This window comes from Nocardia callitridis, from assembly GCF_039543305.1.
Classification (GTDB): domain Bacteria; phylum Actinomycetota; class Actinomycetes; order Mycobacteriales; family Mycobacteriaceae; genus Nocardia; species Nocardia callitridis.
Genome location: NZ_BAABJM010000010.1, coordinates 1 through 113,101, shown reverse-complemented (window position 1 = coordinate 113,101; position 113,101 = coordinate 1). Strand labels below are relative to the sequence as shown.

At 66.2% G+C, this 113,101-nt stretch carries 108 protein-coding genes, 1 tRNA gene, 1 other RNA gene and 2 pseudogenes (1 of these 112 cut by a window edge); 47 read left to right on the top strand and 65 right to left on the bottom strand.

The window, feature by feature from the left end; all coding sequences use genetic code 11:
* The 6 genes in view from ABEA50_RS30565 to ABEA50_RS30540 are tightly spaced (at most 10 nt apart) and all read right to left on the bottom strand, a layout consistent with a single transcriptional unit that may run on beyond the window.
* A protein-coding gene (locus ABEA50_RS30565) for an MFS transporter (protein WP_345499935.1) crosses the window boundary here: on the bottom strand, positions 1–55 show its beginning. Its footprint begins 1,211 nt before the window's first position; the window shows 55 of its 1,266 coding nt (coding positions 1–55); its start codon is at positions 53–55; its stop codon lies beyond the left edge, outside the window.
* Positions 55–285: a tautomerase family protein gene (locus ABEA50_RS30560; protein ID WP_345499933.1), complete on the bottom strand. Its 231-nt coding sequence runs from the start codon at positions 283–285 to the stop codon at positions 55–57. The genes ABEA50_RS30565 and ABEA50_RS30560 overlap by 1 nt, the downstream gene beginning before the upstream one ends.
* 2 nt (positions 286–287) lie before the next feature.
* The gene (locus ABEA50_RS30555) at positions 288–4,103 is read right to left on the bottom strand and encodes a non-ribosomal peptide synthetase (RefSeq protein WP_345499932.1); all 3,816 of its coding nucleotides are present in this window, start codon (positions 4,101–4,103) and stop codon (positions 288–290) included.
* Positions 4,104–4,113: 10 nt separating this feature from the next.
* Positions 4,114–4,818 (bottom strand): uracil phosphoribosyltransferase, encoded by a 705-nt coding sequence (gene upp / locus ABEA50_RS30550; protein ID WP_345499931.1) that lies wholly within the window; start codon positions 4,816–4,818, stop codon positions 4,114–4,116.
* Complete coding sequence (locus tag ABEA50_RS30545; protein ID WP_345499929.1) at positions 4,815–5,531, bottom strand: HAD family hydrolase; 717 nt, start codon at positions 5,529–5,531, stop codon at positions 4,815–4,817. Before ABEA50_RS30545 ends, upp begins: the two co-directional genes overlap by 4 nt.
* Positions 5,521–6,486, bottom strand: coding sequence for a pseudouridine-5'-phosphate glycosidase (locus ABEA50_RS30540; RefSeq protein ID WP_345499927.1), 966 nt, complete (start codon positions 6,484–6,486; stop codon positions 5,521–5,523). Before ABEA50_RS30540 ends, ABEA50_RS30545 begins: the two co-directional genes overlap by 11 nt.
* Positions 6,487–6,829: 343 nt before the next feature.
* On the opposite strand from ABEA50_RS30540, the gene ABEA50_RS30535 reads away from it, so the two are divergent.
* From ABEA50_RS30535 to ABEA50_RS30515, 5 genes are read left to right on the top strand one after another with little or no spacing between them, the layout of a single operon-like run.
* Positions 6,830–8,041 (top strand): acyl-CoA dehydrogenase family protein, encoded by a 1,212-nt coding sequence (locus tag ABEA50_RS30535; protein ID WP_345499925.1) that lies wholly within the window; start codon positions 6,830–6,832, stop codon positions 8,039–8,041.
* Between the two features lie 37 nt (positions 8,042–8,078).
* Complete coding sequence (locus tag ABEA50_RS30530) at positions 8,079–9,116, top strand: BMP family ABC transporter substrate-binding protein (RefSeq protein WP_345499924.1); 1,038 nt, start codon at positions 8,079–8,081, stop codon at positions 9,114–9,116.
* A 6-nt stretch (positions 9,117–9,122) separates the two neighbouring features.
* Entirely contained in the window at positions 9,123–10,646 is a 1,524-nt protein-coding gene (locus ABEA50_RS30525) for an ABC transporter ATP-binding protein (RefSeq protein ID WP_345499923.1), read from the top strand.
* Complete coding sequence (locus ABEA50_RS30520; RefSeq protein ID WP_345499921.1) at positions 10,643–11,788, top strand: ABC transporter permease; 1,146 nt, start codon at positions 10,643–10,645, stop codon at positions 11,786–11,788. The genes ABEA50_RS30525 and ABEA50_RS30520 overlap by 4 nt, the downstream gene beginning before the upstream one ends.
* Positions 11,785–12,711: an ABC transporter permease gene (locus ABEA50_RS30515; protein WP_345499919.1), complete on the top strand. Its 927-nt coding sequence runs from the start codon at positions 11,785–11,787 to the stop codon at positions 12,709–12,711. The genes ABEA50_RS30520 and ABEA50_RS30515 overlap by 4 nt, the downstream gene beginning before the upstream one ends.
* Positions 12,712–12,830: 119 nt before the next feature.
* On the opposite strand, the gene ABEA50_RS30510 is transcribed toward ABEA50_RS30515, so the two are convergent.
* Positions 12,831–13,505 (bottom strand): response regulator transcription factor, encoded by a 675-nt coding sequence (locus ABEA50_RS30510; RefSeq protein ID WP_345499917.1) that lies wholly within the window; start codon positions 13,503–13,505, stop codon positions 12,831–12,833.
* Positions 13,506–13,556: 51 nt separating this feature from the next.
* A pseudogene (locus ABEA50_RS30505) lies at positions 13,557–13,664 on the bottom strand (transposase); the annotation flags it as partial.
* Positions 13,665–13,692: 28 nt separating this feature from the next.
* On the opposite strand from ABEA50_RS30505, the gene ABEA50_RS30500 reads away from it, so the two are divergent.
* The gene (locus tag ABEA50_RS30500) at positions 13,693–13,941 is read left to right on the top strand and encodes a zinc ribbon domain-containing protein (RefSeq protein ID WP_345499958.1); all 249 of its coding nucleotides are present in this window, start codon (positions 13,693–13,695) and stop codon (positions 13,939–13,941) included.
* Here the strand turns inward: ABEA50_RS30500 and ABEA50_RS30495 are convergent.
* The 6 genes from ABEA50_RS30495 to ABEA50_RS30470 form a co-directional block, all read right to left on the bottom strand.
* On the bottom strand, positions 13,938–15,122 hold the full coding sequence (locus tag ABEA50_RS30495) for a sensor histidine kinase (protein WP_345499916.1): 1,185 nt from the start codon (positions 15,120–15,122) through the stop codon (positions 13,938–13,940). The genes ABEA50_RS30500 and ABEA50_RS30495 overlap by 4 nt on opposite strands.
* A gap of 187 nt (positions 15,123–15,309) precedes the next feature.
* Entirely contained in the window at positions 15,310–16,323 is a 1,014-nt protein-coding gene (locus tag ABEA50_RS30490) for an SDR family NAD(P)-dependent oxidoreductase (RefSeq protein WP_345499915.1), read from the bottom strand.
* A gap of 32 nt (positions 16,324–16,355) precedes the next feature.
* Positions 16,356–17,645, bottom strand: coding sequence for a cyclopropane-fatty-acyl-phospholipid synthase family protein (locus ABEA50_RS30485; RefSeq protein WP_345499914.1), 1,290 nt, complete (start codon positions 17,643–17,645; stop codon positions 16,356–16,358).
* On the bottom strand, positions 17,642–18,385 hold the full coding sequence (locus ABEA50_RS30480) for a DUF1365 domain-containing protein (protein WP_345499912.1): 744 nt from the start codon (positions 18,383–18,385) through the stop codon (positions 17,642–17,644). Before ABEA50_RS30480 ends, ABEA50_RS30485 begins: the two co-directional genes overlap by 4 nt.
* Entirely contained in the window at positions 18,382–19,710 is a 1,329-nt protein-coding gene (locus ABEA50_RS30475; RefSeq protein ID WP_345499911.1) for an NAD(P)/FAD-dependent oxidoreductase, read from the bottom strand. Before ABEA50_RS30475 ends, ABEA50_RS30480 begins: the two co-directional genes overlap by 4 nt.
* Before the next feature lie 367 nt (positions 19,711–20,077).
* Entirely contained in the window at positions 20,078–20,902 is an 825-nt protein-coding gene (locus ABEA50_RS30470; RefSeq protein WP_345499910.1) for a nuclear transport factor 2 family protein, read from the bottom strand.
* A 142-nt stretch (positions 20,903–21,044) separates the two neighbouring features.
* On the opposite strand from ABEA50_RS30470, the gene ABEA50_RS30465 reads away from it, so the two are divergent.
* Positions 21,045–21,863, top strand: coding sequence for a PIG-L deacetylase family protein (locus tag ABEA50_RS30465; protein WP_345499909.1), 819 nt, complete (start codon positions 21,045–21,047; stop codon positions 21,861–21,863).
* Positions 21,864–21,869: 6 nt separating this feature from the next.
* Here ABEA50_RS30465 and ABEA50_RS30460 read toward each other — a convergent pair whose 3' ends face one another.
* Both ABEA50_RS30460 and ctaD read right to left on the bottom strand, forming a co-directional pair.
* Complete coding sequence (locus ABEA50_RS30460; RefSeq protein WP_345499908.1) at positions 21,870–22,520, bottom strand: class I SAM-dependent methyltransferase; 651 nt, start codon at positions 22,518–22,520, stop codon at positions 21,870–21,872.
* A gap of 77 nt (positions 22,521–22,597) precedes the next feature.
* Complete coding sequence (gene ctaD, locus ABEA50_RS30455) at positions 22,598–24,331, bottom strand: aa3-type cytochrome oxidase subunit I (RefSeq protein ID WP_345499907.1); 1,734 nt, start codon at positions 24,329–24,331, stop codon at positions 22,598–22,600.
* 304 nt (positions 24,332–24,635) lie between these two features.
* Between ctaD and ABEA50_RS30450 the strand changes: the two genes are divergently transcribed.
* Positions 24,636–25,931, top strand: coding sequence for a cytochrome P450 (locus ABEA50_RS30450; RefSeq protein WP_345499906.1), 1,296 nt, complete (start codon positions 24,636–24,638; stop codon positions 25,929–25,931).
* Between the two features lie 29 nt (positions 25,932–25,960).
* Here the strand turns inward: ABEA50_RS30450 and ABEA50_RS30445 are convergent, their stop codons facing one another.
* The 4 genes from ABEA50_RS30445 to casG form a co-directional block, all read right to left on the bottom strand.
* A complete protein-coding gene (locus tag ABEA50_RS30445; RefSeq protein ID WP_345499905.1) occupies positions 25,961–26,158 on the bottom strand; it encodes a hypothetical protein in 198 nt (65 codons plus the stop codon).
* Positions 26,159–26,467: 309 nt separating this feature from the next.
* Entirely contained in the window at positions 26,468–27,661 is a 1,194-nt protein-coding gene (locus ABEA50_RS30440; protein ID WP_345499904.1) for a DoxX family membrane protein, read from the bottom strand.
* Between the two features lie 541 nt (positions 27,662–28,202).
* Positions 28,203–28,691, bottom strand: a complete 489-nt coding sequence (locus ABEA50_RS30435) for a hypothetical protein (protein WP_345499902.1) — start codon at positions 28,689–28,691, stop codon at positions 28,203–28,205.
* A gap of 122 nt (positions 28,692–28,813) precedes the next feature.
* Entirely contained in the window at positions 28,814–30,463 is a 1,650-nt protein-coding gene (gene casG / locus ABEA50_RS30430; RefSeq protein WP_345499900.1) for a steroid-24-oyl-CoA synthetase, read from the bottom strand.
* Between the two features lie 411 nt (positions 30,464–30,874).
* Here casG and ABEA50_RS30425 point away from each other — a divergent pair, with 411 nt between their 5' ends.
* Complete coding sequence (locus ABEA50_RS30425; RefSeq protein WP_345499898.1) at positions 30,875–31,636, top strand: DUF6319 family protein; 762 nt, start codon at positions 30,875–30,877, stop codon at positions 31,634–31,636.
* Positions 31,637–31,662: 26 nt separating this feature from the next.
* Here the strand turns inward: ABEA50_RS30425 and ABEA50_RS30420 are convergent, their stop codons facing one another.
* From ABEA50_RS30420 to ABEA50_RS30410, 3 genes are read right to left on the bottom strand one after another with little or no spacing between them, the layout of a single operon-like run.
* Positions 31,663–33,459 (bottom strand): GGDEF domain-containing protein, encoded by a 1,797-nt coding sequence (locus ABEA50_RS30420; RefSeq protein ID WP_345499896.1) that lies wholly within the window; start codon positions 33,457–33,459, stop codon positions 31,663–31,665.
* Positions 33,459–34,013 (bottom strand): hypothetical protein, encoded by a 555-nt coding sequence (locus ABEA50_RS30415; RefSeq protein WP_345499895.1) that lies wholly within the window; start codon positions 34,011–34,013, stop codon positions 33,459–33,461. Before ABEA50_RS30415 ends, ABEA50_RS30420 begins: the two co-directional genes overlap by 1 nt.
* Positions 34,014–34,024: 11 nt before the next feature.
* Complete coding sequence (locus tag ABEA50_RS30410; protein ID WP_345499894.1) at positions 34,025–34,645, bottom strand: pyruvoyl-dependent arginine decarboxylase; 621 nt, start codon at positions 34,643–34,645, stop codon at positions 34,025–34,027.
* A 362-nt stretch (positions 34,646–35,007) separates the two neighbouring features.
* Here ABEA50_RS30410 and galK point away from each other — a divergent pair, with 362 nt between their 5' ends.
* The 3 genes from galK to ABEA50_RS30395 all read left to right on the top strand — a co-directional run bounded on the left by galK (position 35,008) and on the right by ABEA50_RS30395 (position 38,381).
* Positions 35,008–36,147, top strand: a complete 1,140-nt coding sequence (gene galK / locus ABEA50_RS30405) for a galactokinase (protein WP_345499888.1) — start codon at positions 35,008–35,010, stop codon at positions 36,145–36,147.
* Positions 36,148–36,404: 257 nt separating this feature from the next.
* Positions 36,405–38,117 (top strand): sodium:solute symporter family protein, encoded by a 1,713-nt coding sequence (locus ABEA50_RS30400; RefSeq protein ID WP_345499956.1) that lies wholly within the window; start codon positions 36,405–36,407, stop codon positions 38,115–38,117.
* Positions 38,118–38,129: 12 nt separating this feature from the next.
* Positions 38,130–38,381, top strand: coding sequence for a hypothetical protein (locus ABEA50_RS30395; RefSeq protein WP_345499887.1), 252 nt, complete (start codon positions 38,130–38,132; stop codon positions 38,379–38,381).
* A 71-nt stretch (positions 38,382–38,452) separates the two neighbouring features.
* Here the strand turns inward: ABEA50_RS30395 and ABEA50_RS30390 are convergent, their stop codons facing one another.
* The 14 genes from ABEA50_RS30390 to ABEA50_RS30325 form a co-directional block, all read right to left on the bottom strand.
* Positions 38,453–39,934: a PepSY-associated TM helix domain-containing protein gene (locus ABEA50_RS30390; RefSeq protein ID WP_345499885.1), complete on the bottom strand. Its 1,482-nt coding sequence runs from the start codon at positions 39,932–39,934 to the stop codon at positions 38,453–38,455.
* 930 nt (positions 39,935–40,864) lie between these two features.
* Positions 40,865–41,428, bottom strand: coding sequence for a hypothetical protein (locus tag ABEA50_RS30385; protein ID WP_345499884.1), 564 nt, complete (start codon positions 41,426–41,428; stop codon positions 40,865–40,867).
* 727 nt (positions 41,429–42,155) lie between these two features.
* Positions 42,156–43,793: an acyl-CoA synthetase gene (locus ABEA50_RS30380; RefSeq protein ID WP_345499883.1), complete on the bottom strand. Its 1,638-nt coding sequence runs from the start codon at positions 43,791–43,793 to the stop codon at positions 42,156–42,158.
* Positions 43,794–43,936: 143 nt separating this feature from the next.
* Positions 43,937–45,568 (bottom strand): acyl-CoA synthetase, encoded by a 1,632-nt coding sequence (locus tag ABEA50_RS30375; RefSeq protein ID WP_345499882.1) that lies wholly within the window; start codon positions 45,566–45,568, stop codon positions 43,937–43,939.
* A gap of 161 nt (positions 45,569–45,729) precedes the next feature.
* Positions 45,730–46,218, bottom strand: a complete 489-nt coding sequence (locus tag ABEA50_RS30370; protein WP_345499881.1) for an ArsR/SmtB family transcription factor — start codon at positions 46,216–46,218, stop codon at positions 45,730–45,732.
* Positions 46,219–46,686: 468 nt separating this feature from the next.
* The gene (locus ABEA50_RS30365; RefSeq protein ID WP_345499880.1) at positions 46,687–47,319 is read right to left on the bottom strand and encodes a hypothetical protein; all 633 of its coding nucleotides are present in this window, start codon (positions 47,317–47,319) and stop codon (positions 46,687–46,689) included.
* Between the two features lie 841 nt (positions 47,320–48,160).
* Positions 48,161–49,387 carry an acyl-CoA dehydrogenase family protein gene (locus ABEA50_RS30360; protein WP_345499879.1) on the bottom strand — a complete coding sequence of 409 codons (1,227 nt, stop codon included), beginning with the start codon at positions 49,385–49,387 and terminating at the stop codon, positions 48,161–48,163.
* 33 nt (positions 49,388–49,420) lie between these two features.
* On the bottom strand, positions 49,421–50,812 hold the full coding sequence (locus ABEA50_RS30355; RefSeq protein ID WP_345499878.1) for an acyl-CoA dehydrogenase family protein: 1,392 nt from the start codon (positions 50,810–50,812) through the stop codon (positions 49,421–49,423).
* Between the two features lie 346 nt (positions 50,813–51,158).
* Positions 51,159–52,064 carry a permease-like cell division protein FtsX gene (ftsX, locus tag ABEA50_RS30350; protein ID WP_345499877.1) on the bottom strand — a complete coding sequence of 302 codons (906 nt, stop codon included), beginning with the start codon at positions 52,062–52,064 and terminating at the stop codon, positions 51,159–51,161.
* Complete coding sequence (ftsE, locus tag ABEA50_RS30345) at positions 52,064–52,753, bottom strand: cell division ATP-binding protein FtsE (protein WP_345499876.1); 690 nt, start codon at positions 52,751–52,753, stop codon at positions 52,064–52,066. The genes ftsX and ftsE overlap by 1 nt, the downstream gene beginning before the upstream one ends.
* Positions 52,754–52,813: 60 nt before the next feature.
* A complete protein-coding gene (locus ABEA50_RS30340; protein WP_345499875.1) occupies positions 52,814–52,990 on the bottom strand; it encodes a hypothetical protein in 177 nt (58 codons plus the stop codon).
* On the bottom strand, positions 52,977–53,852 hold the full coding sequence (locus ABEA50_RS30335; protein WP_425577752.1) for a mechanosensitive ion channel family protein: 876 nt from the start codon (positions 53,850–53,852) through the stop codon (positions 52,977–52,979). The genes ABEA50_RS30340 and ABEA50_RS30335 overlap by 14 nt, the downstream gene beginning before the upstream one ends.
* Before the next feature lie 113 nt (positions 53,853–53,965).
* Complete coding sequence (prfB, locus tag ABEA50_RS30330) at positions 53,966–55,084, bottom strand: peptide chain release factor 2 (protein WP_345499873.1); 1,119 nt, start codon at positions 55,082–55,084, stop codon at positions 53,966–53,968.
* Positions 55,085–55,095: 11 nt separating this feature from the next.
* On the bottom strand, positions 55,096–55,956 hold the full coding sequence (locus tag ABEA50_RS30325; protein ID WP_345499872.1) for a helix-turn-helix domain-containing protein: 861 nt from the start codon (positions 55,954–55,956) through the stop codon (positions 55,096–55,098).
* Between the two features lie 144 nt (positions 55,957–56,100).
* Between ABEA50_RS30325 and ABEA50_RS30320 the strand changes: the two genes are divergently transcribed.
* Positions 56,101–56,697, top strand: a complete 597-nt coding sequence (locus ABEA50_RS30320) for an NADPH-dependent FMN reductase (protein ID WP_345499871.1) — start codon at positions 56,101–56,103, stop codon at positions 56,695–56,697.
* A 205-nt stretch (positions 56,698–56,902) separates the two neighbouring features.
* Positions 56,903–57,697 (top strand): histidinol-phosphatase, encoded by a 795-nt coding sequence (hisN, locus tag ABEA50_RS30315; RefSeq protein WP_345499869.1) that lies wholly within the window; start codon positions 56,903–56,905, stop codon positions 57,695–57,697.
* Here hisN and ABEA50_RS30310 read toward each other — a convergent pair.
* Positions 57,694–58,287 (bottom strand): GNAT family N-acetyltransferase, encoded by a 594-nt coding sequence (locus ABEA50_RS30310; protein WP_345499868.1) that lies wholly within the window; start codon positions 58,285–58,287, stop codon positions 57,694–57,696. The genes hisN and ABEA50_RS30310 overlap by 4 nt on opposite strands.
* 205 nt (positions 58,288–58,492) lie before the next feature.
* On the opposite strand from ABEA50_RS30310, the gene recQ reads away from it, so the two are divergent.
* From recQ to smpB, 4 genes are all read left to right on the top strand, one after another.
* On the top strand, positions 58,493–60,367 hold the full coding sequence (gene recQ / locus ABEA50_RS30305) for a DNA helicase RecQ (protein ID WP_345499867.1): 1,875 nt from the start codon (positions 58,493–58,495) through the stop codon (positions 60,365–60,367).
* 34 nt (positions 60,368–60,401) lie between these two features.
* On the top strand, positions 60,402–61,481 hold the full coding sequence (locus ABEA50_RS30300; RefSeq protein ID WP_345499866.1) for a metallophosphoesterase: 1,080 nt from the start codon (positions 60,402–60,404) through the stop codon (positions 61,479–61,481).
* A 68-nt stretch (positions 61,482–61,549) separates the two neighbouring features.
* Positions 61,550–61,798 (top strand): hypothetical protein, encoded by a 249-nt coding sequence (locus ABEA50_RS30295; RefSeq protein WP_345499865.1) that lies wholly within the window; start codon positions 61,550–61,552, stop codon positions 61,796–61,798.
* 90 nt (positions 61,799–61,888) lie between these two features.
* Entirely contained in the window at positions 61,889–62,362 is a 474-nt protein-coding gene (gene smpB, locus ABEA50_RS30290) for an SsrA-binding protein SmpB (RefSeq protein WP_345499864.1), read from the top strand.
* A 180-nt stretch (positions 62,363–62,542) separates the two neighbouring features.
* Here the strand turns inward: smpB and ABEA50_RS30285 are convergent, their stop codons facing one another.
* On the bottom strand, positions 62,543–62,743 hold the full coding sequence (locus ABEA50_RS30285; RefSeq protein ID WP_345499960.1) for a hypothetical protein: 201 nt from the start codon (positions 62,741–62,743) through the stop codon (positions 62,543–62,545).
* 14 nt (positions 62,744–62,757) lie between these two features.
* The gene (locus ABEA50_RS30280) at positions 62,758–64,071 is read right to left on the bottom strand and encodes an ABC transporter substrate-binding protein (RefSeq protein ID WP_345499863.1); all 1,314 of its coding nucleotides are present in this window, start codon (positions 64,069–64,071) and stop codon (positions 62,758–62,760) included.
* Positions 64,072–64,352: 281 nt separating this feature from the next.
* Here ABEA50_RS30280 and ssrA point away from each other — a divergent pair.
* Positions 64,353–64,724, top strand: a transfer-messenger RNA (tmRNA) gene (gene ssrA, locus ABEA50_RS30275).
* Between the two features lie 264 nt (positions 64,725–64,988).
* On the opposite strand, the gene ABEA50_RS30270 is transcribed toward ssrA, so the two are convergent.
* The gene (locus ABEA50_RS30270; protein ID WP_345499862.1) at positions 64,989–65,375 is read right to left on the bottom strand and encodes a hypothetical protein; all 387 of its coding nucleotides are present in this window, start codon (positions 65,373–65,375) and stop codon (positions 64,989–64,991) included.
* 176 nt (positions 65,376–65,551) lie between these two features.
* On the opposite strand from ABEA50_RS30270, the pseudogene ABEA50_RS31085 reads away from it, so the two are divergent.
* Positions 65,552–65,776 (top strand): annotated as a pseudogene (locus ABEA50_RS31085) (transposase); the annotation flags it as partial.
* 73 nt (positions 65,777–65,849) lie between these two features.
* Here ABEA50_RS31085 and ABEA50_RS30260 read toward each other — a convergent pair.
* The 3 genes from ABEA50_RS30260 to ABEA50_RS30250 all read right to left on the bottom strand — a co-directional run bounded on the left by ABEA50_RS30260 (position 65,850) and on the right by ABEA50_RS30250 (position 68,013).
* A complete protein-coding gene (locus tag ABEA50_RS30260) occupies positions 65,850–66,191 on the bottom strand; it encodes a helix-turn-helix domain-containing protein (RefSeq protein ID WP_345499861.1) in 342 nt (113 codons plus the stop codon).
* Entirely contained in the window at positions 66,188–66,571 is a 384-nt protein-coding gene (locus tag ABEA50_RS30255) for a type II toxin-antitoxin system RelE/ParE family toxin (protein ID WP_345499860.1), read from the bottom strand. The genes ABEA50_RS30260 and ABEA50_RS30255 overlap by 4 nt, the downstream gene beginning before the upstream one ends.
* Positions 66,572–66,801: 230 nt before the next feature.
* Positions 66,802–68,013 (bottom strand): helix-turn-helix domain-containing protein, encoded by a 1,212-nt coding sequence (locus ABEA50_RS30250; protein WP_345499859.1) that lies wholly within the window; start codon positions 68,011–68,013, stop codon positions 66,802–66,804.
* A gap of 177 nt (positions 68,014–68,190) precedes the next feature.
* Here ABEA50_RS30250 and ABEA50_RS30245 point away from each other — a divergent pair, with 177 nt between their 5' ends.
* The 4 genes from ABEA50_RS30245 to ABEA50_RS30230 all read left to right on the top strand — a co-directional run bounded on the left by ABEA50_RS30245 (position 68,191) and on the right by ABEA50_RS30230 (position 70,751).
* Positions 68,191–68,496, top strand: a complete 306-nt coding sequence (locus tag ABEA50_RS30245; RefSeq protein WP_345499858.1) for a hypothetical protein — start codon at positions 68,191–68,193, stop codon at positions 68,494–68,496.
* A gap of 136 nt (positions 68,497–68,632) precedes the next feature.
* Positions 68,633–68,983 carry a hypothetical protein gene (locus tag ABEA50_RS30240; protein WP_345499857.1) on the top strand — a complete coding sequence of 117 codons (351 nt, stop codon included), beginning with the start codon at positions 68,633–68,635 and terminating at the stop codon, positions 68,981–68,983.
* Positions 68,984–69,351: 368 nt separating this feature from the next.
* Positions 69,352–70,200 carry an LLM class flavin-dependent oxidoreductase gene (locus ABEA50_RS30235; RefSeq protein WP_345499855.1) on the top strand — a complete coding sequence of 283 codons (849 nt, stop codon included), beginning with the start codon at positions 69,352–69,354 and terminating at the stop codon, positions 70,198–70,200.
* A 92-nt stretch (positions 70,201–70,292) separates the two neighbouring features.
* The gene (locus tag ABEA50_RS30230; protein ID WP_345499853.1) at positions 70,293–70,751 is read left to right on the top strand and encodes a hypothetical protein; all 459 of its coding nucleotides are present in this window, start codon (positions 70,293–70,295) and stop codon (positions 70,749–70,751) included.
* A 418-nt stretch (positions 70,752–71,169) separates the two neighbouring features.
* Here the strand turns inward: ABEA50_RS30230 and ABEA50_RS30225 are convergent, their stop codons facing one another.
* Entirely contained in the window at positions 71,170–71,859 is a 690-nt protein-coding gene (locus ABEA50_RS30225) for a DUF899 domain-containing protein (protein ID WP_345499852.1), read from the bottom strand.
* 119 nt (positions 71,860–71,978) lie between these two features.
* Between ABEA50_RS30225 and ABEA50_RS30220 the strand changes: the two genes are divergently transcribed.
* The 3 genes from ABEA50_RS30220 to ABEA50_RS30210 all read left to right on the top strand — a co-directional run bounded on the left by ABEA50_RS30220 (position 71,979) and on the right by ABEA50_RS30210 (position 73,738).
* Positions 71,979–72,440, top strand: a complete 462-nt coding sequence (locus ABEA50_RS30220; protein ID WP_345499851.1) for a hypothetical protein — start codon at positions 71,979–71,981, stop codon at positions 72,438–72,440.
* A gap of 86 nt (positions 72,441–72,526) precedes the next feature.
* Positions 72,527–73,165: a Uma2 family endonuclease gene (locus tag ABEA50_RS30215; RefSeq protein ID WP_345499849.1), complete on the top strand. Its 639-nt coding sequence runs from the start codon at positions 72,527–72,529 to the stop codon at positions 73,163–73,165.
* A 105-nt stretch (positions 73,166–73,270) separates the two neighbouring features.
* Positions 73,271–73,738: a DIP1984 family protein gene (locus tag ABEA50_RS30210; RefSeq protein ID WP_345499848.1), complete on the top strand. Its 468-nt coding sequence runs from the start codon at positions 73,271–73,273 to the stop codon at positions 73,736–73,738.
* Positions 73,739–73,952: 214 nt separating this feature from the next.
* On the opposite strand, the gene ABEA50_RS30205 is transcribed toward ABEA50_RS30210, so the two are convergent.
* The gene (locus tag ABEA50_RS30205; RefSeq protein WP_345499847.1) at positions 73,953–74,744 is read right to left on the bottom strand and encodes an LLM class flavin-dependent oxidoreductase; all 792 of its coding nucleotides are present in this window, start codon (positions 74,742–74,744) and stop codon (positions 73,953–73,955) included.
* Between the two features lie 352 nt (positions 74,745–75,096).
* Between ABEA50_RS30205 and ABEA50_RS30200 the strand changes: the two genes are divergently transcribed.
* On the top strand, positions 75,097–76,608 hold the full coding sequence (locus ABEA50_RS30200) for an alpha/beta hydrolase (protein ID WP_345499846.1): 1,512 nt from the start codon (positions 75,097–75,099) through the stop codon (positions 76,606–76,608).
* Positions 76,609–76,616: 8 nt separating this feature from the next.
* Here ABEA50_RS30200 and ABEA50_RS30195 read toward each other — a convergent pair whose 3' ends face one another.
* Positions 76,617–77,048 carry a DUF2000 family protein gene (locus tag ABEA50_RS30195; RefSeq protein ID WP_345499845.1) on the bottom strand — a complete coding sequence of 144 codons (432 nt, stop codon included), beginning with the start codon at positions 77,046–77,048 and terminating at the stop codon, positions 76,617–76,619.
* A gap of 50 nt (positions 77,049–77,098) precedes the next feature.
* On the opposite strand from ABEA50_RS30195, the gene ABEA50_RS30190 reads away from it, so the two are divergent.
* The 5 genes from ABEA50_RS30190 to ABEA50_RS30170 all read left to right on the top strand — a co-directional run bounded on the left by ABEA50_RS30190 (position 77,099) and on the right by ABEA50_RS30170 (position 80,640).
* The gene (locus ABEA50_RS30190) at positions 77,099–77,902 is read left to right on the top strand and encodes a helix-turn-helix transcriptional regulator (protein ID WP_345499844.1); all 804 of its coding nucleotides are present in this window, start codon (positions 77,099–77,101) and stop codon (positions 77,900–77,902) included.
* Between the two features lie 187 nt (positions 77,903–78,089).
* Entirely contained in the window at positions 78,090–78,500 is a 411-nt protein-coding gene (locus ABEA50_RS30185; protein WP_345499843.1) for a hypothetical protein, read from the top strand.
* A 169-nt stretch (positions 78,501–78,669) separates the two neighbouring features.
* On the top strand, positions 78,670–79,350 hold the full coding sequence (locus ABEA50_RS30180) for a VC0807 family protein (RefSeq protein WP_345499841.1): 681 nt from the start codon (positions 78,670–78,672) through the stop codon (positions 79,348–79,350).
* A gap of 9 nt (positions 79,351–79,359) precedes the next feature.
* On the top strand, positions 79,360–80,232 hold the full coding sequence (locus tag ABEA50_RS30175) for a universal stress protein (RefSeq protein WP_345499839.1): 873 nt from the start codon (positions 79,360–79,362) through the stop codon (positions 80,230–80,232).
* Positions 80,233–80,289: 57 nt separating this feature from the next.
* Entirely contained in the window at positions 80,290–80,640 is a 351-nt protein-coding gene (locus tag ABEA50_RS30170; protein ID WP_345499837.1) for a ribosomal subunit interface protein, read from the top strand.
* Here the strand turns inward: ABEA50_RS30170 and ABEA50_RS30165 are convergent, their stop codons facing one another.
* Positions 80,641–81,090 carry a hypothetical protein gene (locus ABEA50_RS30165; protein ID WP_345499836.1) on the bottom strand — a complete coding sequence of 150 codons (450 nt, stop codon included), beginning with the start codon at positions 81,088–81,090 and terminating at the stop codon, positions 80,641–80,643.
* Between the two features lie 153 nt (positions 81,091–81,243).
* Between ABEA50_RS30165 and ABEA50_RS30160 the strand changes: the two genes are divergently transcribed.
* From ABEA50_RS30160 to ABEA50_RS30150, 3 genes are all read left to right on the top strand, one after another.
* Positions 81,244–82,200, top strand: coding sequence for a GlxA family transcriptional regulator (locus ABEA50_RS30160; protein ID WP_345499835.1), 957 nt, complete (start codon positions 81,244–81,246; stop codon positions 82,198–82,200).
* Positions 82,201–82,310: 110 nt separating this feature from the next.
* The gene (locus ABEA50_RS30155; RefSeq protein WP_345499834.1) at positions 82,311–83,030 is read left to right on the top strand and encodes a class I SAM-dependent methyltransferase; all 720 of its coding nucleotides are present in this window, start codon (positions 82,311–82,313) and stop codon (positions 83,028–83,030) included.
* Between the two features lie 117 nt (positions 83,031–83,147).
* Positions 83,148–83,753, top strand: coding sequence for a dihydrofolate reductase family protein (locus tag ABEA50_RS30150; protein WP_345499833.1), 606 nt, complete (start codon positions 83,148–83,150; stop codon positions 83,751–83,753).
* A 20-nt stretch (positions 83,754–83,773) separates the two neighbouring features.
* Here the strand turns inward: ABEA50_RS30150 and ABEA50_RS30145 are convergent, their stop codons facing one another.
* The 3 genes from ABEA50_RS30145 to ABEA50_RS30135 all read right to left on the bottom strand — a co-directional run bounded on the left by ABEA50_RS30145 (position 83,774) and on the right by ABEA50_RS30135 (position 87,272).
* Positions 83,774–84,763 (bottom strand): threonine/serine dehydratase, encoded by a 990-nt coding sequence (locus ABEA50_RS30145; RefSeq protein ID WP_345499831.1) that lies wholly within the window; start codon positions 84,761–84,763, stop codon positions 83,774–83,776.
* Positions 84,764–84,864: 101 nt separating this feature from the next.
* Entirely contained in the window at positions 84,865–86,256 is a 1,392-nt protein-coding gene (locus ABEA50_RS30140; protein ID WP_345499830.1) for a bifunctional lysylphosphatidylglycerol flippase/synthetase MprF, read from the bottom strand.
* 236 nt (positions 86,257–86,492) lie between these two features.
* Positions 86,493–87,272: a dienelactone hydrolase family protein gene (locus ABEA50_RS30135; RefSeq protein ID WP_345499828.1), complete on the bottom strand. Its 780-nt coding sequence runs from the start codon at positions 87,270–87,272 to the stop codon at positions 86,493–86,495.
* Between the two features lie 340 nt (positions 87,273–87,612).
* Here ABEA50_RS30135 and ABEA50_RS30130 point away from each other — a divergent pair, with 340 nt between their 5' ends.
* Positions 87,613–88,314, top strand: coding sequence for a helix-turn-helix domain-containing protein (locus ABEA50_RS30130; RefSeq protein WP_345499827.1), 702 nt, complete (start codon positions 87,613–87,615; stop codon positions 88,312–88,314).
* 40 nt (positions 88,315–88,354) lie between these two features.
* Here ABEA50_RS30130 and ABEA50_RS30125 read toward each other — a convergent pair whose 3' ends face one another.
* On the bottom strand, positions 88,355–88,780 hold the full coding sequence (locus ABEA50_RS30125; protein ID WP_345499826.1) for a VOC family protein: 426 nt from the start codon (positions 88,778–88,780) through the stop codon (positions 88,355–88,357).
* A gap of 62 nt (positions 88,781–88,842) precedes the next feature.
* A complete protein-coding gene (locus tag ABEA50_RS30120; protein ID WP_345499824.1) occupies positions 88,843–89,256 on the bottom strand; it encodes an arsenate reductase ArsC in 414 nt (137 codons plus the stop codon).
* A gap of 586 nt (positions 89,257–89,842) precedes the next feature.
* Between ABEA50_RS30120 and ABEA50_RS30115 the strand changes: the two genes are divergently transcribed.
* Entirely contained in the window at positions 89,843–90,637 is a 795-nt protein-coding gene (locus ABEA50_RS30115; RefSeq protein ID WP_345499822.1) for an SAM-dependent methyltransferase, read from the top strand.
* Between the two features lie 7 nt (positions 90,638–90,644).
* On the opposite strand, the gene ABEA50_RS30110 is transcribed toward ABEA50_RS30115, so the two are convergent.
* The 3 genes from ABEA50_RS30110 to ABEA50_RS30100 form a co-directional block, all read right to left on the bottom strand.
* On the bottom strand, positions 90,645–91,550 hold the full coding sequence (locus tag ABEA50_RS30110; RefSeq protein WP_345499821.1) for an oxygenase MpaB family protein: 906 nt from the start codon (positions 91,548–91,550) through the stop codon (positions 90,645–90,647).
* Between the two features lie 99 nt (positions 91,551–91,649).
* Positions 91,650–92,948: a D-arabinono-1,4-lactone oxidase gene (locus tag ABEA50_RS30105; RefSeq protein WP_345499819.1), complete on the bottom strand. Its 1,299-nt coding sequence runs from the start codon at positions 92,946–92,948 to the stop codon at positions 91,650–91,652.
* Positions 92,949–93,019: 71 nt separating this feature from the next.
* On the bottom strand, positions 93,020–93,694 hold the full coding sequence (locus ABEA50_RS30100; protein WP_345499818.1) for a TetR/AcrR family transcriptional regulator: 675 nt from the start codon (positions 93,692–93,694) through the stop codon (positions 93,020–93,022).
* A gap of 117 nt (positions 93,695–93,811) precedes the next feature.
* On the opposite strand from ABEA50_RS30100, the gene ABEA50_RS30095 reads away from it, so the two are divergent.
* On the top strand, positions 93,812–95,311 hold the full coding sequence (locus ABEA50_RS30095) for an MFS transporter (RefSeq protein WP_345499817.1): 1,500 nt from the start codon (positions 93,812–93,814) through the stop codon (positions 95,309–95,311).
* A gap of 156 nt (positions 95,312–95,467) precedes the next feature.
* Here the strand turns inward: ABEA50_RS30095 and ABEA50_RS30090 are convergent, their stop codons facing one another.
* The gene (locus ABEA50_RS30090; protein ID WP_425577750.1) at positions 95,468–96,664 is read right to left on the bottom strand and encodes a lipase family protein; all 1,197 of its coding nucleotides are present in this window, start codon (positions 96,662–96,664) and stop codon (positions 95,468–95,470) included.
* Positions 96,665–97,686: 1,022 nt separating this feature from the next.
* Between ABEA50_RS30090 and pgm the strand changes: the two genes are divergently transcribed.
* Both pgm and ABEA50_RS30080 read left to right on the top strand, forming a co-directional pair.
* The gene (pgm, locus tag ABEA50_RS30085; RefSeq protein WP_345499816.1) at positions 97,687–99,330 is read left to right on the top strand and encodes a phosphoglucomutase (alpha-D-glucose-1,6-bisphosphate-dependent); all 1,644 of its coding nucleotides are present in this window, start codon (positions 97,687–97,689) and stop codon (positions 99,328–99,330) included.
* On the top strand, positions 99,320–100,630 hold the full coding sequence (locus ABEA50_RS30080) for an MFS transporter (protein ID WP_345499815.1): 1,311 nt from the start codon (positions 99,320–99,322) through the stop codon (positions 100,628–100,630). The genes pgm and ABEA50_RS30080 overlap by 11 nt, the downstream gene beginning before the upstream one ends.
* A 281-nt stretch (positions 100,631–100,911) precedes the next feature.
* On the opposite strand, the gene ABEA50_RS30075 is transcribed toward ABEA50_RS30080, so the two are convergent.
* On the bottom strand, positions 100,912–101,934 hold the full coding sequence (locus ABEA50_RS30075; protein WP_345499813.1) for a zinc-dependent alcohol dehydrogenase family protein: 1,023 nt from the start codon (positions 101,932–101,934) through the stop codon (positions 100,912–100,914).
* A 40-nt stretch (positions 101,935–101,974) separates the two neighbouring features.
* Positions 101,975–102,376 carry a (R)-mandelonitrile lyase gene (locus ABEA50_RS30070; protein ID WP_345499811.1) on the bottom strand — a complete coding sequence of 134 codons (402 nt, stop codon included), beginning with the start codon at positions 102,374–102,376 and terminating at the stop codon, positions 101,975–101,977.
* Positions 102,377–102,674: 298 nt separating this feature from the next.
* On the opposite strand from ABEA50_RS30070, the gene ABEA50_RS30065 reads away from it, so the two are divergent.
* Complete coding sequence (locus ABEA50_RS30065) at positions 102,675–103,376, top strand: thioredoxin domain-containing protein (RefSeq protein ID WP_345499810.1); 702 nt, start codon at positions 102,675–102,677, stop codon at positions 103,374–103,376.
* 387 nt (positions 103,377–103,763) lie between these two features.
* Positions 103,764–103,836, top strand: a tRNA-Ala gene (locus ABEA50_RS30060).
* Positions 103,837–103,850: 14 nt separating this feature from the next.
* Here ABEA50_RS30060 and ABEA50_RS30055 read toward each other — a convergent pair.
* Both ABEA50_RS30055 and ABEA50_RS30050 read right to left on the bottom strand, forming a co-directional pair.
* Positions 103,851–104,096, bottom strand: a complete 246-nt coding sequence (locus ABEA50_RS30055; RefSeq protein WP_345499808.1) for a hypothetical protein — start codon at positions 104,094–104,096, stop codon at positions 103,851–103,853.
* Positions 104,097–104,193: 97 nt separating this feature from the next.
* On the bottom strand, positions 104,194–105,351 hold the full coding sequence (locus tag ABEA50_RS30050; RefSeq protein WP_345499806.1) for a TetR/AcrR family transcriptional regulator: 1,158 nt from the start codon (positions 105,349–105,351) through the stop codon (positions 104,194–104,196).
* A 356-nt stretch (positions 105,352–105,707) separates the two neighbouring features.
* Here ABEA50_RS30050 and ABEA50_RS30045 point away from each other — a divergent pair, with 356 nt between their 5' ends.
* Positions 105,708–107,246 (top strand): class I adenylate-forming enzyme family protein, encoded by a 1,539-nt coding sequence (locus ABEA50_RS30045; RefSeq protein ID WP_345499805.1) that lies wholly within the window; start codon positions 105,708–105,710, stop codon positions 107,244–107,246.
* 214 nt (positions 107,247–107,460) lie between these two features.
* Here ABEA50_RS30045 and ABEA50_RS30040 read toward each other — a convergent pair whose 3' ends face one another.
* A complete protein-coding gene (locus ABEA50_RS30040; RefSeq protein WP_345499804.1) occupies positions 107,461–107,928 on the bottom strand; it encodes an SRPBCC domain-containing protein in 468 nt (155 codons plus the stop codon).
* Between the two features lie 16 nt (positions 107,929–107,944).
* Here ABEA50_RS30040 and ABEA50_RS30035 point away from each other — a divergent pair, with 16 nt between their 5' ends.
* Positions 107,945–108,268, top strand: coding sequence for an ArsR/SmtB family transcription factor (locus ABEA50_RS30035; protein WP_345499802.1), 324 nt, complete (start codon positions 107,945–107,947; stop codon positions 108,266–108,268).
* A 141-nt stretch (positions 108,269–108,409) separates the two neighbouring features.
* On the opposite strand, the gene ABEA50_RS30030 is transcribed toward ABEA50_RS30035, so the two are convergent.
* Positions 108,410–108,802: a hypothetical protein gene (locus tag ABEA50_RS30030; RefSeq protein ID WP_345499800.1), complete on the bottom strand. Its 393-nt coding sequence runs from the start codon at positions 108,800–108,802 to the stop codon at positions 108,410–108,412.
* Between the two features lie 378 nt (positions 108,803–109,180).
* On the opposite strand from ABEA50_RS30030, the gene ABEA50_RS30025 reads away from it, so the two are divergent.
* Positions 109,181–109,636, top strand: coding sequence for an alanine:cation symporter family protein (locus tag ABEA50_RS30025; protein WP_345499799.1), 456 nt, complete (start codon positions 109,181–109,183; stop codon positions 109,634–109,636).
* A 21-nt stretch (positions 109,637–109,657) separates the two neighbouring features.
* On the opposite strand, the gene ABEA50_RS30020 is transcribed toward ABEA50_RS30025, so the two are convergent.
* On the bottom strand, positions 109,658–110,278 hold the full coding sequence (locus ABEA50_RS30020; RefSeq protein WP_345499798.1) for a TetR/AcrR family transcriptional regulator: 621 nt from the start codon (positions 110,276–110,278) through the stop codon (positions 109,658–109,660).
* 308 nt (positions 110,279–110,586) lie between these two features.
* The gene (locus ABEA50_RS30015) at positions 110,587–111,726 is read right to left on the bottom strand and encodes an FAD-dependent monooxygenase (protein WP_345499952.1); all 1,140 of its coding nucleotides are present in this window, start codon (positions 111,724–111,726) and stop codon (positions 110,587–110,589) included.
* Between the two features lie 357 nt (positions 111,727–112,083).
* On the opposite strand from ABEA50_RS30015, the gene ABEA50_RS30010 reads away from it, so the two are divergent.
* Positions 112,084–112,848 carry a dienelactone hydrolase family protein gene (locus ABEA50_RS30010; protein WP_425577749.1) on the top strand — a complete coding sequence of 255 codons (765 nt, stop codon included), beginning with the start codon at positions 112,084–112,086 and terminating at the stop codon, positions 112,846–112,848.
* Positions 112,849–113,101 lie beyond the last annotated feature (253 nt).

The following is a 113,101-nucleotide window of genomic DNA, read 5'->3' as shown; positions in this document are numbered from 1 at the left end:
GCAGGCGTGCGTCGCGGAGATCTCGAGGTTCGGTGCCGCTGTGGTCGAGGGCCATCAGTAGTCCGGCCGACGCAGCAGCGGGGCGGCGTCGGTCCGTTCTCTGATCCGTGGCCGATACACCTGCTCGTTCCACCGGTCGACCGGCACACTCTCCAGGCCGATCGAAACCACCCCCTTGTCGACTTCGAAGGCGCGAGTGATCGCGGTGGTGATCTCCGCATCGAGGCGGCGAGCGGCCTCGTCGGACAGTTCGGCGGGGAAGTGCCAGATCTCTACGTGCGGCATGCTCAGACCAACTCCCGATTCCTGGTGTGTGCCAATACTGTTCGTTCCAGCACCGCGGCGGCGATATCGAGTGCGCCCGCGGTGACGATCTCGTAGTGGTGATAGGGCAGATTGCTCACCGGGCCGACGCGTGGGCGCAGCGGTGCGGGTGGAATGTCGGCGAACGACGGTCCGTCGCCGCGGGCACGGAGAAATAAGCTGCGGTCCAGCAGATCTTGGTCGACGCCGCTGCGCTCGGCGCGGAAGCGATAGGTGTGTTCCACCACGGCCACGATCCGGTCGACGGTCGCGCGGGCGAACCCGGTCTCGTTGGCGGCGATCAGGTCGATGAACTCGTCGCGAACGGTGACCTTCGTGTCGAGTTCGATCCCGTAAGCCGGGTCGACGCGGCCGCTGAACACGGAGGCGAGTACGCGTTTGAAGTACCGGTTGCGGTAGCTCACCTCCTCGGTATTCGCGTTGATCCCTGCCAGCACCGGGGATCCCGGTGCGATCAACACGAGTTGTTCGACCTCGCGGCCCGCCGCGGTGAGGCGTTGCGCTACTTCGGCGGCGACCCTGGCTCCGAACGAGTAGCCGACGATCCGCAGTGGCCCTGAGCGTCCTAGTCCGAGCAGTTCGTCGACGTCGTCGGCGACCAACTCGTCCAGACGGTGATGGGGGTGCTCGCCGGCGTTGATGCCGCGTGCCTGCACGCCGTAGACCGCGTGTCCGTGTTCGGCGAGTTCGCCCGCCAACGTGCGCAGGCTCATGGGGTAGCCGCCGAGGCCCGGCCACAGCACCGTGGTCGCCGCCTCGCCGTCACCGGCGAGGCGCAGCAGGCGGGAAGGATGTGTCGCCGAGCCGGATGGTGATTGCACACGGACGGTTTCCTCGGCCAGTTGGCGCGGGGTCGGCGCGCGGAAGATCGACTGCACCGGCAGCTCGACGCCGAGTCGCTCGTTGAGCGCCCGGATCAGCCGCAGCGCCGACATCGAGTTGCCGCCGTTGGCGAAGAAGTCGTCTTCGCGGTAGACCGGTCGGTAGTCGAGCACACGCGCCCACACCTGCGCGACCTCGGATTCGCGGCCTGGTTTCGGTGGGTCTTCGATTCGCGAGGTGCGATCGGCCAGTTCGGTGGCGATCCGAACGAGCTCGGTGCGGTCCTGTTTCCCGTTGCTGGAGTGCGGGATTCGGTCGAGGACCTGAATGGTGGGCGGCACCATGTAGTGCGGGAGCACGGTGCGTAGGTCGTCTTTGAGTAGCTCCTCGGGTCCCCGCATGTGCACGGCGTCCTCGGCCATGCCGGTCGAACCGAGTTGCTCGGCGGTGACCGGGCCCGCGAGCGCGAAGTAACTGAGTGTGCCCGGGCGGTCGGCGATTTCGCCGATCCGTCGCGCGGAAGGCAGATCGCGACCGGTGAGCGAGGAGTACCCGGCCGACATGAAGCCGAGGCCGGTGCGGGTGCCGATCTGTTGTAGGTGGGCCAGTGTGCGACCCAGTGCGGTGAATCCTGCCCATCCTGCGCTGCGTCCGACGAGCAGCAGCACACCGAACGGCGCCTGATCGTAGGAGCGTTGGTTGATGGCGATCACGTGTCGTCGTTCGATCTTCTGCTCGGTGCGCGGGATCAGACCCGACGGCGTGTAGGTGTAGAGGCCGTGGCGTGCGCCTTCGACGGCGCCCTGTACCTGGACGAGCACGCTCACCTCGGTGTCGTCGTGTTCGACACGGGCCTCGGTGTTTTCGGCGCCGGTGGTGTTCGAGAGCGCGACGCTCGCGGTGACAACGCCGTCGGTGACGCCTTCGACGGCCCCGGTCGCGCCGGTCAGCACCCGCCATCCGTACTCGGCGGCGACCTCGTCGAGCACGCCGAGGATGTGTCCGGCCTCGAAGTGCAATACCTCGCGCACGTTGGTGGCGTACACCGATTCGATCGCCTCGGGAACGCCGACCAGGTGTAGCCGCACCCCGGAGCGGGTGGCCGCGCCGACCCGAAACAGCGAGTGCCGCAGCGGATGGAAGTAGTACGTGCCCGCCGCGAGTCCGGGAACGCCGTCGGTCTCCAGGTAGATCTGGGTGGCGTTCAGCGCACCGGGTGAGGCGTAGGAGTACTTGGGTAGCAGCCGTTCTCGACTGTGAAAGGGCCCGAACCAGCGGAGCAGGGAGCCGAGTCGCGCTGCGGTCAGCGCCTCGACCCGCGCCGGATCGACGGCGGGTCGAGAATCGCCTGGCACGAGGTCGAGCGCGGAACGGATCACCGACAGGTCGATCGGCCGTTCGGCGAAGGTGCGATAGGTCTTGCGGGCGAATACGCGTCGGCGCTGGTCGGCGTCGGGTTCGGCCCCGGCCAAGGTGAATTCCGGTTCGTCGGCGCATACGCGCACCGCGAGATCGGCCAGCTGCGCCGACACCTGGAGATGGGTGGACTTGGACCGGTGGTGGCGCGCGTCGCGGCCCTGGTCCATCAGCGGCGCCTCGTCGGGGTCGAGTTCGACGAACCCCGCCAATCTGGTGACGCCGCGCTCGGAGGTCACCGGGACGACCGCCGCCGCGCGTACCCAGTGATGTGCCTCGATGCTGACGCGCACCTCATTGGTTTCCACCCGGTGGCCGTTGACCTTCACCTGTTCGTCGTTGCGGCCGACGAATTCGAGTACCCCATCGCCGCGTCGCCGCACCAGATCGCCGGTGCGGTACATGCGCCTGGTGTGCGCGCCGTCGGGGAATTCGACGAATCGCCGCGCGGTGACCTCGGGCAACCCGAGATACCCTGCGGCGACCTGGACGCCGCCGACGAGCAGTTCGCCGACGGTGTCGTCGGCGACCGGTCGGCCGGATTCGTCGACGACCACGCTCGTGCACCCGCGCACCGCGCGGCCGATCGGCACGGTCGCGGTGCCGGTGAGGGCGGCGTCGGTGAAGTCGAACCAGGTGGCGTTGATGGTGGTTTCGGTGGGGCCGTACAGGTTGATCTTGCGTGGTCCCGGCAGCGCGGAACGCAGTCGCTCGGCCAGCGGGACGGATAAGGCCTCGCCGCCGCTGACTACCGTGTGCAGTGTGCCCGCGGCGGCGAGTTCGGGTGCGGCGACCAGTTCCGCCCACATGGTCGGCACGCATTGCAGGATCGTGATCGCTTCGCGCCGCACGTATTCCACGAGATCTTCGGGACTGGTGTGGGTACCGGCCGGTGCGACGACGATGGTCGCGCCGCACGCGTTGGCCAGCAGTTCCCACTGTGCGGCATCGAATCCGACGGGGGTCTTCAACAGGATGCGAGAACCGGGTCCGAGGCCGAGTTCGTCGGCGAGCCAGCTCATCTGGTTGGTGATCGCGTGGTGGGCGATCACCACACCCTTCGGGGTTCCGGTCGTGCCGGAGGTGTAGATCGTGTAGGCCGAGGCCGGTCCCGGCGGGTGCGGCGGCAACTCGGTGGCGCGGTCGGCGACGGCGTCGACGCGCACCGTCCGTACCCGTGCGGGCAGGATGCGGCGGGCGGTGGCGTCGCTGTCGCCGTCGGTGATCACCACCCGCAACCCACTGTCGGCGGCCATATAGGACAGCCGCTCGGCCGGATAGTCCACCGAGAGCGGCACATACGACGCACTGGCGCGCAGAATCGCCCAGACGGCCCCGATCAGGTCGACCGAAGGGTGCAGGAAGACGCCGACGTGGTCACCGGCGGACACGCCCGCCTCGCGCAGTGCCGCCGCGCCGGACCGCGCGCGCTCGTGCAGTTCGCGGTAGCTCAGTGCCCGAGAATCATCAACGCAGGCAATACTTTCCGGATGTCGCCGAACCTGAGTCTCGAGCAGGTCGAGCAGATTTCGCGCTGCCATCTCGCACCCCTCATCCCGCCGCGACGGTGCCGTTGAATCGGTCGCCGAAGTCGCCGATTCCTGGAAGCATGAACGCCTCGTCGGTGAGGGTCGTATCGATGTGTGAGGTGATGATGCGCAGGTCCGGTCGCCGCGACAGCACGGTGATCAGCGCCTCCGGGCAGGTGAGCACGTTGACGACGATGATCCTGTGTTCCTCGACGCCCGCGGCGATCAGCTCGTTGACCGCGGTGAGCAGGGTGCCGCCGGTCGCGATGGTCGGGTCGAGCAGCAGCACCTCCTTGCCCGCGATGTCCGGTGGCAGCTTGGTGTAGAACAGCGCGGGCTGCTTGGTGGTGCGATCGCGTTGGATCAGGATCTTGCCCAGTTTGGTGTCCGGCCGGATCTCGCGCAGACCACTTTCGAGCGCATCGCCGGCACGGGGGATCGACACGGCGTAGAGCGCGGGGTCTACGGGTTCGACACCGTCGAAGACATTGCCGGTGGGGGTCACGACCGCGCGCGGACGGTGTTCCACATGCGACAGTGCGGATTCCAGGAGCAACCGGATGATGCGCTGGGTGAGGCGGACGAAGCGTTCGTGGCCGGTCTCGGCGTTGCGTGCCTCGGTGTGCAAGGCGAGTAGGCCGGGTTGCTCGGGGAGAACGAAGACGTTGCTGTCCAGATATTTGTCGAGCGCTACGGGGTCGGTCTTCGGGCGGGTCCAAGTGCTCACGGCGTGGATCCCCTTTCAATCCGGGTGAATACGGTGCTCGTGACGTCGTCGAAGGTGGTGGCGATGGCATCGGGTCCGGTCGCGGCGATCTCCTCGGCCGAGAGCACGCCGTAGCTCACCCCGATGGTGAAGACGGAGATCGCCTGTCCGAGTTGGATATCGGCGGCGGTGTCACCGATGACGGCGCCGGCGGGGCCGGGCTCGGTCAGGCCGAGTTCGGCGAGGGCGACATCGGCGCTGTCGCGGTGCGGTTTCGGGTGTTGGGCTCGGTCCGCCCCGACGACGGCGGCGAAATAGCCGCGCAGGCCCGCGGATTCGAGGATCAGCTCCGCGCTCTGTTGCTTTTTGCTGGTGACGACCGCGAGCAGTAGGCCCGCGTCCAGGAATCGGTCGAGACCGGTGTGGACGCCGGGGAACAGCAGGTCGGCGGCCTTGGGCACGATGACCTCGCGGTAGCGGGCCAGGTATGCGTCCGCGACCTTCCGCGCGGTGTCCGACTCGGGATCGCTGCCGGAGAGCGCACCGGCCATCCGCTCCAGCGGCGCGCCGATCAGCCGACGTGCGTTTTCGAGGCCGGGATGTGTTCCGGTGACGGACTCGACCGCGTCGGCGAACTGTTCGGCGATCGCGCGCGGGGTGTCGAGCAAGGTGCCGTCCAGGTCGAACAGGAGCGCGGAGACCGGTCGCGGGGTGTGTGGCTGGTCAGACGGCATCCAATGCTCCTCGGGCTGGGTCGGCGGAATGCGCGCGGGCGACCTCGATGTCGGCCGCCGCGCGGGCGGTGCTGATCAGGACCGCGCGGTTGGCGGCTGCCGCGGCGCCGCCGGTGGCTGCGTCGACGGCCCGCAGTACGAAGGTGGTGACCTTGGGTCCGGTGATGCCCTGCTCCTGTGCCTCGGCCAGGGCTTGCTGGATCGCGGCCTCGATCTCGGCGCTGTCCAAGGCGGATTCGGTGGGGATCGGTGTGGTGACGAGAATCGAGCCGGAGCCCGCGAAACGGCGGTGCAGGCGGGCGATATCGGCGACCTCGCGGGGGTCGTCGATCCTGACCTGGGTGTCGTGACCGCTTTCGCGGCAGTAGAACGCGGGAAACGGCAGGTGCCGGTAGCCGATCACCGGGGTCGCCTGGGTTTCCAGGAATTCGAGCGTTCGCCCGGCGTCGAGGATCTTCTTCACCCCCGCGCACACGACGATGAGATCCGTTCGCGCCAATTCGGTGAGGTCGGAGGAGATGTCCATGCTCGTCTCCGCGCCGCGGTGCACCCCACCGAGACCTGCCGACGCGACGGTCGTGATCCCCGCGCGGTGGGCCAGCGCCATCGTCGCCGAGATCGAGGTCGCGCCGAGGGTCGGGCGCGCCAGCGCGACCGCGATATCGCGGCTGGTCACCTTGGCGGCCGCGGTGCCGGTGGCCAGTCGGAGCAGATCGTCCTCGGAGGTGCCGATCAGTACCTGTCGGTCGACGATCGCGATCGTCGCCGGCACCGCGCCACCGGCCCGAACGGCCTGCTCGACCGCGTGGGCGACGTCGATGTTCTCCGGTGCCTTGAATCCATGTGCGACAACGTTGGATTCGAGTGCTACGACCGGTAGCTCGTGGTCGAGGGCGTCTCGTACCTCCTCGGAGAATCGGAATAGCGCGGACTCGGATTCGGCTCCACCAGACATGCCATTGCCGTCCGTTCGTAGGTGCGAATGATCGGGAGAATTCCCATGGTCCGCAGGTAATCGTGCGTGAACACGGCTGTGCGGTAAACAGTTTCGACCAGGGTGAGCGCATATGTTCAACAAATGCCGCACGGGTGTCGGCGCCCGCGCGGGGGAGTTTGTCGCGAATTTTCTCTCACGATGAACCAAAGCATTCTCGTAGTCGGGGTCGACGGCTGCGGCGCTGGTCATCGCGACACCATCGGTGCGCGTGGCGCGCGGGCACGGCTCGGGCCTCGGGCTGGAAAATCCTGCGCCGGTATACATTCGCGACGTCTTATGCGCGTCGACGAACGGGGTACTGATGGCCGCGGTGGATCTGGAGGAACGGCTCGGCGCGATCGCCGAAGTCGTCGAGCGACTCGCCGACGGCGCGGCGGTCCGCGACCGCGAACACATCCTGCCCACCGAACAATTGGCCGAATTACTGAGCGCGGGAGTCGGTGGGCTGCGGGTTCCCGTCGAATTCGGTGGTGCGGGTGCGTCAATACCTGTGCTGGCGCAGGTATTGATCGACATCGCGGCGGGCGATTCCAATCTGGCGCAGATCTTTCGCGGTCACCTCGGACTCACCGAGATACTGCGCCTCGCGCCGCAGAGCGCGGCCCGCGAGGGCTTGCTGCGCGCGGCCGCCGAGGGTGCCTTCTTCGGCCCGGCCGGTGCCGAGCTGAACACCTCGAATCTCACCGCACTCAGCACGACGCTCGAGCGGGTGGGTGCGCAGCACGTGTTGTCGGGTCGCAAGTTCTACACCACCGGCAGCCTGTACGCCGACTGGCTCAATGTGCTGGTGGTGCGCGAAGGCGAGTTCGTCTCGGCCCTGGTGCCCCGCCACAGCGCGGGCATCACGATCGTCGACGACTGGGACGGTTTCGGTCAGCGGCTGACCGCGAGCGGCACCGCCGAGTTCGACAACGTCCCCGTCGACCCCGAATACCTTGTCTATCACCGCAACCCGCTGGCCAATGACTACATGGAGGCGTTTTACCAGTTCGTGCACTCCTCGGCGCAGGCAGGCATCGCCCGTGCCATCGCCGATGACGCGGCGGCCCTCGTGCGCGGGCGCGGTCGCTCCTATCCGCTGGCTTCTACACCGGAACCCGCCAACGACCCGCAGGTGCTGCAAATCGTGGGTGAGGTGAGCGCCAAGGCGTACTCGGCGCGCGCCAACGTGCTGGAACTGGCGCGCACGCTGGAGGAATTCAGTCTCGACCCCGGTCAGGATCGGGTGCAGCGCGCCCTGCTGGCTTCGGCGGCGACCCAGGTCGCCAACACCGAACTCGTCGGTGCGGCGGCCTGGCGACTGTTCGACGCGGGCAGCGCGACGGCGGTGCGCTCGAATCTCGCGCTCGACCGGCACTGGCGCAACGCGCGCACCATCTCCTCGCACAACCCGGCGGTCTACAAGGCCGCGTTGGTCGGTGCGCACGCCGTCAACGGCACCGCACCACGCAGTTTCCTCAACAGTTTTCGCGAGCGCGCCGAGGCCGAAGCCGCCGACAACGCTCGGCGCTGACCCTCCTCGCCCCCACCCATCGTTCGGAGAACCACCCATGCCAACTCCCTTCCCGATCACCCGTGCGGCCTGGCTCGTGGCCACGGTGGCGCTGCTCGCCGTGACCACGGCCTGCGGTGGTGACACCGCCGCCGCCGACGGCTCCTCGGAGTTCATCTACATCACCGACGCGCCGATCGGACAGAACCAGTTCCTCGAACTCGGCAAGACCGGCACCGAGCGCGCCGCCGCGGCGCTCGGTGCGACCGCGCGAACCTACGAGAGCACCGACGAGCAGTCGCGCAGGTCGAACATCGAGGCCGCGATCGCGCGGCGGCCCGCCGCGATCGTGCTGATCACCTACGACTTCAACGATCTGGTGACCGAGTACGCGGAAAAGTACCCGGATCAGCAGTTCGCCCTTGTCGACTCGTGCCCGCCGGAGATTCCGGCGAATCTGCGTTGCGGCAAGTTCAGCGAGTACGAGGCGTCCTATCTGCTCGGCGTCGAGGCCGGTCTGCTGACCCGAACCCACCACATCGCGACGGTCGCGGCCAAGGACTCGCCGTTCTTCCATCGGTGGTCGGACGCGTTCGCCCTCGGCGCGCGCAGCGTCGACCCGACGGTGGTGGACACGCAGCTGTTCGTCGGCGGGGAAAACGCTGTCGGTGATCCCGCGCGCTCGAAAGAGCTGGCGCTCACCGCGATTCAGGCGGGCGCGGATCAGATCTACGGGGTGACCGGTGGTGGTAACGGCGGCGTGTTCGAGGCGGCGGCGCAGAGCAAGGGTGTGCTGGCCTACGGCGTCGATGTCGATCAGTGCCCGCAGGCGCCCGGCACGATCGTCGACAATGCCGTCAAACGGATCGACAAGGTGGTGCTCGATCTGCTGACCCAGATCCGCGACGGCGAAAGTGGCGGTACCGCCACCGAATACGGTCTGGCACGCGATGGCTCCACGGTGACCAGCCTGATCGAGGAGGGTGGCAGCGGCCAGTGCGTGGTGTCGACTCGACCCGATGTGCTCGACCAGGTGCGTGCCGCGCGGCAACGAATCATCAACGGCGAGATCACCATTCCGCACGCCGACAACTAGGTCACCATGCGCACACTGGAATTGGAGTCGATCACCAAACGATTCGGCACCGTGCTCGCCAACGACGCCATCTCGTTGCGGGTCGAGCGCGGGGAGGTGCTCGGCATCGTCGGCGAGAACGGTGCGGGGAAATCGACGCTCATGTCGATTCTGTTCGGCGTGCACGGCCCCGATTCGGGTCGGATCCGCATCGACGGCGAGCCGGTCGTACTGGATTCGCCGTCGGCGGCGATCGCGCACGGCCTCGGGATGGTCTTTCAGCATTTCCAGTTGTTTCCCGGAATGTCGGTGGTGGAGAACGTCGTTTACGGCGCAGAGCCAGGTCGCTTCGGTCTGCTACGTCGTCGCGACGCGACCGGCGAGGTCGCGCGGTTGTCGGCGGAGTACGGACTCGACGTGCCCGCCGACGCGTCGATCGATGACCTTCCCGTCGGCGTCTTACAGCGCATCGAGATCCTGAAAGCGCTCTATCGCGGCGCCGAACTGCTCATTCTCGACGAGCCGACCGGTGTGCTGACCCCGCAGGAGGCGCGCGCGTTGCTGCGGGTGTTGCGCACGCTCGCCGAGCAGGGACGCGCGGTCATCCTGATCAGCCACAAGCTCGACGAGATCATCGAGTCCACCGACCGGGTGCTGGTGTTGCGCGACGGCGCCGAGGTCTTCACCGCGTCCACGGCCGAGACCAGCGCCGCCGAGCTCGCGGGATACATGACCGGTCGCACGATCGATCTGCACCCGCGCCGAGCGGCGCACCCCAGCGGCGACGCGGTATTGCGGGTCGAACACGTGAGCACCGCCGAACGGGATCGGGGTGCGTTGCACGATGTTTCGCTCACCGTGCGGGCAGGGGAGATCGTCGGGATCGCGGCGGTCGCTGGCAACGGCCAAGAGACGCTGGCCGGGGTGGTGGCCGGTCATCGCGCGCTCGAGCGCGGCAGCGTCACGCTCGCCGACGTGGATATCACCGGCCTCGACAATGCCGACCGGCGCGCGCACGGCTTGGCGCACATCCCGGAGGATCGTCACCGCGACGGTGTCGCGGGTGACGGCGATATCGTCACTTCGCTCGTCGCGGGCTTCCATCGCCGTGCGCCGATCTCGGTGCGCGGCATCCTGCGACCGCGGGCGATGCGCGCGCACGCGGAAGGCCTGATTCGCCGGTTCGGCATCAAGGTCGCCGATCCCGCGCGCGCGGTGCGCACACTGTCGGGCGGCAATATCCAGAAGCTCGTCGTCGCCCGCGAGTTGGCCCATGCCGCACCGCTGCTGTTGGCCGAACAGCCCACGCGCGGAGTCGATCTCGGTGCCATCGAGTTCATCTACGACCGGCTCGACGAATATCGCGACGGCGGCGGCGCGGTCTTGCTCATCTCCAGCGAGCTCAGCGAACTGCTCACCCTCAGCGACCGAATCGTGGTGCTGTGTCGGGGCAGCGTCGTTGCCGAACTGCCGGTGGCCGAAGCCGATGCCGAACGCCTCGGACTGCTCATGTCCGGTGCGGTCGCCGAACTGGAACGAGTGGGCGGGTGAGCGTTTCGATCCGGTGGCCGAGTCGGGAGCGGCTGCGGATGAGCGCCGAGGGCCGGGTGCGGGCGCTGGACGTGGTCGCGGCCGTCGTGGTGACGTTGGCCGCGTTGTCGATTCTGTTCGCCGCCACCGGAAACGATCCGCTCGCGGTTTACGCGAACATGTTCGGTGCCGCGCTGATCGGTCCGGGGTTGGTGACCACGATGCAGCAGGCCGTCCCGGTGATCGGGCTCGGCCTCGCGCTGTCGTTCTCGTTTCGCGCCGGGCAGTTCAATCTCGGTGCGAGTGGACAATTCGTCCTTGGTGGTCTGTTCGGCACCGTCGTCGTTCTGCACATGCCTGGACCGGGATGGTTGGCGATCCCGGTCGCGCTGGCGGCGGCGATGGTGGGTGGCGCGTTGTTGTCGAGCGCGTCGGCGGTATTGTTCACCTGGCTGTCGGCACCGGTGTTCGCGACCTCGCTGCTGCTGAACTTTCCTGTCCTCTCGACCACGTCATATCTGATCAAGGTGGTGTTGAAGGACCCCGCGTCCTCCAGGGACGCCTCGGCGTCGATTCCGCTCGCGCGCAGGGTCGGCGTACTGGCGCCGCATGATTCGTGGCTCGGCCAGCTGCTCGAGTGGGTGTCCGGTCGTCGCGGCGTGCTCACCCTGCTCGGTGCCGGACTGAACTGGTCGTTGCTGGTGGTCCTGGTGATCTTCGCGGTGTGCCTGTTCATCAATGCCCGTCTCCCGATCGGTTACGAGACCGCGCTGATCGGCCTGAACCCGAAGATGGCGACCTCGGTGGGGGTGCGCTCGGAGCGCGCGATCCTCGCCAATATGGCGATCGGCGGGTCCATCGCCGGGCTGATGGGGATCCTGGTGGTGCTCGGCACGCATTATCGGCTGATCGACGGCGGCCTGGACGGCACCGGTTATCCCATCACCGCGCTGCTGGTGGTGATGTTGGCTCGCAACAAACCCGCCGCCGTGCTGCTGGTCGGGTTGTTGTTCACGGCGCTGACCGTTGGTGCGGCGCAACTCGAACGCGACTACGGACTCTCGTCGTATGTGTCCACGATCGTGCAGGCGATGGTCGTTTTCCTGGTGTCGCTGCGGCTGACGCCCCGCAAACTCGCGCTGCGGTGGGGAGTGCGTCGATGAACCATCTCGACCTCGTGCTCTCGCCCGACATCGTCGCCGCGACCGTGCGCAGCCTGATCCCGTTGCTGCTGCTCGGCATCGGCGGACTGCTGTGTCATCAGGCCGGGGTGTTCAATGTCGCGCTGGAGGGGCTGCTGCTCACCGGTTGCTTCGCCGCGGTCACCGGCAGTGCGTTGTCGGGCAGCGCCACCGTGGGGGTGCTGGTCGCGGTCGCGGCCAGCGGCGGGGTCGCCTACCTGCTCGCCGTCGGATCGGTCTCGCGCCACGGCGATCCGCTGATTCTCGGTACCGCGATCAACCTGCTCGTCTCCGGAACGACCGCGTTCGGGCTCGTGGCGACCTTCCACGTACGCGGCACCTTCACTCGGCCGGATCTGGCACGCCTGCCGCATTGGACCGCGCCACACGATATTCCGCTGATCGGGCCGACGCTCACGGTCTCGAGTCCGCTGGGGTTGCTCACACTCGTCGCGATACCCGCGGTGTATGTCTTCCTGCGCCACACCGTGATCGGCACGCGGTTGCGCGGGGTCGGCGCGCACGCCGATGCCGCGCAGTCGCTGGGCATCCGACCCGACCGGTATCAGATCGCGGCACTGCTGGCCTCGGGTTTGCTGTGCGGGCTCGCCGGCGCCGAACTCTCCCTCGGCTCGGTCGCGTTGTTCACCGAGGACATGTCGGCGGGACGCGGATGGATCATCGTGCTCATTCTGCTGCTCACCGGAGGCAGACCGGTCGCGGTGCTGGCCGCGTTGACCGTCTACGCGTACTCCCAAGCCCTCGGCTTCCGCTTGCAGACCGTCGGATTGCCGATGCAATTCTCCGATGCGGCACCGTATCTGACGACGCTCGGGGTTCTCATCGTGGTCGGGGTGCGAGCGAAACGGGCACGTCTGCGCCACAGTCCAGAGCTGGATCCGTAGCCGAGCGTGCTCGAGTCCGTCAGTCGTGAGCACTGACCGCGCGGTCGGGGTGCCGCATTCGGACGGTCAGGTCCCAACTTCGGTACCCACGCTTCGGAAGCCGTGAATGGCCGTGCGGGTCAGCGTTGCTCGAAGTCCTCGGTCGGCGAGACCATTCCGTGCTGGTGGGCGTAGACCACGGCGTGTATCCGGTCGCGCACACCGAGTTTCGCGAGAATCCGGGAGACGTGACTCTTCACGGTCTCCTCGCCGACCCCGAGCATGGTCGCGATCTCGGCATTGCTGTGTGCGGCGGCCAAGAGCAGCAGCACCTCGTTCTCGCGTGCGGTGAGGTGCGAGGCTTCCTTGGGAATATCCTGTGGGGCAATGCTTTTGGTGAATCGTCCGACCAGTCGGCGGGTCATCGAAGGATCGATCATGGCGTCACCGCGCGCCGCGACCCGGATCGCGGTGACGAGTTCCTCCGGACGCAGGCTCTTGAGCAGGAAACCGCTCGCGCCCGCCTGGAGCGCGCGATACAGGTTGGTATCGCTGTCGTAGGTAGTGAGTACTAGTACCTTGGTGCCGCCCGCCGCGACGATCCGGCTGGTCGCGGCGAGCCCGTCCAGCTTCGGCATCCGCACGTCGACGATGGCGACATCCGGTCGCAGCCTCGCGGTTTCGGCTACAGCGCTACGTCCGTCGCTCACCTCGGCGACACAGTCGAGGTCTGCCTGGCTGTCCACCACGGCACGCAGTCCCGAGCGGAACATGCTGTGATCGTCGGCGATCAGAATGCGGATCGCGGAATTCATCGGGTAGGCCCCATGGAAACCCCCGCCTTCAGGCGTGGGGAGGAATCGAGGTCAAGCATTTTTCTGATTCTCGACATAACGTTTCACTACCTCCAGGGTCGCGCCGCCGACAGTGGCGACGAAGTACGAGTTGGTCCACAAAGTGGGCAGCCGGGATTTGGTGCTGGTTCGGCCCGCCTATACGACGATGACCTGTTCGAGCTGTGGTGCGAGAGCCAAGCAGCGGCTCGACCTGGATGTGCGTGTCTTCGAGTGTGCCGAGTGTGGTCACGCCGAGGACCGAGATCGCAACGCTGCCAGAGTGATGTTGGCGGCCACGGTAGAACTCGACCGTGTCAGTGTTGACGACGTAAGACATTGCTGGCCTCCTTCCGGGGCGGTTGGTGGCGCAGTCCGAGCTGGAAATCCCCCGGGTTTATCCGCGGGGAGGGGCTAAGATTCTCCGATCGGTATGTCGACTTCGATGTGCCACCGCGTGCGCTCGGCGTCGACGCCGTAATCCAGTCGGCCGTCGAATAATTCGACGCGGCGGCGCAGCCCGACGAGGCCCCTGGGTAACGAGGTGTCGGTGTCGTCCTGCGATTGCGGACGCCGTGGCAAGGGGTTCGTCGCGCTGACGCGGACCCGTCGCTCGGTGTAGGTCACCGCGAGTTCGGCGCTGGTGCCGTCGCCGTGACGCAGCGCGTTGGTGAGCATTTCCTGGGCGATGCGATACAGCGTGATGTTCACCGAATCCGGCAGTGTCACCGGCGCGCCCCGCACGTGGACCTCGACCAGCATGCCCGCCGTGCGCACCGTCTCGACCAGGCCGTCGATGTCGGCGATACCGGGCTGGCGCACGCTCTCGTCGTCGTGGCCGTGCAACAGGTCGAGTTGCCTGCGTAGATCCACCATCGCCGCCCGACTGCTGGACTCCACCGCCTCCAGCGAGCGAATCGCCGCGGTGTCGTCGCCGGTGGTGGCGGTGCCGGAGGCGGTCATCGCCATGCGCGCGACCCCCGCGTGGATCCCGACCGCGCTGACATGATGGGAGATCACATCGTGCAGATCGCGGGCGATCGCGGCGCGTTCGTCGCTGACGGCGCGCTCCAGCGCGACGCGATGTTGCTGATGTCGCAGCTGCTCGCGCTGTTCCAGGTCGGCGATGTAGGCGCCGCGAGCCGCCGTATAACGACCGACCAGCCACGGCACGCAGCCCGAGGCGACCATGGAAATCACCAGCAGTCTCGGATCGACGTGATAGCTGCTGTCGAGCAGGCGCCCCGCCGCAACGCCGCAGGAGAGCAACAGCATGCTCAGCACCGAACTCGGACCCGAAAGCCATGCACCCGCGCGATATCCGGCCACCAAGTAGCCGACATCGGTGACACTATTTGGCATCGACAGCAGCGCCCCCGCCGCCAGCCGCACCACTACTTGGGCGACAGCGACAGCACCGGCGGTGCGCGGCGGCAGCGCCATGCCGAGGTCGACGGCGACGATCGCGAGGGCCACGGCGATCATCGGCCATGGTGCGGCACCGAAGTTCCCGGTCAACAGGACGATCGAGCTGTCGGTCAGCGCGGCGACGGCCGCGACGATCACCGACTGCCGGGCAAGCGAACGGCTCACATCCATCGCCCGATACCTCTTCCCGCGTCCGTCACCCTGCGCGCCGAGCCTAGCGGGATCTGCTTCGTCGGCGGACTTCCTGCCCGTAGCCGCACCGCATCACACGAATGTGCACTGTGCGCAGGCTGTGTCCCTCGGCTGGGCGCGACCGCGTGGGAATCGTGACCGACAATGGCATTGCCCGAACAGGTGATCAGTCCACGGCGATCCCCACGGTCGTGCCGCAGTAACGCCAGAGCCGCTCGACCTCGTCGGCGGTATAGCGCGTCCGGCGCAGGTAGTGCTCCGGACGCACCTTGCGGTCGTGCCAGAACCGGCCCGGTGGCAGCGTTGTCGACGTCGTCGCCAACCACACCGCCGTGTCCGCTCCTTCGGCGGGGCTGCGTAGCAGCGGACCGGTCAACCGGTGGAAGCCGGGCAGCGAGGCGGCGATGCCCGGCGTGTTGACCCATCCTGGATGCATCGAGTGGACGTCCGAAAGGCCCTGCGGTGCATAGTGTTCCGCGATCAGCGGCGTGAGCGCGACCTGCATGCGTTTGGTGCGCGAGTACGCGGTCGCGCCGCGATAACGGCCGTGACGATACTCAGGATCGTCGACCACCAGCGGCTGGGCATACATCCCACCGGAGGACACGAAGATCACCCTCGGCGCGGGTGCGCTGGTCAACGCTGGCATCAGCCGGTCGGTGAGCAGCAGCGGGCCGAGTACGTGGGTCGCCAGCGCCAGTTCGTGACCCTGTGCGTTCTCTTCGCGCTCACTGGGCAGCGCTCCCGCATTGTGGATCAGGACATCCACCCGCGCCAGCTCGTCGTTCAGTTTCTCGGCACAGGCGAGCACCGAATCACGGTCGGACACATCGCAGAGCGCCACCCTGACATCGGCCTCGGGACAGGCGGCCACGATATCGGCGCGGGCTTGTTCGCCGCGCGCGCGATTGCGCACGGCGAGCACCACGGTGGCGCCGCGGCGGGCCAAGGCGCTGGCGCACTCCTTGCCGATGCCCGAATTGGCACCGGTCACCACCGCGGTGCGACCACGCATCGCGGCGGGTTCGGCGCTGTCGGCGGGCTGGGCACGCCGTCGCACCCACAGCCCGAATCGGCTGTAGCCGGGCAGGATCGCTCGGTCGAGCGCGGCATCGAGCAAGCCTGGATCGACCTTCTCGGTATTCGCCGTATTCTCCGTATTCGCGGGGCGAGTGCGCATCGTGACGAACCTTCCCGTGCTGACTGCCGGTCTCAGCTGGCGTTCCTGGTGAACACGATCTGCTGGACATCGAGGTATCCGCAGCGGAACCCGGCCTCGGAGTGCGCCAGGTACAACCGCCACATCCTGCGGAAAATCGTGTCGAATCCGAGGGCGGCGGCGTCCTCGGCGTGTGCGTTGAATCGCTGCTGCCACAGCCGCAACGTGTGCGCGTAGTGCGCGCCCATCGAGAAGCGCTCGTCGACAACCAGTTCGGTGCTGCGCGCGGTCACTTCTTCGAGTAGTCGGGTGGAGGGCAGGAAGCCGCCGGGGAAGATGTACTTCTGCACCCAGGTGTAGGTATTGCGGGTGGCGAGCATCCTTCGGTGCGGCATCGTGATCGCTTGGATCACCACCCGACCGTTCGGTGCGAGCACCCGGTCGATGGTGCGAAAGAACGTCTCGAGGTAGTCGTAGCCGACCGCCTCGATCATCTCCACCGACACCACCGCGTCGTATTCGCCCTCGACGCTGCGGTAATCGAGCAGATCGACGCTCACCCGGTCGGCGAGACCGGCTTGCGTGATCCGCTCCCGCGCGAGTGCCTGCTGCTCCACCGACAAGGTCACCGAGCGCACCGACGCACCGCGCGCGGCGGCGCGTAGGGCCAATTCGCCCCAGCCCGTGCCGATTTCGAGGACACGGGTACCGGGACCGACGTGTGCGCGGTCCAGCAAGCGGTCGATCTTGGCGCGTTGGGCGTCGGCCAGGTCGGACCACTGCGGCTGGGTCGTGGTGACCGGGAACAGCGCGCTGGAATAGGTGAGCGTTTCGTCGAGGAACAGCTCGAACATGCTGTTGGACAGATCGTAATGCCGAGCGATGTTCTCGCGCGTATTCGATTCGCTATTGCGTTCGGCCGCAGGGTGTTTCGACACGTAGTAGCGGCGAAGCGCACGTAGTGGCGCCGGGACGAGGGTATCGATGTCGGCCGCGAACACCGCCAGCGTCGCGGCGGGATCCGGCGCCGACCAGTCACCGGCCATATAGGACTCGCCGAACCCGATCAGACCGCCGACACCGAGTCGTCTGGCGAAATCGTCGGGGCGACGCAGAATCAGTCGCGGTGCGTCGGGGTCGTCGACGCCGCGTCCGATCGCGGTGCCATCCGGATATTCGACCCGCAGCGGGAGATCGCGCACGGCGTGCCGCAACAGCCGGTGGGCCACCGCGGCGGCGACTCTTGCGCGTAGGCCGGAGGGAATGTGTTCGACGTCGGGCCAGCGGGTCGTCGTCGGCGGGGCGGTGGGGGTGGTGAGTGGTTCGGTCGTTTCGACGGTCACCGCGAAGCCTCCTCCAGGTAGGCGGGTCGGGGGATGATGTGCAGGCCGCGCGCCCACAGGCGCACGCCGTGCCATCGGATGAGTACGGCGACCAGCAGCGGCGCCAGCGGTACCTCGATGATCGCGCGCAGCACCGTACCGGTGGTGGCCGTCAGACAACGTCCGGTCATCGCGGCGACGAAAACCGGCTCCGGGTCGGCGAGGACGATCGAGGCGTGCAGCCGTTCGTCGGGCTCGGGCAGGCGCATCCGGTACTCACCGCGCACCTCGTTGAACGGGGAGACGTAGAACTCCTTCGGCGTGCGCGCGTGGCCGCGCTCGTCGGTACGCAGCAGATAGCGATGACGCTGCCCGTAGGTGTTGTGCACTTCGGCGACCACGCAGATCGGCTGGTCGTCGTGGTCGCGGCACCAGTACAGCGTCAGCGGATTGAACACGTACCCGAGGACGCTCGCGTTGGCGAGCATCCGCACCCGGCCGCCACCCAGGTCGATGCCGTTCTCGTGCAGGTACGTGTCGATGTTCGCGCGCAGCGTGCGCTGCGGGTCGCCCTGATGATCACGGGAGCGGAATCCGGCGAAGGGGCGCAGCACGCGGGGCAGACTCGGCAGTTCGTCCAGGTCGACCAACCAGCTGTAGCTGCGGGTCTGGAAGGCGTATCGAGTGGGGTCCAGGCGGGTGTGGTGGATTCTGGTGCGCACGATCCGCGCCGTCGTGGTGTGCGTACGCGGGGTGGTCATGAGGCGGGCAGCGCCACGGCGGGTCGACCCGTCCACTGCGCGCCGAGTCGTCGGGCCGCGCGCAACCCGGAGGCCGCGCCGTCCTCGTGGAACCCCCAGCCGTGGTAGGCACCGGCGAAGGCCACGCGTGCACAGCCGATCTCGTCGAGTCGGCCCTGTGCGGCGACCGAGGTGGGGGTGTAGCGCGGGTGCTGGTAATCCATGCGCTCCAGGATCGAGTCGGGGTCGAGGGCTTCCTCGTCGCCGAGGGTCACCAGGAATCGGCGGTGATCCACGTCGTGGAGGCGTTGCAGTCGAGTGAGGTCATAGCTGACGAGTACCCGATCTACCTGCGCTGAACAGGAAGGAAGCCGATAATTCCAGGACGCCTGCGCGCGCCGTGGCGTTGGCAGCACACTGGCGTCGGTGTGCAGCACCGTGTGGTTGCGCGAATACGGCATCGCCCCGAGCACCTCGCGTTCGGCGTCGGTCGGCTCGGCGAGCAGCGCCAGCGCCTGGTCGGGGTGGGTGGCGACCACCACGGCATCGAAGGTCTCGACCTTGTCGGCGTCATCGCGTACCGCGACGCTGTCGGTCAGCCGATGTATCGCCCGCACCGGGGTGGTGACGTGCACGCGGTCGAGTCGTTCGGCGATCGCGCGGACGTAGGTCGCGGAGCCGCCCGTCACGGTCCGCCAGGTCGGTGACCCGAACACGGTGAGCATGCCGTGGTGTTCCAGGAACGTGAACAGGTAGCGCGCGGGGTAGCGCAGCGCGATCGCCGGGTCGCACGACCACACCGCCGAGACCAGTGGCGTCAGGAAGTGCGTGATGAAGTAGCGGGAAAACCCTGTGGCGGCGACGAATTCGCCGAGGGTGCGGGTGTTGGGGGTTTCGGCGGTGAGTTCGGCGCGCGCGAGCCGGTGAAATCGGGGTACCTCGCCGAGCATCCGCAGGTAGCGCCCGCGCGTCAGCGAACGGGGTGTAGCGAACAAGCCGCCGATGCCGCGCGCACCCGCGTACGCGAGGCCGCATTCGTCGCAGCGCACCGACATGCTCATATCCGATTCCTGGGTCGCGACGCCGAGTTCGGCGAACAGGCGCAGCAGGGTGGGGTAGGTGCGGTCGTTGTGCACGATGAAACCGGTGTCGACACCGATCGAGCCACCGTCATCGGCTGCGATCTGGTGGGTGTCCGCGTGCCCGCCGAGCCGGTCGTCGGCCTCGTAGAGCGTGACCCGCGCGGACTCCGACAGCACCCACGCCGCGGTGAGCCCGGCGACACCGCTGCCGATCACCGCCACTTTCCTGGGCTCTTCGGCCCCCGGATCGGTCCACTGGACCATCGCCATTCCCTCTCGTTCCCATTCGCGCCCGTCACGGGCGCACGCCGACACTCGGTGCGACGATGGGAGAGATTCGCGCAGTGCGGGGACGGGGATTGCCGCGAATTTCCCGGCGCGAGCACCGACCTACCTGGATTCGCAGCACCCAACCGAGCGTTGAAACCCCGGCCCGCGGCGTCGGCCGACAGGATCGGCGCAATAGCGCCACGATCGGTATCGGTGGGAGCGCCCCGGCACTCTCGCGCGGCGGTTCGAGTGTTGCCATGGCCGCGAAGAAGCCTGCGGTAGGCCGAATGTCACCACGCTGTGCGAAGCGATGGGCGGCCAGCCGTCAGTGTTCGGCGGCCGCGTACGCCGCGCGGATGGATCAGGATTCGGAATCGAGGAATACGCGCAGCGCGGTGACCTTCGTTGTGCCCTTGTCGAATTCGAGCAGGGCGACGCCGCCGGTCGGACCGAGTCGAATCGAGGTCGAGACCGATCGGCCCGCCGCGATCACCTTGTCCCAGCGCAGGTGCGCGGCCTTCGCGGTGAATTCCTCGACCGAAACCTTTGTCCCCACGGGTATTTCGAGCACCGCGTCGGTGTGTAGCAGGTCGCGGACCCGGTCGGTCTCGGCCTCGGTGGCCGCGTGGAACAGTCGGTCGGTCGCCCGTTTGCCCGCGCGTCCGACGCCGAAGAGCCCGCGCAGCATGCCTGCGGCCCCGCCGACGCCCAGGTTGGCTATCAGTTGTGGACCCAGTTTGGCGCTGGCGGCGAGGCCGGGCAGGCCGGTGCGTAGCAGCTGCACGATCATGCCAGCCAGTTCCCAGTGCGCGGCCAGCTGCGCGATCTTCCATTCGCCCTCGCGTTCGACCAGCTGGTAGCGCAGGTGCATCGGGACGATGATCGTGGCGCCGGTGGACATCGTTGTGCGCAGGGTGAGGTCGCGGACCACGGTGTTCACCGCGGAATGGATCATGTCGCGGTCGACCTGGAACTCGATGGTGTTCGGCCCGATGAAGGTGTCGTAGAAGCGACCGATGGCCTGGTGTCCGGTGTGCGGTGCCGATCCGACCGGGTCGTTCACGGTGGCGTCGGCGGTGAACAGGCCGACCCAGGCCGCCCTGTCATGGACCGCGACGGCGCGCGGGGAGGCTTCGACGGCCGCCAGTAACCGCTGGTCCGGTGTGGCCGAGGATTCCGGCGCCATGAGTGCTCCTGTCGTCAGCCGAGTGCGTACCGTCGCAATAATAGAACAGGTTCTATTATTGCGACCAGGAGTGGTGAATCCCCCGGTGGCAGTGCGAAATCGGCAGCGAGCCGAACGGCGAGGCGTGCGGCAGAATGTAGCGATGGCGACGGTCGTAGCTTTCCATGCGCACCCCGACGACGAGACCTTGCTGACCGGCGGAACGCTGGCCAAACTGGCCGCCGACGGTCATCGCACCGTGATCGTGGTGGCCACCGACGGGCTGATCGGCTCCGCGGCGGGTGTGCCACCGGTGCGACTGGACGAACTGGATGTCAGTGCCGCCGCCCTCGGCGTCGCTCGGGTGGTGTACCTCGGTTATGCCGACAGCGGCGACGGTCCGGTGCTGTTAGCCGACCCACCGGATCGCTCGCGTTTCGTGCGCGTCGACATCGAGGAGGCGGCGCAGCGGCTGGCCGCGATCCTGCGCGAGGAGCGCCCCGAGATCCTGCTGAGCTACGACCGCAACGGCGGCTACGGGCATCGCGACCATGTCCGGGTGCACGAAGTGGGTAAGCGCGCGGCCGAAATCGCCGACGTGCCACGGGTACTCGACGCGACCATGCCGAGGCACGGCGTGAAACGCATCGGCGAGCTCATCCAAAGGTTCCGTCTGCCATTGCGTTTCGACGCCGCGCAGATCGATGCGGTGTACACCGCGCGCCCGGAGATCACCCACCGCATCGAGGTCGGCCGGTTCGCGCGACAGCGTCGGGTGGCGCTCGCCGCGCATCACTCGATGATCCAGGGCTCCACGCGGTTCGCGGTGATCGCACGCACGCTGCTCGGCATTCCGACACCGCTGCTCACCCGCGTGCTCCGGTGGGAGTGGTACGCCGAAGAAGGGGCCGACCCGGTTTCCTCGGCCCCTTCGGCCGACCTCTTCGCGCCCGCGCCGCGCAGCGGCCGGTCCGTGCGCTGAGCGCGGTCAGCGTCGGCGCACGCGCAGGACATTGTCCTGGCGGACGCCTGGCTCACCGTCCGGGCTCGGGAAATCGCGTTCGACGACCTCCTCGAGTTCGACGTCCCATTGCTCCGGGTCCAGCCGCAGCTCGGTGAGTACCTCGGCGGTGCTCGGCAGATGTACATCGTGTTGCTTCGGTGCCCAGCTCGGGAAGCCCGCGTGTCCGACAATCAGCAGTAGCCCGCCGGGGGCGACGGCGTCGGCGGCCTTGCTCAGGATGGCGGAGCGTTCGCTGGCGTGTGCCACGGGGGAGTGCAGGAACTGCGCGGAGACCAGGTCGAACCGGCCGTCGGGGAACGACTCGTCGAAGTCGTGGCGCTGCCAGTCGATGGCGCCGTCGAGGTTCTTCTCGGCCGCGCGTACTTTGGCGCGCTCCAGTGCGGTCCTGGAGACGTCGGTGGCGGTCACCCGCCAGCCCCGCTCGGCGAGCCAAATCGCGTCGGCACCTTCGGCGCAACCCAGATCCAATGCGGAACCCGGTGTTACGGAATCGATTTCGCGAACAAGCAGAATATTGGGTGAGCCGGACCATACCTGTTCGCGCTCCTGGTAGAAGTCCTCCCAGAAGTCCTCGGTGTTCTTGGTCGGTGCGTCATGGCGGTGCGTTTCGGTCATACGTCCACCTTCCGCCGGGTCGGCGTTTTCGGCAAACATTGTTGCCGCTACGGCAACACCAAAAGGGCGGGGGCCGCTCAGTGGCGGGCGCTGGCGGTGGCCTCTTCCTCGGTCGAGTGCCGCCCCGAGCCCCAGCCCACGTGCGACTCGACGCGGATCCGCTCGACCATGTGCGGGTAGTGCAACTCGAATGCGGGCCGCTCCGAGCGGATCCTCGGCAGCTCGTAGAAGTTGTGCCGAGGCGGCGGACACGTCGTCGCCCACTCCAACGAGTTGCCGTAACCCCACGGGTCGTCCACCGTGACGACCTCGCCAAAGCGGTAGCTCTTGAACACATTCCAGATGAACGGCAACATCGAGCCGCCCAACAGGAACGCCCCGATACTCGACACGGTATTGAGCGCCGTGAATCCGTCGGTAGGCAAATAGTCCGCGTAGCGACGCGGCATGCCCTCGTTACCCAGCCAGTGCTGCACAAGGAAGGTGGTGTGGAATCCGATGAAGGTGGTCCAGTAGTGCCACTTGCCCAACCGCTCGTCCATCATCCGACCGGTGATCTTCGGAAACCAGAAGTAGATACCCGCGAAAGTCGCGAACACAATGGTGCCGAACAGCACGTAATGGAAATGCGCCACCACGAAGTACGAGTCGGTGACATGAAAGTCCAGCGGCGGACTGGCCAGGATGACCCCCGAGAGACCACCGAAGAGAAAAGTGACGAGGAAGCCGAGGGAAAACATCATCGGCGTCTCGAAGGTCAACTGTCCGCGCCACATCGTGCCGATCCAGTTGAAGAACTTCACTCCGGTCGGCACCGCGATCAGGAACGTCATGAAGGAAAAGAACGGCAGTAGCACCGCTCCCGTCGCGAACATATGGTGCGCCCACACCGCCATCGACAGCGCCGCAATGGCCGTTGTCGCGAAAACCAGTGTCGTGTAACCGAACAACGGCTTGCGGCTGAACACCGGGAAGATCTCCGAGACGATCCCGAAGAACGGCAACGCCACCACATACACCTCGGGGTGGCCGAAGAACCAGAACAGGTGTTGCCACAGCAGGGCACCGCCGGTGGCGGGGTCGTAGATGTGGCCGCCCAGGTGGCGGTCGTAGGCGAGGCCGAACAACGCCGCGGTGAGCAGCGGGAACGCCAGCAGGATGAGAATGCTGGTGATCAGGATGTTCCAGGTGAAGATCGGCATGCGGAACATGGTCATGCCCGGCGCGCGCAGGCAGACGACGGTGGTGATCATATTGACCCCGCCGAGGATGGTCCCCAACCCCGACAGCGCAAGGCCGACGATCCAGAGATCGCCGCCGACGCCAGGTGAGTGCACGATAGAGCTCAGCGGTGTGTAACCGGTCCACCCGAAATCGGCGGCGCCGCCCGGGGTGACGAACCCGGCCGTCGCGATCGTCGCGCCGAACAGATACAGCCAGTAGCTGAAGGCATTGAGCCGAGGGAACGCCACATCGGGTGCCCCGATCTGCAAGGGCAGGATGGCATTCGCGAAACCGAACAAAATGGGGGTCGCGTAGAACAGCAGCATGATCGTGCCATGCATCGTGAACAGCTGGTTGAACTGTTCCGGCGACAGGAACTGAATTCCCGGCCTTGCCAATTCGCCGCGCATCAGCAACGCGAGCAGGCCGCCGATGAAGAAGAACGACATGGCCGTTACCAAATACATCGTGCCGAGCATCTTCGGGTCGGTGGTGGTGACAAGTTTCCATACCGCGGACCCTTTCGGCCCGGTGCGGGCCGGATAGGGCCGTACCGCCTCGAATTTCTCGGTTTTCGTCACGCTCACCACACCGCCACCTCCCGAACCGTTGTCCATCCTGTGGCCGGTATCACCGGCAGTTCTCCCGCACGAGCACGTACACCCAAGCACGGACGCGCGCGAAATACCACGCTGTTGAGTACTTCGCGCGGTTCACCGCGAGGGTCGAGGGCGAATATGTGGCGATCTCGGTGTCGGTACACCCATTCGCTGCACCGCTGTCGGATCGCAATGCCCAGGTAGGAGCGGCATCTGCGACCGTGGTCGGATGCGCGGGACGGTCGCGAATCCGTAGCGTGTGAGGTGAGTTGAATCGACAAGGCGGGATGGCATGAAGACCTGGATTCGATGGGCGATGCTGCACGGTGGCCCCGGTATGTACCTCAGGGCGCGGGCGCGTCGCGGCGAGACCCTCGCTCAGATCATGACCGATCCGCACGCCCGCATCGACCCGTACTCCTACGGTGACCGCATCCGCGCCGAGGGGCGCCTCGTGCGCACCCCGGCCTCCTGGGTAACCGCCGATCACGAAATATGTCGTAATGTTCTGCGCGACAAGAATTTCGGTGTCACCTCCACCGACGGTTCCGGCTTGCCGCAACCGATTCCCCGCATTGCGCGCGCGACCGATCTCGCGGTGGTCAGCCCGGTCGAACCGCCCGCGATGCTGATGGTCGATCCGCCCGATCACACCCGCTACCGCAAGTTGGTCGCGCAGGAGTTCACCCCGCGCGCGGTGCGTCGGTTGCAAGACCGGATCGCCGAGGTCACCGATGAGCTACTCGAAGGTCTGCAAGCGCGGCAAAACGCCGACCTGATCACCGATTTCGCCTCGCAGCTTCCGGTCTCGATCATCTCCGAGATCCTCGGCGTCCCCAAGAGCAGGCAGGACGAGATGCTCGAGATCGGGGAGGCGGGTGCTCCGCTGCTGGATCTGGGGTTGCCATGGCGCACCTACCGCGCGGCCATCGCGGCGCTGCGTTACGGCCAGGACTTTCTCACCGAACACATCGAGGAATTACGGGCCGACCCCGGCGACAATATCCTCAGCAAGCTCACCACGGGTGGTGAGCTCACCATGCGCGAACTGCTCGCGTCCGCGGTATTGCTCGCTGGTGCGGGCTTCGAGACCACCGTCAACCTCATCGGTAACGGCATCGTGCTGCTGCACCAGAACCCCGAGCAACTCGACCTCCTGCGCGCCGACCCCGAACTGTGGCCGGGGGCGATCGAGGAGATCCTGCGCATGGACAGTCCGGTGCAACTCACCTCGCGGACGGCTCTGTGCGACACCGAGATCGCCGGTCAACGGATCAGGCAGGGGTCGATGGTCACGCTGTTGATCGGGACGGCCAATCGCGATCCCAAGACCTTCGAGAATCCGAATACCTTCGACATCACGCGTTCCAACGCCAGGGAACATCTGTCCTTCAGCAGTGGCGTGCACAGTTGCCTGGGCGCCAACCTGGCCAGGATGGAGGGCGCGGTCGCGTTGCGATCGCTGCACGAACGGTTCCCCGAACTACGCCTCGCCGGTGCGCCGCAGCGTCGCGGACTGGTGAATCTTCGTGGATACCAACATATTCCGGCCGTACCGGGAGTGCGGGCGAAAGTGGAGAGCGCCTGAATCGGCGGTGCGACGATCCGCGCTGCGGGTCATTCGTCGAGCGGATCGCGCAGCGTCATCCCCTCGACGGCGCGTAGTCGCGCGCTCATCATCGTCAGCAGGTCGAGCGAATCCTCCGATAAACCGATCGCCGTACGGATCAGCCGACGCAGCATCGGATCGGTCACCCGGCCGATCGTGGCCGCGTCGTCGCCGGTCGGCGGGGTACTGCATCGGTCGAGATCCACGCGAAGGTACTCACAATCCGGTCATCTGGCCCCTCGGACCATCGTGGGTGCGCTGGTCAGCGCACCGAAATTCTCGAGGGTCAACCGGCTCGAATCCCGCAACCAGCCGCGTGGCGACCGCGCGATCGCGGCGCCGGCCCTGCGCTACTGACGCCGGACGTGTCGGACGACCCGGCCAATCATTATGCCGTTGTCCGGGCGGATTACGTTGCGCGCCACGGCTTTAAACTGACACGATCTTGTGTCAGCGGCAAAGCCGTGGCGCGCGTGTTCAGTATGCGGTTGTGGTTTCGGCTACCCGCGTTCGCCTCAGCGCCGCCAGGGCCGACCGCGGCCGCGGGTCTTCGCGGCGAGTGCCGGTCCGCGTCCCCGTCCTGTCGCGGTGAACTCGCCGCTGCGCTCCCTGGCGAGTTCTGTCAGTTCGGCGCGGCGTTGTTTGGCGATTTCGGCCCAGTTGGCGCTGCGGTCTTTCGCGGTTTCGGCGAGTTCGGGTCCTCGGTCCTTGGCGACCTCGGCGAGTTCGGCGCCACGTTTCTTGGCGAGCAATGCCCAGTTGTTGCCTCGGTCGCGCGCGAGTTCGGTGAGTTCCGGTCCTCGGTCCTTGGCGAGTTCTGTCAGTTCGGCGCGGCGTTGTTTGGCGATTTCGGCCCAGTTGGCGCTGCGGTCTTTCGCGGTTTCGGCGAGTTCGGGTCCTCGGTCCTTGGCGACCTCGGCGAAATCGGCACCGCGCTTCTTGGCGATTTCGGCCAAGCTCGCGCCCCGGTCCTTCGCGGTTTCGGCGAGTTCGGGTCCTCGGTCCCTGGCCACTTCCGCGAGTTCGGCACCCCGTTTCTTGGCCACTTCCGCGAGTTCGATGCCCCGTTCTTTCGCGGTCTCGGCCCATTCGGGACCGTGGCGCTGCACAGTCTCGGCGAGTTCACCACCCTTGCTTGCCGCGACGGCGCCGAAGGCACTCGCTCGGCCGGCAGCGTCCTGGGCGTGCTTGCGCAACGAATCGCCGGTCGAACTGGTGTCTGTGCCGAACGGCAGCGCGGTGGAGACCGCGGTGGCGGTCCTGCGCGCGGCGCGGCGTCCGCGCCAGCCCACCGACGGCTTGCCCTCGGTGTCGGCGGCGGCGATCAACAGCCCGCCCAGCAGGCCGACATCCTTCAGGAACGCCGCCCGCTTGGCGGCCTTCGTCGCGGGATCCTGCTCGTTCCAGAAGTCCTGCTCGGTCACGGTCGCGGGCACGACGGTCACCGCGAGCACCGCCGCGGACACCCTGGGCAGCTTGCCGAACGCGAGCAGTGTCCCGCCCGCCACCTGGGCAACGGCGTTGGCGCGCACCACCGTGGCCGGATCGGCGGGCAGCTTCTCGGCGTATTGGTCGGGCAGGCGGCCCTGTCCCTCCTGCACCAGAGCGTTCGCCGTCTTCGTCCGTGATTCCGGATGACGCAGCGTATCGATACCCTGCACAACGAACACGCTGGCCAGCAGCGGTCTGGCAAGTCGGCGTAGCAACATTTAGCTTCCTCTCGTCGTCGGCACTAGGGGCCGTGTTCCCGGAAGAGACCAGACCAAACGGTGCGCGTGTGCTCGATCACCGCGCACCGTGGGTACAGCGATCATCGCTCGCCGCGCGCCGACCGTTGGGAGATCGGCGGTGTTCGCTGGAAACAGTCTCGACCAGGGAGGCACGTTCACTGTCTGACCGGTGGTGTCTTCGTTGCTTGGTGGGGCGGTGTCTTCGTCTCCTGACGGGGCCGTGCCTTCGCCGCTTGGCGGGGCCGTGTTCACAGCCCGACGCGGCGGTTGTTCATTGTCCGGCGGGGCTGTTCATCACCGTCCAACGGGACCGGTTCGTCCGCTGCCCTTCGCGGCTGGTTCACTCACCGCTCCACGGGGCTGTCCCATTGGGCTCTGCGGCCACGACCCACGAGGTTGGCCGGAATTGTCGTCGCGCTCAGCTCGGTCGGCGGACTCGGTATCGCGGCGAAGGTCTCGGCCCCGGCTTGCTTCGCCGCGGCGGCCCGGCGTCGCCTGCACAGCTCGCACGGACGGTGGCTCACAGCCCGACGGGGCCGCGGCCGCCTTCCTGCGGTTGGACCGTGCTCGTCCACTGCGGCTCGTCGAACCAGTCGGCGGCGACACGTTGGTGACATTCGCAGTCCGCCGTGCACTGCCAGCCGGGCGTCCCGGTCGCGCCGGTGGTCGTGACCATGCCCGCGAGCCGGTCGTAGTCACGGAGTGAATCGGCGGTGAGCGTGGCAGCGCACGCGAGGACCGCCACCAGTGCGCCGAAGATCAGCAAGCCCGTCAGGCCCGCGTTGTGCAGCGCGCCTACCGCGAGTGTCGCGGCCAGGCCGACGATTAGCACCAGCGGCAGTGCCCACCACGGATCGCGGATGCCGCCCGCGCCGGTGCGCCCGGTGGATGCCGTCGAGGAGGCGGACGAGAATCCCGGCAGCGGAAGGCGATTGGTGGACCGACCGGTTCGGTCCTGCGGGCGTAATCGTTTGTGCACGGCGGCCCCCTGCCTTGGTGATTGCCGCACGGCCGATCGACGGCGGCAGCCTTTCATGACCACCTTCGAGCGTATACGTCACGGGCGCGGACCTGAAGGGGTCGATCGCGAAGAGACACGCTGTGCGCGAAGACTTCACGGTGCGTGTGCGCTCACACGGCAAGCGCGGCGCGTATCACCTTCCCCGTCGCGTTGCGCGGTAGCGCGGACGTGGTGATCCGCCACTGCGTCGGTACCTTGTAGCGCGCGAGACGGTCAGCGACGAACCTGGCGAGCTCTGGTTCGGTTGCGGTGACACCATTTTCGATCACCACGATGACGCCGACGCGCTGCCCGAGGTCGGGGTCCGGCACGCCGAGGACGGCACACTCACGCACGGCGGGATGCTCCTCCAGGCACTGCTCGATCTCGACGGGGTAGATATTCTCACCGCCGCGCAGGATGAGATCCGAACGCCGACCGGATAATTGGAGTCGGCCCTCGTGTTCGGTCCCGATGTCACCGGTGCGCAACCAGCGGTCCTCGGTGATCGCCGCCGCGGTGGCGGCCTCGTCGTTCCAGTAGCCGAGCATCACGTATGGGCCGCGCACCCAGATCTCACCCTCGACGCCGTCGGCCACGGGTTCACCCGCGCTGTCCCGGATCTCGACGGTCACGCCGATAATGGGCCGCCCCACGGTCTCCGGGTGGGCCGCCAGGTCGGCGGGACTGGCGAGGGTCGCCGCCGTACTGCATTCGGTGAGCCCGTAGCTGGTCACCAGGGACGTGCGTGCGACGGGAAGTCGCTCACGCAACGCCTGTTGCATCGCCGCCGACGAAGGCGCGGAGTTCAGTGAGAGCCCGGCCAGCGACGACAGCTCGTAACGCTCGAGATCGGCCTCGAGGATGCGATGCGCCATGGTGGGCATCGCGCCCCAGTTGGAGATGCGCTCGCGTTCGATCAGTCGCAGTACGCGGTCGGCCTCGAACGCGCCCTGATGCAGGACGGTGGTGTCGCCGGTGACCAGCCGAGGCACGACCAGATTGTGCAGGCTGGCGATGTGGAACAGCGGCGAGGTGAGCAGGAAACGTCGTCCGCTCGGCGGCTCGGCCCTGCCGGCGAGTGCGGCGCCGAGATAATCACCGAACCGGTGGTATTCGACGACCGAGGCGAGGTTGCGGTGCGAGTGCACCGCACCCTTCGGGCGTCCGCTGGTCCCGCTGGTGTAGAGGACCACGGCGGGGTCGTCCTCGGCCACCTCGGTGACCGGCAGTGTGCGCGAATCGAATTCGTCGACCAGAGCGGGTAGATCGTGTTCCATCGTCAAGACGGGGACGCGAATGTCCAACTCGGCGAGCAGCGCCGCACGCTTGGCGTCGACGACGAGCACCGAGGGCGTGGTGTGTTCGATGCCATAGGTGATCTCGCGCGGCACCCACCACGCGTTGTAGCCGACCGCGATCGCGCCGAGACTCTGCGCGGCCCAGAATGTCAGCACCCATTCGGGGGTGTTCGCCGCGAGAATGCCGACGCGGTCGCCCTTCTCGATGCCGTAGCGCTCACGCAACGCGGTGGCGAGCGCGGCGACCTGTGCGAGGTGTTCGCGAAACGTCAGGCGCCGACTCTCGGTGACGAGGTAGTCGCGGTCGCCGAATTCGCCCGAGCGCGACAGCAGCTCGCCGAGCGAGCGGGCACGGTGTTTCATCACCGGGGTCGGTGCCCCGAGCACGTGCTCGACCACCTGCTCGAAGCGCCCGCCTGGTCCGGTGAGCTGGGCTGTCGCCGTGGCTGCCATGGCCGCGAGATCGGACGGTTCGGTCATCTGCGCACTTCCTCTATCCGGTGCTTCGGTCGTCTCCATCATGCCGCCGGGCCTCCCGTGCCGCTGGCGGTTTCGGTCAACCGGCGGCCTCGGCCGCGCGGTCGAGACCGGATTCGCGCGCTCTTCTCGGGGCGCCGGCGCGGGTTTCAGGGCTGGTATTGCCGCACCTGCTGTCCCGCTGGCGAACGTCGCTCGGCTGCCGAGGATGGGTGACGATCGTGTCATCGCGCACGCGGCGCGGATGCTCTGCGCGATCGGTTTTCGGGCACGAGGGTCGCCTGCCTCGGCGTGGTCCTGCCACCCTTCTCTGGTCGTGTGTGCTCCCCGGAGGGGAGGTGGCGTGCGGATCTGTCGGTACTGTGCGGCATCATCTGTGCACGCAGTCATCCACGAATATCGCTCGGAGCTACCATGCCGTCCCCACGAACCAAGCCACAGCCATTGTCGGACAGTGAGATTCAGCAGATCGCCGCGGAGATCAAAGGTGGTCGTCCACCGATGGTGTGGTTCACCGCCGCGGCCGTCGGTGTCGCGGAAGGCCGTTCCGGCAAGGTGGTCGCGCTCGGCGATCCCTCTATCGAGGACTTCCTCGAGGTCCGACCGACCGGATCGAAGGACGTGCTGTCTTTCTCTCCGGCCGAGGTGACCTTGACCAAGCCGCCGCGCGGCGCGACCCCTGCCACGCCGAAGTCCGCTACCACACCGAAGCCCGTCGCCACGCTCGAACCCGAATACGTCCCGACCACCCCGAAGGAAATGCCCGTGACTCAGCCGTCGGCCACCCGCACCGCTTCTGCCACGCCGGCACCGGCGAAAACTGTTGCCAAACAACAGGGTTCGCCGAACGGCGAGGCGACCAAGCCGGAGGCCGCGCCCGCGGCGAAGAAGACGGCGGCGCGCAAGACGAAGACACCCGAAGTCACCGTGACGCTCACCGGCACCGCCGACGGCGAGTGGACCGTCGACGTGGTCAACGGCAAGAAGCGCACGGTCCGTGGACTCGCGGTAGCCAGTTCCGCGGTGGCCCAGGCGGCCAAGACGTTGCACCCCGAGGTGGCCGACGTGGTCGCCGGTGTCCTGGATGCCGCACGCGACGTGCAGGAAGCGAAAGTGCAGGCGTTACAGGCTGAGCTCGAGCAGGCGCGTCGGCTGTTGGAGGATCTGACCGACTGAGCGATCGCGTCCGGGTCGTCCGCTGCTCACACCGAGGTGCTTGTCGGGTTGCCGCTCGAGGTGGTCGGCGCGTCGTCTTCGGTGTCGCTGGGAAATGTGGTGCGTCGAGGTTCGGGTTCGGTCAGCGCCGTGCTCGGCAACGCGCGCTCGGCCTGTGCGTTGCCGCGCCGCGAAGACCGTTTGTGTGGACGGTCCTCGCCGAAGCCGCTCTCGCTGTCGCGTGCACCGATGCGGTTGGCGCCTTCGGTCGGCTCCTGAGCGACCGTGGCGTGAGCGTCGCCGCCACCGCTACCGCCGAAGGCTGTGCCATTGCGGCGCGCGGTATTACCGCGCAATGCGGCGTTGGCGTGAAACGCCGTGTTGTCGTGGAAGGCGTAACCGAGCGAATCCTCCTTGGCTCGGTACATCGCCGAGTCCGCGTCCCTGATCAGATCGTGCACGGTATGTCGCGTCTCGCGCGGCCCGCAGGCGATGCCGATGCTCGCCGTGATCGGAATCTCACCCGCACTCAGCGCGAAGGGGCGAACGAACGCGCCGATCAACCGTTCCGCCAGCGCGGCGGCTTCCCGGCGTTCCAGGCGCGAGAGCACCACGAACTCGTCCCCGCCGTAGCGCGCGACGATGTCGTCCTCACGCACCACGCGACGAATCCTGGAGGCCGCGTTCGCGATCAGCTCGTCGCCGACCGCGTGGCCGTAGCTGTCATTGACCATCTTGAAGCCGTCCAGATCGATGAACAGCAAGCAGACCGGGTACCCCGACCACGGGTCCGCGTTGCCGGACGGGGCGCGCAGGAGCGCCGATCGATTCAGCAATCCGGTGAGCATGTCGTGGTCAGCTTGGTACTGCGCGCGTTTCTCGCTGCGCACACTGCGCACGATGGCGCGCTCGCTGCGCACGAGGACGCCGATGAGCATGAGCGCGAACAGTGAGGACACCACCACGCGGTCCAGCGGCCGCAGCGTGGAACCGACCACCGGGACCAGCGAGGCGACGATCAACGCGACCGCGATGACGCTGGCACGCTGGCGGGAACGATGGGGGTGGATCCGCCGCAGTGTGCCGAGCCCGGCCATCGTCGGATGCAGTGCCGCGACACCGACGGTGGCGTAGGCCGCGAGCAGCGGGGTGCCCAGCACGTCCCGATTGATGGTGGTGGTCTGCGCGGCGTCCAAGCTGTAGCCGAGATCGCCGAACAGGACGGCGATCAGCCCGACGTGCAGCAACCGCAGCGAGATCTCCGAACGGGTGGTCGTGGCGATCGAGTGCGCTACCAACGCGAGCAGCAGCGCGTCCAGCACCGGATATGTCGCCGCCATCCACAGATTTGTCGACGCGTCGTGGTTACGCAGAATCGGCGAGATGAGAAAGGTCCACGAGGCGAGCAGCGCGCCGAGTCCGATCAACGCGGAATCCAACACCAGGTCGTAGCTGCGGCTGATGTGGCGCGGGCGCAACCAGATCAGCGCGGCGAGCCCGAGACCGAGGTAGCCGAGAATCGTGCACACGTCGTCCACCGGGCCCAGCGTGTCGCTGTCGCGCAGGACCGAACCGATCGCGAACAGGACGGCCGTGGCCGACAGCAGATACCAAGGCAGTGGATACACCGGACGATGCAACCGCAGCCCGATGCCGATCATGATCAGCGTGGTAACGACCACCGTCACCATCGTCAGAAACGACAGCAGGCGCGAATGAGCCGCGAGATGCAGGCCGACCGCCACCGCGCAGACTCCGAAAAGCGCTGCATACCATCGCAATCCGGCGCACCATTGGCTGTGCGCCGACTGCTCGTGCTCGCTGTGGCCTTCGCTGGTCGTCATCAGCCCCCCTTGGTCGCTCCATCCCCTGTGAACCGGGCAGCGTAATAGGTTTGCGAATCCTCCACCGCTATCTCGACATTCGCCTGCTCATCGAGAACCGCTCGAATGCTGTCGGCGAACGAGAACCGAGCATTGTTGTACGAGCAGATATCCCAACCGACGGTCGCACGCTCGGCGACCAAGACCCGGACCACCGATTCGATCATGGCATGGAATGCCGCGCCTTGTCGCGCGGTTGACGCAACCACCGTGAATCCGGCGTAGTAGATCGCATCGCGCGCGGCATGTTCAGGATAGCGCGCGGCGAAGTATTCCGGGCTGATCCACGGCACCGTCGCCAAGTGTCGGGTCAGCGTGGTCACCCCGATCGGTTCACCCGTGCCGGTCCTCGCCACATGCTTGTGCACGCGGGGGTCGACCATCTCCTCGCGGAATTCCTCGGCGTGCAGCACCTGTCTGGCGATCGCCTTGGTGCGCAGCGCACCGAATTCCCGTTCGTAGAGCCGGTAGAACATGTCGATGTGTTCGTCGGGGATCTTTGTCTCGATCGTCACGTGTAGCTCACTCATCGGCGTGCGCCCCCCGAACCCCGTGTCGTGCCCGAATTCCACGGAATATTCTGATAGGCGGCCATGACGAGAGCGCATACGGGTGCGCCCTCGCTGCGAGTTTCGGTGGTGCACAACCGCACCGGGCCGAAATCCTCCGGCCGATTGCCCACCATCTCACCGAGGCTGGCGTGAATCTGCGCGCTCACCTCGTCGGTGGTCTCGGCCTCGTGTTCGACGAAAAGCCCTGCACCGGAACCGTCGTCGCGTAGCGCCCAGCCGATGCCAGCCGCCGCCGTCGCGCCGACCCCGCTCGCGTGCTGCACCGCGTAGACACAGTAGAGGCGGTCACCCCAGGGGACCGGCTCGCTCGCCCCTCGCCCTCGGCGCAGCACCGCGCGCGGCGGAATGACCGACGACAAGCGGATCAGGTTCGCGTTGCCCGCGCCGAGGGCGCACAGCGCGGCATCGAAGGCGGAGATCGCGGTGGGACCCGCTCCGGTCGCCGCGCCGATATCGATGGTCAACGACGGTCGGAAAATCGCTCGGTCCTGTGGCCGCAGCAAATCGATCCAGTGCCGTCCCAGTAGGCCGCTACGCGGCCCGAGTAAGCCGCTACGCGGGGTGTTGTGGATCATGATGCCCTCCCGAAAGCCCGGCCCTCTATTTTCGCAGGCCGCCATTGCGTCAAATTCGACTGTGCGCTTGTATTCACGATCGCGCACCTTTCTCAGTCGAAAACAGTGTCCCCGTGGCGTGTCTCGCACTGGGTGCACGCAGGCGACTGTCTTGAATGCGACGCTGGTCGCGAATGCGCCGGGTATTGCCAGCGGTGGGACAGCGGTGCGCGCAAGCCCGTCGCTCGTGTCGGTCGGCGCAAGCTCCGCCCCGGATCTGAGGCGTGGGCTTCGCCGTGGTGCCGGTTGGCGCGGGCTTCGCCGCGACGGGCAGCATGAGCGAGTACGCACCATGCGGGCAGACCAGTGACAGGAGGAACGAAGTGCGAACGTGGGTGGCGCCGGGGCGGGTCAATATCATCGGCGAACACACCGACTACAACGACGGGTTCGTGCTGCCGATCGCGCTGCCGCAGGTGGTCGAGTGCGGTGCGCGGGTACGCACGGACGGGCGCGTGTGCGTGGTGTCCGAGCAGCGCGACGACTCGGTGACCGTCGAGGTGGGCGAGCTGCTCGCGCGGCGTGACGAGGTGCCGGGCTGGTCGCGGTATCCGCTCGGTGTCGTCGCGGAATTCGTGCGGCGCGGGCATCCGGTGAGCGGCATCGACCTCGAGTTGGACGGCGCGGTGCCGATCGGCGCGGGCCTTTCGTCCTCTGCGGCGTTGTCCTGCGCGGTGGCGATCGCGCTGCGGGATCTGTTCGCGCCGTCGATGAGTCGCTTCGAGTTGATCGATGTGGCCCGTGCCGCGGAGAACGACTACGTCGGCGCGCCCACCGGCCTGCTCGACCAGTCCGCGTCCGTCCTGTGCACCGAGGGGCACGCGTTGTTCCTCGACATCCGTCGCTTCGGCGAAACCGAGGACGGTTCGTCGGACGGGAACGAGCGGGGTTCGGCGCACGAACAGATCCCGTTCGACCTCGACGCCTTCGGATTGCGGTTGCTGGTGATCGATACCGGGCAGACTCACAACCACGCCGAGGGCGGATACGCCCGCCGGCGTGCCGAATGCGAGGCCGCCGCCGCGGCGCTCGGCGTGCCCGCGTTGCGTGACGTGCCGTCGCTCGACGTCGTCGACGGACTCGCCGACGAGGTGCTTCGCCGCCGCGCCAGGCACGTGGTGAGCGAGAACGCGCGCGTGCTGGAGGTGGTCGAGATCCTGCGCGGCGGTGGGGACCCGCGGGCGATCGGCCCCATCCTCACCGCAGGACACGTCTCGTTGCGCGAGGATTTCGAGATCTCCACCGCCGCGTTGGACACCGCGGTCGCCACGGCGCGGGCGGCGGGAGCCCATGGCGCGCGGATGGTCGGTGGCGGATTCGGCGGCAGCGCGCTGGCTCTGGTCGATCACGATCGCGTCGACGCGGTAGCCGATGCGGTCCGCGAAAAGTTTCTGGCCAGCGGTTATTCAGAGCCGCGGACGTTTGTGGCCACGCCGTCGGCCGGCGCGCGCATGGTGATCTGATCAATCGTTCAAAAAGTTCGCGTGATTGTGGCCCGAGGTCGTAGCACAATCACGCAGAGTTACTGTGAGCCGACGCCGATCGGCTTGCGATGAGGGAAATCGCGCGCACGACGTAGTACCGCACGCCAGTAGTACACGCACGGCCTCGCACGACGAACGATCTCGCTCGACGCCTGTTTCTTGCCAGGAGGGACGCTGTGCCGCTTGTTGACTCATCCGTGCTCGATTTTGTGACCCCAGTCACATCGAAACCGGACATACTCGCCTCGACCACCTATACCGAGGCCGCCTCGACGCTTCGACTCGATGCGGCACCGGTCGATTACGCGTTGGTCGCCTTATATTTCGTGTTCGTCCTCGGGATCGGGATCCTGGCACGACAACGCATCTCCTCCAGCATCGACTTCTTCCTGTCCGGGCGTTCGCTTCCCGCCTGGGTCACCGGTTTGGCGTTCATCTCCGCGAACCTCGGCGCCGTCGAGATCATGGGGATGTCGGCCAACGGTGCCCAATACGGTTTCCCCGCCTTCCATTACTTCTGGATCGGCGCCGTGCCCGCCATGCTGTTCCTCGGTGTGGTGATGATGCCGTTCTACTACGGTTCCAAGGTCCGTAGCGTGCCGGAGTTCATGCGTCGGCGCTTCGGCACCGGCGCGCACCTGGTGAACGCGCTCAGTTTCGCGATCGCACAGGTGCTCATCGCGGGCGTCAACCTGTACCTGCTCGGCTCGATCGTCAACATCCTGCTCGGCTGGCCGCTGTGGGTGTCGGTGGTGGTCGCCGCCGTGGTCGTGCTGTCCTACATCACACTCGGTGGCCTGTCCGCGGCGATCTACAACGAGGTGCTGCAGTTCTTCGTCATCGTGGCGGCGCTGCTGCCGCTCACCATCGTCGGCCTGCACCGCATCGGTGGTTGGGACGGACTGCGTGCGCAGGTATCCGGCTCGCCCGGTGGGGCCGCGCAGCTGGATTCGTGGCCGGGTAACGCGCTCAGCGGATTCACCGACAACTTCCTTTCGGTGATCGGCATCGTCTTCGGCCTCGGCTTCGTGCTCTCGTTCGGATACTGGACCACCAACTTCGTCGAGGTGCAGCGCGCGTTGGCCACGCACTCGATCTCGGCGGCGCGCCGCACCCCGATCATCGGCGCGTACCCGAAGATGTTCATTCCGTTGATCGTGGTGATCCCCGGCATGATCAGCGCGGTGCTCGTGCCGCAGATGAGTGAGTACAAGCAGGCCGTCACCGCCGATCCGGACTTCAAGGGCGACACCACCTATACGCAGGCGCTGCTGTACCTGATGAAGGAGGTACTGCCCAACGGCCTGCTCGGTGTCGGGCTCGCCGGTCTGCTCGCGGCGTTCATGGCCGGTATGGCCGCCAACATCTCGGCGTTCAACACCGTGTTCAGTTTCGACCTGTGGCAGCAATACATTCGCAAGGACCGGCCCGACGGCTACTACCTGAGGATCGGTCGACTGGCCACCGTCGGCGCGACCGTTGTCGCGATCTTCACCGCGTTCATCGCCTCCGGCTTCAGCAACGTGATGGACTACCTCCAGACGCTGTTCAGCTTCTTCAACGCGCCGTTGTTCGCCACGTTCATCCTCGGCATGTTCTGGAAGCGGATGACGCCCGCCGCTGGTTGGGCGGGTCTGGTCAGCGGTACCGGGTCGGCGATCATTGTGTTCATCCTCAACGAGATCGACGTGTTCTCGCTGTCCGGACAGGGCGCGAGTTTCGTCGCCGCGGGTGTCGCCTTCGTGGTCGATATCGTGGTCAGCGTCGTCGTTACCATGGTGACCGAGCCGAGGCCCGTCGAGGACCTGGTCGGGTTGGTGTACTCCGAAACCCCCAAGAGCGTGCGCACCGATCCCGAATCCGGTTCGCTGCCTTGGTATCAGCGTCCGGTGCTGCTCGCGGGCATCGCGTTGGTCATGGTCATCGCCCTCAACATCTTCGTCGGATAAGGAACGGTAGTCATGTTTTTCGACATCCGAACGATCGTCGGCGCCCTGCTCGGCCTGTACGGAATCGTCCTGATCATCACCGGTTTCGTGAACAACACCGCCGCCCAGGAGGCCAAAACCGGCGGCATCAACATCAACCTCTGGTCCGGCATAGGCATGGCCGTGTTCGCCCTGCTCTTCATCCTCTGGGCCTACCTCCGTCCGGTAGTCACCCCCGACTCGGCGGCGACCTCCGAGGAAGAACCCTCCACCGAAATCCCCTGATCACCACGATCACCAGGACATCTCGGCGTCCGTACTCGAACGATCCGCCGCCGATGTCCTGGTGATCTTTTTTATGCCTTCCTGAGGTGGGAGGCGGCCGCGAGGGTGAGGTCGACGGCCAGGAAAGCTAGCAGGGACAGGCCTAGTAAGGGGGCGAACCAGCCGATCAACGCTGCGGCGAGCACAGCGGTCGCGATCAGCTGGGGGGAGCTGGCGCGCAGTGATCCTCGGCGTGGCGGGCGGCCGACGAGTGTGGTGGCCGCGTCGGTGCGCGTGCGGGTCGGGCGGCGGCGCCACCACATCAGATAGCCGCGCGCCACCACGGTCACCAGGCCGACCATGGCGGCAAGCAAGAGCAGTTGGTTCGCGAGACCGAACATCAGTCCCATGTGGAACTGGATGCCCCAGTTGCTGAGCTTGGCGATCAGTGGCCAATCCGAATAGGGGAGCGCGTCCGTGACGGCTCCGGTCGCGCCGTCGACGGCGACCGAATCGACACTGTAGGTGCCGGACTTGCGCCGCTCGGTCACCGTGAACGCCTGGTCCCGCGCGGTCGGGATGGTGATTTCGGCGGCCTTGGTGACACCATTGGCGCGCGCGGTGGCGTAGACGGCATCGAGTTGGTGCACGTGCCGCATCGCCTCGCCCTGATCCGCGCCCATCTCGGCCGCGCCACCGTGATGGTGCTCGGCACTCGAATCGTGCGTGGGCACAGCGCTCCCCGGTAGTGCCGTGCTGACGGCCGGGGTAGTCCAGCTGAGCTGTTCGCGCAGCTGGGTGACGTGCTCGCCCGCGTATGTCGACCAGGTCATTCCCGTCGCCGACAACAGCAGCAACAAGGGAAGCAGCCAGATCCCCACCGCGCCATGCCAATTCACCGTCCGATTGCGCCCGGAGCGCGAGCGATCGGGTCGCAGCAGCCAACCGACGGAATTCCTGGTGCGCCGCGCACGCACCCGACGCACCCAGATGACCAGCCCGGCAGCCGCGATCACCCACAGCCAGGAGGCCGCGAGTTCGCTGTAGATCCGGCCGGGTTCGCCGAGATGCAGGCTCCGGTGCAGGTTGTCGATCCAGGTGCGCAGGGGGAGGGCGCCGCCGCTGCCGTAGACGACGGTGTCGCCGAGGATGTGCCCGGTGTAGGGGTCGACGAAGACCGCGCGGCGCTCCGATTCGCCGAGCGTCGGGTCGTCGAACAGCACGCGGGTACTGTCGTTCGGTCCGCCCGCCGGCGCGACGGCCACCAGGTTCTTGTCGGGTTGGCTGCCGACAGCGTTGTGTACCTGCTCCGACAGCGGTGTCGGTGTCCCGCTCGGTTCGACGTGCAGCAGGTCGCGGGAGGTGATCGACTCCAACGTCGGTGCCAGGGCGTACAGGCCGCCGGTGATCGCGGCGATCAGGATGAACGGTGCGACGAACACTCCGGCGTAGAAGTGCAGTCGCAGGGCGAGCGCGACAAGACCGCCGCGCGCGGCCGGGACACTGCCGGTCTCGGGTCTGCTGGGTGGCGTGGATCGTTCGTCGTCGGGTCGGGTTTCTTGGGTCGTACTCATGAACGTGTTGTTCCGTTTCGACAGGAGTTGCTGGTTCCCGGTGGTGTTCGGTGTGCGGCCTGCGACGTCCGCGAGGTCCGCCGTGTGCGGCGAGTGGGTCGTCCGTGCTCGCGGCGATCGTTTCGAGCCGACTGTGTCGCTGGCCGTGGTGCGTGGCGAACCCGAGACGGCTCGACCGCATACGGAGCGCCACCGTGCGCAGAGCATCGGCGCCACAACGTCATCCGGCGTCGCCGCGCCCGTGCGAGCGGTAGCCAGACCTCGCATGCGGTCCCACCTGTGACTCAGCGATGCTGACCGCACCGGTCTGGAACCGGGCGATGCACCGTCGAATCACTGAAGTTCCCTCGGCTGTCGAGGTGAACAGTCGTCTCAGGGTGTGCCTCCGAAGTGGTCCCGCAGGTCCTGCCCACAGTTCGTGGTGCGATGCGAAGTTCGGATCTCGCACGTTCGGCCGCACTACCCGTCGCCGGACCCACTCGTCCGCGCCGCGTCCGATGTTCTCGGTCGTCGCGCTTCGATAAGTCCGAATACGTCGGCCGCGAATCGGCGTACTCGACGCGCACCACGCGTGTACCGAGCACGCTGTCCGGGTCGCCGGGTCGCCGGGTCGCCGGGTCGCCGGGTCGCCGATGTGGCGACACCCGAACCGAATGGATTTCGCGAGTGGGCCACCGTGCACAGCTGGCTTTCGCAATCGGCAGCGCCGACAGCGGGTGCGCCCGCACGAATCGAACAAGAACATCGTCCGAAGCCGCACCGTCCGGGTCGCCAACATGGCGTTCACCGTTGCCCCGAGGAGCAATCCGCATCCGAAACCACGGTGCCGGAACCGATTTCACGCGAACCGACTACCCGAACAGCACACGCGGCGCGCACACTGCCGCCGACACCTACCCGAGCGCGAATATCACCGGGAATAGGATTGTTTCAGCGCAGCGCAACCGCCGGTGGGCCACGGGTGCGTAGCAACTGCGCGGCGAGCACGCGGAGGATCACCCGGTCGTGATGGACCGTGCGCAATGGTGCCCGGTCGGGAACATCCGGTGCGGGGAGGCGCAAGCGCAATGTGCGGGTCAGCGTGGCGGTGCCCGCCCGGTACGCGGCCTCCACGCCGAGTACCACCAGTGCGGCGAACGCGGTCGCCAGCACGTGTGCCATGAGCATCGTCGGCGACAGTCGCAATCCGGCATGACCCGAATGTCCCGCTCCGAGTCCCATACTCACGTGGCCGAGGAGCTGCCCGGCGAACAACGCCGTTACCAGGCCGGACCCGGTGTCGCGCAGCGGCGCGAGTCCGGCGACGAGCGCGCCGATCAGCGCGCACGCGGCGGCGAGGAGGATCAGTGTGGTGCTGTCCGGTGCCATCCCGTTCGAGGCCCACCCGTGTGCCGCGACCGACACCGCACCCGAGAGCATGCCGACCGACCCACCGCGCACGCGCGCGAGGGCATCGCCGCGACTCGCGGCGGCCCGGTCGGCCTCGGTACTCACCCGTCGATGTTAGCCCGGACGACGACGGACTTCGCTCCGGCGGCCGAATCCTGGAGTAGCCCGGTGCGCGGGAGACCACCGGGCCCCGGGGAGCGGCAGGCCCTCCTGTCTGCCGGGGTTGTGGTCGTGTGTCGAACGGATGCGGGTCGGCGGAAGTGACGCAGCAGTGCGGACATCGACTACGGCAGCCAGGTCCGTTCTTCGGGGAACCAGACCTGTGACGTGGTGTTGTGTCGCAGACACTCGGCGCGGTTCTGCGACGGCTCTCGGGGGGTGCAGCTGCGTGGCTCCGTGTCGCAACGACCGAAGCCGGAGGCAAGATGCGTGTGTTTCGGGTTCGGATGCCCATCGGGAGATCTGGATTGGACGGTGGTCGATGATCGCCTCGATGGTGTTGTGGTCGCCGACAGCTATTCGCGGGAGTCGAGGTTCCGGCGGGACCGAGCGGAGCCGACCACAAAGTCGGGTGCCGAAAGTGCTGCCCTATAGCCGCGGTGGTGCGGCCGCACAGCGCCCTCGCTACAGATCTCCCTCGGTCCGGGCCCCGTGCACGCTGCGCGGCCACGGGAAATTCCCTGCGGTGCCGACGTCTGCCGAATCGGCCGACCGTCGCGACGACAGCGCGTAACGAAACGCTGCCCCAGTCGAATACTGTGGCAGCGCAACGCTTTACCTCGTTCGAGCACCTCGAATACGGTGCACGGGACCGAATCGAACGATCGCCGACTCAGACCTCCCGCTCGATCAGCGGTTTGCGCAGCAACTTGCCCGTGGCGTTGCGCGGCAGTTCCTCGAGGAAGATCACCTCGCGCGGCACCTTGTACCGAGCCAGGTTGGACCTGACGTATTCCTTGATCTCCTGCGCATCGCGCTTGCTGTCGGGTCCGGGAACCACGAAGGCGCGCAAGCGCTTTCCGAACTCACGGTCGTCGACGCCGACGACAGCCGCCTCGAAGATGTCCTCGCGGCCCGCGATCAGGTTCTCCACCTCGAGCGGGAAGACGTTCTCGCCGCCGGAAACGATCATGTCGTCGTCGCGGCCGTCGATGTAGAGCAGCCCGTCGGCGTCGAAATGGCCGACATCGCCGCTGGACATCATGCCGTCGACGATTTCCTTGGTGCGTCCGTCGGTGTACCCGGTGAACGCGAAGCCGTTGTCGACGAAGATCGTTCCGGTGACCTCCGGTTCGGTGATCGGCTTACGGTCCTCATCGAGCAGGACGATCCTGATGCCGACCGGAGCGCGGCCCGCCGTGGTCGGCGACTTGCGCAGATCCTCCGGGGTCGCCACGGTCATCACGGCGCATTCGGTGGAGCCGTAGAGGTTGTAGAGGCTGTCGCCGAAATGGTCGAGGGCGCGGGTGACCACGTCGGGCGAGATAGCGGAGCCCGCCGCGAAGATCACCTTGATGCTGCTCGGGTCGTACTTCGCCAGGATCTCGTCGTCGAGGTCGAGGATGCGCTGTAGCATCGTCGGCACCACCACCAGCGAATCCGCCTGGTAATTCTGGATATTGGCGAGCGTGGTGGCCGGATCGAATCTGCGCTGCTGGAACACGACCCGGTTGCCGAGGGCAAGGCCGAGGGTGAACTGGGACAGCCCGGTGCCGTGGAAGATCGGTGCCGCCATCAGCATGGTGCCGTTGTTGGGCAGCGGAACCCGGTCGACGAACTGCGCGGAGGCGAACGGGCTCACCTTGTCGCGCGGTGCGCCCTTGGGGGTTCCGGTGGTGCCGCTGGTAAGGATGACCATGCCGCCCGGCTTCTCCGGGGCTGGCAGCGGGGTGGTGGCCTGACCTTTGGACACCGACTCGATGGTCGGGATCGACGGGTCGGCACCGTCCTTCTCGTCGACCCAGGTCAGGATCCGGGGAATCTCGGAGGGGATCGCGCTCATCAGGTCGAAGAACTCGCTGTCGTGCAGCACCGCCTTGACCTTCTCGCGCTCGGCGACATCGGCGAATTGCGGCTTGGCGAAGCCGGTGTTCATCAGGACCGCGCGCACGCCGAGCTTGCCTGCCGCGAGCATGCTGAGCACCATCCCGCGATGGTCGCGGGCGAGCACGGCGATCACATCACCCGGCTCGATGCCCTGCGCGGCGATGCCGCGCGCGAACGCGTTCGACCGCTCGTTGAGCTCACCGAAGGTCAACTCCCCGCGTTCGTCGACGATCGCGCCCGCATCCGGCCTGCTCTGCGCGGCGTGCATTACCACACCGGCGAAGGGACCGAACTTGAGCACGTACCTGGCCGAGCGGGCCGCGTGATCGAGCCGGAGGGGATTGAACAGACCACGCTTGAGCATCACATTGACGCCGGATGCGAGGTCACCCGCTTTGCGGAGCGCGGGGAAGGACACAACCATCGGACAAACCTTCCGGCGGTCCACCACTTGAGCGCGGGTGGGTGGAAGACCACTAAATCGAGTTCCAGTGCTGGCGACAACCCTATCAAGAGCCTGTTACCCGATGTGTCACGTATCTCGGCCGACGGCGGCCGCCCTTCGGCTTACGCGGGCGCCTCGTATTCCACCAGCGTGCGGCGCACCAGCTTGCCGGTCTGGTTCCGCGGCAGCTCGTCGAGGAAGATCACCTCGCGCGGCACCTTGTAGCGCGCGAGATTGTTCTTCACGTGTGCCTTGATCTCGTCGGCATCCGGTGTATGACCCGGTTCGGGAACGATGAAGGCGCGCAACCGCTTTCCGAACTCGACGTCATCGACACCGACGACGGCCACGTCGTTGACGTCGTCGCGTTCGAGCAGCAGGTTCTCCACCTCCAGCGGGAAGACGTTCTCGCCGCCGGAGACGATCATGTCGTCGTCGCGACCGTCGACCATGAGCAGGCCGTGCTCGTTGAAGTGCCCCACATCGCCGCTGGACATGTAGCCGTCGATGATCTGCTTGTGCCTGCCATCGGTGTAGCCCTCGAACGGCGCACCGCTGCGGATGAAGATGCGCGCGGTGGTGTCGACGGCGGTGACCTGCTTGTCGTTGTCGTCGAACAGCCGCACCTCGCAGGTGATCGGCGCACGTCCCACCGTGCCGGGCGCGAGGGCGAGATCATCGGGGTTGGCGACGGTGGCCACGGCGCACTCGGTGGAACCGTAGAGGTTGTAGAGCACCGGGCCGAACGTCTCGGTGGTCTTCGCGCACAGCTCCGGCGACAATGCCGAGCCCGCGACCAGGATGCAGTTCAGCGAGGACAGGTCGTAGCGTGCGCGCACCTCGGGAGCGAGCTCGGTCATCCGGTGCAGCATGGTCGGGACCGCGACCAACATCTGAGCCTTGTTGTCGGCGACCAGCTTCAGCGTCGCCTCGGCGTCGAAGCGCCGGCGCAGGACCACGGTGTTGCCCATGGCAGAGGCCACCAGCCAGGAAGCCAGGCCGGTGCTGTGGAAGATCGGCGACACGATCACCTGGGTGCCGCCCGGTGGGAACGGAATGCGGTCGATGAGCTGGGCGGTGCTCAACGGCGTCACCTTGGTCCGCGGCGCGCCCTTTGGTAGGCCGGTGGTGCCGCTGGTGAGGATGATGAAACCGCCCGGCTTGCTCGGCGGCGGCAACGGCGCGCTGTCGGCACGGTAGGCGTCGACCAGATCATCCAAAGTCTGTGTGCCCTCGGGCAATTCGGTGCCATCGTCGACCCAGGTGAGCACGCGGGGCAGTTCGGCGGGCAGCGCGTCCAGCAGGCCGAGGAATTCGCTGTCGTGCAGCACCGCCTTGACCTTCTCGCGGGCGCAGACCTCGGCGAACTGGGGTTTCGCGAAGCCGGTGTTCATCAACGCCACTCGAACACCGAGCTTGCCTGCCGCCGCCATGGACAGCACCAGCCCTCGGTGATCGCGCGCGAGAATGCCGATCACGGTGCCTTCGGTGACTCCGGCCGCGCGCAGGCCACGGGCGATCGCGCTGGATTGGGTGTCGAGTTCGCCGTAGCTGATCGGGCCGCGCTCGTCGATGATGCCGGGGAAGTCGGGCTTGACCCGCGCGTTGTGCCTGATCGTGGCGGCCTGCGGGCCATAGATCTTGGTTTCGCGGATCGTGCGCAGTGATTCGAGTGGTTTCTTGGGGTCGCCCACCCCGCGTGATCGGAGCAAACCGAACGCCTTGACGGTTTCCAGCGCGTGCGCCATTTTCATGTCGAACACCTCCACACAACCTCGCGTCGGCAACTCGACCTAGCGAACGGGTACGGCACTTGGGTGGCCAACGGTAGCAGTCCGGGAGCACCGGTTACAGACAACTCCGGCCAAGTGTGGGCAACAATTGTCGATCGTCGCCGAGCGCTTACTCGCACCCGTCAGCGCCTGGCGCTGGCCAACGCGACCAGCAGCGCGACGACGCGGCCTTCCGGTACTTCGAACCGCCCCCGTCCCGCGGTGTGCAACCAGCCGACGGCGGCCAGTTGCCGAAGGTGGTGATAGATCTGTCCCGAGGTGCCGACACCGTCGACTTCGGCGAGTTCGGCCGCCGTCCTGCGCCCACCCATGATCGCGCGCAGCAGTCGTAGTCGAACCGGACTGCCCAGTGCCGCAAGGCAATCCGCGGTTTCCGACCAGTCGTCCTCGATGATGTCGCCGGTGGTGAATCTGGCCTGCCAGCCGTACTGTTCGTCGGTCGGCAACCGCACCGACCCGGCGAACAGCACGCCGCCGTTGGGTTCGTCCTCGTCGGCGAATTCCGTTTGCAGCCGACCGACCGCCCACCGTTCCCCCTGTGGGACGGGCGGTCCCGCCTCCCACGCCTGCCCCGACTCCAATAACTCGAGCCGTCTCTCCAGTGCGTTCATCCGCTCTTCCAGGTTCACACACTGAAACTACGGAATTACGTAATCCCGGACAACAGCAGAGCTGTCCTTCGCTACGACGCCCAGGTCCGGTGCCGACCGCCCTCGGGGTCGTTCGCCAGCGATTCATGAGGCAACATTCGCATCGCACAGTGCGACAACAACTCCCGGTTGGTCGCTCGCACCGCCCGTGCATTCGTCGCGCGCTGCCCGTTCGCGTACTGCCCGCTCGTTCGCGGATCCTCCGCGCGCTGCTCGCCCGCGGGTTCCCTGGGCTATCCGCGAGGGATATCGGAGCGACGCCCATAGCCGCGACAGTCTTAGGGGAGTCGCATCGCGAGCAATGTCGAACGACCCCACACACACGAACTCCGGCCCCCAATCGTCGGAGGCCGGAGCGGTTCGGTCGCGCGTGGTCCTTCGGCTGTGGTGTCGTTGCCGTTGTTCACGCAGGACTGTCCACGGGTGCGATCAGTTGTAGACGGCCCCGAACGACGGAATCGTGATCGTGCCCAGCTGGTACTGGAAACCGTCGGGGTGCTCCTCGCTCACCGGAACCGACCAGCGGTGCCACAGCGTGCCGTACACGGCGGCGACGACCAGGCCGGGGCCGGTGTCCAGGACCCTGGTGCGGATCGTGGTGTCGACCGGGACATCGTTGTGTTCGATGAGCAGATCGGTGCCGCTGCGACCGTTGGACAGGTTGAGCCACACCACTTCCAGTTTCGCTCCGGCCTGGTTCGGTGCGATGGTCCCCGGTCCGCCGAAGAAGCCGAAACGGAAACCGTCGACGCCGAGGGCGATTCCCGAACCGTAGACACCGGGACCGCCACCACGACCGATATCCGACTCCGCGGGAATTTGGAACGGCTGTGCGGGCAAGGCCAGTTGCTCGGCGGCCGGGACCTCGCCGGAGGACAGCAGTCGGTCGATGGCCTGCTCGGCCGCCGCGTTCCCGGCAGCCGACGTCCGCAATTGCTGTGCGGCATCGGGCAAATCGACGGTGGCGGGCCCGGCACCCGCGGTCCCCGCGAACACCGTCACCGCCGCGGCGGTAGCGGCGAGCACGGTGGTGCAGCGGCGCATGAAACTCTTTCGTGGCATAACCAGTTCTCCTTGAAGTCTCTGGTCCAGCTGAGAGGAATTTCGGTGGCCGAATCGGGCGACCCGGCCCACAGGGCGCTACGCTGCCCCTTCGCCGCACCGATGTCCAGGCTCTGACCTCGGGAGACTTTTCGTGTCGCGCCCTGTGCTACGCGAAATCCCGAACCCACGCGAGAGCGCGCGCTGCCTTCGCACCCCGACACGGTTCGACCGCCGCGCGAATCACCCACTCCCGCCCGGAATTTCGCCCACGGCATGGAAGTTCCAAAACCGACTTCCCACTCGATCCGCACCGAGATCAGTTGCGGGCGTGGATATTCGGACCCGGCGGCATGACGTAAGGTTGGCGAACCTCCTGCCGCGGGGCGATGGACTCGGTCCAGACATCGCGCCCAGGGAGGAGGTGGTGGGGAATGGCGAAACATCGCCGAGAAAAGAGCAAGGTCCCGGTCGATACGGCATCATCCTGACAGCTGCTGTCGTAATCGCCGGGGCGCTCTTGCTGGTCCGCCGAGTTTGGCAGGCTAGCTAGCCCACCAGGGTGGGACGTCGCTACAACGGCGTCTCACCCGCTCGGCGTCATTTACTGACAAGCCGAGTGTACAGGGCCATCCCGGCGCGGGACACCTTGTGTGGACGGAATTGCCTACAGGGTCCGAGCCGCCAAGGCTCGGACCGGGCATCGACCGAAGCGACTACTTCCGGCTCGGCACAGCTTCCGACCGAGGACGGCCTAGCGGAGCCACGAGACCGGAGGCAGCGAGTGCACGCGCCCGCTGAGAACGCGAAACCGATCCGAGCCACAATGTCGACTCGGACCGGCTTTACGTATCTGATCCGCTTATTTCAGCTCAGCACTGCTCTTGCCAAGCACTCGGCGAGCCACGATCAACTGCTGGATCTGCTGGGTCCCCTCGAAGATGTCGAGGATCTTGCTGTCGCGGCCCCACTTCTCCAGCAGGCTGCGCTGGGAGTAGCCGATGGTGCCCGCGAGCTCGACTGCCTTGAGGGTCACGTCGGTGCCGGTGCGGCCTGCCTTGGCCTTGGACATCGAGGCTTCCAGCGAGTTCGGCTTCTTGTTGTCGGCCATCCATGCTGCGCGTAGCGCCAGGAGGTAGGCGGCCTCGTAATCGGCCTCCATGCGCAGGAATTCGGCTGCCGCGGCGGGCTGGTTGTTGGCGGGGGTCTCATAGGAGACCTCGACACCGGCGTCGGACAGGATGGAGCGCAGCTCCTCCAGCGCGGCACGGGCGACGCCGATCGCCATCGCGGCCACCAGCGGGCGGGTGTTGTCGAAGGTCTGCATGACCCCCGCGAAACCCTTCTCCACGTTGACTTCCGGGCTGCCGAGGATGTTGTCCTTCGGGATCCGGCAGTCCTGGAACAACAGCACGGCGGTGTCGGAGGCCTTGATGCCGAGCTTGTGCTCGAGCCGCGCCACCGAAAGACCCGGTGCGTCGCGCGGCACCACGAACGACTTGATGGCCGCGCGCCCGAGGCTGCGGTCCACCGACGCCCACACCACGATGTGGGTGGAACGCTCACCGGCGGTGACGAAGATTTTCTCACCGTTGAGCACCCACTCGTCGCCGTCGAGTACGGCGGTGGTGGTCACCGCGGCCGAGTCGGATCCGAACGACGGCTCGGTGATGGCCATCGAGGCCCACACCTTGCCGAAGCGCTTGAGCTGATCGTCGGTGGCCACGGCCGCGATGGCCGCGTTGCCCAAGCCCTGGTACGGGATCGAGAGCATGAGGCCGACATCGCCCCACGAGGTTTCCAGCGCGTTCATCAGCGCGGACATATTGCCGCCGTTGGTGTTGCCGAGCAGCTCGGTGGCGTGCGAGCCACCCTCCTCTTCGGAACGACCGCCAGAGGCGCCGCTGATCTTCTGGGTGCCCGAGTCGGCGAGCCCCTCGATCATGGCGGCCATGCCGTCCAGCTCGACGGGGTACTCGTGCTCGGCGAGGTCGTACTTGCGCGAGACGGGACGGAAGATCGCCTCGGCGACCTGGTGGGCCTGGTTGGCGCTGGCCCGGAGCTTCTTGGGGAGTTCGAGATTGATCATGGAATGTCTCCTGGAGTCAGAAACCGGGCCGAATTAGATGAGGACGACACCCTCGGCGACGCCGATCGCCCGCAGATCGCGGTACCAGCGCTCGACCGGGTGTTCCTTGGTGTAACCGTGGCCGCCGAGCAACTGCACGCCGTCGAGGCCGATCTGCATGCCCTTGTCGGTGGCCAGCTTCTTGGCCAGCGCCGCCTCGCGGGCGAAGGACTTGCCCTGCTCGGCGCGCGAGGCGCCACGCTGGGTCACCAGCCGCAACCCGTCGAGCTCGATGGCGATATTGGCGACCATGAAGGCGACAGCCTGGCGGTGGGAGATCGGCTCGCCGAACGCTTCGCGCTCGTTCACGTAGGGAATCACGTAGTCCAGCACCGCTTTTCCGGTGCCCGCCGCGACCGAGGCCCAGCCGAGGCGAGCCAGCTGCACCGCGTCGGTGTAGTCGGCGGCGTACTGCTTGGCATCGCCCTCGCCGAGAATGGCGTCGGTGCCGACCGCGACATTATCCAACAGCAGGCGACCCAGACCCGCCGCGCGCAGCCCCATGCTCGGGTCGGCCTCGATGACGAGACCCTTGGTGTCGGACGGAACGATGAACAGCGCGGGCCTGCCGTCGAGTTCGGCGGCGACCAGGAACAGCTCGGCGTCCGCCGCGGCGGGCACCAGGCTCTTCACGCCGGAGATCCGGTAGCCGCTGGGGGAGCGAACGGCCTTGGTCTGCAACGCGAAGGGGTCGAACAGGGCACGCGGTTCGCTGATCACGACCGAGGCCTGCGGCACGTTCTCGCCGGTGAAGGCGGGTAGGTAGGTCTTCTGCTGCGCGTCGCTACCCCATTGCGACAGCGCGACCGCGACACCGCTCGGCGCGAGGATGGGCAGCGCCAGGCCGAGGTCGCCGTGCGCGAGCGCCTCCGCGACCAGTGAGTTGGTGACCGCACCGCGCTCCGAGGCCGCGCCTTCGAGTTCTTCGGGAACGTTGATCAGGGTGATACCGAGCTGGGCGGCGCGCTCGAGCAGGTCGCGCGGCGCGGCGGCCGCGGCATCGGCGTCGTAGGCGGCCGGACGCAGGATCTCGGCGGAGAACTCACCGACGGTCTCGACGATCATCTGCTGTTCGTCGGAGGGGGTGAGGTCGAAGTAGTCCTTGGTCTTGGACTCGTTGTCGGCAAGACGCTTGGGCTGACCGTTCCCCGAGACCTTCGAGAAAGCGCGGGTGGCGGCACCGAGGGTGCGGAATCCCGTCTTGGTGCTCTGGTAAGCGGCTCGCTCGATCGGCTTGCGCAGGTTGTACTTCTCGGCGAGGTCGGACCCGGTAATGGTCGTCACCACTCGCATCGCCGTACCCATCCAGTCCCGTTTGGGCTGGTTGAGGCCGACCGCGGACGTGTCTGGACGTCGCTCCGTTGCGCTGTCTCGAGTGCTCATCATCACCTGTTTCCTCGGGTGGGTGGTGCGGTCTGGTGCCAGCTATCTTACTCTGGAGTAAGTATACCTTACTCCAGAGTAAGAACGGCGTCGAGATGCAGCATACGCCGCATATCCCGGTAGGTACTGGACAGGCGCCCACTTGGTTGCCGCGCTCGGCTGTGCCGCCTGCGCACCGCCCGTTCGCGCGGCGGATCCGGCGCCTCGACGTCCCTGATCGACCATCACCAACCGTGGGTACCCGTCGGTAGCGTTTCCACGCCGAACCTTCGTCACCGTAAGAAACGACGAGAGCCGACCGCCGCGGATTCCACCACGGACGGTCGGCTCTCCAGGCCGGAAGATTGGGCTACTCGCGCACGTAATACCGCAATGTCGCATACGCGGTGAGCGCCGCGAACACGATGCCCACCGGCGCGATCGTCAACGCGACCGATGCGATGTCATCCCCGGTGATCTGCGGAAAGACCTTACTGGCGAACAGATCTCCGAGCGCGCGGTCGATCACCAACGGTCGCGCGACCATCAACCCGATCACCGCGACCACCGAACCGGCCAGCGCCGCGACCACCGCCTCCAACAAGAACGGCAACTGCGTGTACCACCGCGTCGCGCCGACCAGCCGCATGATTCCCACCTCCGTACGGCGGGTGAACGCGGCGATCTGCACCATGTTCGCGATCAACAACAGCGCGGCGAACGCCTGCAGCACCGCGAGGCCGAACGCGGCATTACGCAACCCGTCGAACAGGCTGACCAGCCGGTCGACGATGTCCTTGTCATTACGGACCATGCCGACGCCCGGTCGGTCGAAGAACTTGGCGTAGATCGTCGGATACAGCGACGCGTCCTTCATCTTCACCCGCAAGGACGCGGGCAGCGGCGTCTCGCTCACGTATTCGGCCAGCTCCGGCTGGTCCTTGAAGGTCTTCTCCTTGGCCTCACGCACCGCGTCGGTGCGGCTGAGGAACTGCACCGACTCGACATCGTCGGTCCCCTTCAGATCCGTCATCAACGCGCGACACAGATCCTGCGAACAATCCTGGTCGTTCGCGGAGACATCCTCGGTGAGATACAACCGCACCTCGAGCCGGTCCAAGAAGTACTGCTCGGTTTTGTCGGCCATCGTCACCGCGAGCAGGCCGCCGCCGAGCATGGTCAACGAGACCGCGGTGGTCAGAATCATCGCGACGGTCATCGTCACGTTGCGGCGCAGGCCCGCGAAGACCTCGCTGAACAGGAAGCTCGCGCGCATCAGCGGTCCATTCCGTAGACGCCGGTCGCCTCATCGCGCACCAGATGGCCGCGGTCGAGTTCGACCACCCGCCTGCGCATCGCGTCGACGATGTTGTAGTCGTGCGTTGCCATCAGCACCGTGGTGCCGGTGCGGTTGATCCGCTCCAGCAGCAACATGATGTCGTCGCTGGTGTCGGGATCGAGATTGCCGGTCGGCTCATCGGCGAGCAGGACGAGCGGTCGATTGACGAAGGCGCGCGCGATGGCCACCCGCTGCTGCTCGCCACCGGAGAGTTCGGTGGGCAGCCGGTCGGCCTTGCCGCCGAGCCCGACCATGTCGAGCACATCGGGCACCGTTCTGTCGATGACCTGGCGTCGCTTGCCGATCACCTCCAGCGCGAACGCCACGTTCTGATAGACGGTCTTCTGCTGCAAGAGCCGAAAGTCCTGGAATACACACCCCATTCGCTGCCGAAGCTTCGGCACTCTGCGGGCGGGCAGCTTGTCGACTCGGAAATCGGAGACGCGGATATCACCCGTGGTGGGGGTCTCTTCCTTGAGCAGAAGTCGCATGAAAGTCGATTTACCCGAGCCGGACGGTCCGATGATGAAGACGAACTCGCCCTTGTCCACATCGACGTTGATGTTGTCCAGCGCCGGTCGTGTCGAGGTCTTGTACGACTTGGTGACGTTGCGCATGGTGATCACGGGGAGCCAGTGTAACCAGCAACCTTCGGTGCGCTGCCTTCTCGACCCAGCCCACTCGAGTCAGTGGCCGGGTAGCGCCGAATTCGGTGCCGGCGTGGTGTTGTCCACCACTGCGGAGGCGGGTTGGGGGGCCGGTTGGCCGGCGGCGACCGAGTGATCCGGCCGAACGAACATGTACAGCACGAACATGGCGAGCCAGGTCGCGATGAGTATCGCTGTCGATCTACGTGGTTTCACGAATTCCTTCCCTACTGATTCCTTCGCGGCGCAATGCGGCGGCCACGCGCACTCGCAGCTCGCGGCCGACCTCGAATTGCTTACCTGGCAATGTTCTGGCAACCATTCTGATGTTCATCTGGTCGACGGTGAGATCCTCGACACCCATGACCGTCGGCTCATCCAGCAACAACGGATTGAGTCGGCTGTCGGCGAACGCCTTCGTCCCCACCTCGTGCAGCAACTCGTTGATCGTCGTGATGTCGGCGCTGGAAGACACCGGCACGTCGATCGCGGCACGCGCCCAATCCTTCGACAGGTTCGTCACTTTCACGATCTGCCCGTTCGGCACCGTGATCACCTCGCCGTCGGAATTGCGCAACGTGGTGATGCGCAGCGTCACGTCCTCCACCGTGCCTTCGGCATGTTCGGAGGAGCCGGTCACCGCGATCCGCACCACGTCACCGAATCCGTACTGACGTTCGGTGATCAGAAAGAACCCGGCCAGAATGTCCTGCACGATGCGCTGCGCGCCGAAACCCAAGGCCGCACCCAAAACCGCTGCGGGCGCGACCAATCCGGTCACCTGGAAGCCGAGCCTGCGTAGCACCTCCATCGCCACCAACACGTAGGCGACGGTCAGCACCACCCAGGTGACCACCTGCGCCAACGCGTGTCGATGCTTGGCCGCCTCGGTACGCACCAACGAATCACCGCCGCGGAATCCCGCATCGATCCTGCCGGTGACCCGATCGCGAATGAACGTCGCGAACCGGCTGAACAGCACGGCGCCGAGGATCAACAACACGATCTCGATACCGCCGGAACGAAGCCAGTTCGTGGCGTCCGAGGTCGAACCGATGGACAGGCTGACAACCTCGATCGAACTCGCTACTGAACGCACGCCAGACAGGCTACCGTCGCCCGAACGTCATTCCGACCGGATAAACCTCTCTGTGAGCCATCACGCACACCGCGGCGGAATCGCGTCGCCGATCAGCCGACCTGTTCGCGCATCCGCCAACGGATTCCGGACTCGATGAACCCGTCGATCTCACCGTCGAGCACCGCCGAAGGGTTGTTCACCTCGAAGTTCGTGCGCAGGTCCTTGACCATCTGATATGGGTGCAACACGTACGAACGCATCTGGTTGCCCCAGGACGCGCCCTCGTTGGTCTTGAGCGCGTCCATCTCCGCGCGCTCCTCCTGCCGCTTGCGCTCCAGCAGCTTCGCCTGCAACACCCGCATCGCCGAGATCTTGTTCTGCAGCTGGGATTTCTCGTTCTGACAGGTGACCACAATGCCCGAGGGCAGGTGGGTCAGACGCACCGCGGAGTCGGTGGTGTTGACGCTCTGCCCGCCCGGACCCGAAGAGCGATAGACATCGACGCGGATGTCGGTCTCCGGGATCTCGATGTGGTCGGTGGTTTCCACCACCGGGAGCACCTCGACCTCCGCGAAGGAGGTCTGCCGACGACCCTGGTTGTCGAACGGACTGATACGCACCAGTCGGTGTGTGCCCATCTCCACCGACAACGTCCCGTAGGCGTACGGCGACTTCACCGCGAAGGTGGCGCTCTTGATCCCCGCCTCCTCGGCGTACGAGGTGTCGTAGACCTCGACCGAATACTTGTGCCGATCGGCCCAGCGGATGTACATCCGCATCAACATCTCGGCCCAGTCCGCGGCGTCCACGCCACCGGCGCCGGAGCGGATGTTCACCAGCGCGTCGCGCTTGTCGTACTCACCCGACAGCAGCGTGCGCACCTCCATCGCCTCGATGTCGGTGTGTAGGACGGCACGGTCGGCGTCGGCCTCGGCACGGGCGGCTGCCTTGGCGTCGTCGGTGTCTTCCTCCTCGGCCAATTCGTAGAGAACCGGCAGGTCGTCGAGCCGCTGGCGCAGCTCCTCTACGCGCCGCAATTCCCCTTGGGCGTGCGAGAGTTCGCTCGTTACCTGTTGCGCGTGGTCCTGGTTGTTCCACAGCTCGGGGTCGGCGGCCTGATGTTCGAGCTCGTCGATGCGACGCCGTAGCTCCTCGACGTCGAGGACCGACTCGACCGTCTTGAGAGTGGCGTCGAGTTCGGCGAGATCAGCGGAGACGTCAGGATGCACAGTGCTCAACCCTAGCTGGAGGGTCGGACAACGCGGAGCCCACCGGGTCTGCCACGGGTCAGCGCGTCCAAGGCACGCGCTGTCGCCTGGTCCGCGGGCAGGTGCACGATCAGGCGTTGATCGTCGTCGGCGGACAGTTCGAGCGTCTCGTAGGCCAGCCGTAGTTCCCCCGACTGTGGATGCGCGAACCGGGTGATGCCGGTGGGCGCGGCCAGGCTCGGCACCGTAGCGACGCGGTCGGCGAACGCGGGGCCCGCGGTGACGGTGAGTTCATCCACCAAGGCGGCGATGTGGCGGTCGACGCGGAACGGGCCCTGTTTCAACGTGGCAACCACCTCGTCGGCGACGGCGTCCCAGTCCGGGTACACGGTCTCCGCGCGCGGGTCGGTGAACAGGTACTTGGCGAGGTTCGGCGTCGCGACATCGAACAGGCCGGTCGACGCCATGACCCGGTGGTAGCCGTCGGTGTAGGCGAGGATGTCGGTGAGCCGGTTGAACACCACGGCGGGGGACGGGTCCAGTCGATCGAGTACCGCGCGCACAGCGGGTCGCACCGCACGCGGCGGGGCGGCGTCCCCGAGGCAATGGAACCCGCTGTCGGCCGATTTCGACAGTCGGTGCAGGTGAATTCGCTGACTCGGTGTCATGAGCAAGGCGTCGCCCAAGGCGGACAACACGGCGGGGGAGGGATGTCGGTCGCGGCCCTGCTCCAGCCGGGTGATGTATTCCACGCTCACCCCGGCGAGGGTTGCCAGTTCGGCGCGACGAAGGCCGGGTGTGCGTCGTCGCGGACCTGCTTGGAGTCCGACCCGCGCGGGCGACACCGATTCGCGGCGAGTGCGCAGGAACAGGCCGAGCTCGTTATCGCTCACCCTTAGAACGTAGCTCGCGAATGTGTCCTGAGGGTGACCGTCGCACTACCAGCCTTACGACGGTCTTCCTGGTAGGCGCGGCGGCCGCGAGAGTTGTCCTCGCGGCCGAAAGGAGTCGGCCGCCTCAGCATTCGAGGAGACAACATGCCCCATTCGTCCTTGCGGCTCGCGGTGATCATCGGCAGCGTCCGCGATGGTCGTTTCGGCCCGGTGGTCGCGGCGTGGTTCGCCGAGCAGGCGCAGCGCCACGGTGGCTTCGAGGTCGACGTGATCGACCTCGCCGACGTGGAGATTCCCCTGGCCTTGCCCGCCGTCTCCCCGTCGATCGAGCCGAATCCCGAGCGCCCGCCGAGTTTGGCCGCACGCACCGAGCGTTTGGCCGTGGCCGACGCTTTCGTCGTCATCACCCCCGACTACAACCGGAGCCTGCCGGCGTCGCTGAAGGCGTTCATCGACTGGCATTACACCCAGTGGGATGCCAAAACGATCGGGTTCGTCGGTTACAGCGGGGCCAGCGGCGGCCTGCTCGCCATCGAGCACCTGCGCCAGATCTTCAACGAACTCAATGCCCACACAGTGCGCAACTATGTGTCGTTTCCGCGCTACCCGCTGTTCTTCGACGAGGAAGGAAGCCTGCGCGAACCCGAGGCGCCGAATGCGGCGGCACAGGCGATGCTCGACCAATTGCACTGGTGGGCAAGTGCGTTGGTCGCGGCACGGGACGTCGCGGCATCGGCGTGACCAGCGATACCTGGCTCTCGTCGACGCGCACGACCATGCTCAGCGCGGCGAAATCGGGTCGGCGCCGACTTGCTCGGTTGCCCGGCGGAAGCGATCGGGCTCCCGAACGCCGGTACCGCCGGCGGTGATGGGTTGCCTGACCTACCGCGGGTCTCGCGTTATCTCGATGCGGGCTTCGGTGCGGTCGGTCGATAAGGTTCCTGGCGTGGCTGAGCACCCCTCTTATACGTCCGACCTCGAACTTGCCCTGCGGCTGGCCGAGGCGGCCGACGCCATCACCGTGGCACGGTTCGGTGCGCTCGATCTCCAGGTCGACGCGAAACCGGATCTGACGCCGGTCTCCGATGCCGACCTCGCGGTGGAGCGGGAGATTCGTCGCATCCTCGGCGAGCAGCGTCCCGAGGATGCGGTACTCGGCGAGGAGTTCGGTGGAGACGTCGAATTGAGTGGACGACAGTGGGTGCTCGACCCGATCGACGGCACCAAGAACTTCGTGCGCGGCGTCCCGGTCTGGGCGACGCTCATCTCCTTACTCCAAGACGGTGTCCCTGTGGTCGGCGTCGTCAGCGCGCCCGCCCTGTCGCGCCGCTGGTGGGCGGCGCTCGGCGCCGGTGCTTGGACGAGCTTCGAATCCGCCGCGCCGAAGCGACTCTCGGTCTCCGCGGTGTCGGAGCTGAGTTCATCGAGCCTCGCCTTCTCCAGCCTCTCCGGCTGGCGCGACCGCGGTCTACGCGACCACTTCATCGCCCTCTCCGACGACGTATGGCGCGTCCGAGGCTACGGCGACTTCTTCACCTACTGCCTGGTCGCCGAGGGTGCCGTAGACATCGCCGCCGAACCCGAGGTCTCGCTCTGGGACCTGGCCGCCCTCGACATCCTCGTCCGAGAGTCCGGCGGCCGCTTCACCGACCTCGACGGCACCCCCGGCCCGCACGGCGGCGACGCCCTGGCCACCAACGGCTTGCTCCACGACGAAGTCCGCAACCGTCTTTCGTCCTAGCCCCTTCGTGTCGGCGGCTCGGTCGCGACGAGCGACTTCTCCATCAAGACCACGGCCGTTGAGCCGCGGAATGGGGCATAGAGCGGAGCTTCGCGCACTTCGGTGAAACCCTCTGCGGCGTAGTACTTTCGGAGTGCCCGATTATTGGACGCGGTATCCAGACGCTGCACGGTGACGCCCTCGGCCCTGGTGTGATCGGCGCAGAATCGAAGGATCGCCGTGCCGAGGCCGCGACCGCGATGCTCCGGCGCGACCATCAGCGCATGGATATATCCGGCCACGGTTTCGCCGTCCGCACCCCAGAACCCCGGGTCGCGCCAGATCACGCGCACCGCGCCGATCAGTTCGGCGCCGTCGCGGCCGACGAACCATTCGCCACGCCGGGCTTCGGCCTCGACGAATTCGACCGGATACTCGCCCGGCAACCACTGGTCGATCCCGTGATCGAGCATCCATCGCGCGCGCCGATCCCGCAGGTCGATGATGTCGGTGGCATCCGAGGTGGTCGCCGTGGTCATGGTGATGGAGTCCTGTGCGTCCGATGGGGCACAGGACTGCTCGGACTCCGCTGCTTCCCGGCCCTGCGTCATGTCCGTCAAGCTAACAGAGCCTTTCGGGCGTCTCGGCAGGCCGGAATACCTTCTTCGCGACGTATATGGAGGTCAGAGTGTTGTTGGAGCTGTGGGACCGCGCAGCGGGTCCCGAGTTGTGCACATGTGGACAACTCGACGGCGAGCTGAGGGTTTTCGTGATGTACCGACGACGTCATCGGCAGGCGCTCGTAGGATGGGCCGCGTGACTCAGCTCGATGCATCCGTGGCGACGGCGACCGACGGCGACTCCGGCGTTGGCGCCGGATCTGTTGTGGCGCAAGAAGTTCTACGTCGTGTCTTCGGGTACGACGACTTTCGAGGTGATCAGGCCGACATCGTGGACCACGTGGTCGCGGGTGGCGACGCGTTGGTACTGATGCCGACCGGCGGCGGCAAGTCGCTGTGTTATCAGGTCCCTGCGCTGGTTCGGCCCGGTGTCGGCGTGGTGGTGTCGCCGCTGATCGCGTTGATGCAGAACCAGGTCGACGCACTCAGCGCGCTCGGCGTGCGCGCGGGGTTCCTGAACTCCACGCAGTACCCGGACGAGCGCCGGATGGTCGAGCAGCAATTCATCGCGGGGGAACTCGACCTGCTGTACCTGGCGCCGGAGCGGCTGCGCCTGGACTCGACGGCGGCCCTGCTCGACCGAGGCAAGATCGCGCTGTTCGCGATCGACGAGGCGCACTGTGTTTCGCAGTGGGGGCACGACTTCCGACCCGACTATCTGGAACTGTCGATGCTGCACGAGCGCTGGCCCGATGTGCCGCGCATCGCGCTCACCGCGACGGCTACCGAGAAGACGCGCGACGAGATCATCCAGCGCCTCGACCTCGGTGCCGCGCGCCGCTTCGTCGCCAGCTTCGATCGCCCCAATATTCAGTACCGGATCGAGCCCAAGAACAGCCCGCAGCGTCAGCTGCTCGACTTCATTCGCACCGAACACGCGGGTGCGGCGGGGATCGTGTACTGCCTTTCGCGTAATTCGGTGGAGCGCACCGCCGCGTTCCTCGTCGAGAACGGCATCGCGGCCGTGCCCTATCACGCGGGCTTGGACAATCGCACCCGCGCCGAGAACCAGTCGCGCTTCCTGCGCGAAGAAGGTCTCATCGTGGTCGCCACCATCGCCTTCGGCATGGGGATCGACAAGCCGGACGTCCGATTCGTCGCCCACCTGGACCTTCCCAAATCCATCGAGGGCTACTACCAGGAGACCGGAAGGGCCGGTCGCGACGGAATGCCGTCCACCGCGTGGATGGTCTACGGGCTCAATGATGTGGTGCAGCAACGCAAGATGATCGAATCCTCGGAAGGCGACGCCGCACATCGCCGTCAGCTGCAACTGCACTTGGACGCGATGCTCGCGCTGTGTGAAACGGTGAGTTGTCGCCGCACCCGCCTGCTCGGCTACTTCGGCGAACCGGGACAATCCTGCGGCAATTGCGATACCTGCCTCACGCCGCCGGAGACCTGGGACGGCACGGTGCCCGCGCAAAAGGTGCTGTCCACCGTGCTGCGACTGGATCGCGAACGCGGTCAGCGCTTCGGCGCCGGACAGATCATCGACATCCTGTTGGGGAAGAAGAATCCCAAGGTACTCCAGCACGACCACCACGAACTGACCGTTTTCGGCATCGGCACCGACCTACGCGATACCGAATGGCGCGGCGTCGTCAGGCAATTGCTCGCGGCCGGAATGCTGGCGGTGCACGGCGAATACGGTGTGCTCACGCTCACCGAAGCCAGCAGTGAGGTGTTGTTCGACGGACGCGCGGTATCGATGCGCCGCGAGCCGGAACGCGCCGCGAAGCCAGCCCGCGCCGCACGGGCGAGCAAAGCCGCGGCGGCGGAGATGGCCGCCTCGGATGTGCCGGTGTTCGACAAGTTGCGGGAATGGCGCGCGGCGACGGCCAAGGAACAGGGTGTCCCCGCCTACGTCGTCTTCCACGACGCCACGCTGCGCGAGATCGCGGCGAGCAAGCCATCCGGTCTGGCGGGTCTCGGCGCGATCAACGGAATCGGCGAGAACAAGTTGAACAAGTACGGCGAGCAGGTGCTGGAGGTCTTGGCCGATGCGTGAGCGTCCGATCCATCGAACTGGAGGGTGAGAACGCTTGAGCGTCAACGATATTCGGCGTCGGCTGTTCCTTGCCGGTGCCGCGACGATCACCGCGGGCGCTCAGTTGATGGGTCGTACGCGCGCGGAGGCGGTGGCGGACACCGTGGGGGTCGCCAAATTCGGGTTGCCGTCCGATCGCGAACTTCGGATTCTGCTCACCGGCGACGCGGGCACCGGCAACCGAGCCCAGTGGGCCGTCGCCGACGCCATCCGCAACCTGCACAGCAGAGAACCGCTTTCGCTGGCGCTCGGTCTCGGCGACAACATCTATGAGGGCGGCCCGAATGGTCCCGCCGATGTCCAATTCGCGGAGAAGTTCGAAAACCCCAATGCGGGACTGGATTTCCCGTGGTTGATGGTGCTCGGCAACCACGACAACAGCTCGATCCTGCACGGTGACGGCGGCTGGCTGCTGCGCGGCAACGACGAGGTCGAATACCACGCACACTCACCGCGGTGGTGGATGCCCGGCCGGTATTACGCGGTGCGCGTACCCGAAGACGATCCGGTGGTGGAGTTCTTCGTGCTCGACCTGAATCCGCTGGCTGCCTACCTGCCGCCGATCTTCTCCAGCTACTGGGCGGTGGACGGTCAGTTCATGAACGAGCAACGCGCCTGGCTGGACGCGGCGATCGAACAGTCGACGGCGACATGGAAGATCGCCTGTACCCATCACCCCTATCTGAACAACGGGCCACACGGTGACGCCGGACGCTACGAGGGCTTGTCGATCGCGCCGATCAATGGCGTGCACGTCCGGGAGTTCATCGAGGATCATGTGCTCGGCAAATGCCAGTTCCTCCTGTCGGGGCACGATCATTCGCTCCAGGTACTGGAACCGACCACGGAATCGAAGGGTACGAGGCAGATCGTGTCCGGAGCGGCCGCCAAAACCGTTGCCGCCGAACCCTTGCTGCCTCCGCGCGGCCCACGGCATCGTTCGCTGTTCGAGAACTATCACGAGCTGGGCTTTATGGTGCTCGAACTGGACGTCGACTCGGTCGGATTGCGCGTGTTCACCGTCGACCTCAACACCGGATTGCCCACCGAGGTCTTCGTTCGCCAACTCGCTTGAGTTTCAACCCTATTGCGACCCTCACTATCGCAGCGCGAACCGACGCGACGCGGGTTACCGTGCTGCCTATGGCATCCGGTGACGATGGTGGGGGCGATGACCAGCCCGACGACGACGATGACCGCCGCGAGGAAGAGGCGCCGGACGCGCCTCCGGTGGTGAGCAGGGGAATCGACCCGACGGTGGACGAGATGTGGTTGGCGCCGCATTCGGCGCCGACGCGTCGTTTCGGGGTTCCGCGCCTGTCGACGGTGCTGCTCGTCGTCGCCTTCGTCGCGTTACTCGTGCTCTACGCGTTTCTGGGTCCCGGTCGCTGACCTGTGGTACCGGCGGCATCAACCGCCTGACCTCCCAGGTCGCGACCTGTGGGAATAATCCGGTTGCCAGGTCACTTAGAGTGGACCGTTATGAAGGAACAGGGGCGCAAGGTCATCGCGACCAACCGTCGGGCGCGACACAACTACACGATCCTCGATGTCTACGAGGCGGGGATCGCGCTGGTCGGCACCGAGGTGAAGAGCCTGCGTGAGGGCAAGGCCTCGTTGGTCGACGCCTTCGCCACGGTCGATCACGGCGAGGTGTGGTTGCGCGGGCTGCACATCCCCGAGTTCAGTCACGGCACCTGGACCAACCACTCGCCACGCCGTACCCGAAAGTTGTTGCTGCACAAGCGGGAGATCGAACGGCTGGTCGGCAAGTCGCGGGAGGGCAATCAGACCCTTGTGCCGTTGTCGATGTATTTCGCCGACGGCAAGGTGAAGGTGGAGCTCGCGCTCGCCAAGGGTAAGCAGGACTACGACAAGCGCCAAGACCTCGCCAGGCGTACCGCCGAACGTGAGGTCACCCGCGAGTTGGGCCGCCGGATCAAGGGCATGCGCTGACCTGCCACGTGGAGCGTCACGTCACGCGAACCGCGTGGGTTACCGGACCACGACCTGCCTGCTGAGCGAGGTCGCGAGAACGATGCGGGTACCGAAACGCTTGCCGCTCTCTGCGACGCGACTGGAATCGAAGCCGTACCGCGGCGGCGGCAGTGCAGGCCGGACCCGAGGTGCGCCGAACTATCGCAGCGATAACGACCAGGGGTTCTTGTCGAAGTCGGCCTCGGTGAGCAACTCCACTTCGGCGGGTTCGACCGAGGCGCCGAGTCGCTTGTCGTCGACCTCACGGTTGTTGGGGATGCCGACGTCGAGGATCTCGGGGGCGGCAGGCTGTTGGGGCCGCAGCAGGGTCGAGCTGCCTCCCACACCAGCGCTGGACATCGCGCGCCTCCCGTTCATGGTCGTACACACGGCTCGGTGAGCGTCACCTTCTCCTGCGTTTTCCCGTGATATCCGGTGGTCAGAGTCCTGGCGCCGAGCGGCTGGGTGACGTCGGGCGCGGTGATGACCGCCCGTTGCTGGGACAGATCGGGTCGTGCGCCACCGTAGGTGTACGGCGCGATCGCGCCTTCGTAGTCGACGGTCAGCCCGCGCACCGATTCGCGGACGCCGTGGCGATCGAGCTTGCCCTCGGCCAGTGCCCGGTTCAACAGTGCCTGCATCGGGTAGGAGAACATCCAGCCAGCGCTGTAACCCCAGGTCGTGGGTTCCTGGCTGGCGGATTGCCGCGCCCGTTTCGCGCCCGTGCTCGTGCCGTCCCACCCGTCCAGCGGTGAGGTCGAGTTGTACATCGCGGTAATCGATTCCGCGGCGGGGGTTTTCAGTAGCCCTCCGTTCCAGGTCGGTGCCGAACCGAGGAACCTGCCGGTGAATCCGGCGAGTGCCGTCTTGCCCATGATCTCACCGGCCTCGGCGGGTCCGGTGGCGAGCAAGACGAGATCCGGTGCGGCGGCGAGTATTTCGGCGACCGGACCGTCCTGGTTGCCGACCTGTGCGTTCGGTGCGGTCTGGATCTCGTGTTCGATTGCCACGCCGTTGGTTTCGGCCCATTTGCGCGCGCCCGCGGAGTAGTCGCCGCCGTAGTCCCCGGTGTCGCTGACCGTGACGATCTTGCGTGGCTTGGCGCGGTGCTCTCGCTCCCAGTCCAACCCGATGATCGCCTCCGCGCAGTAGGAGTATCCGGACTCCAGTACCAACCCTTTGTCGACGTCCTCGAATTGCCACCCCGACCACAAGGTCCCCGCCGTGGCGACCATGTCGGCGGCGTCCATCCGATCGAGCACTCCTTGGGTCTGCACGGTACCGAGGCTCATGGCCAGTGCGAGCACCTTCGGTTCGATCTCGCGGTAGCTGTCGAGGTGGCGGCGGGCATCGTAGGCGGTGTTCCTGGAGTAGGTGGTGACGTCGACCTCGAAGCGGCCACCGATCCCGCCCGCTTCGTTGACCTGCCGCCAGAATGCCGACTGCGCGTCGTTCATGTCCTTGCCGAGCGCCGCGAACGGCCCGCCATCCAGATCGGACAGTACGCCGAGGTAGATGCAGCCTTTGTCCGTGTCGATGGCGTGCGGGCACGGCGTGCTGGTGACCCCGGGGGTGATCTCGACGGGAGCTGCGTTCTCGGCGCTCGAACAACCGGCCGCGACGGTCCCGACAACGGCTCCAGCGGCGACCATGCGCAGCAGTCGGCTCCGAAAAGTGGTGACTAGCATGTTCTTTCCCTATTCCACTTCGCACTCGCGCCGATCGCCGACCGCCGCGACACCGGGCGTGGCTGCACGAGTGCACATGGGGTAGTTACCACGGGTGGCCCCCGATGTGCGACCCGCGTCACCCTCCACCGGAGCGGATACGCCGTTCGTGCCTGGTCGTTAAGACTTTGACCTGGCGTTTTCTTGATCAGATCGGTCGAGCGTGCGCTCACCGGATATTGGGATGATCTGCCGTCGTGCCGGTGTTAACATGAACAGCCCGGCAAGGTGTCGGGACGTACGGGGCTGAACGGTTTCGACTGCGTACGTAGATTCAGGGGAAGCGTGTCGGTGCAGGCAAGAGACCACCGTAAGCGTCGCTGCAACCAATTAAGCGCCGATTCCAATCAGCGCGAGTACGCCCTCGCTGCCTAAGCAGTAGGTCGTCTCTGTCAGTCCGGGTTCGTCCCTCGACCCGGGTACTGGCATCAGCTAGAGGGAATTACCGTCCGGGCCGGTCGCGGGTTCGTACGGGACATCGAACAGCGACTGGGATCGTCATCCGAGCTTGTTCGCGAGACCCGGAGATCCAAGTAGAGACCTAGCGAACTGCACACGGAGAAGCCCTGGAGACGCGGCGGAGGACCCGGGTTCGATTCCCGGCAGCTCCACTCGAGGCCCCTCACCTGAAGACCAGGTGAGGGGCTTTTTCTATGCGCGGACAAGCCGTAGGCCCTGCCCCGTGGGCACAATTCGGGCACATCGTGCAGCGGCTGCGCGGAGCCGACCACAGCCGATCGGCCACGCCGTCTAAGTTAAGCCGTCCTCGAACGTGCTCTAGCCTCGCGCTGGATCGTCTTCACATGCGCACCGCTAGCGTCCTGAGTGCAGTCGCTGCGTACCGTGTGGGCTGTAGTACGCCCTGAATACGGCGATCATCAGACGAGCGGTCGTTCTCGGAATCCGTAGATGCCCCATTCGTCGCCCTGCATGACCGCATCGTGTTGTGCGTCGGCGCGTGCGGCGATTTCGGCCGACCGTGCGGCACGTTCCTTCCACAGCAACCATCCCAGCACCGCGGCGAACAGTGAAGCGGCGACAACTCCGAACGTACCGGCGGCGAATTCCCCGTCGACCAGGTCACTGATGCCGCCGACCCCGCATACGATCACCGCCGCACCTGCCGAGGTTTTCGGGTACCGCCTGATCAGTTCTCGCACCTTTCGGTAGGTGCGTTTCGTCTGCTCGGGATGCTTGATGCACCAGTAAGCGATATAGAACGGCCAGAGCATCGGTGCCAGCAGGACGAGAACGAGGATCCTCATAGCATCCCTTATAAAGATGTGCGGCAACGTCACTCGTCATCGCGTCTGGCTGTGTATCGCGATCCTGGATTGCCCGTTACGCGCCGGTCTCGTTCTGTCGGACCGTTCCTAGGGTATTTGCCCTTAGAGCGTGCATTACGTGGTTTTGGGTGGTTGGTAGGTGATGATGTTCCGTTGTGACGGAGAGGCTTTCGCGTTCGCTGGCGCCAGATGAGTTGTGGGCCTTGGCCGAACCCCTCATTCCACGATTCGAGTCCCGACCCCGGGGCGGAGGCGCCGCGCCCATGGGCGACCGCGCGGTGTTAACCGCGATCGTGTTCGTGCTGACCAGTGGCTGTGCATGGCGGCGGCCATATCGGCCGCCAACACCAACGACAGCTATGCGTTGCGACCACTGGTCAAAGCCATTCCCGCGATCAAGTACCGGCGCGGGCCGCGATGTCGAAAACCAGCGAAATCGATGTAGCCGTATCTTCAGGCTGCGTCGGTGTGGTGGCTGGTGAAGTTGACGCAAGTGTCATCGGCGTCGAGGGCGATGTTGAGAGTGGCCTCGAGGGCATCGGCGAGCTTAGCGAGCAGGGGGAGGGTCGGCACAGTGTCGGAGCCCTCGATGCGTGAGATTTTGGCTTGGGTGAGACCGGCGCGTTCGGCGAGGTCCGCTTGGGTGAGCCCGAGTTCGGTGCGGCGGTCGTATACGGCTTGGGCTAGTGCCATGGAGAGCCGGATTTCGCGGCGGGCCTCGGTGACGTCGTCGGGTTCGGTGTAGCCCTCGGCGAGTTTGCGTTCCCGCAGGGTCTTCCAGCGTGCGTGGCTCATCGGTCCAGTTCCCCTCGCTCGATTGCGCGGACGAATTCTTGATGGGCGGGTTCGTGTTCCGCCTGGCAGGCCTGTAGGGCGAGTTTCGCGCGCTTGACCTCGGCGTCTTCTCGCATTCGGGTCTTGCGGAACACTGTCAGGAGGACGGCTCTTCGTCCGGGTGCGAGCCAATAGGTAATACGGATAGCGGCGCCGTCCAGTGTCGGGCGTAGCTCGCGGACCCCGTCGCCGAGGTGCCGAGCGTAGGGCTCGCCCAGCGACTCTGCTTGTTCTGCGAGCAGGCCGACATATTCGTCTATCTTGAGGAAGTGCTTGCCTGGCAGTGCTTCCAGCCAGTCCCGCACCTCGGGTTCGATTTCGATGGTGAACAGTTCACCCACGACAGCGACTTTATATGTCGTCAACAACATATGGCAAGGCGTTGTCTAGGGCCGGCGGCAGTGGCCCGCCTGCTGGATTGTCGCTGCGGGCATCGCCACCTCAGCGCCGCCGCCCCATGCTCGGTGGAAGTGGATTCGCGGTGAAGTCCAGGATGTATCGACGGACCGGTGAATGGTACGAACGTGGCCGGGGTACCCAACTCCTCGGCGAGGAACAGCACCGCTTAGAACTACAGCTGGTTCACCCCGCACCACGCCGCGAACCCGCGCAGGGTCTCGGTACTGCGCGCTTCCGTTCGTGCCAATACTCGAACCGTCTCGTGCACCATCGGGTGATACCGGGTCTGGATGGGCGCTATCTGCCGCGCCTTGTTCAGTGAGTCCAGCGTCTTCGCTCGGTCGCCGTGCAGCAGGAACGCGCGCCCCAGATCGATGTACAGATGTCCCGCGCGAGACCTCGGTGTACTGGCCGGAATGGTGAGATGCTGCGCGCGCTCGATGGCTTCGGTGCCTTCCAGCATCTCGACCGCCAACCCGACTGACCAGATATCGACGTTCGTCGGCCCGAAGTAGAACACCGGTTCGCAATACTCGGTGTCGCCGAGCCGCGCCGCTGTCTCGCGTGCTTCGCTCAGATGCGCGTCGGCGGCACCGCGGTCACCCGCACGTGCCGCAGCGAGCCCGGATTGCAAGTGCAGTCCGCCCCAGCTGACGAGATGCTCTGTGTCGTCGCTGCCCAGCTCGGATTCCAGCTCGGCGCGGCAGCGCTCGAGGTACGCCAAGGCCGTATTCCAATCGCCCGTCGACGTGAGCACCAATGCTCGGAAGTACTGCGCCGAGGTCGCCCACAGTCGACTACCGGTGCCCGCCGCCGCCCATGCCAGCCGCTCAATGGTGACCGTCATCAGATCGACGTAGCCGAGCTTGTGCGCCAGGCCGCGAGCGCACAGGTACAGCTCACACAGCAGGCGGTAGGCGCGTTGCTGGTTGCCGCCCTGCTCCTGATGCACCAAGGCGCGAACCTCGATCATCAATGCCGGAAGATCCATCGACATCTGCCGCAGGCTCGACGCACGCCGCAAGGTACGCATTCGCGAGACAGCTTCGGCCACAGCCTCGATCGGCCGAGGAGTGAGCCCAGCGGGCGGAATGTCGTAGGCAGCAAGCTCGCTACGGATCAACGCGATACCGGATGCGACTTCGCTTTCGTCGCGGGTGGTTCGCGGAAACGGCTGTCCGAGCAGTTCGGACGGGCTGACCTTCAATGCCTTCGCGCACGCGCTGACGAAAGCAGGAGACGCCGGCGAGCGTCCCTGTTCGACCTTGCGGACCAACGACACCGAGACGTTCGCCTCGATCGCCAGCCGCGATTGCGTCCACCCGGCGAGCTTGCGTTCCTCCGCTACCCGCTCGCCGATGCCGCCTTCGGTTGTCGTGCCCATGTCGCACCATCCTGCCGTTGCCCCCACCAACAGTGTGGCAAAACTTTTGATACCCCACACCGCCACCCAGGTTGAACCTGAAACCAGCACCCACCGCTGGGGCGAACCCCGTTCCCCCGGCGCAGGCCCCCGGCGGTGAGTGCACCAAACCAACCGCAGGGGAATGCAGGGGTGAACGTGAGCGAGCTCGAGATAACCGTGATCGTCGTTGTAGGAACGCTGGCGCTTCTCGCTACGGTGTTCTGGTTGTTGCCGTGGCTGGTCGACCGGCCGATCGAGGTGCCCGGTGCGGTGCCGGTGGGCGAGATCCTCAATCGGGAATGTCATGCGGCCCCGCAAGTTCCGTACACGGTCGAGCAGGCACATCGGGTGATGCAGGTGCGGATTCACTGCGATATCGCTACCTGCCCGGACAAGAACGCAGCGTTCTGGACGATGGTCGATTCCGGTCGAGCGACACCGGCCGTCGGGGTGGAGCGGTGAGCGCCGGGGCGATTGCCTCGATTGTCGATTCATTGGAATCGGTACAGGCAGGTGCACCAAATGGGGCGGTAGAGCCGCAGCGGATTACCGGAGTTAACGGTAGGGCTCGCGCCGCGACCGGCGAACGGCCGACCCGATGACCGAGGAGGAACCGTTCGTTGCCCTCGGTTACATGCGGACCGACCTATCCGGCGACGCGCGCCAATGGGATGCAAAGCGGTTGCGCGCCTTGGCCTCCCGATACGGATACCAGATGGGCCACATCGTCACTCACACATCCAGCACACCGAACCGCACCGCGAATCTGCTCGACCTCGTGCGCCGGATGAACGCCGTTGCGCTGTTCGTGCCGACGGTTGAACACTTGCCCGAGACCGCGGTGCGTGCGCTGCTCGCCGAACTGGACGGGGTGACGACGTTGTACCCGGAAGAGACCTACGCCCCGTATCCGGTGCCGCCCGCCGAAGGCCCACCGGTCTGGTTGTAATGCCGTCGGCTCCGCGACCACGTTTTGACCACAATCGACCGTGAAACACAGTAATTCGCAATGAATTCGGATGATGTGTTTCTTCTGGTGCAGGCGCAGACAAGTCTCTGGCCAGTGGGACTGATCTCTGGCAGCTCAGCTCGAGGCCCCTCGCCTGAAGCTCAGGTGAGGCGCTTTTCCGTGCTTCGAGCACGTGCGCAGGCCAACCGCATATCGAGTTGCGGAACTTCGGTGGGCTCGCTTACGGTGACTTCAATCCGATTGGCGCTCTCCAGAAGTACTGTCGCAGTGTGGGAGCCTCGCCTTTTCGAGCAGGCGTGGAGTGGGCGACTTGATGTCCCACGTCCAATTCCACCAGAGGATTCTCAATGCATATTGGTCTCGGTCTTCCCATCGCTGATCCTGTCGCGCTGCCCGAGTGGGCCCGCCGCGCCGAGTCTGCCGAGTTCTCGACGCTCGGTCTGCTCGATCGCATCGTCTACGACAACCCCGAACCACTGGTCACCTTGGCGATGCTCGCTGGAACGACCAGCCGTATCCGCCTACAGACCGAGGTGCTGATCGCGCCCCTGCGTGATCCGGTACTGCTCGCCAAACAGGCTGCCACCCTGGATCTTCTGTCTGGCGGACGTTTCGCGCTCGGTCTCGGCGTCGGTGGTCGCGACGACGATCACGAGGCCACCGGCACTGATATCCGCACACGCGGCCGCCGTCTCGACGAACAGCTCGCCATCATGCGTCAACAGTGGTCGGGTGCACCGTTCAGCGACACCTGCGGTCCCATCGGCCCCGCTGCCACCGAACCCGACGGTCCCGAATTGCTCTTCGGCGGCTTCCAGCCCGCCGCCATCGACCGAGTCGGCCGCTGGGGCGGCGGATTCCTCGCCGCCGCAGCACCTTCGTGGGCGGGCCGCCTCTTCGACCTCGCTCGACGCTCCTGGGCCGACCACGGCCGCCCCGGCGCACCGCGCATCGTCGCCCAGGTCAACGCCGTCCTCGGCCCCCAACCTCTGGTCGACCAGGCCCGCACCGCCATCCTCGACTACTACGAGTTCAGTGGCCGCGCCGACCACATGGCCGATGGCCTACTCGTCACCGCCACCCAAATCCGTTCCAACATCAAACAATTCGAAGATCTAGGCGCCGACGAAATCATGCTCTACTGCTACGGCACCGACCCCGACCAGATCGACCGCTTCGCCACAGCCGTGCTCTGATCCGCGACCAACTGTCCCCCGGTCCGGCGGTCCTAGCCGCACGGCCGCGACAGTGGCTTGCGCAGACTTCTGAATACGTTCAGAATGGTGAGATGCCGACCGAAGTGCAGTGGAGCGAGTTGCAGCGAGACCCCAAGAGCGTGGCTGCTCTGGTCGACCAAGGTGATGTGCGCGTTCGGAGGCGGGACGGTGCGCCGCTGCTATTGACTCGCGAAGACAGGGTGCAATCGGAATCCGACGGATCGATCGTCGCCGCGCGTGCGCTACGCAATATCGCAGCGCACCTCACGCCGAGCGTGGCCGTGAGCGGGCTGGTCGACGAGTTCCCGTGGGTCGAGTCCCTACCTGAATCCGCGCAACGGCAGTTCGTGCTCGACTTCGTCCGAGCGTTCCAGGCGTCCGCGGAAATTGGTCAATGGTCCCTTCTGTCGCAGACATTGACCGAGTGGCGTAGCACCGCCGCAATCCACGCGGATCCTGTTTTGTCGCAACAGTTGTCCGGTCCGATCGATGATGATTTCGGCCCGGTCCCGGCGCCTACGGAGAGCTGAGTATGGCGGCTAAGCGTGGTGACCGTGTCGCTCCGCCGGGACAGCCGGGGCATTGGGAAGCGCGATTCGCGACGTCGGAGGCTGCGAAAGGGTGGGAGGAACTCTGCCGTGTCGCTCAGTCGAACACGTGGGAGGCGTGGATCGTGCTGACCGAGCGTCCTACGGCGCCGGAGACCCCGACACGGCAGCATCGACTCAAGGACATCTACGGCACACGGGTCATTGGTGGCAAAGCGCTCGACCAATGGCAGTACGAAGTTACTGCCGGAGGACGTATCTGGTTCTGCCCCGATTCGGACCGCCGAATTGTGTGGCTGACGCTAGCGAGTACGTCCCATCCGAAGCAAACCGAATAGACGGGTGCGTGCCACTGAGACGGCCACCATCAAAGTGATCGGCGGGCTACTTCACCGATATCTCACGCACCCGGCGCACCGTAAGCGGCGGCGACGTCTTGGGAGCCGACCCACTTGCTGTAGGCGGGCGATTGCGGCCAGCCTTCGGGGGAGTCCTGCCATTCTTCCTGGCGGCCGTAGGGGAGGGTGTCGATGAGGGCGAAGGTGTGGGTGAGTTGTTCGGTGCCTCGGCCGTTGGTGTGCCAGGTGCGGTAGACGGTGTCGCCGTCGCGGAGGAAGACGTTGACGGCGAAGCCTTCGCCGGGGCCCGCGCCGACGTCGGTGCCGAATGAGCTGTTGGCGGTGGAGTACCAGGTCATCTTGTTGCCGACGCGTCGCTGGTAGGCGAGCGCTTCATCGATCGGGCCCTGGGTGACGATGACGAAGCGGGCGTCGTAGTTGTTCAGGAACTCCAATCGGGTGAACTGCGCGGTGAATCCGGTGCAGCCGCCGCACTGCCATTGTTCGTCGGGGAACCACATGTGGTTGTAGACGATCAGTTGCCGTTTGTCGCCGAAGAGGTCGACCAACCGGACCGGCCCCTCCGCGCTGTCGAGGGTGTACTCGGGCATCTCGACCATCGGCAGCCGACGGCGTTGCGCGGCGATCGCATCGAGCTCCCTGGTCGCCGCCTTCTCCCGAATGCGCAGCGCATCGAGCTCACGCTGCCAGATTTCGGTGTCGACGACGGGTGGCAATGTCTCGGTACTCATAGGTTCCTACCTCTCTTCACGTATCCCACTGCCAGGTAGGACCGAGTCCGTGCGCCGAATTCATCGGTGTCGTCCCAATTCCGAGGCGGAACCGCAGTTTACTGAACTAGTTCAGAGACATGAGCTTGAAGACTCGCCCGTTCAGTGACCTGATTCGCAAGCAGACCTCGGTTTTTCCGTTGCTGGTGGATGCCGACGTGTTGTTGGAACGGCGGGATGCCGAGGATGTGGTGCTCATGCGCGATGAGCGATACCGCGCGATGGATGGGGCGCTGCGGATCACGGCTCGTTCGCTCGCATTGGTGGCAAAGGCCAATCGCGAGATGGCTGAGGAAGTATTCGCCGAAGAGCTGCCATGGGTGAAGTGGTTACCTGCCGAACATCGACCTACCGCGGTGGCGGAACTATTGGATGACCTTCTGGCAGGCGCGGATACGGGCTACTATCTGCCGTTCCTGCGTGACCTCATTGCTTGGAAGCACACGGCCGAGATCTACACCGATCCGGCGCGCGTCGCACATCTGAGCGGCCCGTTCGATCCTGCCGACTTCGGCGAGGTCGGCCGTCCTGGTGGGGTGTGATGGGGCCGAAGCGTAGTGACGACGCGAATGCCTTCGATGCTCCTCACCGCTGGATTGCCGCGCCAGTCTGCGGATACGATCGGCGTATGTCCCCCGCCAGCCCGCGCCTCGATGACCTCCCGGAGAGCATGACGTGGGACGAACTGGCGAGCCTTCCCGCGGAGTTGGCGACACAGATCGAGTTGCACGAGGGGCGCGTCGTTATCGTCAGGTCAGGGCCTCCGCGACATCAGCGCTTCTACCGGCGGATGGCGAACGCGCTCGAAGCATGCGCTCGATCGGATATGCGCCGTGCATCGGACAGTTGCTGGCAAGTTGATGTTGAGACCAACGTCTTCTTCGCGGACAAGTCGGACTTCCGTACTCCCGATTTTCTGGTCTACCACTGCTTGAACAGTGGCGATCAAGACATCTGGAGCCGCGATGTCGTGCTGGTAGGGGAGGTGCTCTCGCCGGCGAACACGCATGCCGGGATCGAGAGCAAGAAGGCCAAGTACGCTTCCGCCGGGATCCCTTGGTATTGGGAGGCCGATCTCGATGGCGACGCGATTTCTACCATTCGCGCCTACGCCTTGGAGTTGTCCGCCGAACTGCCGGACGGGGTCACACCGCTGCGCTCGAGGAACTACATCCTCGTCGACGAGTGGTCGCAGGATGCCGCCCCCGGCGTCGAGGCCCACTTGCCTTTCCCTATCAAGATTCCGTGGGCGGAACTCGCGTTCTGAAAGGTCGGTGGGGCGCGCCGGTTTTGTCGAAGTGCGGAAAACCCGTTGCCTGATCTAGTTGACCGAACCCATACTCGGTCCATTACTCAACGGGAGGTCGGGGTTGTGAAGTTGGCGGAGGCGTTGGCGTTGCGGGCCGATGCGGTGCGGCGGGTCGAGCAGTTGCGTGCTCGGGTTGTGGGGAGTGCTCGGTTTCAGGAGGGGGAGGAGCCTGCCGAGGATGCCGCGTCTCTGCTTGCCGAGGCGGGAGAAGTGTTGGGGGAGTACGAGAGTCTTATTCGGCGGATCAATCGCACCAATGCGGTGAGTTCGATCGGCGCGGATGGCACGCTCACCGATGCGCTGGCGCGCCGGGATGTGTTGCGACTGCGGCATTCTGTGCTGATCGATGCGGCGGATGCCGCGGCGGGCAAGCATGGCGGGTATGTCCGACAGTTGCGGTCGGAACTGAAGATGTTGTCCGCCTTGCCCGTTGCGGACCTGCGCAGGCAGGCCGACGCCGTCTCGCGAGATCTGCGCGAACTCGACGTGCGCATTCAGCGTGCGAACTGGGAGGTCGACCTGGTGGACTGAGGTGGAGCGGGTAGTCGTCACGGAGGCGCGCACAACCCGAGGCCGACGGGTTATTCGGCCACCTTCTGGTGCACGGAGGGCAGTGCTCGGGGTTCGATTCCCCGTTTCACATCACCGCTCAGCACCGCGCACAGGTGAAAGGGAACCGCACACAGCACACCACCATGTGCGGATTCGTGACGGCGAGGGCGGGTAAGGGGTACTCCACCCAGGATTATTTGTCGCGCAGGAGTTCGACGACCGGCGCGAAGGTTTCGAGATGGTAGCCGTTGACGGTGATGTAGGAACTGCCGAATCTATCGCGGCGCCTTTGGAGTTCGTCGGCGATCTCCCGTGGCGTTCCACGCAGCATCAAGAGGGAATCGGCCTTGATCAGCGCATCGAGGTCGTCGCCGACCAGCGGGACGACCCACGGCGGGATCGCATCGCCGTGGACGAGGATGTTCATGTTGTATTCGATCTGATCGGCGCGGCTGCCCGCGGCCTCGGCGGTCGCCGCGACCATGTGGTCGATCTCTTCCCTGGTGGCGAAGGGGCCGTGCGGCAGGGTGACGATATCGGCGACCGCACCCGCGAGCGCGCGTGACTTCGGGCCGCCCGCGGCGATCAGCACCGGTGTTTCGGCTCCGAGTTCGCGCAGATGGGTGATGGTCTGTCGCACCCGGTCGAGGCGCTGGGTGAATGTGGTTGAGGGTAGGCCTATTTCGTCGACCGCAGCCTGGTTCATCCGCGGATTGCCGGTGCCGATGCCGAATTCGAACCGGTTGTCGGTCAAGGTGGTGAGGCTGTTGGCCTCCCATGCCGCCATCCGTGGTTCGCGCACGGTGCTCGCGAGCACGAACGTTCCCACCCGTAATGCGGTGGTGGCGGTGGCCGCGACGGCGAGGGTGGGCAGCGGCGCAGGAAAGCCGAGTGCGTCGGGTACCGATAGCGTGGAGTAACCGAGGTCTTCGACACGTCGCGCGTACTGGCGCCACTCGGCAGCGGAGTGGCTGGGACCGCCCAATATGCCGAATCGGAACCGTCGATCCACTGCTATCGCCCCACTTCATGTCCGTTGTGCGCAGGCCCACCGATTCCCGCTCGCGCGACTGTACCTATGTGGTGGCTGTGCGTCGACGGAAAATCGTCGCGGGCGTGATCGAGGTCGTGCGGCCGCCGAAATACCCTTGAGTTCGATGGTTCGATACCCGAAAACTTCTGTCGGACAGGTTATTCGAGCTTTCTTTTTCGCCGATCTTCCGAGGGGGCAGCCACCCTGTGGAGGTCGGCATCGGTTGATTGCCGAGAGCGGGAACAGCTCGGGGTCGGCACCGGATACGGTGGTCTCGTTCGGTGGTGGAGGGTTGAATCTGTTGTTGGCGAGAATTGTTCGTCGTCCGGTGACGGTCGCGGCGTTGTCGGTCCTGTTCGTCGGAGTGTTGACTGCGCCGGGTCATGCCGCGCCCGACCCGTCGAACCTGGATCGGTTCTATGGACAAACGCTGGAGTGGAAGCCCTGCGGCATCGCGAGTATGGACGCGGTCGGTGGTGAATGCGCCGACGTGCTTGTTCCGCTGGACTACGCGAAGCCCGGCGATCGCACGATGACGGTGGCGATATCGCGGGTCCCCGCAACCGATCCCGAACGCCGCAGGGGCGTGTTGGTGTCGAATCCCGGCGGGCCAGGCGGTGCCGGTCTCAACAGCCTCGATCTGCTCGGCGACGTGCTGTCGCCGGAGGTGCTCGCCGGTTACGATCTGATCGGCATGGACCCGAGGGGTGTCGGTGACTCCGACGCGGCCAAGCGGTGTGGGTGGCCGGTGGGCGAGATGATCCGGTCGGCAGGGGTGGACCTGCTCGGGTTCGTGCACGACACCATGCTGTCGGCGGGGATGGCGGCCAGTTGCCTGATCGGCGGTGACCAGGACAAGCTGCGGCAGTTGACCACCCGCAACACCGCCCGCGACCTCGATGTGGTGCGAAGTGCGTTGGGGGAGCAGCGCATCAGCTACTTCGGCGTGTCCTACGGCACCTACCTGGGGGCAGTGTTCACGCAGATGTTCCCCGAGCGTAGCGACCGGATCGTGCTCGACAGTTCGATCGACCCCGATCGGTATTGGTCGGGAATGGTGCGGGATTGGGGTCGCGCCGACGAGATCGCCCTGGACGATTGGTCGAATTGGGCTGCTACCCAGGACGATACGTATCGCCTGGGCGACACTCCCGAACAGGTGCGTACGACGATCGTGCGGCTGCTCGATTCGGCGGCCGCGCGACCGATCGTCATCGACGGGTTCCCGATCGACGATCATTGGTTGCCGTTCATCCTGCACAACATGCTGAGCAATTATCGGCTCGACGAGGCGCTCGCCGCCACGGTGCGCGAAATCGCCGACGCCGCGAACGGCGTTCCCGTTACCGCGCGTGAACCCCGCCTACAATCGGTGCTGCAAGCGTTGCGGGTGGAGAATTCGGTGGAAGCTCATATCGCGTGCGGTGATTCGGCGGCGCCGACCGACCCGGTGCGGTACTGGAACGATATCGAGGGCACCCGCGCGACCCAGCCGGTGTTCGGCGCGTTGGCCAACAACATTCAGCCGTGCGCGTTCTGGCCGAGGCCGGTCGAACCGCAGACGGTGGTGCGAAATGCGGTGCCAGCGCTGGTATTACAAGCGACCGGCGACCCGAGAACCCCGTACGACCACGGTGTGGCACTGCACCGTGACCTCACCGCGTCGCGCCTGGTCACCTTGCGGGACGTCCGGATTCACATGACCTTCCGTCCCGACCTCAGCGCCTGCGTCAACGACACCATCAACACCTATTACCGCGAAGGAACCCTGCCCGAGGCGGACCTGACCTGCACCGCCGACCAGGCCTCCGAGTAGGGCGTCGGTCACGGGTGCATGTGTGCGCCTTTGAGTAGCTTGTCGACGACGTTGCGGCGAGCGTGCACCGCCAGGCCCACCAGGTCGAGGTCGTCGTGGCCCACGGCGCGGACGGCGGCGCGGTTGTCGTGGTCGTTACCGGTGGCGAACAGGTCGGCGGTGAAGATCGCGAGCGCAACGCCACGGGTGCTCGCACGGGTGTGTGTGCCGCGCAATGTCTCCTTGGCGCCGGAGAACACGAGCACCGGCTGACGCAGCATCGGCAAGTAAACGGTGTCGTCGGCGTCGATGTACGGGTCGCCGATGATCTCGGGTTCGGCGGCGGTGATACCGCTGATCAGGAAGGCGGTGACGTTCAAGCGTTGCCAGCTCACCAGGTCGTCACGCAAGAGGACGGCGATCTTGGTGTCGAAGCGAACGGGCGCGGGTGCGGATTCCATGCCGACGATGCTGCCGGGGAGTGACCTGCTCGGTCTTGTACATTCTTGACGTGGTCGGCGTATCGGAGGTCACGGCGTGGCGTCCTCGGGTCAGTGGGATCGAGGAGGTCTTCCACGCGCATTTCACCGACCACGCCTACCCGATGCACGCGCACGGAGTGTGGACGTTGCTGATCGTGGATGCGGGGGCGATCACCTACGAACTCGGTGGTCACGCGCACGGTTCGACACCGAATTCGGTGACGTTGTTGCCGCCGCACGTGCCGCACAACGGTCGCGCCGCCGATCCCAGTGGCTTTCACAAACGAGTGATCTATCTCGCGGCGGACCTGTTGACCGACCTCGGTGCCGCGGTCGATGCCCCCGCGGTGACGGATCCGCTGCTTCGTGACCGTGTGCACCGCCTGCACCATGCGCTGCGCCGACCGGGGGAGGAGTTGGAGGCGCAAAGCCGACTGGTGTTCGTGCTCGAACGGCTGCGCGGGCACCTGCGCCGCGAAATCGGCGCCACCCAGGAGTGCCGCGATCCCGCACTGGCCGGGTCGCTACGCGATCTCCTCGATGCCAGGGTGCGGACCGGTATCACCCTCGAACAAGCGGCCGAGTTATTGCACGCCGACCCCGCGTATTTGGTACGTACGTTCTCGCGCCACTTCGGCATCGCCCCGCATCAGTATCTGATCGGTCGACGCGTCGAGTTGGCGCGCCGGTTGTTGTTGTCGGGGTGTGCGCCCGCGCAGGCGGCGGTGACGGCGGGGTTCCACGACCAGCCGCATCTCACACGGCATTTCAAGCGCATGTTGGGCACCACGCCCGCGCGATTCGCCACCTCAGGACGAACCCACCGCGGTTGACGCGCCGGTGCGCGAAAGGTAACGACCACACCGTCATTCGACCGATAACCCGATGCGCGGCGTTGTGTGCTGCTACGAGATTCGTCGAATCCCGCCCCGGCGGCGGGGATGTCGGGCGAGGATCTACTCCGATCGCCGGAGTGCGGCGTCGTTCGATGAAGGATTTTTCGTGATGCGAGTTTGTTCGATGAGGAAAATAACCACGGCACGGGTCGGGGCGGCCGTCGCGGTGTTCGCCACCGCTACCGCCGTGCTGTCGGTGGCCATGCCGACCGCGAGTGCGACGGTGACGAAGGTGGGCGCCCTGCCAGGGATGCATTACGGGGTGGGGACCAATTACGGAACCGGTTGCGAGTACACGGTGGTAGCGCGGGTGACCGACCCGGTCGAGCCAGTAGCCTTCTACGACAACGGGATTCCGTTGCCGGTGGTGCGTCCTTCTGGTGGTGAAGCGTTGCTGCAGTGGGTTCCCGCGACGCCGGGACCGCACACCCTCTCCGCCGTACAGGGCAGCGAGCAGACCCCGCTCGCGAGTGTCGATCTGCGCGTGGGCACGGGCTCGCACGTGGCGCATGCCTGCGTGGTGTTCGGCGGCTGAACCGGGTTCGTCCCGCCAGCATGACCACCGTGGCATGACATCTGTCATGCCACGGTCGTGATGGTTGACAGATCCGCGGCCGGCTCCGCGTCCCTAACGTTTTCCTTGTCGCGCACACACATCGAGCGAGCGCGGCACAGGATCACAGCGACGCCGAGGAGCATGTCCGATGACCGTCAACAGCACAGCCGTCACCACCCACCCCGCCACCGAACCGGACGGCGCGGCCGCCGGTCGGAAGAACCTGCGTGCCGTGCTCGCCCCGATCGCCCGCACCGTGGCGCTGCCGCTCGGTGCGTATTTCGTGCTGCACGCGCTGGGGTACAGCGATTTCGCCGGTCTGCTCGCGGGCACCGTCTTGTCGGGCTTGATGCTGGGCGTCGAGGCGGTGCGCTCGCGTCGGCTCGACGCTTTCTCCGCGCTCATGCTCGGTGTCTTCGTCTTCGGCCTGATCGCCTCGTTGATCAGCGGCGACCCCCGCCTGATGATTGTGAAGGACTCCGTCGGCACCATGATCGTCGGCGCGGCCTTCTTGATCAGCATCGCCATCGGCAAGCCGTTGACCTACGTGATGACGCACAAGGCGATGTCCGCGACGAGCCCCGGGCGCGCCGCCGCCTTCGCCACCACGTATCGGAATGACGCGTCCGCGCGCCGTGTTGTGCGCGGGCTGTCGGCGATGTGGGGTTGCGGGCTGCTCGGCGAGGCGGTGGTGCGCGTCGTGCTGGCCTACCAATTGCCGGTGCACACCATGGTGTGGTTGTCGACGGTGTTGATGCTCGCGGTGGTCGTGCCGATGGTCGCGGTGAATATCTACTTCGCTAGGCGTGGCCGCCGCGCGATCGGGTAAGGCCCGAACATGCGTAACCACGGGTCGATCCTGGTCGGTGTCGACGGGTCCGCTGGCTCGATCGCCGCACTCGGTTGGGCCGCGCGCGCCGCGGCGGTGCATCGCGCACCGCTGCGGTTGGTGCATATGGTCGACCCGACCGCCGATTACGGGCCGGGTGCCACCGAGCCACTGACCAGCACTGATTACACGCGACTCGAGGATCACGGGCGGTGGATTCTCGATACCTGCGCCCACGACGCGAAGCAGATCGTCGACACGGTGGATCTGACGCCGATCGAGATCGGCACCGAACTGGTTTTCGGTGCGTCGGGTCCCGCCCTGGTCGATCGTTCGGCGCAGTGTCGGGCACTGGTGGTCGGTAGCCGGGAGCGGGGTTCGATGCGCAGGGCATTACTCGGTTCGGTCAGTGCGATGCTCGCGCGGCGCGCGCTGTGTCCGGTGGTGGTCGTGCGTGACGGTGTGCGGGGGAGCGCGACGAAGGACCCGATCGTTGTCGGCGTCGACGGCACGCAGATCAGTGAGCCTGCCATCGAGGCCGCGTTGATCGAGGCTTCGGCGCGTGGTGTGGCATTGCTGGCGATGCACGCATCCAGCGAGTCCGATCTCACTGAGCCGCAAGGCGATAGGGCGATCGGGACGATGGTGCTCGCGGAGAGTTTGGCCGGATGGCAGGAGCGCTTCCCTGAGGTGGAGATCCGCCGCGAGATCGTGTACGACCGCCCGGTGCACCGGCTGCTCGAGTGCTCGGAGCACGCGCAGTTGCTGGTGGTCGGCAGCCGGGGCCGCGGTGGCTTCGCGAGCATGCTGTTCGGGTCGACGAGTCAGGCGGTGCTGTTATCGGCGCAGTGTCCGATCATGGTCCTGCGCGACACCGGGTGAGCGCGTGCAGGCCGACTTCGTCAACGGGATGTCTCGTCCACAGAATGGAGTAGATCGATGGAGATCGACATCAATACCGGTAACGGCGTGCGGGGCGATGAGCGTCTGATCGAGCACGTGCGCGACGAACTCGGCTCGGCCCTGGCGAGATTCGAGGATCGGCTGACGTGGGTGCAGGCGCATCTTTCCGATCAGAACGGGGACAAGGGTGGCCCCGACGACAAGCAGTGTGTGTTGGAGGCGCGGCCGGTCGGCGGTCCCTCGGTGGTGGTCACCCACCGTGCGGGGACCGTCGAGGAGTCCTACCTCGGCGCGGCGGCGAGCATGACCAGCCTGCTCGACAGTCGGTTCGGCAAACTGCATCGGGACAAGGGCGGCGAGTCGATTCGCCATCCGCGTCCCGAGTGATCACGCGCCGGTCGTGGAGCCGGGGCGCACGATCATCAAGACGGTGACGGCCACCCACAGCAGGTTGAAGACGCCGGTGTCGGTGGCCAGGCGCCGGAGGGTGAGCGGGGTGGTCGCGGTGAGGTCGCCGAGGACGGTGCGTTGACTGGGCAGGATCATCATCGCGAGCACGCCGCCCGCGGCGGCGGTGAGGCCGATCGAGATGATCAGCCAGGTGTCGGTGAGCACTCCGAGGGTGAGCGCGGTGAGCGCGCCGAAGATCGGCACGAGGACGCCGAGTCCGGCGTATACCCGACAAATGCGGTGCAGCACAGTGAGAATGGTGGTCGAGTTGTCGGGCGCGGCGAGCGCTTTGCGGGTGGTGGCGGGGAACATGCTCGCGGCGACCGTTACCGGGCCCACGGCGATGATGACGGCCAACACATGGACCGACAGGAGAAACTTCGTCACGGCGCTCGACGGTAATGCGGTGGCGCCGCCGCCAAAATGGGCTTGAATGCCAATTACCGACGGATTTCCGCCAATCGCCGGGAACAGGCAGCATGGGCTGTTTTCCAGCTGGAACCGGTTGGCTGATTTCAGTCGGAGCAATAGCATCTAGCCATGCATACCGTGGCCGTGCTCGCGCTGGATCAGGTCGTGGCTTCCGATCTGGCCGCCCCCGTCGACATCTTCGGGCACTCCCGCCTACCCGATGGTCGCGCCGCCTATCGCGTCCGGGTCTGTGGCATGACGCCGAGCGTCGACACCGGCGCGTTCCTGCTGGTTCCACCGTGGGGGCCCGCGGAGTTGGCCGAGGCCGACACCATCGTCGTCGCGGGTTGCGCCGATGTCACCGCGCCCGTCCCCGACGCGGTGGTCGAGGCGCTGCGTTCGGCGGCGGCGCGAGGCACCCGCATCGCCTCGATCTGCTCGGGCGCGTTCATCCTGGCCGCGGCCGGACTTCTGGATGGTGGACGTGCCACCACGCATTGGCGCGCGGCCGCCGAACTCGCCGCGCGTTATCCCGCGATCGATGTCGACCCCGATGTGCTGTATGTGGACAACGGCGCTGTGCTCACCTCGGCGGGTGCCGCGGCGGGAATCGACCTGTGCTTGCACATGATTCGCCGCGATTACGGTTCCGCGGTGGCCGCCGATTCGGCGCGCAACGCGGTCGTGCCGCTGGAACGAGAAGGGGGACAAGCGCAATTCATCGTGCACGACCAGCCGCCGGCGCCCCGTGGCTGCGCACTGGAACCGGTGATGCGCTGGATGTGGGACAACTGCGCCGCCGAGTTGACCCTCGACGACATCGCCGCACACGCCGGGATGAGCACCCGGACGCTCAATCGTCACTTCCGGGAGCAAACCGGAACGACACCGCTGCAGTGGTTGCTGCGCACGCGCATTCGGCAGGCTCAGCAACTGCTGGAGTCGACCGCGCACCCGATCGAGCGGATCGCCGGTCAGGTCGGATTCGGTTCGCCGACCGCGTTTCGCGACCGGTTCCGGCGCGTGGTCGGCACCAGTCCGCACAGCTATCGCAGGGCGTTTCGCAGCGGCGTTGCGCAGACGTGAGCTCCCGCGTCAAACGGAGTGATTTCCTCCACTTGTGTGCGGTGCGCCGTAGACTATTCGACGTCGAGAAGCACCGACGATCCGCCATCGAAGTGAGGGACAGGTTCGGTATGACCCAGAGCGACGCAACTCCACTGCCCGACCCGGCAACGATCGATTTCGAGCAGGCTTACCAGAACAAGACGCTTGTCGAGGGGGTGGTGATGCAGCGGCTTCCGTGGGATATCGGTAAGCCGCAGGCCCTGCTGGTCGCGGCGGAGCAGGCCGGTCGGCTCTCCGGCGACGTGCTCGATATCGGTTGTGGCCCAGGCGATACCTCGATTTTTCTCGCCGGACTCGGCTACCACGTCACCGGACTGGATGTGTCGCCGACGGCCCTGGAGCAGGCGCGCGAGCGGGCCGCCGAACGCGAGGTGGCGGTGACCTTCGCCGTGGCCGACGCGACCGACCTCGCCGGTTACGACGAGCGTTTCGACACCGTGGTGAGCAGCGCCCTGTTGCACTGCTTGCCGTATGCGCAGCGCGTCGAGCACGTGGCCGCGCTGCATCGGGTGTTGCGGCCGGGCGGGCGGTTGATCCAATTCTGTTTCACCCGTGAGGATTACGACCAGCCGTACGCGCCGTTCCCGATCGACGAGAACGAGTTGCGTACCGGTTTCGCCGCGCCGAAATGGGAGATCGTTTCCCTGGAGCGCGGGCGCTATCAGGCGGTCATGCCCAAGGAGGCGGTCCAAGCGATCGTCAACGAGCGGCAAGGCAAGGCGCTCGAATTCGACGCCGAGGGCTGGATACAGCTGCCGGTCTGGGCGCTCGAGGCCGTGCGAGCCTGACTGGCCGCCTGCCCGCGGTTGCCCGTCGTGCGGACCGATGAATTTGTCGACATCGCCTCGTCTGATCCCAAGAGAGTCGAAACCACGACCCACTCGGAACACGATCAAGGAGTCACGATGCGCAAGATCACCGCAGGATTGTTCATCTCCGTCGACGGCGTCATCGAAGACCCGCAGGATTGGCATTTCCCCTATTTCAACGACGAGATGGGCGCGGCGGTCGACGCGCAGCTGGGCTCGGCCGATACCTTGCTGCTCGGCCGCGCCACCTATGACGGGTTCGCCGAGGCGTGGCCGGGCCGCGAGCAGGAAGGCGGGGAGGATGCGCCGTTCGCGAAAAAGCTCGGCGACGCGCGGAAAGTCGTTGTCTCCCATCAGAACCTGGAATTGACCTGGCGCAATTCCGAGGTGCTGAAGGGCGGCTTGGTCGAGGGCGTGGCCGCGCTCAAGGCCGAACAGGGCGGCGACATCGGAATGAGCGGCTCGGTGTCGGTGGTGCGCCAGCTGCTCGTCGCGGGTCTGTTGGACGAACTGCACCTGCTGGTGCACCCGATTGTCGTCGGGAAGGGCGACCGCCTGTTCCGTGACGGGTCCGAGGAGATCGGGCTGCGACTGCTGTCGTCGCAGACCTTCGCCACCGGCGTGCTCAATCTGGTCTACACCCGCGCCGAGACCTCGGCTACCGGCGGCTACGACGAAGCGAAAGCGCACCTCGCGCAATAGCTTCGGCTCCCTGTTGCGGGCTATTGGGCGTGTGCGTGCTCCGGTTCCTCCGTCTCGACGGGTGCCGTCAGATCGGCGGGGTCGGTGTTCGCGCCGCACAGCACAACGCACACCTTCTCTCCTGGACGGAACACGGTCGCCGACAGTTCGTCGTCGAGCAACGGCGCGAGTGCGGTCGAGGCCGCGTGCTCGACCGCGAGTCGGTGTTTGGCCCACAGGCCGTGGCGTGCGGCGACGATCTGCTCATCGGACACGAGAATCGACTCGACGTCGTAATGCTGGGCGGCATACAACGCCAACGCGGTAGCGCGGCGGGCGCCGAGCGAATCCGAGGCCACGGAGTCGACCGAGACGTCGACCGGCTCGCCTGCCGCCAGCGCGGCATGGAGCGCGCGGCAGCGTTTCGGTTCGACCGCGACGGTCCGGATGCCGTAATGGTGTGCGACCGTGGCGATTCCGGCGAACAGGCCGCCGCCACCGACCGAGACGACGACCGTATCCAACCCCGGCAGCTGGGCATTGATCTCCATCATCAGCGTGCCGGCGCCCGCGGCGATCAACGAATTGTCGTAGGCGTGCGAAAGCAAAGCGCCTGTCCGCGTGGCGAATTCTTGGCTGGCCAGGAGAGCGTCGGCGTACTCGGTACCGACCTGCTGCACTTCGGCGCCGTAATCGCGAAGCCGCGCCACCTTCACCTTCGGTGCCGTGGTCGGCACGAATACCGTGGCCCGAACGCCCAGTTTGCGCGCGGCCCACGCACACGCCAGCCCCGCGTTGCCGCCGGAGGCGATGGTCACGCCCGCCTTGGGGAGGGTCGCGCTGTCGCGGTGCGCGCGCAGAAAATTGAGCGCGCCCCTGGCCTTGAAGCTGCCGGTGTGCTGCATGAACTCGAGTGCGTACCGCAACTGGACGGGCGTGTCGATCGGACCGCCCTCGGCCAGCGCGATCGGCCGAACGTGGCCGGTCACGCGCTCTGCGGCGGTTACCACGTCACCGTAAGCCAACTCCATGCCCGCTCCTGACTGTCGTTGTAGACCAGCATTATCCGATGAACAGCGTGGCGCGACGGGCGAAGGGACGCCGGTGTCGCGTATCGATACTCCGACGACGCTCAGTGCTCGCGTCGATGCGGAGCGAACTCCAGTGTCAGTAGTGCGGCGGCCGCCAAGACGACCTCGCGCCAGCGAATCAGCACGTAGCGCTGATCGGCCAAGGCGTGGAACTTGCGGAGGAACCGGTAGAGCGATTCCAACCGGATCAACGGGTCGCCGAGGTGCACGAGCACGTAGACCAGCTTGCCGAGGCGCGTCTTCTCCTTCTCGGCGAAAATCTCGGGGAACGGCGCGAACGCCAGCGAGATCCGCCGCACGTCGTGTTCGCGGGCGTAGTCGATGAGATCGATGATCATGCGCTCGTCCAGCCCGTTCGGTGCGTCCTTACGTCGCCACGGCACGTCGAGGCTCAGCTCGCGGCCCTGTCCGGAGATGCCGTAGCGCTGGAACCCCGCGATCTCGCCGTGCTCGTCCTTGCCGATGACCACCAGCATGTTCGGGTTCCTGCCGTCGAGCAGGTGATCGAGAATCATCGAGAACCCTCGGGTCTGTCGACCTCTGCCCCACTCGTCGACGATGCCGAGCAGCGCGGTGCGCTGTGCCTCGGTCAGGTCGGATTCGTAGACCATCTCGGTGGTCACGCCGAAGTTCTTGGTGCGGCTCACGGCCTGGCGCAGATTGCGGAACCGTCGCCCGACGAGGCTGAACTCGTCGACGTCGATCACCACGTCGCGCCCGATCGGGATCGGCCGCAGCCCGCGATGCTCGTGGGCCCGCCTGCGCCACATCTGGGCCAGGTCCGGGCTGGCACCGAGCACCGCCACGCGCCAACCGTGGTTGATCGCGAAGGTGGAGAACTCCGAGAGCAGGTCCGAGAAGGCACTGCGGTCGCCGATCGGGTCACCGGCGACGACGGCGAAGCCGAAGCGGGTGCGGTAACCGATCGCCGCGCTCGAGTCGGCGTTGAAGTAGTAGGTCTTGCTGGAGTGCATGGCGAACGGTGCGATGGCGTCGTTCTCGGTGCGGCCGACCAGCTCGGCCACTCGGTACAGCTGATCGGGCTGCGGCTTGCTGGAGCGCGGAAGCACCATGATGAGGCCGGTCGAGGCGAGCAGCACGAAACCCACCGCGGGGTGTGCGGCCCGGTAGGCCAGGCTGGCGACCGCGAGCACCATCACCGCCGCGGCGAAGTGCGGCAGGGTGATCGGGCGTTGCAGATACAGTCCGCGCGCGACGAGGATGCCCGCGAGGGAGACGGCGATGAACCAGCCGTGATCGGTGCCCTCGTGCAAGGTGTAATGCGCCTCGTACACCAGGATCATGCTGACGACCAGCGCGAGCGTGATGAGCACCGCGCGTGCCAGCGGTGTGGTGGTGAACTCCGCTTCCCGGTAACCGGTGAAGGTCGAGGATCGGGTCGCCCGCGCGAGCGTGCGCTGTCTGTCCGTCATGCCGACGCCCCGACCCGAGACGCGCGCACTATGACCACCTCGGCGATCTCGAGCCTCGTCATGTTTCCTCCCGATCTTCGTCTATCGACCCTAAGCGGGACTTCGATAACGGAGCAATGCCTTATTCCGTCACCCCGGCGGCAACGCTGCCGGAACCCGCAAGACAGCACGGTCTGGGCGGGCCAGGGTCCGTGCTGCCTACAGACAAAACATCGGATGAATTCCGGATATTCCGGTTAGCGAGGGGAATTGCCGAATGCGCGACCGAACAGCGCGAGCAGGTCGGTGAGATGGCGCTCGTAGGCCTGCTCGTTGTAGGACGGGATGTCGCGCTGTGTGAATCCGTGCGCCGCGCCCGCGTACACCACCGACGTGTAGCGGATGCCCGCGCCGTCGAGGGTCTGCTCGAGCCGGGTGATCTGCTCGGGGGGCATCGACTGATCCTGGTCGGCGTGCGCGATGTACAACTGCGCGGTGCTGCCGTCGACGGTGCGGTGCGGACTGTCGGGATTGTCCTCTTCGGCGAGGTTGCCGCCGTGGAAGCTGGCGGCGGCCGCGATCCGGTCGCCGAGTCGACCGGCGGTACGCAGCGCGAGTCCGCCGCCGAGGCAGTAGCCGACCGTCGCGATCGGACCTGTCGCGACGAACTCCGACGACTCGAGTTGCGCGAGGTAGGCGTCCACGTCCTGGATCACGTTCTCCGGGGTGATCGAGGCGGCGGCGATCGGGCGCAGTGCGGCGAAGAACTCGTCGCGCGACCGCGGCTCACTGAAATCCGGCAGCGGGAGCAGCGGCGCGCGCCCCGACCGGTAGAAGAGGTTGGGTGCGAGCACGCTGTAGCCCTCGGCGGCGATGATGCGCACCAGTTCGCCGAGCCACGGCCGCAGGCCGAACGCGTCCATGAACAGCAGCACGCCGGGGTGCGCCGCACCGTCGTCGGGACGGGCGAAGTAGGCGTCGGCGGCGCCGGCTGGAGTCGGGATATCGAGGGTGTCGAATGCGGTGGGCGATGTCATCTGGCCTCCGGCGAAGTAGCGATGGTCGGCTGGTCGACGCCACACGGCTGAGGCGGGCGCCGCCGTGGGCCGATCCTAGCCAGCACGGGTGTCGCGGGTTCGAACAGCGGCTCGGCACACACCGATCCGGCGATTCGTCCGTCGCTCGCGTGCGCCGCCCAGGTCTGCTGACGGTGGGTACAGCGTCAGGTGAGCAGGCCGAATCGTCGTTGATCGCCTCCCGTTCGCACTCGGTGATGCTCGTCGCTCGTCGCTCGTCGGCCGGGTGCCGGAACGTCCGTCCCTGCGTCGTCGCGGGTATCGCGCGACTGGGTCGTAGCTCGCGCGTAGCGTCGGTCGAGTGGGAGACGACGGGTATCGCGAGTGGTCGTCGCGCTACGGCGGTGCGACCGTCTGGACGAAGACGGTGGCACCCGGCGCCATCGGGTCGCCGGTGCTGCCGGACGGGTGTATCGACCTGATCTGGGCCGACGGCACGCTGCTCGTCGCGGGGCCGGACACGAAAGCGCATCACCCGTCCGCCAGCGGGCGAGACTACGTCGGATTTCGTTTCTTTCCCGGTACCGCACCCACTCTGCTCGGCGTGCCCGCACACGAATTACGGGATCGGCGAGTCGATCTCGCGGATCTGTGGGACACCGCCACGACTCGACGCTTGACCGCCCGCGTAGACGACGCCCTCGATCGCGCCGGCGCGCTCGAGGCGGTCGTGCTCGAGCGCGCCAGCGGGGTGGGGCCGGTGGATCCGCTGGTCCGCGGCGTAGTGGGTGCCCTCGACAGCGGCAGGTCGGTCACCGAGGTCGCCGAGATGCTGTCGGTCGACGCCCGCACGCTGCACCGAAAGTCGTTGGCCGCGTTCGGCTACGGGCCGAAGACCCTGGCGCGCATCCTGCGTGTGCGACGCGCGATCGCGGCCGCGCGCGGCGGCCTTTCGTTCGCCGATACCGCCGCGACCACCGGATTCGCCGATCAGGCACACCTGGCCAGAGACGTGCGCGAATTCGCGGGTACTACGCTGCGCCAGCTGCTGTCTCGGCCGTAGGCGCGCCGCGTCGGTCGTGGCTTCGAGACCCTGCGCCGGTCTAGGACTTCGCTTCCGTGCCAGCGGAAGCGGGAACCGGCAGTGCGGCGTAGAGGTCGACGCCGTTGCCGTCGGGATCATGGACGACGGCGTAGCGCTGTCCCCAGAACGCGTCCCACGGTGCCAATTCGCCGTGGTATCCGTCTTCGACCAGTTCGCGGTAGTTGGCGTCGACCTCCTCGGGACTCGCGCAGCGGAAGGCGAGCCCGATGCGGCCGTGGCCGGTGGTCGGCCGGAAATCGGGGTAGAACGATTCGACGGTCGCGCGGGAGTCCAGTGCGATGCGCAACCCGTTCGGGAGGGCGGCCTCGGCGTGGGGTTGTCGCTCGGACCCTTCCGGAAACGGCAGACCGAGCTTTCGATAGAAGGTGACCGTGGCGGGCATATCGGCGACGACCAGGGCAACGAGGTCCAGTTCTGCGTGCATATTCGCAGCGTAATCAGGGTGCGTTCGCCACGTCTTGAACGAATCGGACAGCCTTGCCGCGCTCAGTGGGTGGGTGTCGGGACCAGTTCGGCGACAATGTTTTCCACCAGAATGTGCAGGTGGTCGCGTATTGCTCGGATCGCGTCGAGGTCTTGGCCCGCCGGGTCGGGCAGCACCCAATCCCGGTAGCTGATGCCGGGGAAGAACGGGCACGAGTCCGGGCATCCCATGGTGACGACCACGTCGGAAAGGCCGACGGCGTCCATGGTCAGTCGTTTCGGCGCGTGCGCGGTGAGGTCGACGCCTACTTCGGCCATGGCGGCGACCACGGTCGGGTCGACGGCGTCGGCGGGGGTGATGCCCGCCGAGCGAACCTCGATTCGCTCGCCTGCCATGGCGCTGAGTAGGCCCGCGGCCATCGGGGATCGGCCCGCGTTGTGTGTGCAGACGAACAGCACACTGCGTGTGGGGACCATGGGCGACGCCTTTCGAAATGAGCGGAAAGTGTGCTGTGGCAGTGTCCGAGCGTGGGACGCCCGATCGGCTTCGGGTGGACGGGTACCTCTACCAGCGTGACGATCATCGGGAAGGCGCGCCAGGTGACAGTGAATCGACCCCTGGTTGTCCGGCCCGACTGGGTTGTTCTTCCCATCCAAAGTACTTGCGACACAAAGATATAGGAAGCGCTCGTGGGTCGATCAACCCGGTCGGTGTGCTCGAGTCGAGCAAGACTGGACGGTTTCGAGTTTGCTGACCGGTGTCGGCGCATGAGCAGCGTGTGGTTGTCGAGTCTCGGTAGCGCCGACGTTGCCGCACCGCTGTCACCTGCGCGATTGCTTCTGATATCAGGTATTTCGGACAGTTGTCGGGTCGGGAGAACTCGCCGAAGCGGATACTGGGGAGCGCGGCGGACAACCCCTTGCTCGTCTCGGTGCGTCTGTATCGTGATGTCCGACACCTGATCTCGCGTTGCGGCGAGGCGTCGCGGACGTGTGGGGTCGAAGTCGAGACGTTCGCCGGTCGCATCGATCGGCGTGTCAGCAGCACAGGAAGGTATCCCTCGTGGTCGAGTATCTCGACCTGGCGCAAGACCGGCCACACAGCGCCAGAATGTATGACTACTACCTCGGCGGAAAGGACAACTACCCCGCCGATGTGGCTGCGGCACAACAGGTACTGCGGGCATGGCCGTCGGCGCAGCTGGCTGCCAAGTCCAATCGCTGTTTCATGCAGCGGGTCACCAGAAACCTCGCCGAGGCGGGTATCGAGCAGTTCCTCGACATCGGGACCGGCATCCCCACCGAGCCCAATCTGCATCAGATCGCCCAGCGGGTCCGTCCGAACGCGCACGTGGTGTACGTCGACAACGATCCGATCGTGCTCGCGCATGCCCGCGCGCTGCTGGTCGGAGCCGCCGAGGGCCGCACCACGTATCTGCACGCGGACGCGACGAAGCCGTCATCGATTTTGTCCGCGCCGGAACTGCGCAAGACCGTGGATCTGTCGCGACCTGTCGCGCTGAGCATTATCGCGTTGCTGCACTTCATCGAGGAGGGTGCCCACGAGCTGGTAGCCACCCTGGTCGACGCGCTGGCGCCCGGCTCCTATCTGGCGATCTGTCAGGTCACCGGCGATTACGACCAATCGGTGATCGACCAGGTGCGTGCGATCTATCGCGGCAGCGGCATCACGGCGCAGGATCGCGGCTTCGCCGAATTCGCCAGGTTCTTCGACGGTTTGGCGCTGCAGGAGCCCGGCATCGTGCCGCCGCACCGTTGGCGGGTGGACGGCATCACGCCACCGGAGTCCTACGACGCGCGGGTCTCCTCCTACGCGGCGGTGGCCCGCAAGGTGTGACCCGAGTTCACATCGGGCGCAGATCGATCATCTTGCGCAGGCGCTGGCGGTCACGTTCGAGCCGACGCGCCTCGTAGGCGATCGGGAAGTAGCGCAGCCGTTCCGGTAACAGTTCGACGGCGCGCGCGATCGTCCAGCCGAGGATGCGCAATTTTCGCTCGTCGGCGTCGCTCCAGCTCAGGCCCAGCTTCTGCCTCGCCGCTTCCGGGGTGGTGCCGACGGTGACGAAATACTGCATGCGCCCGATCGGTGCGACGGCGGCCTTCCACAGCGGTGCGAACGCGCGCGGCAGTTGCTTGGGTGGTGCGATGGAGCGGATCGTCTTCAGGTAATCGCGGGCGGTGCCGGTGTTCGCCAGATTGTTGGCCACCGCCTCGGCGAAGAAGGTCTCGAACTCGGCGTATGTCGCCGGAATCTCCTTGGGCGCCACCGACATATTGCGCATCAGCTGGAGCGATTCCTGGTAGTACGCCTCCTTCTCCTGCGAGGTGAATTCCCTGCGCGCGAAGTACTTGGCGTTGGTGGTGAAGGCGAAGGTGCCGGTGTGTAGCACCCAGGCCCACGGCGCGGACGCGAGTGCGGTGTGTCGCACGCCGTGCGCGTCGGTGGTGTTGAGGGTGGCGTGCATGGTGCGAAGTCGGTCGGATTCGGCGAGCGCGTCCTCGCCGCCGTAGACCCACATCATCACCGACGACAGGCTGCGGGTGGCGCGGCCGATCGGGTCGGTGCGGAAGGTGGAGTGTTCGTCGACGACCGCGGAGATGGTCGGTTCCATGGTCTGCATCAGGAATGCCGACCCCGCGGTCAGGGAGAAGGTGATCAGGCCGATCTGGTCCCACATCCTGGTGCCGGGTTCGATCGGCCGACGCGGGGGGAGCGTCACGCTGGTTTGTTCGACTGCCGACGCGGTCATCGTAGATCTCCTTCGACCCGATAATGCAATGAGATGATTAGCGTATCAGTCTCTCATTGTGTGCGCAGGACGATTCCCGGTGCACGGATGGCTCGCGGATCAGCCGATGGGTCCGAGTACCCGATTTAGATAGTCGTTGGCGAAGCGTCCCTGCGGGTCGAACCGGGCGCGGACCTCGGCGAACCGGTCCCACTCTGGGTAGAGCCCGCGCAGTTGCTCCGCGTTCTTGAAATGCCGCTTGCCCCAGTGTGGACGCCCGCCGAATTCGTCGAATACCGCCTCGCATGCGCGGAAGAAGGGCTCGAAGGGCATGCCTCGGTACTGGTGAACCGCGATATAACAGGTCGCGCGGCCGGTGGCGGGCGAGAGGAACGCGTCGTCGGCGGCGACCCAGCGGACCTCGATCGGCATGGGGGTATCGAACCGCTTCGACAGCTCCTTGATCGCACGAATCGCCTCGACGGAATGCGCACGCGGCACGGCGTATTCCATCTCGGTGAATCGGATCAGCCGTGGCGTGGAGAACACCCGGTAGGAGCGGTCGATCTGGCGGCGATAGCTGCCCGCGCGTGCGGCACCGCGGTGGATCAGCGGAATCAGTCCCGGTCGGCCGCGGCCCAGGCGGCACAGCGCGTCGAAGGCGTGGTTGGACAGCAAGGTGTCGCCGAACCAGTCGGCGACCTTGCTTCTCGGTTGCGCTTGCGACTGAATCACGTTGTTGCGCTTGGTCATCGCCACGGAGCTGTGGCCGAACATGTAGAACTCGAAGTGGTCGTTGTCGTCGATATGTGCGTCCAGGTCGGCCAGGACGGCATCGAGGGCGATGGGGCGTTCGACGCCGTCGAGGACGAAGGAGTCCACCAGTTGCAGCGTCACCGCGGTGACGACGCCGAGCGCGCCGATGCTCACCCTGGCCGCGCGCCACCCGTCTGGGTCGGTGTCGGCGTCCAGGTGCACCGTGCTGCCGTCGGCGCGCATCACCTCGACCGCGTGTAGCGCGGCGGAGATGTTCTGTTTGGTGGCGCCCGTGCCGTGGGTGGCGGTCGCGGTGGCGCCCGCGATCGTCTGAACGTCGATGTCGCCGAGATTCGGGAACGCGAGGCCGTAGTCGTGCAAGGCGTTGCTCGCGGCGTTGATGCTGATGCCCGCCTCGACGCGCACGCGGCCGGTGGCGGGGTCGACGTCGAGGACCCGGTTCATTCGTCGGAGATCCAGCAGGACGCCGTCGGTGAGCACCGCGTCGGTGAACGAGTGTCCGGCACCGGCGACGCGCACGGTCTGGCCGGATGCGTTTGCACGGGAAAGGATCTCGGCGATGTCGTCGGTGGTACGCGGGGCGGCGAAGATCGCGGGGGCGCAGCGCTGATCGCCTGCCCAGTTCGTCCACCAGTTGGTCATATGACCAACACTAAGTGATCAACTGTCCAGTGCGCCACCTCGGGCGCGGTTCAAGCCTGGTGAACGGGGATCTAGCGCTTCCGGCCCGAGCAGGCGGCAACCTTCGCCTTGCCGATTTCGTCGTCGGTCAATGGCGGCACCGGCAGCTGCTGGCGCGGAATATCGTCCGCGCGTACGCCGTTGAGCGCGATCGCCATGTAGCGCTGCCACACGTCGGGATTGCTCGGCCGGGCGAATTCGGCGATGCCGTCGACCATGTGAATCATGGCGAACAGGTCGGAGGCCTCGACGCCGGGCGCGAGCACGCCCGCCTCCTTGGCGCGCAGGTAGATCGCGTCGATCGACGGTTTGATCCGATCACGCACGACGGCGAAGCGGTCCACATCGTCTTCCAGCTCCAGCACGACCTCGCTGAAGCCGCGATTGCTCGCCATGTGGCGACACGCGTACTCGAACAACTCGACCAAACCGAACCATGGATCCTGGTGGTGGTACGCGGATTCGGCGGCCGCGGCGAAATCGTCCAATGCCTGGTCGAAGACCTCGGTGATCAGATCCTTCTTGTTGGCGAAGCGACGGTAGACGGTACCGACGCCGACGCCAGCGCGTTCGGCTACGTCATCGAGGGTGATCTCCAGGCCGTGTTCGGCGTAGAGCTCGCGGGCCGCGGCGATGATTCGCTTCTGATTACGGGCCGCGTCGGCCCGCAAGCGACGAGGTGGAGACAGTGCCGTGGCGTGATTCACACCCGCATTCTACCAATTTTCGGGATTAACCGGAGGCAATCCCTCCGTTATGGTGGTAACTTCTGCACTAAGCGGAGGTGCAGGCTCCGTTTAAGAGGCTCATACCTAAGGGGACACATGACTACCGCGATCGACCGTGGGGCCCCTGCCCCCGAAAAGCAGGATCAGGGCCGCCGTGGCTCACACGCACTCCGTTGGTGGGTACTCGCCGTTCTCGGTGTCGCCCAGCTCATGGTCGTGTTGGACGCGACCGTCGTCAACATCGCTCTGCCCGCGGCCCAGCAAGATCTGGGATTCAGTGACGGAGATCGCTCCTGGGTGGTCACCGGCTATGCACTCGCCTTCGGCGGACTGCTGTTGCTCGGCGGACGACTCAGCGACCTGTTCGGCCGCCGCAATACCTTCATCGTCGGACTGATCGGCTTCGCGGTCGCCTCGGCCATCGGCGGCGCGGCGACCAGCTTCGAAATGCTTGTCGCCGCCAGGGTCGGCCAGGGCGTCTTCGGTGCGCTGCTCGCACCCGCCGCACTGTCGCTGCTGACCGTCACCTTCACCGAACCCTCCGAACGCGCCAAGGCGTTCGGCATCTTCGGTGCGATCGCCGGTGCCGGTGGCGCACTCGGTCTCCTGCTCGGTGGCGCGCTCACCGAGTGGGCGTCGTGGCGCTGGGTGATGTTCGTCAACCTGGCCTTCGCCGCAGTCGCGCTCGTCGGCGCGGTGCTGCTGCTGGCCAAGCACGTCAGCGAGCAGCGACCCAAGCTCGACATCCCCGGCACCATCGTGGTCACCGCTGCCCTGTTCGGCATCGTCTACGGCTTCTCGCACGCGGAATCGACCAGCTGGACCAACGGTGTCACCCTCGGCTTCCTGATCGGCGGTGTCGTGCTGCTCGGGCTGTTCGGTTGGTTGGAGACCCGCGTCGCCAACCCGCTGCTGCCGCTGCGGATCATCACCGACCGGATGCGCGGCGCGTCCTACCTCACCGTGTTCGTCATGGGTATCGGGATGTTCGCGATCTTCCTGTTCCTCACCTACTACATGCAGTTGGTGATGGGCTACTCGCCGATCATGACCGGCGTCGCGTTCTTGCCGATGATCGCCGCACTGGTGCTGACCTCGACCACGGTGCCGTCGCTGCTGCTGCCGAAGATCGGCCCGAAGGCCGTGGTCAGCGGTGGATTCGTGATCGCAGCCGCTGGCATGGCGTGGCTGACCCAGATCGGGCTCACCACCGGGTACAACACGCACGTGCTGCCCGCGCTGATCCTGCTCGGACTCGGCCTCGGTGCGTCGATGTCGACCGCCTTCCAGGGCGCGACTTCCGGTGTGCAGCACGAGGACGCGGGTGTCGCCTCGGCGATGGTCAACACCAGCCAGCAGGTGGGTGGCTCGATCGGCACGGCACTGTTGAGCACCATCGCGGCCTCGGCCGCGGGTGACTACCTGTCGAGTCGCACCCCGGACCCGGTCACCGTCGCGCAGGCCTCGATCGAGAGCTACACCACCAGCTTCTGGTGGGCGACAGCGATTTTCGTGGCCGGTGCCGCGATCACCGCGGTGCTGATGCCGAGCACGGTGCCCGCGCCCGCCGAAGGGGAGCCGGTACTCGCGCACTGAGCCACGCGCGGTATCGAAAACCGCGCGCGGTATTCGGAACACAGACAACAGCGCCCGCGTCCATCAGGACGCGGGCGCTGTTCGTGCGCTCGATCGTTCGAACGCCCCGCTACCGACCGCTCGATCGTCGGCTCGCGCGGTCGACTACTCGGCCACTCAGCACGTACTCGGTGCCGTCACACCCGCGAAGCGATCGGCCAGGTACTGGAACGCGCGCGGTGCGCCCTGCACCATCGCGGCGCCGTGATCGGCTCCAGGAATCATGTCCAGCTGCACCGGGGTTCCCGCCGCGCAATAGCGACCCGCGAGCTGTCGCACCGAATCCGGGGAAACCACATCGTCGGCGCCGTGCCACTCGTAGACAGGTGCGGTCGCGACGCCGGGAAAAGTCTCCAGACTGTTCTCGTGCAACACCCGCTCGGTGGCGGCATCGACATCGAACGACCCCGAGAACACGTCGGCGAGGCTGAGATTCGCACCGGCATCGATGATCTCGCTGGTGCACGCGTTGGCCAGCCGGTCGCGCAACGCGAGACCCTTCGGATTCAACTGCTCGTCGAGGCGCAACGTATCCGGGTACTCGCGCTCGAGGCCCGCCGTCGCGGCGAACCCGAGGCCGAACAACGGATTCGGGCTGCTGCCCACTTCCAAGGCCAGCTTGCCGATGTTCGCGGGAACACCACCCTGGGCCACTCCGACGATCGACAACTCCGGCGCGTACTGCGGGGCGAGCGCGGCAGCGAACCCGGTGGCCATGCCGCCGCCGGAGTAACCGGTCATGCCGACGGGGCCGGCGCCGAGACCGGCGGGCGCGAACCGCTGCACCGCGCGAATGCCGTCGAGGGTGAGTCTGCCACCGAGTTGTGCCGCGCCATAGGCACTCGTCGGGCCGAGGTGGTCGGGCACGGCGACGGCCCAACCCCGCGCGAGCATCAGATTCAGTGTCGGCGCCTCCTGCATGCTGCCGTCGAACAAACTGTGCGAGGGCGCGCAACCGGTGCCGAGCGCGTTCACGAACGGTTGATAGGACACCAGCGGACGATTCCCACCACCCGGCGGCAGCAGCACCGTGGTGACCGCCGTGATCGGCTCCTGCTGCGAATTGGTCGACCGGTACGCCAACTGCCATGCCGTCGCACCGGGGAACCCGTTCGCCGGGACCGTTCGGCTACGAATCACGTCACCCGGCTGGAAGTTCCCGATATCCGGTGGTGTGGCGTAGAACCCGTCGCCGTCGGCCACCGGATAGATCGCCGCCGCGGACGCCGCGGGAGGGTGCGCCAGCCCCACCGTCGCCAGTGCGGTGGCGGCGACAGCGGTGAGAACTCCGAGGCGTCCGCGCCACGACCGCACCCGGCTTCCTGATTGTGTGCCGACGGTTTGCTGATCTCTTGCTCGGTGCGGGCGTCTGCCGATCGAGTCCGGCTGCCTCGCGGGGTGTTTCGCCTGTCGTCGCGTCATCATCGCTCCCGACGTGAGTGGTATGGAACGTTCCTGGCAGAGATTCGCACCCGTTCGGGGCGCCACGGCATTCGCACCACTGCTCGGTTCGGATGACCGCGAACACAATTCCCGGAATATATCCGGCCGCCGACCGATCGGTGTCGTCTCTGACATTCCCGCTGGTAGTTGCGGTCTCGCAGGTACCATGCGAATGGTCGTTGCCGGTAGGTGCTTTGGTGACGATTTCGGCTCACCCGTACGAAGAGGCGGCCGCGGCGCGTGATCTCCTGTGCTTCGACCACGCGCGGCACCGACAGTCAGGGGAAAGCATGGCGCCGAATGTCGGCGAATCATCAGGATTGCCGAAGCGCTCGCATGGGTAGCCAACAGGGTGCTGTTGGTCGCACTCTGGCTCGAAGGGCGTATCGGCCGCGCCGCTTTGCCACTTCGGCATCGGGGTTCGTAGACTGCTCGAATCGGGCGTCGCGCTACCGACGCCCAGCGGTATCGGGGGAGTGGTGGCGGCGTTCGAGTGTGTCGAGTCGGTCCGATGACGACCGCCTCGGTGACAGCGCGCACTCGGACCCGGCGGATCGCGGTCGGTGACTGGAACAACACGGTGGTCAATGGGAACGAAACTCCCACGACGAAAGGGGGTTAGGGCAATGGGTGATTCACGAAGCGGCGGACACGTCGCGGGACCTGCTGGAGCAGCGCGTATTACGGCGGCGCTGCCGTCGACCCCGCCTGCCGTTACGATGGTCGGTCCGGCAAGGCTCGGTAGTGACGATGCTCGGTAGTTCGGACAACGACGAGGCGGGGCGACCGAAGGTTGGTCTCGCCGCGAACCGAACCACCACGTTTGTGACGGGTTGGTGCACATGATCTTGATGACGAGCCGGGCACAACCGGCCCGGAAGGGAGCCCTGAGCATGGCCCACGATCGAGCAGGGCGGCCAGCGCGCACCACCGACCTCGAAGACATCGCCGGATTGGTCACCGCCTATTACAGCCGAATTCCCGATCCGGCCGAACCCGCGCACCGGGTGGTGTTCGGTACCTCGGGTCATCGCGGATCCAGCCTGGACACCGCCTTCAACGAGGCGCACATTCTCGCCATCACCCAGTCGATCGTGGAATACCGTGCCACCCGAGGCATTACCGGCCCGGTCTACCTGGCCAGGGACACCCACGCGCTGTCGGAACCGGCATGGACCACCGCGGTGGAAGTGCTCGCCGCCAACGGTGTCACCGCGATCATCGACGCCCGCGACGGATACACCCCGACCCCCGCGCTGAGTCACGCTGTGCTGCGCCACAACCGGGGCGGCACCAAACACCAGGCCGACGGCATCGTCGTCACCCCGTCACACAATCCGCCGCGCGACGGTGGCTTCAAATACAACCCCCCGCACGGTGGCCCCGCCGACAACACCGCCACCGACGCGATCGCCGCGCGCGCCAACGAACTGCTGCGCGGCGGCCTCGCCGAGGTCAAACGCACCACGCTGCGCAACGCACTCGACAGCAACGTCCAGCGCTACGACTACCTGGACCACTACATCGCGGACCTGCCCAGTGTGCTGAACCTGGACGCGATTCGCGGCGCGGGCATCCGCCTCGGTGCCGACCCGATGGGCGGGGCCAGCGTGGACTACTGGGAGGAGATCGGCCAGCGTTACGACCTCGAGCTAGAAGTGGTCAACCCGTTCGTCGACCCCACCTGGCGGTTCATGACCCTCGACAGCGACGGTCAGATCCGGATGGACCCCTCCTCGCGCTACAGCATGGCCTCGCTGGTCGCGATCAAGGACGACTACGACATCTCCACCGGCAACGACGCCGACGCCGACCGGCACGGCATCGTCACCCCCGACGCCGGACTGATGAACCCGAACCACTTTCTCGCGGTCGCCATCGAATATCTCGTCGCCAACCGGATGGGTTGGGACGCGCTCACCAAGATCGGTAAGACCGTGGTGACCTCGTCGATGATCGACAAGGTGGTCGGCGTCCTCGGCCGCGATGTGCACGAGGTTCCGGTCGGGTTCAAGTTCTTCGTCCCCGGATTGTTCAGCGGCAGTTTGGCTTTCGGCGGCGAGGAAAGCGCGGGCGCGTCATTCCTGCGAATGGACGGCTCCGTGTGGACCACCGACAAGGACGGCATTCTGCTCGCCCTGCTCGCCGCGGAGATCGCGGCCGTCACCGGGCAGACGCCCTCGGCGCGCTACGTCGAACTCGAACGCCGCTACGGCGCACCCGCCTACGCGCGCGTCGACGCCGCCGCGACCAAGGAACAGAAACAGCTGCTCGCGCAGTTGACCCCGGATATGTTCACGACGAAGGAAATCGCGGGGGAGCCGGTCACCTCCGTGCTCACCAGGGCGCGCGGCAACGGCGCGCCGATCGGCGGACTCAAGGTCACCACCGAGAACGCCTGGTTCGCGGCACGCCCTTCGGGCACGGAAGACAAGTACAAGATCTATGCGGAGTCGTTCCACGGACCCGACCACCTGGCCCAGGTGCAGTCGGCCGCGGAGGAAATGGTGGGACAGGCACTAGCCGGTGCCGAATAGATTCACCCGCGCGAGTTCGACCAGCACGACCACAGCGGCACCACTGCCCGTCGAGATCTGGACGTTGATCGGCGGCGCCTTCGTCATCGCGATCTCCTTCGGGCTGGTAGCGCCGGTGCTGCCGCAGTTCGCGCGTGGCTTCGGGGTCGGGGTGGCCGCGGCGTCGGCTATCGTCAGCGCCTTCGCGTTGATGCGGTTGCTGTTCGCGCCGTTGAGCGGACGACTGGTGCAGCGGCTCGGGGAGCGCTCGATATATCTCAGCGGTCTGCTGATCGTCGCGCTGTCCACCGGAGCCAGCGCGCTCGCGCAAAGTTATTGGCAGCTGCTGGTTTTGCGATCGCTCGGCGGAGTCGGCTCGACGATGTTCACCGTCTCGTCGTTGGCGCTGGTGATTCGCTTATCGCCCGCGGGACAACGCGGCCGCGTCTCCGGATTATGGTCCACCAGTTTCCTCATCGGTTCGGTCACCGGACCGCTGCTCGGCGGCGCGCTCTCCGGACTCGGGCTGCGCTGGCCGTTCGTGATCTACGCGGTCGCGCTGCTCGCCGTCACCGTGCTCGTCTACTTCCGGCTACGGCACTCCACCTTGGCCGCGCCGGAACGGGTCGCGAACCTACGGATGATGTCGTTTCGCGAAGGGCTCGCCAAACCCGAATACCGCGCCGTGCTCTGGTCCAACTTCGCCAACGGCGCCGCCGTCTTCGGTGTGCGCATGGCGCTGGTGCCGCTGTTGGTCGTCGAGGTGCTGCACCAGAAACCCGGCATGGCAGGGGTCGCGCTGACCGTGTTCGCGGCGGGCAATGTCACCGTGCTGTTCATGGCGGGACGGCTCTCGGATCGATGGGGGCGCAAACCATTTCTGATCGCGGGCACCCTGGTGTGCGCGCTCGGGACCGGTGGACTCGGCTTCGCTCACGAGCTGGCGTGGTTATTGGTCGCCTGCTTCGTCGCGGGTGTCGGCGCGGGCATGTTCACACCGAGCCAGCAAGCCACCGTGGCCGATGTCATCGGTCCCAATGCCCGCGGCGGCCCGGTGCTCGCGGGCTTCCAGATGGCCGCGGACCTCGGCACCGTCCTCGGTCCGATCCTGATCGGCGAGCTCGCGCAGCGCACGTCCTACGGCGTCGGATTGGCCGTCACCGGGGCCTTGCTCGGCATCGCCGCGCTGGTGTGGGCTGTGGTGCCGGAGCCGAAGCGGCGGCGCGCGGTATCGTCGACCGAAAGATACGAGCCCGTCGATGAAGCTCCTATTTCGTCGGAAGATGGTTCGGCGGTTCGTCATTCGATACGGGACCGGTAGGCGGCGGTCGGGCACGGAATATGGTGTGACCGGTGTAGATCGCAAGTTTTTCGGCCGCTGGCTACAAAAATCAACCCAGACCGGCCCTGAGTGCAGGGTCGCGGCGGGCGCGGAAACGGCCGAACGTGGCGGGTAGCGACGTTATCTTCCGGCCGAGCCCGTCCTCAGCCCGGCGAAACCGAAATCCGAGTACAGCAGCGCGCGCTGGTGGGGCGCGCATCGGTGTGCCGTCCGGTTCTTCCGACTGCTGCGGTCGATGAGTTCGTCGGCGGTGCGGGTAGTTACGGACGGAGGAGGGTTTTGATGGCGCGGCGCTCGTCCATGGCGCGGTATCCCTCGGCGGCTTTCGCCAATGGCAGCGTCAGGTCGAAGACCGCGTCGGGAGCGATGTGGTCGCCGAGGATCAGATCGATCAGCTCGGGGAGGTACTGCCGCACAGGTGCGGGGCCGCCGTGCAGGTGCACTGCGGAGTAGAACAGCTCCTCGCCGGGTAGCTCCACGCCGTGCGAGACGCCGACGAAGCCGACGTGGCCGCCTGCTCGGGACGACCGGATCGCCTGCGACATCGACTCCTGGGTGCCGACCGCTTCGATGACGCTGTGTGCGCCGAGCCCCTCGGTCAGCTCCTTCACCTGCTGCACACCATCGTCGCCGCGTTCGGCGACGATGTCGGTGGCGCCGAAGGCGCGGGCGAGTGTTTGTCGTGACTCATGCCGACTCATCGCGATAATGCGTTCGGCACCAAGGTGTTTCGCGGCGAGAACGCCCATCAGACCGACTGCGCCGTCGCCGACAACGACAACCGTCTTGCCCTTGTCCACCGCCGCCGCGTGCGCACCGAACCAACCCGTTCCGAGTACGTCCGACGCCGCCAACAGGGCGGGGACCATCGCGTCGTCGGGGGTGTCCGGTGTGGCGACCAGGGTCCCGTCGGCGAGCGGGACCCGGAGGTACTCCGCCTGAGCACCATTGGCGCCTATCGGTTTCACCTGCACACACCGACTTTGGTAGCCGGATCGGCAGATCGCACAGGTGTTGTCGGAGGCCATGAACGAGCCGACCACGAACTGTCCCGGCCGAACGGAGGTCACGTCTTTGCCGACCTCCTGCACCACGCCGACGTACTCGTGGCCCATCGGCGTCGGCCGTTCGACGGGATTGATCCCGCGGTATTCCCACAGGTCCGAACCACACACGCAGGTCGCCGACAGCTTGATCACCGCGTCGGTCGGCTGCTCGATGGTCGGCATGTCGCGGTCCTCGACCCGGACATCGCCCGGCGCATAGATCACTGCTCCACGCATCGCCATGTGCTCCTCTCGCCTCGTCGTGCAGGGTGGGGCTTTACGGGTGGTGGTACTCCTCGTCGCGGACATGCTCCAGCCAGGTGGTGGTCGTGGCGGGGTCGGCGCCGTTGTCGAGCATCGCGAGATGCTCCATGAAGTCCTCGGGTGTCGCGCCGTGCCAATGCTGTTCGCCCGGTGGCGTGTACACCGTTTGGCCGGCGCGTGCTTCGAGAACGGTGCCGTCGCGTAGGCCGAGGAGGGCAATGCCTTCGGTGATATGCAGCGTCTGACCGTGCTCGTGGGAGTGCCACGCGGTACGAGCGCCGGGCGCGAATCGAACCTTGCCGACGACCATGCGCTGGCCGGGTTCGCGCGGGCCCGCGATCGGGTCGAGCCACACGTCACCGGTGAACTGTTCCGGCGGATTCTTCACCGTCGGTGTTTTCGGCAGGATCTCCATGCTGGTCTCCTTTGCCACGTGGGGCACAACGGGGTGCCCGAGGTAGTACGGGCTTGCCGTGTGGAGCGAAATTCGCGACCTTACCGGCCTGTCTGCGGCCACTGGATTCATCGACAACGGACCGGTGTGGCGTCCAGGCTGTGGCCGCCTGGTCAGCCTATGGCGTCGTGGGGTGTGGCGTTGTCGGTTCGGATCTGTTCGCGCTCGGCGGTGACGGCGGGGGACTGGCCGTGCTGGTTCGGCGTGGGGCAGAGTGGGCGAGGTGAGCGAAAAGCGTCCGGAGTACACCCCGAAGCCGATGTCTAGTACAACCACCTATGCGTTGGGTGCGGTCGCCGTGGTGGTGATCGTCTTGGTGGTGCTGGCTGTGTTCCGTTTCGGACGTGACGAGGCGGCCGTGCGCAACGACGGCTACGGGCCGGTGCACGACCCCGCCGTGTTGGTAGTTCTCCAAATGGACAGTTCGATCCTGCTGGGCAAACCGGATGCGAAGAAGACCATCGACCTCTACGAGGATCCGTTGTGCCCCGGCTGCGGGAACGTGGAGCGCATCTACGGTCAAGAACTGGCCCAGGCGGTGGACGAGGGCAAGCTCGCTCTGCGGTATCACCTGGTGAACTTCCTCGACGAGCAGTCCGCGAGCAAGGACTACTCGACCCGCGCCGTCGCCGCGAATCTCTGTGTCGCCGAAGCGAGTTCGGGACCGACCTATTCGAAATTCCACACCGAACTGTTCACCACCAAACGTCCGAGCGAAGGTGGCGACGACCACGACAACGCCGCACTCGCCGACATCGCCGCGGCTGCGGGCGCTCCCGAATCCGTCAAGCTCTGCATCGCCAGAGGCGCCAAGGTCGACACAGCCCGCGCCACCGCCAAGTCCGCGCTCGACGCCCTCGGCAAGGCATTGGGCGGTGACGCCGCTACCCCCGCCGTCTTCGACGGTGACACCAAGGTCGACGTCAACAAGGAAGACTGGGTCGCCACCCTCACTCCGTAACGATGGGTCGGGTTGCCGCCGTCATCTCGGCAACCCGGCCACCCCTCGACGCGGTCCGGCTTCCTCGTTTCCCCAACCGCACCTTCCGTACTCCCACCGATGGCCGAGCCGCCCGATCCACCAATCAGCGACCCGGCCCGCCCAGTACACGCGGCCTCGACTTCCCAGCCCCGAGACCACGCCCACCGAGCTTTTCGGTTGGTCCACCAAGCCGGACTCCACCAGCCCGACCCGCCTGCCCGATCACACCCTCGCGATCGAACATATGTGCGACTCTAGACCAACATTCCATCCCGCGCTACCCCCACCCCGGCCGGATTTGGCCGCATACACCCCGGTGGTGTAACTTCGTTCAAGCAATCAGGGAAACCTGAAAGCACTCAGCACGGGGCTATGGCGCAGCTGGTAGCGCACCACACTGGCAGTGTGGGGGTCAGGGGTTCGAGTCCCCTTAGCTCCACTCGTGAATTCAGGTCAGGCCCGGTTATTTGCCGGGCCTGACCTGCGCTCCCGCGAGATGTCGATTTGCTCCCCACCCCCCTCGAAGCTGGACGCTTTTGTAGAGCGCTGGGCGAGGTGTTTGCGGTAGCGCAGTGTCATGTTGTCGATGGCGATGCCCGAGGCCATCGCGGATGCGGACATGAGTAATCCGGTGTCCTCCATGTTGTACATCGCGGTCCAGCCGCCCGCCATGAGGAGTAGTTCACGCCGCCACATCAAGTTCGCGCTGAACCGCTTGTCGCCGGTGTTGGGCAGTCGGTTGCGCGTGGCAGGTGGGCGTCACAACTGGATTGCTGCGCAGTGCGATCTTGCACTGTCAGCGCCGGAGCACGTCAGCGCACAGCACCTCGATCGCTGCGTTCGCGTTCCCGAGTAGCGACAGGTGCGGGGTGGTCGCGATGTCGTTGATCATGTTGAGGGCGGCGTGCACCCGGATGTGCGCCTCGGGGTCGTCGCGCGCGGGCTCGGCTTGGCGGACAAGCTGCGTCCATTCCGTGATGTAGTCGTGCTGGATCGTGCGTATCCGGTCGCGGTCCTCCGGTGGGAGTTGGTCGGTTTCGGAGTTGAGCAGTCTGATGAGATTGCCGTTCTCCAGGGCGAATTCGCTGTAACTGGTGACGAGCCTGCCGAGTGCGTCGCCGGGGCCCGTGGCACGACCGAGTGCGCGGTGCAGGTCGGCGCGTAGGATCTCGTGGCCGCGTTCCATGGCGAGGATGAGGATTTCCGCCTTGGTGTCGAAGTGGTTGTACACGCTGGGGCCTGCGATCCCGATGGCGGTGCCGATGTCCTCGACCGAGACATCGGCGTAGCCGCGGGCGGCGAACAATCCGATGGTGGAAGCAAGGATGGCTTCGCGTCGCGAGGGCGCCCAAGCGTTCGAACCGTCGCCGCCGGGGTGGAACGTGCCGGAGTGCAACGGGGGGATCGCGGTCTCGGCCACGGCATGCACAAGTTCGGTGAACAGGCCAGCCGGGACCTCGACGGTGTGAAACGAGATGCTCGTCGCCACGCCGAGGACCGCCCAGGCCAGGAAGTCGGCCTGTCGCTGATCGAGTTCTGGTCGACGCTGTCGCAGGGCGGCGTCGATCTGACCGGTGACGTCTCGGATTCGTTGGCGAAGCTCCTGCTGTGCCGAGTCGGTGAGGTGGCGCGCTTCGCGGTGCCACAGCACACCAACCGCCCTGCCTTCGTGTTGTGCGGTGGTCAGTGCGCCGATGGCATCGATCGTCGGGTTGTCGCGGGAGGTGTCGAGCGCCTTCTGTAACGAGGTCATTGCGTCCGAGACGACCGCCTCCAACAGGTCCTTCTTGGTGCGGAAGTGCCGGTACAGCGCGGAGGGTCCGATGGCGACGGCGGCGGCGATGTCTCGCATCGAGACGTTCGAATAGCCGCGGCGATAGAAGAGTTCCGAGGCCGCGGCCAGCACGAGTTCCCTACGGTTCGCCGGTCGCGTGCCGCGGGCTGGCGAGTTCACCGCGTGGCCTCCTCGGTGCGGATCGCCCTGCTGGCGATCGATCGGATATTCGAGGATATAGCGGCACCGCTGCCGGGTGCCTCGTCGGCGCGCAACCTCCGGTGTCGTTCCACGCTGCCCAGTCAGCGGTTCGGCTGGTCCCGAGCTGGCCCGCGAATTGCGGGTCGGGCCACGGGCACGTCTATCGGCTACGATCGCCAGTCGACCGGCGCGGTCAGATTAATGCTTATCTCTATTCACTTATATTCCAGCGTAGTGGTTCCAAGGGAGAGTTAATGGGACGAGTAAAGTCTTGTGGACTCATCTATATTCACTTACCCTGACGTGGAGGCACTCATCTACAGGGGAGGAAAGATATGCCGACAGTCGGCTCAACTCTGCGATCAACCGCGGCGCGCGTGCCCGAGCGAGAGGCACTGATCTTCGGTGAAACTCGGTACAGCTATGCCGAACTCGATACGGCCGTCGACCGGGTAGCCGCGCTGCTAGCGGACCGAGGCCTCCGTAAAGGCGACCGGATCGCGCTCTTCGCGTCCAGCTCCGATCGCTTCATTCTGGTTTTCTACGCGGCGCATCGGATCGGGGCGATCTTCGTGCCGATCAATCCGGCGTCGTCGGCACCCGAGCTCGACTACATCTTGCGCGACTCGGGCGCGCGGTTCCTCGTCTATGACCCCGCCCTGGTCGAGACCGTCACCACGGCAATCGAATTCGGTCTGCCCGAAGCTGTGCGGATCCTCGCGCTCGGCCCGACGGGCAGTCACGACGACGTGATCGCACTGGCCGATTCGCGAGCCGCCGTGCCGGTCGCGGATCTCGTGCACGAGTCCGATGACGCGCAGATTCTCTACACCTCGGGCACGACCGGACACCCGAAAGGTGCGTTGTTCGACCACCACCGCACGTTGTGGACAGCTGTCACGATGCTCGGCACCTTCGGTATCGGCGATGCGGATCGTATGCTGCACGTCGCGCCGCTCTACCACGCCGCAGAACTGTGCGTCATGCTCATTCCGGGAACCATGGTCGGCGCCACACACGTCGTCCATGCCGGATTCGATCCGGTCAAGGTGCTCGACGACCTCGAACAGCAGCGGATCACCGTTTTCTTCGGGGTGCCGACGATGTACCAATTCCTGCTCCGGCAGCCCGACTTGTCGTCGCGCGATCTGTCCGCGTGGCGCACCGGCCTGTTCGGCGCGGCACCGATGCCCGTGAGCGCGGTCGAGCAGCTGATCACCGCGCTGCCCGAGGTCGACCTCATCCAGCTGTGTGGACAGACCGAGGCGGGCCCCAACGGCATCTTCTGCGGGCCCGATCAGGTACGGGCAAGACCCGACACGAGCGGTCGTCAGACCGCGCTGAGTATCGAGTGCCGCATTGTCGATACCGACGGTCACGACGTCGAGGCCGGCGCCGCCGGCGAGCTGCTGCTACGTGGTGAGACGCTGATGAAGGGCTACTGGAACAACCCCGAGGCGACGGCGCAGACCATCGTGGACGGGTGGTTGCACACCGGTGACGTCTGCCTGCTCGAGGCCGACGGGTACATGACGGTCGTCGATCGCCTCAAAGACATGATCATCACCGGAGGGCGAAACGTGTATTCGGTAGAGGTCGAAGGCGCGATCGGCGAACATCCGTGGGTGCTCGACGCTGCTGTCGTCGGCCGCCCGAACGAGCAATACGGCGAGAGCATCGTCGCGTTCGTCGTGCTGGTCGACGGGGCGACCCTGACACTCGACGCGCTACGCGACTTCGCTGTCGCGAAACTGTCCCGCTATAAGCTGCCGCACGAACTTGTTGTCACCGAACAGATTCCACGCAACTCCTCGGGAAAAGTCCTCAAGCGTGAATTGCGTGAGTCGCTCGATAGTTCTGCGCTATTGCCGTAGCTGCGTGGTTCGCCGATCGCAGCGACAGTGAGCAGGGCCGCCCCCCGGCACCCGAAGCGCTCGACTTTGGGCAGTCCACAACCTCGCCGGACGGTGGAGCCCCGTGTGGTCTCAATGGACTGTCGCGATCTGTCGGGCAACACCGAGGGGCGCGGTGGAGCCTCACTGACACAGAAACCGGTGTGGTACAAACCTTTCAAGGTTCTCGGGTGGGCTATTTGTAGAACCCTTCGCGCAGGTTGATGCCGTGTTCGACCCACACTTTGAGCGCGGCCAGCATGCCGGTCCAGCCCATGCAGTTGCCGAATGCGTTCTTCGCGCCTGCTTCCGTTGGCTGCCATGAGGATTCGGTGATGGTTACCAGGGTGCGGGTGTCGTTGTCGATTGGCTCGAATTCGAAAGTTGTGGTGGTGACACCGGTTTCGTCGGTCGAGGCTTCGCCCTCCCATTGGATGACGATCGTGCGGGGTGGGTCGGCTTTCAGTACTCGCACCGGGAACGCGCCGGGGAAGTCGTGGAAGTCCCAGGTCACCTCGCTTTCGGGGGAGAGTCGGCCGCGGGCGCCGCCGGTAGTGAAGTACTTCGACAGTTGGTCGGGGTCGGCCACGGCTTCGTAGACCTCGGCGCAGGGTCGGGCAACGCGACCGGAGACGGTGAAGGAGAGTTCTTTCAATTCAGACATGTGATAAATTTACAACATGTCTTCGGTCGCTGACAATGATCCGGACGCGCTCGTTTTCAAAGCGCTCGGATCGGCAACTCGGCGGTCCATGCTCGACGCGCTCCGGGAATCGCCGCGCACGACCGGCGGGCTCTGTGACTGCTTTCCCGGGTTCGATCGCACGACGGTGCTGCAGCATCTGCGCGTGCTGGAGCGCGCGGGTCTGGTTACCGGCCGCAAAGTGGGTCGCGAACGACACCTCGCGCTCGCGCCGATGCCGATCAAACGCATCTACGACCGCTGGATCGGCGAATACACGCGCGCCGCGGTCGAACTACTCGACCAGCTCGACGCCGAGTAGCCGCGGACCTGACAGCGAGCAGGCGAAGCCGTTGCGGGTCAGCGTTTTCAAGGAACCAACGACAAACCGCACATCGACTCGCGGCACGGTTTCCGCGCTACGAGTCGATGCGCGGGATGTCGCACAGCAGTGCTCTGCGTTTCAGATGCCCGCACTGCCGGTGGACGGTCGCGCCCTGTGCAGTTCGCAGGCCAGCTGGTTGGCGTCCGGACGGTCCGGGCCGGAACGGGCACAGCCTTGCAGGGTGTAGCCACGTCCGTCGTAGCCGTCACGGTCGTAGCCATGCTTGTCGTAACCCCAGCGGTCGTAGCCCCAGCGGTCGTAGCCCCAGCGGTCGTAGCCCCAGCGGTCGTAGCCATACTCGTCGTAGCCCCAGGAGTCGAAGCCGTCGGAGTCGTCAGGGTCTTTCGGCTCAACAGGTTTCGGTGTCGACGGCGTTGTGGTGGGTGGTTCGGTTGTGGTGGGCGGCTCTGTGGTGGTGGGCGGCTCTGTGGTGGTGGGTGGTTCGGTCGTGGTGGGCGGTTCGGTCGTCACCGGTGGCGCCGTCGTCACGGGCGCGGCCGTGACGGATGTGGCAGTAGGGGCGGATTGATCAGGAGACGCGAACGCCGGTATGACCAGCGCGGCGGGCGCAAGGACCACGGCCCCGGCGACTGCGGCGATCAGAGCCGACTGTCGAACCGTGCGCGGACTTCTCCTGCGACGAGACATCATTGACCTCCACTTCGAGCTGGGCGCGCTCGTCGCACCCGAGTGCCCTATCGGTCGAATGGTCAAATTTGCTACACCGCAGAGAATTTCGCCTTCCGAACCCGATCTACCCGCATCGCGTGTTCAGCGGGCCGGGCCTGGACGCGGAGCTGTCGGCACGTCGTTCTCGCTTGACAGCAAGCCAACCGGCTTCAGGGGGCGTTGAAAACACAGGCGCGCCTGTCGACGTCGCCGCAGTGGTGTCGGCCGCTGCTGTGCCTGGGTGCGGAGTTCGTCGCGGTGGCGGTGTTTCTGTTCGGGTTCACCTGTCTGCTGTACTACTACGTAGCGAGCTCGAACCTGCCCTACCTGCTCGATGGGCGCACGGGTGCTGGCGCCAAGGCGGCACTCGAGCTCGGTACCCTGACGATCGTCTTCGTCGGCTCGGTCGTGAACGCCGAATTGCTCTGGGCGGCAGGTGATATCGGACTCGGCCTGATCGCGTGGGTGAACCTCGTGTGCCTGGTGTCGCTGTTTCCGTTGGTGCGCAAGGTTTATCAGGACTACGAGCGGCAACGAACGCTGGGATACGACCCGATCTTCGATCCGAAAGCGCTCGGCATCGAGGGAACGGACTTCTGGGAGCGCCAAGACGACGCTCACGCACGGAATGTGTAGCGCGGGTGCGGAGTTCGGTCGTTACTCGACAACCGGGGCGTCGGCGGCGGTGGCGCGCACTCCGGCCAGCACGATCGCGCTCACCCGGCGGGCGTCGGCTCGGGTGAAGGTGCGGGAACCACGGCTGACGAGCAGCTGGACGGGGCCGGTGAGCATCGCGCCGAGGAAGGTGGGGTCGATCGCGGGCAGCTCGCCGCGCTCGACCGCGAGGTGCAGGCGGCGTCGCAGGGTCGCCTGCCGCTGGTCGGACACCTCGTCGACGATGGCCCTCAGCTCGGGGTTTTCCCGAGCTGAGGCCACCACGTTGAACAGTGCGCGGCCCTGCGGGCTCGCCGCTGCTGCGGCGACGGCCTCGAGGAAGTCGACGAGGTCGGTGTCGATGTCGCCGGAGTCGTGTAGGGGTGCGGCGCCGCCGCCGAAGGCGGTGAGCGCGTCGGCGACCAATGTGGTTCGCTCTGGCCAATTGCGGTAGACGCTGGTCTTGTTGACCGCGGCGAGCTCGGCGACTTGGTCGTAGCGCAGGCCGCCGATTCCGTCGCGGGCGATCAGTTCGGCGGCGGCCTCGAGAATCCGGCGGCGCACCCTGGCGTTGCGCCCGCCCGGGCGGCGGGCCGGTTCTGGTGCGGGTCCGGCGTCGGTCACGGACGGCAGCGTACAGCGATTACGACATGGTCAGCGAGTGGGCGAGCTCGGGCCCGTCACTCGCGATCATTCGACAGATCTCTTCGGGACGCCGAGCACGGCGCCCGTTTGCCGAACGCGCGCGTGCTGATCCACCAGCCGTCGCCGGAGGCTGGCATTCAACGGGTAGGTCTCGGATCTGGAGATTCAGGCATGCGCCGTTCGAGGGCAATCCCGCTGAACGGGCAAAGGCTCATCTCGCGCGAGGTATGCCGCATGATCAATTCCAAATGTGGTGTCGAAATACCAGTGAGCAAGCCATGTTTCGCCTATATCGGTTGCGCCGCACGCAGCCGGGAGTTACGCGCCTCGATGGCCTCCCAGGTGGCAGGAACCACCAGGTCGGCCCCGCCGCGCGCAAACTCCTGGGCCGCAGCCGCGTGCGGGCGCTGGCGCTGCTCGTAGGCGGTGAAGGCGGCCGCGAGATCGTCGCCGTGACGACCGAGTTCCTCGGTGAGCGTCCATGCCCCGAGCAGGGCCAATGAGGTGCCGCGCCCGGCCATCGGGGTCGCGCAGTGCGCGGCGTCGCCGATCAGCACGACCCGTCCCCGGTTCCAGGTCGGCATGTGGATCAGGGCGGTCGCGTCGAAGTAGAGCTCGGGGTCTTCCTGGGCGTTCTTGACCAGTTCGGGGACCCGCCAATCCTCGATCCCGGCGAAAGCCTCGGCGAGGATTCGTTTCTGCGCATCCAGGTCGTGGTAGTCGTAGTCGATCGGCCCGGACCGGAACTCGAGGATGCCCAGAGTCTTGTCGCGGTAGCGGGCAATGCCTGCGAAACATCCTGGCAGGCTGAGGATTTCGGTCACACGGGTGGTGTCGGAACTCGCCTGGCCGGGGGCCTCTCCGATCGCGGCATACACCCCGAGGTGCTCGCTGAACTGCTCCTCCGGTCCGAACACCATCCGGCGCACCGCCGAGTGCACTCCGTCGGCACCGACGACAAGGTCGTAGCCGCCCTCGCGGCCGGAGGCGAAGGTAACCGCGACCCGGCTCCCGTCATCGACCAGCGCCACGATGGACTCCGCGAAGCGCAGGTCCACCTCTTCGGGCAGGGCTTGCCGCAGGATGGTCATCAGATCTTCGCGGGGGAGCTCGATGTCCTCGGGGGACTCGTTGATCTCCTGTCCCACCAAGGGGGCGACGGCCGCACCGGACCGGTCGACGAACACCGTCTGCTCGGTCATCGTGATCCGGTGCTCGCGCACCGCGTCCAGAATGCCCATGCCGCGCGCGATCTCCAGCGCGTCGCCGCGCACGTCGATAGGTGAGCCGTTGACGCGCAAGTGATTTGCCCGCTCCACGATCTCCACCGTGTGCCCGGCCCGCGCGAGGTCGATGCCCGCGCACAACCCGGCCGCTCCCGCACCACTGATCAGGATCTTCATCATGTCTCCCATCGAGCCCTGCATCGTCAAGCCACTATAGCAACGATTTGTTGCTTTAGAGCTGGGGAGGGGGCGATGTGGTGATATCGCTGGAGCGGTGCCGTGGCCCGGACGCCATCGTCACCGATACCGGCCGAGCGGATCGGTGCCGATACCCACCTGGAAGGTGCGCCCGGAGCACACAGACGGTCGGCAGGAAAGGGAATCGCCCGCGATGACGCTCGGGCTGGTAGCGTGCGCAAGTCCGTGACATCACAGGAGGAGGTGAGACCCATCAACGCTGTATCCATTGGGTGCTCCCCCTCTTCTGCACGGTTGGGCGATTGACGTAGGTGTCGCCGGGAGTGCCGCGAACAAGGCAATCCCGAAAGGCAACAACCTATGCATTCTGTGCATTTCACCGCCGAGACATCGTTGAACGGTGTCGTCGAACGCGACTTCACTGTGGGTGAGGTCCCCGGCGTACTTTTCTCGCCTGCCTCCGGCTCCGATCCCGCGCCCTTGGTGCTCATGGCACACAGCGGCGGCCAGCACAAGAGAGCACCCGGGATCGTGGGCCGTGCCCATCGCTTCGTGACCTGTTGCGGTTTCGCTGTCGCTGCGATCGACGCGCCTGGACACGGCGACCGGCCTCGAACCACAGAGTTCGAGCAACGCGTTGCCGCCCTACGGCAGGCTCAATCGGCGGGCGAGCCGGTCACCGCGATCGTCGTCGATTTGCATACCTACCTGGCCGAACGTGCCGTACCGGAATGGCGGGTGACCCTGGATGCCCTGCGGGAACTGCCGCAGATCGGCACTGAAGGCCCGGTCGGCTTCTGGGGCATCATGCAGGGCACCGGGATCGGGGTGCCGTTGACCGCAGCCGAACCCCGGATCTCCGCGGCCGTCTTCGGTTGTCTCGGACATGAATCCCTGACCGAGGCAGCAGCGCAGATCACCGTCCCGATCGAGTTCCTGCTCCAGTGGGACGACGAACTGCTCGCCCGCGAATCCGGTCTCGCGTTGTTCGATGCCTTCGCCTCGAAGCAAAAGACTTTGCACGCCAACGCGGGCGGCCATTTCGAGGTGCCCCGGTTCGAGGTAGACAGCGCGACACGGTTCTTCGCCCGGCACCTCGGCCAGGCTGTCAGGTCACCGGCCTGATCGTCCTTGCCAGGAAAGGTGAACCCCCGGGTGGGCGCGTGCCTGTCCATCCGGGGGTCCGCCCAGATGCGTTATCGCCGCGAACACGACGCGGTCGACTCCCAGCCGCTCACCGTATCGGCCGCACTAGGGCGTGTCTCCCAATGGGTTTTGCGGTCTGTGTGCGGTAGGTCGTTGTGGCGGGCATCATGTTCGCCGTGGCTACGGTGGTCGGTGATCGGTATCGGGTTCTGACGGACAGGCAGTGGGAGCT

What these genes read in the sequence shown, in the direction of transcription:
- ABEA50_RS30150 (WP_345499833.1), top strand. Translation starts at nt 83,148, where the DNA reads ATGCGCAAGATCACCGCAGGATTGTTCATCTCCGTCGACGGCGTCATC.
- ABEA50_RS30370 (WP_345499881.1), bottom strand. Translation starts at nt 46,218, where the DNA reads ATGAACGCACTGGAGAGACGGCTCGAGTTATTGGAGTCGGGGCAGGCG.
- ABEA50_RS30240 (WP_345499857.1), top strand. Translation starts at nt 68,633, where the DNA reads ATGACCGAGGAGGAACCGTTCGTTGCCCTCGGTTACATGCGGACCGAC.
- ABEA50_RS30470 (WP_345499910.1), bottom strand. Translation starts at nt 20,902, where the DNA reads ATGGCGCCGGAATCCTCGGCCACACCGGACCAGCGGTTACTGGCGGCC.
- ABEA50_RS30280 (WP_345499863.1), bottom strand. Translation starts at nt 64,071, where the DNA reads ATGCTAGTCACCACTTTTCGGAGCCGACTGCTGCGCATGGTCGCCGCT.
- ABEA50_RS30425 (WP_345499898.1), top strand. Translation starts at nt 30,875, where the DNA reads ATGCCGTCCCCACGAACCAAGCCACAGCCATTGTCGGACAGTGAGATT.
- ABEA50_RS30555 (WP_345499932.1), bottom strand. Translation starts at nt 4,103, where the DNA reads ATGGCAGCGCGAAATCTGCTCGACCTGCTCGAGACTCAGGTTCGGCGA.
- ABEA50_RS30175 (WP_345499839.1), top strand. Translation starts at nt 79,360, where the DNA reads ATGCGTAACCACGGGTCGATCCTGGTCGGTGTCGACGGGTCCGCTGGC.
- ABEA50_RS30180 (WP_345499841.1), top strand. Translation starts at nt 78,670, where the DNA reads ATGACCGTCAACAGCACAGCCGTCACCACCCACCCCGCCACCGAACCG.
- ABEA50_RS30010 (WP_425577749.1), top strand. Translation starts at nt 112,084, where the DNA reads ATGCATTCTGTGCATTTCACCGCCGAGACATCGTTGAACGGTGTCGTC.
- ABEA50_RS30450 (WP_345499906.1), top strand. Translation starts at nt 24,636, where the DNA reads ATGAAGACCTGGATTCGATGGGCGATGCTGCACGGTGGCCCCGGTATG.
- ABEA50_RS30160 (WP_345499835.1), top strand. Translation starts at nt 81,244, where the DNA reads ATGCATACCGTGGCCGTGCTCGCGCTGGATCAGGTCGTGGCTTCCGAT.
- ABEA50_RS30120 (WP_345499824.1), bottom strand. Translation starts at nt 89,256, where the DNA reads ATGGTCCCCACACGCAGTGTGCTGTTCGTCTGCACACACAACGCGGGC.
- ABEA50_RS30270 (WP_345499862.1), bottom strand. Translation starts at nt 65,375, where the DNA reads ATGAGGATCCTCGTTCTCGTCCTGCTGGCACCGATGCTCTGGCCGTTC.
- ABEA50_RS30285 (WP_345499960.1), bottom strand. Translation starts at nt 62,743, where the DNA reads ATGTCCAGCGCTGGTGTGGGAGGCAGCTCGACCCTGCTGCGGCCCCAA.
- ABEA50_RS30065 (WP_345499810.1), top strand. Translation starts at nt 102,675, where the DNA reads ATGTCTAGTACAACCACCTATGCGTTGGGTGCGGTCGCCGTGGTGGTG.
- ABEA50_RS30355 (WP_345499878.1), bottom strand. Translation starts at nt 50,812, where the DNA reads ATGATGAGCACTCGAGACAGCGCAACGGAGCGACGTCCAGACACGTCC.
- ftsX (WP_345499877.1), bottom strand. Translation starts at nt 52,064, where the DNA reads ATGCGCGCGAGCTTCCTGTTCAGCGAGGTCTTCGCGGGCCTGCGCCGC.
- ABEA50_RS30495 (WP_345499916.1), bottom strand. Translation starts at nt 15,122, where the DNA reads ATGGATGTGAGCCGTTCGCTTGCCCGGCAGTCGGTGATCGTCGCGGCC.
- ABEA50_RS30375 (WP_345499882.1), bottom strand. Translation starts at nt 45,568, where the DNA reads ATGAAAATGGCGCACGCGCTGGAAACCGTCAAGGCGTTCGGTTTGCTC.
- ABEA50_RS30015 (WP_345499952.1), bottom strand. Translation starts at nt 111,726, where the DNA reads ATGCAGGGCTCGATGGGAGACATGATGAAGATCCTGATCAGTGGTGCG.
- ABEA50_RS30125 (WP_345499826.1), bottom strand. Translation starts at nt 88,780, where the DNA reads ATGCACGCAGAACTGGACCTCGTTGCCCTGGTCGTCGCCGATATGCCC.
- ABEA50_RS30045 (WP_345499805.1), top strand. Translation starts at nt 105,708, where the DNA reads ATGCCGACAGTCGGCTCAACTCTGCGATCAACCGCGGCGCGCGTGCCC.
- ABEA50_RS30035 (WP_345499802.1), top strand. Translation starts at nt 107,945, where the DNA reads ATGTCTTCGGTCGCTGACAATGATCCGGACGCGCTCGTTTTCAAAGCG.
- ABEA50_RS30215 (WP_345499849.1), top strand. Translation starts at nt 72,527, where the DNA reads ATGTCCCCCGCCAGCCCGCGCCTCGATGACCTCCCGGAGAGCATGACG.
- ABEA50_RS30155 (WP_345499834.1), top strand. Translation starts at nt 82,311, where the DNA reads ATGACCCAGAGCGACGCAACTCCACTGCCCGACCCGGCAACGATCGAT.
- ABEA50_RS30110 (WP_345499821.1), bottom strand. Translation starts at nt 91,550, where the DNA reads ATGACCGCGTCGGCAGTCGAACAAACCAGCGTGACGCTCCCCCCGCGT.
- ABEA50_RS30390 (WP_345499885.1), bottom strand. Translation starts at nt 39,934, where the DNA reads ATGAGTACGACCCAAGAAACCCGACCCGACGACGAACGATCCACGCCA.
- ABEA50_RS30365 (WP_345499880.1), bottom strand. Translation starts at nt 47,319, where the DNA reads ATGCCACGAAAGAGTTTCATGCGCCGCTGCACCACCGTGCTCGCCGCT.
- ABEA50_RS30515 (WP_345499919.1), top strand. Translation starts at nt 11,785, where the DNA reads ATGAACCATCTCGACCTCGTGCTCTCGCCCGACATCGTCGCCGCGACC.
- ABEA50_RS30075 (WP_345499813.1), bottom strand. Translation starts at nt 101,934, where the DNA reads ATGCGTGGAGCAGTGATCTATGCGCCGGGCGATGTCCGGGTCGAGGAC.
- ABEA50_RS30220 (WP_345499851.1), top strand. Translation starts at nt 71,979, where the DNA reads ATGAGCTTGAAGACTCGCCCGTTCAGTGACCTGATTCGCAAGCAGACC.
- ABEA50_RS30480 (WP_345499912.1), bottom strand. Translation starts at nt 18,385, where the DNA reads ATGACCACCCCGCGTACGCACACCACGACGGCGCGGATCGTGCGCACC.
- ABEA50_RS30140 (WP_345499830.1), bottom strand. Translation starts at nt 86,256, where the DNA reads ATGACGGACAGACAGCGCACGCTCGCGCGGGCGACCCGATCCTCGACC.
- ABEA50_RS30135 (WP_345499828.1), bottom strand. Translation starts at nt 87,272, where the DNA reads ATGACATCGCCCACCGCATTCGACACCCTCGATATCCCGACTCCAGCC.
- ABEA50_RS30225 (WP_345499852.1), bottom strand. Translation starts at nt 71,859, where the DNA reads ATGAGTACCGAGACATTGCCACCCGTCGTCGACACCGAAATCTGGCAG.
- ABEA50_RS30540 (WP_345499927.1), bottom strand. Translation starts at nt 6,486, where the DNA reads ATGTCTGGTGGAGCCGAATCCGAGTCCGCGCTATTCCGATTCTCCGAG.
- ABEA50_RS30530 (WP_345499924.1), top strand. Translation starts at nt 8,079, where the DNA reads ATGCCAACTCCCTTCCCGATCACCCGTGCGGCCTGGCTCGTGGCCACG.
- ABEA50_RS30465 (WP_345499909.1), top strand. Translation starts at nt 21,045, where the DNA reads ATGGCGACGGTCGTAGCTTTCCATGCGCACCCCGACGACGAGACCTTG.
- ABEA50_RS30310 (WP_345499868.1), bottom strand. Translation starts at nt 58,287, where the DNA reads ATGACGCAGGGCCGGGAAGCAGCGGAGTCCGAGCAGTCCTGTGCCCCA.
- ABEA50_RS30360 (WP_345499879.1), bottom strand. Translation starts at nt 49,387, where the DNA reads ATGATCAATCTCGAACTCCCCAAGAAGCTCCGGGCCAGCGCCAACCAG.
- ABEA50_RS30420 (WP_345499896.1), bottom strand. Translation starts at nt 33,459, where the DNA reads ATGACGACCAGCGAAGGCCACAGCGAGCACGAGCAGTCGGCGCACAGC.
- ABEA50_RS30295 (WP_345499865.1), top strand. Translation starts at nt 61,550, where the DNA reads ATGGCATCCGGTGACGATGGTGGGGGCGATGACCAGCCCGACGACGAC.
- ABEA50_RS30510 (WP_345499917.1), bottom strand. Translation starts at nt 13,505, where the DNA reads ATGAATTCCGCGATCCGCATTCTGATCGCCGACGATCACAGCATGTTC.
- ABEA50_RS30195 (WP_345499845.1), bottom strand. Translation starts at nt 77,048, where the DNA reads ATGGAATCCGCACCCGCGCCCGTTCGCTTCGACACCAAGATCGCCGTC.
- ABEA50_RS30145 (WP_345499831.1), bottom strand. Translation starts at nt 84,763, where the DNA reads ATGGAGTTGGCTTACGGTGACGTGGTAACCGCCGCAGAGCGCGTGACC.
- ABEA50_RS30170 (WP_345499837.1), top strand. Translation starts at nt 80,290, where the DNA reads ATGGAGATCGACATCAATACCGGTAACGGCGTGCGGGGCGATGAGCGT.
- ABEA50_RS30410 (WP_345499894.1), bottom strand. Translation starts at nt 34,645, where the DNA reads ATGATCCACAACACCCCGCGTAGCGGCTTACTCGGGCCGCGTAGCGGC.
- ABEA50_RS30395 (WP_345499887.1), top strand. Translation starts at nt 38,130, where the DNA reads ATGTTTTTCGACATCCGAACGATCGTCGGCGCCCTGCTCGGCCTGTAC.
- casG (WP_345499900.1), bottom strand. Translation starts at nt 30,463, where the DNA reads ATGACCGAACCGTCCGATCTCGCGGCCATGGCAGCCACGGCGACAGCC.
- ABEA50_RS30380 (WP_345499883.1), bottom strand. Translation starts at nt 43,793, where the DNA reads ATGGTTGTGTCCTTCCCCGCGCTCCGCAAAGCGGGTGACCTCGCATCC.
- ABEA50_RS30070 (WP_345499811.1), bottom strand. Translation starts at nt 102,376, where the DNA reads ATGGAGATCCTGCCGAAAACACCGACGGTGAAGAATCCGCCGGAACAG.
- ABEA50_RS30460 (WP_345499908.1), bottom strand. Translation starts at nt 22,520, where the DNA reads ATGACCGAAACGCACCGCCATGACGCACCGACCAAGAACACCGAGGAC.
- ABEA50_RS30500 (WP_345499958.1), top strand. Translation starts at nt 13,693, where the DNA reads ATGACCTGTTCGAGCTGTGGTGCGAGAGCCAAGCAGCGGCTCGACCTG.
- ABEA50_RS30095 (WP_345499817.1), top strand. Translation starts at nt 93,812, where the DNA reads ATGACTACCGCGATCGACCGTGGGGCCCCTGCCCCCGAAAAGCAGGAT.
- ABEA50_RS30105 (WP_345499819.1), bottom strand. Translation starts at nt 92,948, where the DNA reads ATGACCAACTGGTGGACGAACTGGGCAGGCGATCAGCGCTGCGCCCCC.
- ABEA50_RS30440 (WP_345499904.1), bottom strand. Translation starts at nt 27,661, where the DNA reads ATGTTGCTACGCCGACTTGCCAGACCGCTGCTGGCCAGCGTGTTCGTT.
- ABEA50_RS30525 (WP_345499923.1), top strand. Translation starts at nt 9,123, where the DNA reads ATGCGCACACTGGAATTGGAGTCGATCACCAAACGATTCGGCACCGTG.
- ABEA50_RS30535 (WP_345499925.1), top strand. Translation starts at nt 6,830, where the DNA reads ATGGCCGCGGTGGATCTGGAGGAACGGCTCGGCGCGATCGCCGAAGTC.
- ABEA50_RS30260 (WP_345499861.1), bottom strand. Translation starts at nt 66,191, where the DNA reads ATGAGCCACGCACGCTGGAAGACCCTGCGGGAACGCAAACTCGCCGAG.
- ABEA50_RS30475 (WP_345499911.1), bottom strand. Translation starts at nt 19,710, where the DNA reads ATGGTCCAGTGGACCGATCCGGGGGCCGAAGAGCCCAGGAAAGTGGCG.
- ABEA50_RS30235 (WP_345499855.1), top strand. Translation starts at nt 69,352, where the DNA reads ATGCATATTGGTCTCGGTCTTCCCATCGCTGATCCTGTCGCGCTGCCC.
- ABEA50_RS30320 (WP_345499871.1), top strand. Translation starts at nt 56,101, where the DNA reads ATGCCCCATTCGTCCTTGCGGCTCGCGGTGATCATCGGCAGCGTCCGC.
- ABEA50_RS30230 (WP_345499853.1), top strand. Translation starts at nt 70,293, where the DNA reads ATGCCGACCGAAGTGCAGTGGAGCGAGTTGCAGCGAGACCCCAAGAGC.
- ABEA50_RS30040 (WP_345499804.1), bottom strand. Translation starts at nt 107,928, where the DNA reads ATGTCTGAATTGAAAGAACTCTCCTTCACCGTCTCCGGTCGCGTTGCC.
- ABEA50_RS30250 (WP_345499859.1), bottom strand. Translation starts at nt 68,013, where the DNA reads ATGGGCACGACAACCGAAGGCGGCATCGGCGAGCGGGTAGCGGAGGAA.
- ABEA50_RS30185 (WP_345499843.1), top strand. Translation starts at nt 78,090, where the DNA reads ATGAGGAAAATAACCACGGCACGGGTCGGGGCGGCCGTCGCGGTGTTC.
- ABEA50_RS30490 (WP_345499915.1), bottom strand. Translation starts at nt 16,323, where the DNA reads ATGCGCACTCGCCCCGCGAATACGGAGAATACGGCGAATACCGAGAAG.
- ABEA50_RS30560 (WP_345499933.1), bottom strand. Translation starts at nt 285, where the DNA reads ATGCCGCACGTAGAGATCTGGCACTTCCCCGCCGAACTGTCCGACGAG.
- smpB (WP_345499864.1), top strand. Translation starts at nt 61,889, where the DNA reads ATGAAGGAACAGGGGCGCAAGGTCATCGCGACCAACCGTCGGGCGCGA.
- pgm (WP_345499816.1), top strand. Translation starts at nt 97,687, where the DNA reads ATGGCCCACGATCGAGCAGGGCGGCCAGCGCGCACCACCGACCTCGAA.
- ABEA50_RS30545 (WP_345499929.1), bottom strand. Translation starts at nt 5,531, where the DNA reads ATGCCGTCTGACCAGCCACACACCCCGCGACCGGTCTCCGCGCTCCTG.